At 49.4% G+C, this 115,343-nt stretch carries 108 protein-coding genes and 2 tRNA genes (1 of these 110 cut by a window edge); 57 read left to right on the top strand and 53 right to left on the bottom strand.

From position 1 onward, the window contains the following. Window positions 1-471: 471 nt before the first annotated feature. From rpsT to mutM, 3 genes are all read right to left on the bottom strand, one after another. Window positions 472-738: a 30S ribosomal protein S20 gene (rpsT, locus tag ACI0FR_RS01505; protein WP_374828935.1), complete on the bottom strand. Its 267-nt coding sequence runs from the start codon at window positions 736-738 to the stop codon at window positions 472-474. A 286-nt stretch (window positions 739-1,024) separates the two neighbouring features. Next, entirely contained in the window at window positions 1,025-1,798 is a 774-nt protein-coding gene (locus ACI0FR_RS01500; protein WP_374828934.1) for an enoyl-CoA hydratase, read from the bottom strand. A 39-nt stretch (window positions 1,799-1,837) separates the two neighbouring features. Next, on the bottom strand, window positions 1,838-2,731 hold the full coding sequence (gene mutM, locus ACI0FR_RS01495; RefSeq protein WP_404906719.1) for a bifunctional DNA-formamidopyrimidine glycosylase/DNA-(apurinic or apyrimidinic site) lyase: 894 nt from the start codon (window positions 2,729-2,731) through the stop codon (window positions 1,838-1,840). A gap of 193 nt (window positions 2,732-2,924) precedes the next feature. Here mutM and ACI0FR_RS01490 point away from each other — a divergent pair, with 193 nt between their 5' ends. After that, window positions 2,925-3,101, top strand: coding sequence for a hypothetical protein (locus ACI0FR_RS01490; protein ID WP_374828932.1), 177 nt, complete (start codon window positions 2,925-2,927; stop codon window positions 3,099-3,101). Between the two features lie 9 nt (window positions 3,102-3,110). Here ACI0FR_RS01490 and ACI0FR_RS01485 read toward each other — a convergent pair whose 3' ends face one another. Further along, window positions 3,111-3,461: a MarR family winged helix-turn-helix transcriptional regulator gene (locus ACI0FR_RS01485; RefSeq protein ID WP_374828931.1), complete on the bottom strand. Its 351-nt coding sequence runs from the start codon at window positions 3,459-3,461 to the stop codon at window positions 3,111-3,113. A gap of 105 nt (window positions 3,462-3,566) precedes the next feature. Beyond that, window positions 3,567-4,961 carry a leucyl aminopeptidase family protein gene (locus tag ACI0FR_RS01480; protein ID WP_404906722.1) on the bottom strand — a complete coding sequence of 465 codons (1,395 nt, stop codon included), beginning with the start codon at window positions 4,959-4,961 and terminating at the stop codon, window positions 3,567-3,569. A 351-nt stretch (window positions 4,962-5,312) separates the two neighbouring features. Between ACI0FR_RS01480 and ahcY the strand changes: the two genes are divergently transcribed. From ahcY to trxA, 7 genes are all read left to right on the top strand, one after another. Continuing rightward, window positions 5,313-6,713 (top strand): adenosylhomocysteinase, encoded by a 1,401-nt coding sequence (gene ahcY, locus ACI0FR_RS01475; RefSeq protein WP_374828929.1) that lies wholly within the window; start codon window positions 5,313-5,315, stop codon window positions 6,711-6,713. Between the two features lie 338 nt (window positions 6,714-7,051). Then, complete coding sequence (locus ACI0FR_RS01470; RefSeq protein ID WP_404906723.1) at window positions 7,052-9,655, top strand: sensor histidine kinase; 2,604 nt, start codon at window positions 7,052-7,054, stop codon at window positions 9,653-9,655. A gap of 3 nt (window positions 9,656-9,658) precedes the next feature. Then, on the top strand, window positions 9,659-11,197 hold the full coding sequence (gene tsaE, locus ACI0FR_RS01465; RefSeq protein WP_404906724.1) for a tRNA (adenosine(37)-N6)-threonylcarbamoyltransferase complex ATPase subunit type 1 TsaE: 1,539 nt from the start codon (window positions 9,659-9,661) through the stop codon (window positions 11,195-11,197). Continuing rightward, window positions 11,194-11,916, top strand: a complete 723-nt coding sequence (locus ACI0FR_RS01460) for a nucleotidyltransferase family protein (RefSeq protein ID WP_374828926.1) — start codon at window positions 11,194-11,196, stop codon at window positions 11,914-11,916. Before tsaE ends, ACI0FR_RS01460 begins: the two co-directional genes overlap by 4 nt. Before the next feature lie 18 nt (window positions 11,917-11,934). Continuing rightward, a complete protein-coding gene (addB, locus tag ACI0FR_RS01455; RefSeq protein WP_404906726.1) occupies window positions 11,935-15,087 on the top strand; it encodes a double-strand break repair protein AddB in 3,153 nt (1,050 codons plus the stop codon). After that, complete coding sequence (addA, locus tag ACI0FR_RS01450; RefSeq protein ID WP_404906728.1) at window positions 15,084-18,614, top strand: double-strand break repair helicase AddA; 3,531 nt, start codon at window positions 15,084-15,086, stop codon at window positions 18,612-18,614. The genes addB and addA overlap by 4 nt, the downstream gene beginning before the upstream one ends. A gap of 111 nt (window positions 18,615-18,725) precedes the next feature. Then, complete coding sequence (gene trxA, locus ACI0FR_RS01445; RefSeq protein WP_374828923.1) at window positions 18,726-19,049, top strand: thioredoxin; 324 nt, start codon at window positions 18,726-18,728, stop codon at window positions 19,047-19,049. A 78-nt stretch (window positions 19,050-19,127) separates the two neighbouring features. Here the strand turns inward: trxA and ACI0FR_RS01440 are convergent, their stop codons facing one another. The 9 genes from ACI0FR_RS01440 to ACI0FR_RS01400 form a co-directional block, all read right to left on the bottom strand. Then, complete coding sequence (locus tag ACI0FR_RS01440; RefSeq protein WP_404906916.1) at window positions 19,128-20,420, bottom strand: bifunctional folylpolyglutamate synthase/dihydrofolate synthase; 1,293 nt, start codon at window positions 20,418-20,420, stop codon at window positions 19,128-19,130. A 45-nt stretch (window positions 20,421-20,465) separates the two neighbouring features. Next, entirely contained in the window at window positions 20,466-21,371 is a 906-nt protein-coding gene (gene accD / locus ACI0FR_RS01435) for an acetyl-CoA carboxylase, carboxyltransferase subunit beta (RefSeq protein WP_374828922.1), read from the bottom strand. Window positions 21,372-21,413: 42 nt separating this feature from the next. Then, window positions 21,414-22,253 (bottom strand): tryptophan synthase subunit alpha, encoded by an 840-nt coding sequence (trpA, locus tag ACI0FR_RS01430; RefSeq protein WP_374828921.1) that lies wholly within the window; start codon window positions 22,251-22,253, stop codon window positions 21,414-21,416. A 2-nt stretch (window positions 22,254-22,255) separates the two neighbouring features. Further along, window positions 22,256-23,464 carry a tryptophan synthase subunit beta gene (gene trpB, locus ACI0FR_RS01425; protein WP_374828920.1) on the bottom strand — a complete coding sequence of 403 codons (1,209 nt, stop codon included), beginning with the start codon at window positions 23,462-23,464 and terminating at the stop codon, window positions 22,256-22,258. A 32-nt stretch (window positions 23,465-23,496) separates the two neighbouring features. Then, entirely contained in the window at window positions 23,497-24,168 is a 672-nt protein-coding gene (locus tag ACI0FR_RS01420) for a phosphoribosylanthranilate isomerase (RefSeq protein ID WP_374828919.1), read from the bottom strand. Window positions 24,169-24,250: 82 nt separating this feature from the next. Further along, window positions 24,251-24,877 (bottom strand): YdcF family protein, encoded by a 627-nt coding sequence (locus ACI0FR_RS01415; RefSeq protein ID WP_404906730.1) that lies wholly within the window; start codon window positions 24,875-24,877, stop codon window positions 24,251-24,253. Then, on the bottom strand, window positions 24,874-25,635 hold the full coding sequence (locus ACI0FR_RS01410) for a M48 family metallopeptidase (RefSeq protein ID WP_404906732.1): 762 nt from the start codon (window positions 25,633-25,635) through the stop codon (window positions 24,874-24,876). The genes ACI0FR_RS01415 and ACI0FR_RS01410 overlap by 4 nt, the downstream gene beginning before the upstream one ends. A gap of 169 nt (window positions 25,636-25,804) precedes the next feature. Continuing rightward, window positions 25,805-26,230 carry a DUF2852 domain-containing protein gene (locus ACI0FR_RS01405; protein WP_404906733.1) on the bottom strand — a complete coding sequence of 142 codons (426 nt, stop codon included), beginning with the start codon at window positions 26,228-26,230 and terminating at the stop codon, window positions 25,805-25,807. Window positions 26,231-26,447: 217 nt separating this feature from the next. After that, the gene (locus ACI0FR_RS01400; protein WP_404906734.1) at window positions 26,448-27,392 is read right to left on the bottom strand and encodes a helix-turn-helix domain-containing protein; all 945 of its coding nucleotides are present in this window, start codon (window positions 27,390-27,392) and stop codon (window positions 26,448-26,450) included. Window positions 27,393-28,083: 691 nt separating this feature from the next. Here ACI0FR_RS01400 and ACI0FR_RS01395 point away from each other — a divergent pair. The 6 genes from ACI0FR_RS01395 to ACI0FR_RS01370 all read left to right on the top strand — a co-directional run bounded on the left by ACI0FR_RS01395 (window position 28,084) and on the right by ACI0FR_RS01370 (window position 33,302). Beyond that, window positions 28,084-28,941 (top strand): metal ABC transporter substrate-binding protein, encoded by an 858-nt coding sequence (locus ACI0FR_RS01395; RefSeq protein ID WP_374830396.1) that lies wholly within the window; start codon window positions 28,084-28,086, stop codon window positions 28,939-28,941. Next, window positions 28,938-29,843 (top strand): manganese/iron ABC transporter ATP-binding protein, encoded by a 906-nt coding sequence (locus ACI0FR_RS01390; RefSeq protein ID WP_374828914.1) that lies wholly within the window; start codon window positions 28,938-28,940, stop codon window positions 29,841-29,843. The genes ACI0FR_RS01395 and ACI0FR_RS01390 overlap by 4 nt, the downstream gene beginning before the upstream one ends. Beyond that, the gene (locus tag ACI0FR_RS01385) at window positions 29,843-30,712 is read left to right on the top strand and encodes a metal ABC transporter permease (RefSeq protein WP_374828913.1); all 870 of its coding nucleotides are present in this window, start codon (window positions 29,843-29,845) and stop codon (window positions 30,710-30,712) included. The genes ACI0FR_RS01390 and ACI0FR_RS01385 overlap by 1 nt, the downstream gene beginning before the upstream one ends. Then, window positions 30,709-31,551 carry a metal ABC transporter permease gene (locus ACI0FR_RS01380; RefSeq protein ID WP_374828912.1) on the top strand — a complete coding sequence of 281 codons (843 nt, stop codon included), beginning with the start codon at window positions 30,709-30,711 and terminating at the stop codon, window positions 31,549-31,551. The genes ACI0FR_RS01385 and ACI0FR_RS01380 overlap by 4 nt, the downstream gene beginning before the upstream one ends. Window positions 31,552-31,611: 60 nt before the next feature. Then, the gene (locus ACI0FR_RS01375) at window positions 31,612-32,178 is read left to right on the top strand and encodes a DUF924 family protein (protein ID WP_404906736.1); all 567 of its coding nucleotides are present in this window, start codon (window positions 31,612-31,614) and stop codon (window positions 32,176-32,178) included. Window positions 32,179-32,315: 137 nt separating this feature from the next. Then, complete coding sequence (locus ACI0FR_RS01370) at window positions 32,316-33,302, top strand: diaminopimelate dehydrogenase (RefSeq protein ID WP_404906737.1); 987 nt, start codon at window positions 32,316-32,318, stop codon at window positions 33,300-33,302. 211 nt (window positions 33,303-33,513) lie between these two features. On the opposite strand, the gene ACI0FR_RS01365 is transcribed toward ACI0FR_RS01370, so the two are convergent. Beyond that, a tRNA-Thr gene (locus ACI0FR_RS01365) sits at window positions 33,514-33,588 on the bottom strand. Between the two features lie 146 nt (window positions 33,589-33,734). On the opposite strand from ACI0FR_RS01365, the gene ACI0FR_RS01360 reads away from it, so the two are divergent. The 15 genes from ACI0FR_RS01360 to ACI0FR_RS01290 all read left to right on the top strand — a co-directional run bounded on the left by ACI0FR_RS01360 (window position 33,735) and on the right by ACI0FR_RS01290 (window position 46,672). Then, complete coding sequence (locus ACI0FR_RS01360; protein ID WP_374828909.1) at window positions 33,735-33,935, top strand: hypothetical protein; 201 nt, start codon at window positions 33,735-33,737, stop codon at window positions 33,933-33,935. A 280-nt stretch (window positions 33,936-34,215) separates the two neighbouring features. Continuing rightward, window positions 34,216-35,505 (top strand): UDP-N-acetylglucosamine 1-carboxyvinyltransferase, encoded by a 1,290-nt coding sequence (murA, locus tag ACI0FR_RS01355; RefSeq protein ID WP_404906738.1) that lies wholly within the window; start codon window positions 34,216-34,218, stop codon window positions 35,503-35,505. Window positions 35,506-35,699: 194 nt separating this feature from the next. Then, entirely contained in the window at window positions 35,700-36,158 is a 459-nt protein-coding gene (locus ACI0FR_RS01350; RefSeq protein ID WP_374828907.1) for a DUF2948 family protein, read from the top strand. Between the two features lie 81 nt (window positions 36,159-36,239). Then, window positions 36,240-37,532: a histidinol dehydrogenase gene (gene hisD, locus ACI0FR_RS01345; protein WP_374828906.1), complete on the top strand. Its 1,293-nt coding sequence runs from the start codon at window positions 36,240-36,242 to the stop codon at window positions 37,530-37,532. A 6-nt stretch (window positions 37,533-37,538) separates the two neighbouring features. After that, window positions 37,539-38,018, top strand: a complete 480-nt coding sequence (locus tag ACI0FR_RS01340) for a UPF0262 family protein (RefSeq protein ID WP_374828905.1) — start codon at window positions 37,539-37,541, stop codon at window positions 38,016-38,018. Window positions 38,019-38,024: 6 nt separating this feature from the next. Continuing rightward, entirely contained in the window at window positions 38,025-38,501 is a 477-nt protein-coding gene (locus tag ACI0FR_RS01335; protein WP_374828904.1) for an arsenate-mycothiol transferase ArsC, read from the top strand. A gap of 134 nt (window positions 38,502-38,635) precedes the next feature. Beyond that, a complete protein-coding gene (gene infA / locus ACI0FR_RS01330; RefSeq protein WP_184221405.1) occupies window positions 38,636-38,854 on the top strand; it encodes a translation initiation factor IF-1 in 219 nt (72 codons plus the stop codon). A 109-nt stretch (window positions 38,855-38,963) separates the two neighbouring features. After that, entirely contained in the window at window positions 38,964-39,590 is a 627-nt protein-coding gene (locus ACI0FR_RS01325) for a Maf-like protein (protein WP_404906741.1), read from the top strand. Window positions 39,591-39,598: 8 nt separating this feature from the next. Then, window positions 39,599-39,808 (top strand): DNA gyrase inhibitor YacG, encoded by a 210-nt coding sequence (gene yacG, locus ACI0FR_RS01320; protein ID WP_374828902.1) that lies wholly within the window; start codon window positions 39,599-39,601, stop codon window positions 39,806-39,808. 313 nt (window positions 39,809-40,121) lie between these two features. Then, window positions 40,122-40,197: transfer RNA gene (locus ACI0FR_RS01315), tRNA-Phe, on the top strand. 165 nt (window positions 40,198-40,362) lie between these two features. After that, a complete protein-coding gene (locus tag ACI0FR_RS01310; protein WP_374828901.1) occupies window positions 40,363-40,605 on the top strand; it encodes a PepSY domain-containing protein in 243 nt (80 codons plus the stop codon). A gap of 520 nt (window positions 40,606-41,125) precedes the next feature. Next, entirely contained in the window at window positions 41,126-42,706 is a 1,581-nt protein-coding gene (locus ACI0FR_RS01305) for a peptide ABC transporter substrate-binding protein (RefSeq protein WP_374828900.1), read from the top strand. A 313-nt stretch (window positions 42,707-43,019) separates the two neighbouring features. Beyond that, a complete protein-coding gene (locus ACI0FR_RS01300; protein WP_374828899.1) occupies window positions 43,020-43,943 on the top strand; it encodes an ABC transporter permease subunit in 924 nt (307 codons plus the stop codon). After that, window positions 43,936-45,066 carry an ABC transporter permease gene (locus ACI0FR_RS01295; RefSeq protein WP_374828898.1) on the top strand — a complete coding sequence of 377 codons (1,131 nt, stop codon included), beginning with the start codon at window positions 43,936-43,938 and terminating at the stop codon, window positions 45,064-45,066. The genes ACI0FR_RS01300 and ACI0FR_RS01295 overlap by 8 nt, the downstream gene beginning before the upstream one ends. Before the next feature lies 1 nt (window position 45,067). Continuing rightward, window positions 45,068-46,672, top strand: a complete 1,605-nt coding sequence (locus ACI0FR_RS01290; protein WP_374828897.1) for an ABC transporter ATP-binding protein — start codon at window positions 45,068-45,070, stop codon at window positions 46,670-46,672. A 58-nt stretch (window positions 46,673-46,730) separates the two neighbouring features. On the opposite strand, the gene arsC is transcribed toward ACI0FR_RS01290, so the two are convergent. After that, window positions 46,731-47,081: an arsenate reductase (glutaredoxin) gene (gene arsC / locus ACI0FR_RS01285; RefSeq protein ID WP_374828896.1), complete on the bottom strand. Its 351-nt coding sequence runs from the start codon at window positions 47,079-47,081 to the stop codon at window positions 46,731-46,733. A 133-nt stretch (window positions 47,082-47,214) separates the two neighbouring features. Here arsC and ACI0FR_RS01280 point away from each other — a divergent pair, with 133 nt between their 5' ends. Together ACI0FR_RS01280 and alkB are read left to right on the top strand one after the other, a co-directional pair. Next, window positions 47,215-48,642, top strand: coding sequence for an aldehyde dehydrogenase family protein (locus tag ACI0FR_RS01280; RefSeq protein ID WP_404906744.1), 1,428 nt, complete (start codon window positions 47,215-47,217; stop codon window positions 48,640-48,642). 16 nt (window positions 48,643-48,658) lie between these two features. Next, window positions 48,659-49,312 (top strand): DNA oxidative demethylase AlkB, encoded by a 654-nt coding sequence (alkB, locus tag ACI0FR_RS01275; RefSeq protein WP_374828894.1) that lies wholly within the window; start codon window positions 48,659-48,661, stop codon window positions 49,310-49,312. 99 nt (window positions 49,313-49,411) lie between these two features. Here the strand turns inward: alkB and ACI0FR_RS01270 are convergent, their stop codons facing one another. Both ACI0FR_RS01270 and ACI0FR_RS01265 read right to left on the bottom strand, forming a co-directional pair. Then, window positions 49,412-50,731 carry an MFS transporter gene (locus tag ACI0FR_RS01270; protein WP_374828893.1) on the bottom strand — a complete coding sequence of 440 codons (1,320 nt, stop codon included), beginning with the start codon at window positions 50,729-50,731 and terminating at the stop codon, window positions 49,412-49,414. A 50-nt stretch (window positions 50,732-50,781) separates the two neighbouring features. Beyond that, a complete protein-coding gene (locus ACI0FR_RS01265) occupies window positions 50,782-51,678 on the bottom strand; it encodes a LysR substrate-binding domain-containing protein (RefSeq protein WP_374828892.1) in 897 nt (298 codons plus the stop codon). A 150-nt stretch (window positions 51,679-51,828) separates the two neighbouring features. Here ACI0FR_RS01265 and ACI0FR_RS01260 point away from each other — a divergent pair, with 150 nt between their 5' ends. The 9 genes from ACI0FR_RS01260 to ACI0FR_RS01220 all read left to right on the top strand — a co-directional run bounded on the left by ACI0FR_RS01260 (window position 51,829) and on the right by ACI0FR_RS01220 (window position 62,287). Next, window positions 51,829-52,692 (top strand): D-amino-acid transaminase, encoded by an 864-nt coding sequence (locus tag ACI0FR_RS01260; RefSeq protein ID WP_374828891.1) that lies wholly within the window; start codon window positions 51,829-51,831, stop codon window positions 52,690-52,692. 17 nt (window positions 52,693-52,709) lie between these two features. Next, window positions 52,710-53,732 (top strand): DmpA family aminopeptidase, encoded by a 1,023-nt coding sequence (locus ACI0FR_RS01255; protein WP_404906747.1) that lies wholly within the window; start codon window positions 52,710-52,712, stop codon window positions 53,730-53,732. Window positions 53,733-54,282: 550 nt separating this feature from the next. Next, window positions 54,283-56,685: a DNA translocase FtsK gene (locus ACI0FR_RS01250; RefSeq protein WP_404906918.1), complete on the top strand. Its 2,403-nt coding sequence runs from the start codon at window positions 54,283-54,285 to the stop codon at window positions 56,683-56,685. A gap of 159 nt (window positions 56,686-56,844) precedes the next feature. Then, window positions 56,845-57,615 (top strand): SURF1 family protein, encoded by a 771-nt coding sequence (locus tag ACI0FR_RS01245; protein ID WP_404906749.1) that lies wholly within the window; start codon window positions 56,845-56,847, stop codon window positions 57,613-57,615. Window positions 57,616-57,705: 90 nt separating this feature from the next. Continuing rightward, complete coding sequence (locus tag ACI0FR_RS01240; RefSeq protein ID WP_374828888.1) at window positions 57,706-58,632, top strand: siderophore ABC transporter substrate-binding protein; 927 nt, start codon at window positions 57,706-57,708, stop codon at window positions 58,630-58,632. A gap of 84 nt (window positions 58,633-58,716) precedes the next feature. Beyond that, window positions 58,717-59,679, top strand: coding sequence for an ABC transporter permease (locus ACI0FR_RS01235; protein ID WP_374828887.1), 963 nt, complete (start codon window positions 58,717-58,719; stop codon window positions 59,677-59,679). Between the two features lie 34 nt (window positions 59,680-59,713). Then, the gene (locus ACI0FR_RS01230) at window positions 59,714-60,628 is read left to right on the top strand and encodes an iron chelate uptake ABC transporter family permease subunit (protein WP_374830392.1); all 915 of its coding nucleotides are present in this window, start codon (window positions 59,714-59,716) and stop codon (window positions 60,626-60,628) included. After that, on the top strand, window positions 60,625-61,383 hold the full coding sequence (locus tag ACI0FR_RS01225) for an iron ABC transporter ATP-binding protein (RefSeq protein ID WP_374828886.1): 759 nt from the start codon (window positions 60,625-60,627) through the stop codon (window positions 61,381-61,383). The genes ACI0FR_RS01230 and ACI0FR_RS01225 overlap by 4 nt, the downstream gene beginning before the upstream one ends. 40 nt (window positions 61,384-61,423) lie before the next feature. After that, window positions 61,424-62,287 carry a glucosamine kinase nucleotide-binding domain-containing protein gene (locus ACI0FR_RS01220; RefSeq protein WP_404906752.1) on the top strand — a complete coding sequence of 288 codons (864 nt, stop codon included), beginning with the start codon at window positions 61,424-61,426 and terminating at the stop codon, window positions 62,285-62,287. 40 nt (window positions 62,288-62,327) lie between these two features. Here ACI0FR_RS01220 and cydX read toward each other — a convergent pair whose 3' ends face one another. The 12 genes from cydX to ACI0FR_RS01160 all read right to left on the bottom strand — a co-directional run bounded on the left by cydX (window position 62,328) and on the right by ACI0FR_RS01160 (window position 75,618). Then, window positions 62,328-62,486, bottom strand: a complete 159-nt coding sequence (gene cydX / locus ACI0FR_RS01215; RefSeq protein ID WP_343802304.1) for a cytochrome bd-I oxidase subunit CydX — start codon at window positions 62,484-62,486, stop codon at window positions 62,328-62,330. Window positions 62,487-62,535: 49 nt separating this feature from the next. Beyond that, window positions 62,536-63,690: a cytochrome d ubiquinol oxidase subunit II gene (gene cydB, locus ACI0FR_RS01210; RefSeq protein ID WP_374828884.1), complete on the bottom strand. Its 1,155-nt coding sequence runs from the start codon at window positions 63,688-63,690 to the stop codon at window positions 62,536-62,538. A gap of 17 nt (window positions 63,691-63,707) precedes the next feature. Next, complete coding sequence (locus ACI0FR_RS01205; protein ID WP_374828883.1) at window positions 63,708-65,285, bottom strand: cytochrome ubiquinol oxidase subunit I; 1,578 nt, start codon at window positions 65,283-65,285, stop codon at window positions 63,708-63,710. Window positions 65,286-65,372: 87 nt separating this feature from the next. Then, window positions 65,373-67,061 carry a thiol reductant ABC exporter subunit CydC gene (cydC, locus tag ACI0FR_RS01200; protein ID WP_404906755.1) on the bottom strand — a complete coding sequence of 563 codons (1,689 nt, stop codon included), beginning with the start codon at window positions 67,059-67,061 and terminating at the stop codon, window positions 65,373-65,375. Beyond that, a complete protein-coding gene (gene cydD / locus ACI0FR_RS01195) occupies window positions 67,058-68,830 on the bottom strand; it encodes a thiol reductant ABC exporter subunit CydD (RefSeq protein WP_374828881.1) in 1,773 nt (590 codons plus the stop codon). The genes cydC and cydD overlap by 4 nt, the downstream gene beginning before the upstream one ends. Beyond that, entirely contained in the window at window positions 68,808-69,398 is a 591-nt protein-coding gene (locus tag ACI0FR_RS01190; RefSeq protein ID WP_374828880.1) for a GbsR/MarR family transcriptional regulator, read from the bottom strand. Before ACI0FR_RS01190 ends, cydD begins: the two co-directional genes overlap by 23 nt. A gap of 183 nt (window positions 69,399-69,581) precedes the next feature. After that, complete coding sequence (mnhG, locus tag ACI0FR_RS01185) at window positions 69,582-69,935, bottom strand: monovalent cation/H(+) antiporter subunit G (RefSeq protein WP_374828879.1); 354 nt, start codon at window positions 69,933-69,935, stop codon at window positions 69,582-69,584. Continuing rightward, a complete protein-coding gene (locus ACI0FR_RS01180) occupies window positions 69,932-70,213 on the bottom strand; it encodes a K+/H+ antiporter subunit F (RefSeq protein WP_374828878.1) in 282 nt (93 codons plus the stop codon). The genes mnhG and ACI0FR_RS01180 overlap by 4 nt, the downstream gene beginning before the upstream one ends. After that, window positions 70,210-70,695, bottom strand: a complete 486-nt coding sequence (locus tag ACI0FR_RS01175) for a Na+/H+ antiporter subunit E (RefSeq protein ID WP_404906758.1) — start codon at window positions 70,693-70,695, stop codon at window positions 70,210-70,212. The genes ACI0FR_RS01180 and ACI0FR_RS01175 overlap by 4 nt, the downstream gene beginning before the upstream one ends. Beyond that, window positions 70,692-72,350 carry a monovalent cation/H+ antiporter subunit D gene (locus ACI0FR_RS01170; RefSeq protein WP_404906922.1) on the bottom strand — a complete coding sequence of 553 codons (1,659 nt, stop codon included), beginning with the start codon at window positions 72,348-72,350 and terminating at the stop codon, window positions 70,692-70,694. The genes ACI0FR_RS01175 and ACI0FR_RS01170 overlap by 4 nt, the downstream gene beginning before the upstream one ends. Before the next feature lie 2 nt (window positions 72,351-72,352). Further along, complete coding sequence (locus ACI0FR_RS01165) at window positions 72,353-72,691, bottom strand: Na+/H+ antiporter subunit C (RefSeq protein ID WP_374828876.1); 339 nt, start codon at window positions 72,689-72,691, stop codon at window positions 72,353-72,355. Continuing rightward, on the bottom strand, window positions 72,691-75,618 hold the full coding sequence (locus tag ACI0FR_RS01160; RefSeq protein ID WP_404906759.1) for a monovalent cation/H+ antiporter subunit A: 2,928 nt from the start codon (window positions 75,616-75,618) through the stop codon (window positions 72,691-72,693). Before ACI0FR_RS01160 ends, ACI0FR_RS01165 begins: the two co-directional genes overlap by 1 nt. 296 nt (window positions 75,619-75,914) lie before the next feature. On the opposite strand from ACI0FR_RS01160, the gene ACI0FR_RS01155 reads away from it, so the two are divergent. After that, window positions 75,915-77,243, top strand: a complete 1,329-nt coding sequence (locus tag ACI0FR_RS01155; protein ID WP_404906760.1) for an NAD(P)/FAD-dependent oxidoreductase — start codon at window positions 75,915-75,917, stop codon at window positions 77,241-77,243. Between the two features lie 345 nt (window positions 77,244-77,588). Here the strand turns inward: ACI0FR_RS01155 and ACI0FR_RS01150 are convergent, their stop codons facing one another. After that, window positions 77,589-77,735, bottom strand: coding sequence for a DUF1127 domain-containing protein (locus ACI0FR_RS01150; RefSeq protein WP_184221475.1), 147 nt, complete (start codon window positions 77,733-77,735; stop codon window positions 77,589-77,591). A 705-nt stretch (window positions 77,736-78,440) separates the two neighbouring features. Here ACI0FR_RS01150 and ACI0FR_RS01145 point away from each other — a divergent pair. Together ACI0FR_RS01145 and mntR are read left to right on the top strand one after the other, a co-directional pair. After that, complete coding sequence (locus ACI0FR_RS01145; RefSeq protein WP_404909733.1) at window positions 78,441-79,745, top strand: Nramp family divalent metal transporter; 1,305 nt, start codon at window positions 78,441-78,443, stop codon at window positions 79,743-79,745. A gap of 93 nt (window positions 79,746-79,838) precedes the next feature. Continuing rightward, window positions 79,839-80,291: a manganese-binding transcriptional regulator MntR gene (gene mntR / locus ACI0FR_RS01140; RefSeq protein ID WP_374828872.1), complete on the top strand. Its 453-nt coding sequence runs from the start codon at window positions 79,839-79,841 to the stop codon at window positions 80,289-80,291. A gap of 144 nt (window positions 80,292-80,435) precedes the next feature. On the opposite strand, the gene putA is transcribed toward mntR, so the two are convergent. Beyond that, window positions 80,436-84,098 (bottom strand): trifunctional transcriptional regulator/proline dehydrogenase/L-glutamate gamma-semialdehyde dehydrogenase, encoded by a 3,663-nt coding sequence (putA, locus tag ACI0FR_RS01135; protein WP_404906762.1) that lies wholly within the window; start codon window positions 84,096-84,098, stop codon window positions 80,436-80,438. Between the two features lie 169 nt (window positions 84,099-84,267). Here putA and ACI0FR_RS01130 point away from each other — a divergent pair, with 169 nt between their 5' ends. Continuing rightward, a complete protein-coding gene (locus ACI0FR_RS01130; protein ID WP_404906763.1) occupies window positions 84,268-84,765 on the top strand; it encodes an Lrp/AsnC family transcriptional regulator in 498 nt (165 codons plus the stop codon). 40 nt (window positions 84,766-84,805) lie between these two features. Here ACI0FR_RS01130 and ACI0FR_RS01125 read toward each other — a convergent pair whose 3' ends face one another. From ACI0FR_RS01125 to ACI0FR_RS01105, 5 genes are all read right to left on the bottom strand, one after another. Beyond that, window positions 84,806-85,120, bottom strand: a complete 315-nt coding sequence (locus tag ACI0FR_RS01125; RefSeq protein ID WP_374828869.1) for an HPr family phosphocarrier protein — start codon at window positions 85,118-85,120, stop codon at window positions 84,806-84,808. Between the two features lie 4 nt (window positions 85,121-85,124). Then, a complete protein-coding gene (locus ACI0FR_RS01120) occupies window positions 85,125-85,526 on the bottom strand; it encodes a PTS sugar transporter subunit IIA (RefSeq protein ID WP_374828868.1) in 402 nt (133 codons plus the stop codon). 343 nt (window positions 85,527-85,869) lie between these two features. Then, a complete protein-coding gene (locus ACI0FR_RS01115) occupies window positions 85,870-86,328 on the bottom strand; it encodes an HPr kinase/phosphorylase (protein ID WP_374828867.1) in 459 nt (152 codons plus the stop codon). Then, window positions 86,328-88,115, bottom strand: coding sequence for a stimulus-sensing domain-containing protein (locus tag ACI0FR_RS01110; RefSeq protein ID WP_374828866.1), 1,788 nt, complete (start codon window positions 88,113-88,115; stop codon window positions 86,328-86,330). Before ACI0FR_RS01110 ends, ACI0FR_RS01115 begins: the two co-directional genes overlap by 1 nt. A gap of 133 nt (window positions 88,116-88,248) precedes the next feature. Beyond that, entirely contained in the window at window positions 88,249-88,968 is a 720-nt protein-coding gene (locus ACI0FR_RS01105) for a response regulator transcription factor (RefSeq protein ID WP_374828865.1), read from the bottom strand. A 338-nt stretch (window positions 88,969-89,306) separates the two neighbouring features. On the opposite strand from ACI0FR_RS01105, the gene ACI0FR_RS01100 reads away from it, so the two are divergent. The 4 genes from ACI0FR_RS01100 to ACI0FR_RS01085 all read left to right on the top strand — a co-directional run bounded on the left by ACI0FR_RS01100 (window position 89,307) and on the right by ACI0FR_RS01085 (window position 93,046). Continuing rightward, window positions 89,307-90,917 carry a phosphoenolpyruvate carboxykinase gene (locus tag ACI0FR_RS01100; RefSeq protein WP_404906764.1) on the top strand — a complete coding sequence of 537 codons (1,611 nt, stop codon included), beginning with the start codon at window positions 89,307-89,309 and terminating at the stop codon, window positions 90,915-90,917. Between the two features lie 93 nt (window positions 90,918-91,010). Further along, window positions 91,011-91,448: an alternative ribosome rescue aminoacyl-tRNA hydrolase ArfB gene (gene arfB, locus ACI0FR_RS01095; RefSeq protein ID WP_404906765.1), complete on the top strand. Its 438-nt coding sequence runs from the start codon at window positions 91,011-91,013 to the stop codon at window positions 91,446-91,448. Window positions 91,449-91,592: 144 nt separating this feature from the next. Continuing rightward, window positions 91,593-92,042, top strand: a complete 450-nt coding sequence (gene lysM, locus ACI0FR_RS01090; RefSeq protein ID WP_374828863.1) for a peptidoglycan-binding protein LysM — start codon at window positions 91,593-91,595, stop codon at window positions 92,040-92,042. Window positions 92,043-92,155: 113 nt separating this feature from the next. Continuing rightward, window positions 92,156-93,046, top strand: a complete 891-nt coding sequence (locus tag ACI0FR_RS01085) for a ribokinase (RefSeq protein WP_404906766.1) — start codon at window positions 92,156-92,158, stop codon at window positions 93,044-93,046. A gap of 40 nt (window positions 93,047-93,086) precedes the next feature. Here the strand turns inward: ACI0FR_RS01085 and coaA are convergent, their stop codons facing one another. The 7 genes from coaA to hisB are packed head-to-tail and all read right to left on the bottom strand — an operon-like array spanning window position 93,087 to window position 97,759. Beyond that, window positions 93,087-94,055, bottom strand: coding sequence for a type I pantothenate kinase (gene coaA, locus ACI0FR_RS01080; RefSeq protein WP_374828861.1), 969 nt, complete (start codon window positions 94,053-94,055; stop codon window positions 93,087-93,089). A gap of 12 nt (window positions 94,056-94,067) precedes the next feature. Further along, window positions 94,068-94,391, bottom strand: coding sequence for a phosphoribosyl-ATP diphosphatase (locus tag ACI0FR_RS01075; RefSeq protein ID WP_404906767.1), 324 nt, complete (start codon window positions 94,389-94,391; stop codon window positions 94,068-94,070). Between the two features lie 38 nt (window positions 94,392-94,429). Then, the gene (hisF, locus tag ACI0FR_RS01070) at window positions 94,430-95,212 is read right to left on the bottom strand and encodes an imidazole glycerol phosphate synthase subunit HisF (RefSeq protein ID WP_404906768.1); all 783 of its coding nucleotides are present in this window, start codon (window positions 95,210-95,212) and stop codon (window positions 94,430-94,432) included. Between the two features lie 33 nt (window positions 95,213-95,245). Further along, the gene (gene hisA / locus ACI0FR_RS01065) at window positions 95,246-95,998 is read right to left on the bottom strand and encodes a 1-(5-phosphoribosyl)-5-[(5-phosphoribosylamino)methylideneamino]imidazole-4-carboxamide isomerase (RefSeq protein ID WP_404906769.1); all 753 of its coding nucleotides are present in this window, start codon (window positions 95,996-95,998) and stop codon (window positions 95,246-95,248) included. Beyond that, complete coding sequence (gene hisH / locus ACI0FR_RS01060; RefSeq protein WP_374828857.1) at window positions 95,995-96,645, bottom strand: imidazole glycerol phosphate synthase subunit HisH; 651 nt, start codon at window positions 96,643-96,645, stop codon at window positions 95,995-95,997. Before hisH ends, hisA begins: the two co-directional genes overlap by 4 nt. After that, a complete protein-coding gene (locus ACI0FR_RS01055) occupies window positions 96,645-97,148 on the bottom strand; it encodes a DUF2628 domain-containing protein (protein WP_404906770.1) in 504 nt (167 codons plus the stop codon). Before ACI0FR_RS01055 ends, hisH begins: the two co-directional genes overlap by 1 nt. Before the next feature lie 2 nt (window positions 97,149-97,150). Further along, window positions 97,151-97,759: an imidazoleglycerol-phosphate dehydratase HisB gene (hisB, locus tag ACI0FR_RS01050; RefSeq protein ID WP_404906771.1), complete on the bottom strand. Its 609-nt coding sequence runs from the start codon at window positions 97,757-97,759 to the stop codon at window positions 97,151-97,153. Between the two features lie 301 nt (window positions 97,760-98,060). Here hisB and hslV point away from each other — a divergent pair, with 301 nt between their 5' ends. From hslV to ACI0FR_RS01035, 3 genes are all read left to right on the top strand, one after another. Further along, on the top strand, window positions 98,061-98,615 hold the full coding sequence (gene hslV / locus ACI0FR_RS01045) for an ATP-dependent protease subunit HslV (protein WP_374828854.1): 555 nt from the start codon (window positions 98,061-98,063) through the stop codon (window positions 98,613-98,615). 122 nt (window positions 98,616-98,737) lie between these two features. Next, complete coding sequence (gene hslU, locus ACI0FR_RS01040; RefSeq protein ID WP_374828853.1) at window positions 98,738-100,039, top strand: ATP-dependent protease ATPase subunit HslU; 1,302 nt, start codon at window positions 98,738-98,740, stop codon at window positions 100,037-100,039. A 148-nt stretch (window positions 100,040-100,187) separates the two neighbouring features. Continuing rightward, window positions 100,188-101,168, top strand: coding sequence for a DUF1402 family protein (locus ACI0FR_RS01035; protein WP_374828852.1), 981 nt, complete (start codon window positions 100,188-100,190; stop codon window positions 101,166-101,168). Between the two features lie 10 nt (window positions 101,169-101,178). On the opposite strand, the gene ACI0FR_RS01030 is transcribed toward ACI0FR_RS01035, so the two are convergent. The 3 genes from ACI0FR_RS01030 to ACI0FR_RS01020 all read right to left on the bottom strand — a co-directional run bounded on the left by ACI0FR_RS01030 (window position 101,179) and on the right by ACI0FR_RS01020 (window position 103,040). Continuing rightward, entirely contained in the window at window positions 101,179-101,580 is a 402-nt protein-coding gene (locus ACI0FR_RS01030; RefSeq protein WP_374828851.1) for a helix-turn-helix domain-containing protein, read from the bottom strand. Next, entirely contained in the window at window positions 101,577-102,158 is a 582-nt protein-coding gene (locus ACI0FR_RS01025) for a Smr/MutS family protein (RefSeq protein ID WP_404906772.1), read from the bottom strand. The genes ACI0FR_RS01030 and ACI0FR_RS01025 overlap by 4 nt, the downstream gene beginning before the upstream one ends. Window positions 102,159-102,326: 168 nt before the next feature. Next, window positions 102,327-103,040, bottom strand: a complete 714-nt coding sequence (locus ACI0FR_RS01020; protein ID WP_404906773.1) for a Tim44/TimA family putative adaptor protein — start codon at window positions 103,038-103,040, stop codon at window positions 102,327-102,329. Between the two features lie 453 nt (window positions 103,041-103,493). Between ACI0FR_RS01020 and ACI0FR_RS01015 the strand changes: the two genes are divergently transcribed. Both ACI0FR_RS01015 and secB read left to right on the top strand, forming a co-directional pair. Next, the gene (locus ACI0FR_RS01015) at window positions 103,494-104,006 is read left to right on the top strand and encodes an FxsA family protein (protein WP_404906774.1); all 513 of its coding nucleotides are present in this window, start codon (window positions 103,494-103,496) and stop codon (window positions 104,004-104,006) included. A gap of 119 nt (window positions 104,007-104,125) precedes the next feature. Next, window positions 104,126-104,614: a protein-export chaperone SecB gene (gene secB, locus ACI0FR_RS01010; RefSeq protein ID WP_374828847.1), complete on the top strand. Its 489-nt coding sequence runs from the start codon at window positions 104,126-104,128 to the stop codon at window positions 104,612-104,614. 70 nt (window positions 104,615-104,684) lie between these two features. On the opposite strand, the gene dnaQ is transcribed toward secB, so the two are convergent. The 5 genes from dnaQ to ACI0FR_RS00985 are packed head-to-tail and all read right to left on the bottom strand — an operon-like array spanning window position 104,685 to window position 108,307. Continuing rightward, a complete protein-coding gene (gene dnaQ, locus ACI0FR_RS01005; protein ID WP_404906775.1) occupies window positions 104,685-105,389 on the bottom strand; it encodes a DNA polymerase III subunit epsilon in 705 nt (234 codons plus the stop codon). Between the two features lie 37 nt (window positions 105,390-105,426). Further along, entirely contained in the window at window positions 105,427-106,011 is a 585-nt protein-coding gene (gene coaE, locus ACI0FR_RS01000) for a dephospho-CoA kinase (RefSeq protein ID WP_374828845.1), read from the bottom strand. Between the two features lies 1 nt (window position 106,012). Further along, window positions 106,013-106,864: a shikimate dehydrogenase gene (locus ACI0FR_RS00995; protein ID WP_374828844.1), complete on the bottom strand. Its 852-nt coding sequence runs from the start codon at window positions 106,862-106,864 to the stop codon at window positions 106,013-106,015. Beyond that, window positions 106,857-107,456, bottom strand: coding sequence for a Maf-like protein (locus ACI0FR_RS00990; protein WP_404906776.1), 600 nt, complete (start codon window positions 107,454-107,456; stop codon window positions 106,857-106,859). Before ACI0FR_RS00990 ends, ACI0FR_RS00995 begins: the two co-directional genes overlap by 8 nt. 29 nt (window positions 107,457-107,485) lie before the next feature. Beyond that, window positions 107,486-108,307, bottom strand: a complete 822-nt coding sequence (locus ACI0FR_RS00985) for a pyruvate, water dikinase regulatory protein (protein WP_374830386.1) — start codon at window positions 108,305-108,307, stop codon at window positions 107,486-107,488. Between the two features lie 436 nt (window positions 108,308-108,743). On the opposite strand from ACI0FR_RS00985, the gene hemE reads away from it, so the two are divergent. The 3 genes from hemE to rho all read left to right on the top strand — a co-directional run bounded on the left by hemE (window position 108,744) and on the right by rho (window position 111,824). Beyond that, window positions 108,744-109,766, top strand: coding sequence for a uroporphyrinogen decarboxylase (gene hemE / locus ACI0FR_RS00980; protein WP_374828842.1), 1,023 nt, complete (start codon window positions 108,744-108,746; stop codon window positions 109,764-109,766). Between the two features lie 10 nt (window positions 109,767-109,776). Further along, the gene (gene hemJ / locus ACI0FR_RS00975) at window positions 109,777-110,310 is read left to right on the top strand and encodes a protoporphyrinogen oxidase HemJ (protein WP_374828841.1); all 534 of its coding nucleotides are present in this window, start codon (window positions 109,777-109,779) and stop codon (window positions 110,308-110,310) included. 248 nt (window positions 110,311-110,558) lie between these two features. After that, window positions 110,559-111,824 carry a transcription termination factor Rho gene (rho, locus tag ACI0FR_RS00970; protein WP_374828840.1) on the top strand — a complete coding sequence of 422 codons (1,266 nt, stop codon included), beginning with the start codon at window positions 110,559-110,561 and terminating at the stop codon, window positions 111,822-111,824. A 46-nt stretch (window positions 111,825-111,870) separates the two neighbouring features. Here rho and ACI0FR_RS00965 read toward each other — a convergent pair whose 3' ends face one another. Then, window positions 111,871-113,907: a thioredoxin domain-containing protein gene (locus ACI0FR_RS00965; RefSeq protein WP_404906777.1), complete on the bottom strand. Its 2,037-nt coding sequence runs from the start codon at window positions 113,905-113,907 to the stop codon at window positions 111,871-111,873. A gap of 146 nt (window positions 113,908-114,053) precedes the next feature. Here ACI0FR_RS00965 and mnmE point away from each other — a divergent pair, with 146 nt between their 5' ends. Then, on the top strand, window positions 114,054-115,343 hold the 5' portion of the coding sequence (gene mnmE / locus ACI0FR_RS00960; RefSeq protein ID WP_404906778.1) for a tRNA uridine-5-carboxymethylaminomethyl(34) synthesis GTPase MnmE. 45 nt of this gene lie beyond the right edge of the window; 1,290 of the gene's 1,335 nt are visible here — the first part of the coding sequence; its start codon is at window positions 114,054-114,056; its stop codon lies beyond the right edge, outside the window.

The following is a 115,343-nucleotide window of genomic DNA, read 5'->3' as shown; positions in this document are numbered from 1 at the left end:
AGTCCCTCCGGAGCCTGTGGACAAGCGTGGATTAAACTTGTAACTATATGATACTATTGACGAATATTTGTGCCTTTAACGCAATAATCGTACGCTCATTTTTTAAGCGCCGAGACCGATTCCAATGGAAATTTAAGCTATATCAGCAGGATAGGATGCGTGGTTTCAACCAATTCTTGTTTTATGAAGAATCGTTTGGAAGCCTCATGCAGCTACACTGAAGCGAGTTTTCAAGAGCGAGTACTCAAGGGGAGCGTAAGCTTAATCTTAGCTGCGCCAAAGCCATCTCAAATGATGTGCGCTTTGAACTGATAGCAAGCTAACCATCTGTCCTTTTAACTCTCATTGTCCGAGATGTGGCCAGTCATATTTACGCATGCGAAAAACTTGAACATATTCCATTGGCAGATAACAAAAAACCCGGCTGAAACAGCCGGGTTTTTTTAAACTGATATCAAAACCTGACAACGATTAAGCTGAAAGACCCTGAACGCGCTTGGTCAAACGTGACACTTTACGCGATGCGGTGTTCTTATGCAGAACGCCTTTGGTTGCAGCGCGCATCAGCTCTGGCTGAGCAGCCTGCAAAGCAGCCTGAGCTGCTGTCTGGTCACCAGCGATGATCGCATCTTCAACCTTACGGATGAAAGTACGCACGCGTGAACGACGTGACTTGTTGACTTCAGTGCGGGCAGCAATCTTGCGCACCGCTTTCTTGGCCGAAGGAGTGTTGGCCATAAATGCCTCTCTTTTTACTGTCAGCTATCCAGCGGGTGTATAATATAACCGCCGTGCACAAAACTATAAGGGCGGCATATATGCCACCGAACCGTGGGGCGCTTATAGATCAGCTTTCCATCAACGTCAACGCAGATTCTGACCATAAGCGCATGGAAACACCCGTTTTATAGCCTTTAAAGCCCTTGAGACTCTTGTTTTCATTCAAAATATTTCAATTTCGGCATCTGATAAAAGAAGCAAAACATGTGTCACATCAAGCTCTGCCCGTCTGATTCCGCTATATTTAGCGATTCTTGAAATCCGGTTTGCGCTTATCAATGAAAGCCGCCATGCCTTCCTTCTGATCTTCCAGCGCAAAGAGCGAATGGAAAAGGCGCCGCTCAAAGCGTAAGCCCTCATTGAGAGAGACCTCATAAGCCCGGTTGACCGCCTCCTTGTTCATCAAAACGGAAAGGCGCGAAAAGCCTGCAATCTTGTGCGCTGTCTTCATGGCATCTTCAAGAAGAGTGGCAACAGGCACAATACGCGAAACCAAGCCGCAGCGCTCTGCCTCCTCGGCACCCATCAAACGGCCGGTCAGGCACATTTCCATTGCCTTGGACTTCCCGACATAATGGGTCAAACGCTGCGACCCGCCCATGCCCGGCATAATACCAAGGGTAATTTCCGGCTGACCGAATTTGGCGTTATCGGCGGCAATAATGAAATCGCACATCATTGCCAGTTCACAGCCACCACCCAGCGCATAGCCTGCAACTGCCGCAATCACTGGTTTGCGCACATAATCCATATGCTGATTCCCGGCGAACATATCGCTCATATAGGCATCGACAAAACTGACCGGCTGCATTTCTTTAATATCAGCGCCAGCGGCAAAGGCTTTGTCGGAGCCCGTCAGCACAATGACACCGATTGCATCGTCAGCCTCAAAAGCTGTCAGCGCATCGCGCAACTCTTCCAGCAATTGCTTGTTTAAAGCATTGAGCGCTTCGGGACGGTTCAGCTTCACCAGCCCGACCTTGTCATGCGTCTCGATGATGATGGTCTGATATGTCATCGGGTCAATCTCCTCCTCTTTAACCTTGATCTTCTCTCATCAATGCTGGCAACTCTCGCACCAAAAGGTGGAGCGTCCGCTTTGTGTGATGCGCGAAATCGTACCCTTACAGCCTTCACGGCGGCATGGCTCACCTTCACGACCATAGACCGAGAAGGAATGCTGGAAATAGCCAAGCTCGCCATCCGCTTGCCTGTAATCGCGCAGGCTTGAACCGCCAGCAGCAATCGCATCGGCAATCACTTCTCGAATATTGGTGGCAAGCCTGTCCGCCACAGCAATATCCGCGCCGCCTTGCGTGGTAACAGAACCGGCACTGCGCAATGGCGAAAGCCCTGTGCGCCACATCGCTTCACAAACATAAATATTGCCAAGCCCTGCAATCAGGCTTTGATCCAATAATGCAGCCTTTAAAGGTGCTTTTTTACCTGCAAAGGCTTTATCCAGCCATTCACCGGACAGATAATTGCCTGTCGGCTCAAGTCCGAGTTTTTCCAAAAAAGGATGCTGATCGAGACGACTGGTTTGTGCCAGCACCAAGAAACCGAAACGGCGCGGATCATTATAAATAATATTGGTTTTGCGCCCCTGATCATTCGATAAAGAGAATATCAGATGGTCATGCACGCTTTTCTTGGAGCGCTCATGGGTGAACTGCCCCGGCACTGTTTCAGCCGCATCACTTTCAATACGATAGGAACCGGACATGCCCAGATGCGAAATCAGTGTCTGATCATCCTCCAAATGAATGGTCAGATATTTCGCCCTTCGTCCCAGTGCCTCAATACGCTTTCCGGTGATTTTTTCAGACAGTTTTTCAGGAAAAGGAAAACGTAAATCAGGCCGGTTCTGTTGCACTTTTTCAATTTTTGCCCCTTCCATAAAGGGTTGCAAACCACGGCGAACCGTCTCTACCTCAGGCAATTCAGGCATTTATCACCTTCATCATTAAAAAGCTTTATTTTAAGCCATAACGCAGAAGATGCTTATGGTCACCCTCTATCTCAAGACTTGAAGCTCAACAAAAAACGCATGAGTGAATTTGTTAACCTTGTTTTTTAAGACCATTAAAATCTTGGAGCGATAGATTGGTCACCAGGTTCGCATAAAGGCGGGATTTACAATAATGCCTGGATTATTAAACAGATTTGCAAAAAACCGCTCAAGCGCTTCGGTTCTGGAGTTCTGCTTGATCGGCGTACTCACATTTGTTGCTATTATCAGTGCTGTTTTGGTGGTGTCTGCCAGCAGTGAATCTTTTGCCTTCATTCCTCAGGCTATGGCCACCTTGTTTAATTTTTAAAGTTTAAACTTATAAAGGCAGCTCTTTGGCGGTTCTAATCACCAGATCACCAAGGCTTTCAACATATAATGCACCTGTCACTGTCCGCTTGATCAGCACATTGCGACGGTCTTTTTCATCGCGATGACGCGATACCAGTTCTAAAGCCCCCATTGTATCCAGCGCCCGTGTAATCACCGGCTTGCTGACACCCAAATGCTGCGCAAGTGCGCGCACCGTATGGGGCGGCGGATCGAGATAAATTGTCAGTAAAATCGTCAGCTGTCTTGTCGTCAGATCATGCATGTCATCACGAACCTGCGTCAGTGCCAGGTTTTTCAGCAAGGTCAGCGATTGCAGTGGTTTCAGCTCAACCGGCATTAAGATAGCTCTTGTTACGGATAGTTCCCATAAAAGCGCGTCTTTGCCGGTTGTGCAAGCAGATCAGCGGGCTAAAGTTAATTAGCCCGCCAAGATAGTTTCAAATCAAGCTTTGCCGAAACGATCCAACAGCACCTGATAGATAGTGCGGATAGCTTGTGCAGCACCACCAAATGGTGCTTCCGGCTTTTCAACCGGTGTCCAGCCGTAAATGTCGAAATGCGCCCATTGTGCGCTGTTTTCAACAAAGCGCGACAAGAACAAAGCCGCCGTCACGGAACCGGCAAAACCATCAGTGGTGACATTGTTCATGTCGGCAATGCGTGATGAAAGCTTCTTCTCATATGGCTCCCAAAGCGGCATGCGCCAGACAGGATCCGCCACCTGATAAGCAGATTTTGCAACCGAAGCAGCAAGCTCTTCATCATGCGTGTAGAATGGCGGAAGATCAGGCCCAAGCGCCACACGGGCAGCACCGGTCAAAGTTGCCATATCAATCAGCAATTCCGGCTTTTCTTCATCCGCCAGCGCCAAGGCATCAGCCAGAACCAGACGACCTTCGGCATCGGTATTGCCGATTTCAACAGTCAAACCTTTACGGCTGGTGAGCACATCACCCGGACGGAAAGCATTGCCGGCAATGGCATTTTCAACCGCCGGAATAAGCACACGCAAACGAACCGGTAATTTGGCAGCCATAATCATTGCGGCCAGACCGATTACATTGGCGGCACCACCCATGTCTTTTTTCATCAACAGCATACCGGCAGGGCTTTTGATATCGAGACCACCGGTATCAAAGCAAACGCCCTTACCAACCAAGGTCACTTTCGGGTCGGTTTCATTGCCCCATGTCAGATCAAGAAGACGCGGTGCCTGCGCACCGGCACGACCGACCGCATGGATCATCGGGAAATTATGCTCCAGCAACGCATCGCCGACAATCGCATTGACCTTGGCGCCGTGTGTTGCGCCTAAATTGCGCAAAGCCTGTTCCAGCGCTTCCGGCCCCATATCATTGGTCGGTATATTGATAAGATCACGGGTCAAAGTGACCGCTGATGCAATGCGGTTGATCTCGGCCAGATCGGCACCTCCCGGCAATGCCAAGCGCACGGCACCTTTGGATGAACCCTTGCGATAGTGATTGAACTGATAGCCGCCCATCAAGAAAGAAAGTGCTGCAAGTTTCGCATCACTTTGTAAATTTTCGATATGCCAGTCACCTGCCGGTAAAAGCGCCGACAATTTACCCGCCAGCATACGGGACTGGCCTTCACGATCAGGCTCTCCAACGCCAAACAAAGCACCGGCAATGGCACCTTTGTCGTTCGGAACCACCAGAAATGCGCCAGCCGAACCATCAAAATCATGGCGCTCTGCCCAAGCCGCAGCACTCGCGCTCAATCCCGCCTCTTCCACTTTGTTTTTTGAAACAAACCAGACCGGCAGGCTGGTATCTGATTTTTTAGCCAGAAGTTCGAGGCGTGTAGCCGACATCATCATATTCCTTTTCAATGACCTGCATATATTACCAGCCAGATGACCAGCAATAATTTGCAACATGGATAGAGCGATAATTAGCCAAGTTTAAGAGCAATGAAAATGATCAATCAGATGCGTAAGAAAAAAGAACCATTATTTTTTGTGCGCGGTTAACATAAAGAGATAAAAACACCAACATATACGCATAAAGATTTCTTTATATCCCATTGTTAATTTGGTCATGATCTGTTAGTTGAAGAATATGAAAAGCATTTTGCCATGGCCGCGTTTCGATGAAATCTTATCGGAAACTCCAATGGCGGCAGACAACATCTATTACCCATCAACAGCTATCGGAGCTTTAGGATGACCGCCAAACAAGATTACGTCGTCAAGGATCTCGGCCTTGCCGATTGGGGCCGCAAGGAAATGGATATTGCGGAAACCGAAATGCCGGGCCTGATGGCCGCACGTGAAGAATTCGGCCCGTCACAACCACTTAAAGGCGCGCGCATCTCCGGCTCTTTGCACATGACCATTCAGACAGCCGTGCTGATTGAAACACTGACAGCCCTTGGCGCTGAAGTGCGCTGGGCATCGTGCAATATTTTCTCGACACAGGATCATGCAGCGGCTGCCATTGCTGCAAGCGGTGTTCCGGTCTTCGCCATCAAAGGCGAAACCTTGGAGGAATACTGGTCTTATACCGATCAGATTTTCCAATGGACTGATGGCGAACCATCCAACATGATTTTGGATGATGGCGGTGACGCCACCATGTATATCCTGCTTGGCGCCCGTGCTGAAGCTGGTGAAGATGTGCTGAGCAACCCATCAAGCGAAGAAGAAATCTACTTCTTTGCCCAGATCAAAAAGCGTATGGCAGCAACCCCTGGCTTCTTCACCAAGCAGCGCGCAGCCATCAAGGGCGTGACGGAAGAAACCACCACCGGTGTGAACCGTCTTTATCAGTTGCATAAAAAAGGTCTGCTGCCTTTCCCTGCGATCAACGTCAATGACAGTGTCACCAAGTCGAAATTCGACAATAAATATGGCTGTAAAGAATCGCTCGTCGACGGTATCCGTCGCGGCACCGACGTGATGATGGCCGGTAAAGTGGCTGTTGTTTGCGGTTATGGTGATGTGGGCAAAGGCTCCGCACAGTCGCTGCTGGGTGCTGGCGCCCGCGTTAAAGTCACCGAAGTTGATCCGATCTGCGCATTGCAGGCTGCAATGGACGGCTTTGAAGTGGTGACCCTTGATGATGCAGCGTCCACCGCTGATATCGTCATCACCACCACCGGCAACAAAGATGTGATCACGCTCGATCACATGCGCCAGATGAAAGACATGTGCATTGTCGGCAATATCGGCCACTTCGACAATGAAATTCAGGTTGCTGCATTGAAGAACCTGAAATGGACCAATGTGAAACCACAGGTTGATCTGGTTGAGTTTCCCGATGGCAAGCGCATCATCCTTCTCTCGGAAGGCCGCCTGCTCAATCTCGGTAATGCCACCGGTCACCCAAGTTTTGTGATGTCTGCTTCTTTCACCAATCAGGTGCTGGGTCAGATCGAACTTTACACACGTCCTGAGGCTTACCAAAATCAGGTCTATGTGCTGCCGAAACACCTTGATGAAAAGGTTGCACGTTTGCACCTCGACAAGCTGGGCGCGAAACTGACTGTGCTTTCTGATGAGCAGGCCGAATATATCGGTGTCACTCCACAGGGCCCGTACAAGTCAGAACACTACAGATATTAACAATTCATTAACTATAATACTACATGTTGAGGTCGGGCAATTTATCTTTTGCCCGACCTTTCTTTTTATCATTGAGACGCTTCACGGGGATTCCACATAAGGGTATTGTGGACTGATTCGACTGTAGCTTTATTTTCAAATGCCGCCGGATTCCGTCAGGAATACCGAGCCTTTTGAATTTAACCTTTTGTACCGGTTTCTAAGCTGTATGTTGAATGTTAGACTAGGCATCGTGCTTTTCCCAAAAGGACGCACGACGCTCTGATGTAATTCCAGACAATGAAATCCGGCTTCTCACACCGAGTTTTGTTGTTTTCTCGCGGCGGAGAACAGAAACTATGCAAGGCCTTGGCTCATTTGAGAGCTTACGAAGCGATTCCGGTTCATTACCGGCCAAAACCTGCATCGGCACAGGCCCTACAGCTATAAGCGTTAAAGGTATCGGCGCACACGCATATCAATGGTTGCGCACTTTAAAAAACAAAACATTTTCACTGGCACTCTCCACCACCGCGCTTTTCTCTTTCACCTCACTTGGTCACGCCCAAAGCGGCCAGTTTTCCGGTCATATCGAACTGCCTTTCGGCACTGTCAGCGCCTTGGATGTGGTGCAATTTGCCACCTTTGCCGGTGCAATGGGCGCTGCTCTTCTGACCGCTGGCTGGCTGATCCGCGACCGCAGCAAAATGGTCAATGAAACGGCAGCACTGCGCGCCAAATGCGCCGAGCTTGGCATGATTGCCCAGCGCAATGAAGCGCTTCTCAATCTCAAAGACCAGCGCATCATTATCTGGGATGGCTATAATGCCAATTCCGAAGTTGTCGGTCTGTTGCCGGACGATACCGGCGCACCGCTTGATCGTTCGCAGTTTTTAGCCTTTGGCCGCTGGCTGCGTGCAGATTCCGTGATGGCGCTTGAGCATGCCATTCGTGATTTACGCGAAAAGGCCATTACCTTTGATATGGTGGTGGAAACTGTCAACGGCACATTGCTTGATGTCAATGGCCGCACCTCCGGTGGCTTGGCCATTGCCCGCTTCATCCACTTGCAGGGGGTGCAGGCAGAATGTGCGGTTTTGAAAACCGAGAACCACCATCTTTTTGAGACGCTCAATCTGTTGCGCAGCCTGATGAACCGGCTCGATCAGGCCGTATGGATCAGAGATGATCAAGGCCGGCTTGAATGGGTCAATGATGCCTATGTCAAAGCAGTTGAAGCGGCAGACGGTATTCAGGCTATACAAGAAGGCCGCGAACTTTTCGGCACCCAAGCGCGCGAACGGATGGAACGCGAACGGATGGGGCCATCCGGTTTCCGCAATCAATTGCCGACCGTCATTGCCGGTGACCGCCATATTTTTGATGTGATAGAAGTACCGGGCGAAGCAGGTTCTGCCGGTTTTGCCGCCAATATCAGCGAAATCGAACAAGTGCGCGAAGAGCTGCAGCGCACATTACGCAGTCATGCCGAAACGCTTGATCAGCTTTCCACGGCTGTAGCGATCTTCGATCCGGAAATGAAGCTGCAATTTTTCAATCAAGCATTTAGCAGCCTGTGGTCGCTTGATACCGCCTTTTTGGAATCACGCCCGAGCAATGCATTGCTGTTTGACCGTTTGCGCAGTGACGGCAAATTGCCGGAACAGCCGGAATGGCGACGCTGGAAAGATTCCATGCTCTCCGCCTATCGATCGGTCGAGCCGCAAGAACATATGTGGCATCTGCCCGACACCCGCATCATGCGCGTTGTTGCCAATCCGCATCCCAAAGGCGGCGTGACTTGGTTCTTTGAAAATATGACCGAGAAATTCGAACTGGAAGGCCGTTATAATACGCTGATCCGTGTTCAGGGTGAAACGCTCGACCATCTGGCTGAAGGCGTTGCCGTGTTTGGTGCCGATGGCCGCATCCGCCTTTCCAATCCGGCTTTTGCCAATTTGTGGTCATTGCCGTCCGGCATGGTGGTGGAAGGGGTGCATATCACCGACATCACCCGCATGACCGAAAAGCGTGCCGGCAGCCCAATCTGGCAGGATTTCATTTCCGCTGTCACCGGTTTTACCGATGTACGCGATGGTCAGGCCGGACAGATCGAATTATCAGACGGCAATGTTTTGTCTTATGCATTGGTGCCGCTGCCAAAAGGCCAGACTATGCTGACCTTCATCGATGTGACCGATACGGTTCATGTCGAGCGCGCGTTGAAAGACAAAAACGAAGCGCTGGAATTTGCCGACCAGATCAAGAACGATTTCGTGCAGCATGTTTCTTATGAGCTGCGTTCACCGCTTACCAATATTATCGGTTTTACCGAACTATTGCAGACCCCGTCATTCGGCTCGCTCAACGAGCGCCAGCATGAATATCTCGACCATATCAGCTCGTCTTCCTCGGTGCTTCTCACCATTGTGAACGACATTCTCGATCTGGCAACGGTTGATGCCGGTATCATGGAGCTGGAAATCGACGATGTAGATGTAAGTAGCGCTATCAATGAAGCCGCCGAGCGAGTAGCCGAGCGTCTGCGCGAACATAATATCGGCCTTGCCGTGCATATTGGCGAAGATGCGGAACGTTTCCGGGCCGACGCCAATCGTTTGCGTCAGGTTCTCTTCAACCTGCTCAGCAATGCCGCCAATTATGCACCGGAAGACAGCGATATCCGCCTGATGGTTGAGCGCGAAGAAGACGAGATTATCTTCAGCGTACAGGATGAAGGTCCGGGCATGCCGCGCGAAGTGCTCGACAGTGTTTTCCAGCGCTTCCAATCGCACAATAATGGTGGCCGCAAGCGTGGTGCTGGTCTCGGCCTGTCCATTGTCAAAAGCTTTGTTGAACTTCATGGCGGTGCCGTTCACATTCAAACCGCCAGCAATAGCGGCACCACTGTCACCTGTCGTTTTCCGATTGAGGCGCGCAGTTTCCGCGCCGCAGCCGAATAAATCATGTCCGCATCAGAAATCTTTGAAATCAGCCTTGCCGATGAAGCGGCTACCATTGCTCTGGGCGAAGATCTGGCACTGGCGCTTAATCGCGGCGACTTGGTTACATTATCCGGCGATTTGGGTGCCGGAAAATCATCGCTGGCGCGTGCGCTCATCCGCACGATTGCCAATGATGAATCTTACGAAGTGCCAAGCCCGACCTTCACCCTCGTGCAGGCCTATGATGAGTTGCGCTTGCCTATCGCCCATGCCGATCTTTACCGCTTGTCTGGTGGTGATGAACTGGATGAACTGGGTTTTGACGAGTTTTTGCAAGATGGTGCTGTGCTGGTCGAATGGCCGGAACAAGCCGAAGGCATGTTGGGCACGCATGCCTTTGCCATTGAATTGCGCCATCCTGATAATGGAGAATCAGGCCGCCTTGTTACCATTACCGCACAACTAAATGCTGCCAAACGCCTGACCCGCTCCCGTGCTATCCGCGCATTTTTAGAAGAGCATAAGCGCCTGTTAAACAAGCAGCCAGCCAAGCGCCGCTATTTGCTGGGCGATGCATCTCCCCGCGCTTATGAAACAGTGTTTTCAGATTTCGGCACCGAAATTTTGATGAATGCACACGAGATTACCGGCGAACCTTTATTGCCCAATGGCAAAACTTACCGCAAAACCGCGCATATTGCTGAAAACTGCGTTCCGTTTTCCGCTATTGCCAAGCTAATCAAGCCGCAAGGTTTTTGTGTACCGGAAATCTATGCTGAAGATTTGGCTAATGGCTTTATTCTGATGGAGCATTTAGGCACTGAGGGTGTGCTTGATGCAGACCGTCACCCCATTTCCGAGCGTTACTTGGAGGCTGCACACTTCTTGGCGCATTTTCACCAAGTCGACTGGCCATTGAGCGTTGCGGTCACGGGTTGCGACGACTATCAATTCGCACCATTTGATCGTGATGCAATGATGATCGAGGTGGATTTATTATGCAATTGGTATCTGCCGCGCATCACCGGCAAACAACCGGATGAAGCACAAAAACAATCCTATCATGATGCATGGGATGCAGTTTTTGAGCATCTTGCCACAGCAGAAAAAAGCCTGCTTTTACGCGATTATCATTCGCCCAATCTGTTCTGGTTTGAAGATAAAACCGGCATTGACCGCATCGGCATGATCGACTTCCAAGATGCCATGAACGGCCCTGCCGCTTATGATCTGGCGTCACTTGCATTGGATGCTCGCGTGACAATTTCCGCAGAGCTTGAACAGCAAATCATTGCCGCCTATTGCGAAACCCGTAAGGGTTTAACCAAAGCTTTTGATGAAACTGCTTTTCTGAGCGCCTATGCAATTATGGGTGCGCAGCGCAATTCCAAAATCCTTGGCATTTTTGTGCGTCTTGATGAACGTGACGGCAAGCCACATTATTTGGCGCATCTGCCCCGCATTCAGGATTATTTGCGTCGCGTCCTCACCCACCCATCTTTAAATCCAGTGGCGGAATGGTATGAAAAATACGGTCTGTTAGCGGAGAAAAAACCATGATCCATCCAAAAAAAGCGATGGTTCTGGCGGCAGGTTTGGGTAAAAGAATGCGCCCGATCACCGACACCATCCCGAAGCCAATGGTCAGAGTTGCCGGTAAAACATTGATTGATTACGGTTTGGATTCACTAGCACAAGCAGGTGTCGAGCAAGCAGTGATCAATGTGCATTATCTGGCCGACATCTTGGAAGCGCATTTGCAAAACCGCCATGATTTAGCGATCAGCATTTCGAATGAGCGCGCAGAACTGCTTGATTCCGCAGGCGGCATTATCAATGCTTTGCCGATGTTAGGTGATGCGCCTTTTTACATCCTCAATGCCGATACATTCTGGGTTGATCAACAAGGCGAACCTGCCAATCTTTACCAAATGGCAGAAGCTTTTGATGAAACCCGCATGGATATTTTGCTGATGGTTGCACGTCTTGATCAGGCAACCGGATATGACGGCAAGGGCGACTTTACCCTGACGCCCGACAACCAACTTTTGCGCCGTCAGCATGATGATCCGCAGTCGGTTATTTATGCAGGGGCAGCAATCATTCATCCACGCATCTTTAAAGATGCAGAGACTGGTATCTCCTCACTCAACCGCTATTTTGACCATGCCATTGCGACTAAGCGTTTATATGCTATGCCCATGCATGGCCATTGGCTGACCGTCGGAACGCCAGATGCTATCGAAGACGCAGAAAAGGCGCTCGAAGCCCTCAAATAAAAAAGAAGGAAGAAAATTATGAGCAACAGAGACCCGCACATATTTTCTACTCCTCCGGGCACACCCTTTCTGCCAAGCTTTGTCGATGCCCTATTGCAAGGTAAAATCATCAAAGGTTTTCCGGCTGATCGAAGCGATCCGCTGGCATTGGCCAAAGCCACCATCTATGTGCCGACACGCCGTGCCGCACGCAGTCTGCGCTCGCTTTTGGTGGAAAAGAGCCATGCCCGTTCGGCTATTCTGCCCACCATCCGCGCCCTTGGTGATGTGGATGAAGAAGCGGTGTTTTTCGATGCGGATGCGCGTGAATTTCTGCAACTCAATCCGCCTATCAACAAAGCCGAGCGCTTGCTTCTGCTCACCCGCCTGATCAAACCTTGGCGCGAGAGCCTGCCTGAACATGTACGCGCGCTTTTTGGCGTTGAAGATGTTTCAGTACCGACCACCACCGCCGACGCCATCTGGCTGGCGCGTGATCTGGCCAATCTGATGGACCAGGTGGAAACCGAAAGTGCCGATTGGGCAGAGCTGAAACTCATCGCCCCTGACGAACTTGCTGACTGGTGGCGGGTGACATTGAGTTTTCTGGAAATCGTCACCACGATTTGGCCGGAAGTGTTGAAAGAGCGCGGACTTTCCAATCCGGCTGCTTATCGCAATCGCCTGATTGAAATCGAAACAGATCGTTTAACGCGTTTTCCACCGGAAGGCCCTGTGATTGCTGCCGGTACCACCGGTTCCATTCCTGCCACCGCCGAACTGATCGCCACAATCGCCAAGCTGCCACAAGGCGCATTAGTGCTGCCCGGCCTTGACCGCGACCTTGATGATGCGGCTTGGCACATTTTAGGTCGGCCTGAGCAAAACCCGTCTATATTCGGCCATCCGCAATATGGTTTTTATCAATTGCTCACCCGCATGAGCACCAACCGCGATGCGGTTGAATATTTGCCTGATCATTCGCCTGAAAAAAGAACCTTAGAGCGCATTGCCGCCGAAGCACTGCGTCCGGCAGAAAGCACCGAACATTGGCGTGATCTTTTAAGCCAACCGGATATGACGCTTGAGCATCGCTTGGCCGCCACAAAACAAATCGATATGATTGAAGCCGCCAATGAGCGCGAGGAAGCTTTGAGCGTTGCCTGTGCTTTACGTGAAGCCATCAGTGATCCAAACAAAACCGCAGCCCTTGTCACTGCCGACCGTAATCTGGCGCGCCGTGTGGCCGCAGAACTGGCACGCTTTGGCATTGAGGCCGATGATTCAGGCGGGCGTTTTTTGCGCGATGCCGAACCTGTCACCCTCATGCGACTGGTGATTGAAACCATCTTTAATCCCGGCGATCCGGTGGCATTGCTGGCATTGCTGAAACACCCGCTGACAAAGCTTGGCAAACCACGCATCGAGCGCCGCTTAGCGGCAGAAGCACTGGAACTGATCGCCTTTCGTGGCGGCACGGGCCGCGCGTCTATTGCCGAATTGCCGGAGTTTTTCGAGGGTAAACTCACCGAAGGGCTGAATGCTAACCGCAAACCTTTGTGGATTGATCTGACTGTTGAAGAACAGATCACCAATGCGCGAGTTTTATGTGAAGAACTGTCAGAAGCGGTTAAACCACTGGCAGACTTCACCAAAAGTGCCGGTCAGCACACTGATATGGCAGCCATTGTGCGCGCAAGCGTGGAGGTACTGGAAACACTCGCTCGTGATGAGCAGGGAAATGTCGGGGCGCTTTATTCCGGCGAGGCAGGCGAACAATTTGCGTCCCTGTTGCGTAATCTGATTGCCACAGAAGCCGATCTGGAGTTTGAAACCATTGAATGGCCTGCGGTTTTTGAAGCTTTAATTTCCGGTGAAACCGTCAAGCCACGACCGGGCGGCAATCCACGCCTGTTTATTTGGGGTGCCTTGGAAGCCCGTCTGCAAACCATTGATACGGTGATTATCGGCGGCTTGAACGAAGGCAGCTGGCCTTCCAAAACCCGCAATGATCCGTTCATGTCGCGCCCGATGAAAGCGGCCATCGCACTGGAACCGCCAGAGCGGCGCACCGGCCTTGCCGCTCATGATTTCCAGATGGCTTTAGGCATGGATCATGTGGTGTTGTCGCGCGCTGACCGCACCGACAATGCCCCGACAGTGCCGTCTCGCTGGTTGCAACGCCTGCAAACTGTGCTTGGCAATGAAGTGACTGACACCATGCGTCAGCGCGGTGGGCGTTTTCTGCACTGGGCGCGCGAGATTGATCGCTCTGCCGATATTCCCTTCGTCAAACGACCGGAGCCGAAACCACCGGTTTCTGCCCGCCCGACGCATTTTTCGGTCACCGATATCGAAACATTGCGGCGCGACCCATATGCGATTTATGCGCGTAAAATCTTGAAACTGAACCCGCTTGATCCCCTCATCCGTGATCCGGGTCCTGCCGAGCGCGGCACGCTATTTCATGATATTATCGGGCATTTCACGCAATCCGGCTTCGATGTGATGGCTGAAGACTCGCATCAAAACCTGATTGAAATTGGCCGTCAGTTTTTTGCCGATGCCGATCTGCCGATCGAGATTGAAGCCGTTTGGTGGCCGCGTTTTGAAGCTTTGGTGCCAGAATTTTTAAACTGGGAGCGCGAGCGCAACTATAATGTGAAAATCCGTCACGCCGAAATCGCTTCGAAAAAACGTGAAATCGGCTCGCTCGGCATCACGCTTTCAGGCCGCGCTGACCGTGTGGATGTGATGCAGGACGGCACTACCGAGATCATCGATTTTAAAACCGGTTCAACCCCTTCATTAAAGCAAGCCCACATTCTTTTGTCGCCACAGCTGGCACTCGAAGCTGCCCTTCAGGCGCGCGGTGCCTTTGAGGAAGTGGGCGCGATTCCAGCTTCTGATCTGCTTTATTTGCGCCTGAAAGCCAGCGGTGCTGTGGTGCCGGAATCTATTTTGAAGATCAGCCGACCGGAACCAAGTCAGAAATCCGCACCGGAAATCGGCGAAGAAGCATGGCGCAGGCTCGAAGAATTGCTGAGCGACTATAAAACTGAGAATAAAGGCTATCTGTCACGTGCTCTGCCGTTCCGTGAAACGGATTTGACTGGTGATTATGACCATCTCGCCCGCGTACTGGAATGGTCTGCCGGTGGTGCAGATGGTGGAGAAGGGGCAAGCGAATGAAAACACCATTGAACATTCCACCCGAAACAATTCAGGCGCAAAGCAAGGCCGCCAATCCGTTTGACAGTGTCTGGGTTTCGGCAAATGCCGGTTCAGGCAAAACCCATGTTTTGACCGAGCGCGTTATTCGCTTGTTGCTGGAGGGCACCGACCCTTCAAAAATTCTCTGCCTTACCTACACCAAAGCGGCAGCGGCGGTTATGCAAAACCGCGTCTTCTCGCGGCTTTCCGATTGGGCGATGCTGGATGATGCACAACTGGCAAAAGTGCTGGAAAAGCTTGAAGGACAAGTTCCTTCTGAAATGCGTTTGAATATCGCCCGCCGCCTGTTTGCACGGGCATTGGAAACACCGGGCGGTTTGAAAATTCAGACCATTCACGCTTTTTGTGAAGCTATTCTGCATCAGTTTCCACTGGAAGCCAATATTGCCGGCCATTTTGAAATGCTGGACGATTTGATGCAAGCAGCACTTGTTGGCGAAGCGCGCCGCCAATTGCTGGAAACGGCCCATAATGGCGGCAATGAAGCTTTGGCCGAAGCCTTCACCACAGTGCTGGATACAGCCGGTGAGTTTGGCCTGCAAAACCTGTTGGATGAAGCCATTCGCCAGCGCCACGGATTACACGAATTTTTGCGCCAACTTGGCGTAGCATCAGAACGTGAAAGCGCTTTACGCAGTATTTTCCGCTTTGAGCCGCATGAGACCGAAGCGACCATTTTAAACGACCAGTTGCTGGTTATCGAGTTTGAGACAGATGTTCTTGATCTCATTCTTTCCATTCCGAAAGGGGCGGCACGCGCACAGGATTTTGCCCTGCAATTGAAGCAGCTTGGCAAAGTAGAATCATTACGCGACAAACAAGCCGTACTCACCGAAGCCTTTTTGAAAAAAACCGACGGTATGCCGAAAGCTGCGTCTTATGTCGGCTCAGCCGCGGTTCGTAAACTGCTGCCGAATTTTGATGATCTTTTCATCGATGCCTCAACCCGCATTTATGAAGCGGTGGAGCGGATCAAGCTATTGCGTCTGGTGCGGATCAATCTTGCCGCCTATCAGATTATCGACGAGCTTTTGTCGCGCTACCAATTATTAAAACGCCGTCGCGGTTTACTGGATTTTGATGATCTCATCACCCGCACAGTCGCACTGCTTGCCCGTGATGGTGCGGGGCAATGGGTGCAATATAAGCTTGATCGCGGCATAGACCATGTGCTTGTCGATGAAGCGCAAGATACCAGCCCTGACCAATGGCGCGTAATCCGTATGCTGTCGGATGAGTTTTTCTCCGGCCTCGGCCAGCGTGATGTGCGGCGTACCCTTTTTGCGGTGGGCGATGAAAAACAGTCGATCTACTCTTTCCAAGGGGCAGTGCCGGAGGATTTTGCAGCCTCGGGCAATGATGTTAAAAAACAAGCCGAACGTGCCGAGCTTACTTTTGAAAAAGTCAGCCTCAATTTCTCTTTCCGCTCGACGCCAGATGTGTTGAGCGCTGTTGATGAAGTGTTCTCCCGCCCTGAAGCTTTCCGCGGGCTTGGGCTGGTGCCCGGCCCTACTTTGCACGCCGCTATCCGCAGTGATGCACCGGGGGACGTGGAAATCTGGGATATGCTCAGCCCTCAAGTCGTGGAAGAACCCGATGATTGGCGCACACCTGTCGACCATCTGGCAGCGCCTGCCATCCGGCTTGCCGACCAGATTGCTCTAACCATCCGCCACTGGCTTGATAGCGGTGCGATTATTGCCGGTAAGGGGCGAAAAATCGCACCACGTGATATTATGGTGCTGGTGCGTAAACGTGACCAGTTTATGCCGGCCCTTTCCCGTGCACTAAAAAACAATCTGGTGCCGGTGGCCGGTGCCGACCGTTTGCGTCTCACCTCTCATATCGCCATTCAGGATTTGATGGCCATCGGGCGTTTTGTGCTGCAACCAGCTGATAATCTGTCGCTGGCCGCCTTGTTGAAAAGTCCGCTTTTCGGCTGGGATGATGATAAGTTATTCACGCTTGCCTATGGTCGCGCCAAAGGGCAGATCCTGTTTGAAAAACTCTATCAAGCCTCACGCGAAGATGCAGAACTGGCCGCTGTTCACAAAAAACTAAGCCATTGGCGCTCCATGGCTGACACGATGCCGGTCTATGAATTCTACACCCATATTTTAAGTGCTGACGGTGCGCGCCGTTTGCTGCTGGCACGTCTTGGGCCGGAAGCGGGTGATATTATCGACGAGTTTCAAAATTACGCGCTGGCAACGGAGCGTGCCGGACTGCCGGGCTTACAATCCTTTCTGGAGACGCTGGAAGCCGCCACGCCGGAGATCAAGCGTGAACTTGATCAACGTCGCGATGAAGTGCGCATCATGACTGTGCATGCCTCCAAGGGGCTGGAAGCAGCCATTGTTTTCTTGGTCGATCCGGGCAACAGCGCATGGACGAGCAGTCAGGCACCCAAGCTGATGGCCATTCCCATGCATGAGCCGGACGGGTTTCAGGGCAAAGGCTATTTATGGCAACCCAATCAATCGCTTGAAACCGCTGCCACGATTGAGCGGCGCGAAGAACTTAAAACCCGCTCTGAGGAAGAATATCGCCGCCTGCTCTATGTCGGTATGACCCGCGCAGAAGACCGTTTGATCGTCTGCGGCTATCGTGGTGTGCGCGAAGTTGATGAGACATGGCACAAGCTTGTTGATGATGCTTTAAGCCCGTTGTCAGAGCCATTCGGGCATCCTGTTGCAGGTGTCACAGCGCGCCGTTATCAAAAAACACCCCTTGGCAATATCACCATTCAAGAGACCGAAGAAAGCAAGCCGCATAACTATCCGCCATTGCCGGAGCTTTTCCGTAGCCGTATGGCACCTGAAAAGGGCATGCCGCGACCGCTCACACCATCGGGTGCCTCAGCACTCATTGAATTGGAAGATGCGCCGCCACTCGGCAATCATTCGCCCGTTCTTGAAGCGATAAACACCAGCCCCGCTTTTGCGCTTCAACGCGGCACCATCATGCATGCTTTATTGCAGCATTTGCCCAATGTGCCGGTTGATGAACGCGGCGCTGTGGCGCAGCAATATTTACAACATGCAGGCAAAGACTGGAGCGAGGAAAACCGTCAAAAGGCTTGGGAGTCGATTGAGACAATCCTCAATGATCCGGCCTTTGCTGATGTTTTTGACATCAATTCCAAAACGGAAGTTTCCGTGATGGGCATGCTTGATTTAAACGGCAAAGAACAGGCTGTTTCGGGCATTATCGACCGGTTGAGCGTTACTGATACGACCGTGCGTATCATTGATTATAAAACCAACCGTCCGCCTGCTTTAACGCTTGAAGAAGTGCCACCTGCCTATATCACCCAGCTAGCGCTTTACCGCGAGTTGATGAAGCCGCTTTATCCGCAGCATAAAATTGAAGCCGCAGTGCTTTTCACCGAAGCACCGATCTTGATTGAACTGCCGGTTGAGGTGATGGAAAATGCCATCAAAAAACTCGGAAAACACAAGTCCGAGAAAATTGCAGATGAATGAAATTAACCTGTAACATTCATTCACACATGTGAGAATTAATCTATATCTGCTTGACGCAAGACGCATCAAACACCACATAATGTGCCACACAGAATCGAAAAGGAACGCCCCATGGCAACCGTAAAAATTGACAACAGCAACTTCCAGTCCGACGTTTTGCAGGCAGATGTCCCTGTTGTCGTGGATTTCTGGGCTGAATGGTGCGGCCCTTGCAAAATGATTGCACCTGCACTTGACGAAATTGCTGCTGAAATGGCCGGTCAGGTTAAAATCGCCAAGCTCAACATTGACGAAAATCCGGAACTCGCAGCGCAGTTCGGTGTGCGTTCAATCCCAACACTGTTGATGTTCAAAAACGGTGAAGTTGCCGCCAATATGGTTGGTGCAGCACCTAAAAGCCGTCTGGCTGACTGGATTAAAAACTCAGCTGCTTAATCGGCTGATGTTTAAGATTAAAAAAGCGGCTTCTCACGAGGCCGCTTTTTTTATGCAATCATCTTAAACAAGCACAGATCAAACTGGCGGGGTGCCGTTTTCATGCAGCACATCTCCTGCCAGATAAAGCGAGCCTCCGATCAAAATACGCGGTGGCACTTCATCATTGGTGCTCGCATCACGCAGCAGCTTCAAAGCATTGGCAACAGAGTGAACAGGCTCTGCCGGAATGCCTGCGGCTTCCGCCGCCAGTGCCAGATCGGCATTGTTGATACTGGCGTCACTGGAAGCAATCGGCACAGTGAAAACGCGTCGTGCCATGCCTGCAAAGGCTTCAAAAAAGCCTTTCGGATCTTTGGTATTGATCATGCCTGTAATCAAATAAAGCGGACGCGGGACGCGGTCTTCAAGCTCAGCAAAAGCTTCGGCAATAACAAGACCAGCCGCCGGATTATGGCCGCCATCCAACCAGATCTCGGAACCATTGGGCGCAAGATCAACCAATGCGCCATGGGTCAGGCGCTGCATACGTGCAGGCCACTCCACCACCAGCATAGCTTTTTCAATCGCTTTATCGGTCAAATCAAAACCGGCCATACGCACAGCTTCAATGGCTGCTGCCGCATTGGAAAGCTGATGGCGCCCCGGCAAACGTGGCAAAGGCAGATCAACGAGCCCTTCTTCACCCTGAAAGATCATGCGGCCATGTTCTTCAAATGCGATGAAATCCTGCCCGTAAATCGTCACCGGACATCTTAAGCGTTCAGCTTTGTCGACCAGCACATCAAGCGCTGCCACACTTGGCTGGAAACCGATAACCACCGGACAGCCACGCTTCATGATACCGGCTTTTTCAACGGCAATCGCTTCAATTGTATCGCCCAAGAAAGCGGTGTGATCAATGCCTATCGGCATGATGACGGAAACAGCCGGATCAACCACCACATTGGTGGCATCAAAGCGCCCGCCAAGGCCAACTTCCAGCACCACGGCATCGGCCGGATGTTCGGAGAAAAGCACAAAAGCAACAGCGGCCATAATCTCAAAAACGGTGATATATTCACCATTATTGGCCACAGCTACACGTTCAATCGCCTCAGCCAATACATCATCCGAAACATACTGGCCGCCATTTGGTGCGCCCAAGCGATAACGCTCGTGCCAGTTGACCAGATGCGGCGAGGTGTGAACATGCACGCTTAAGCCCGATGCTTCCAGCAATGCACGTGCAAAAGCTGACGTGGAGCCCTTACCATTCGTGCCGGCAATGTGAATAACAGGCGGTAAGTTGAGGTGAGGATTACCCAGCCGCTCTAAAAGCTTGAGGATCCGATCCAGTGAAAGATCGAATCCCTTTGGGTGCAATTCCATCAACCGCTCAATGGCAGCGGAAGCTTTGCTCATGATGATGACTTCTTAAACGGCAGGATCGGTTTTGGTTGCCACTTCTTTTGTCTCTGTTGATTGTGTCGCTGGCTGCTTCATCAGCATTTTCAAAAGACGGGCAATGGTTTCTTTCAGCTCGGTGCGTGGCACAACCATGTCCACCATACCGTGCTCCATCAGATATTCTGCGCTCTGGAAACCTTCAGGCAGTTTTTCGCGGATGGTCTGCTCGATCACGCGCGGGCCTGCAAAGCCGATCAATGCACCCGGTTCTGCGATATGGATATCGCCCAACATCGCATAAGAAGCGGTCACACCACCAGTGGTCGGATTGGTGAGAACAACAATATACGGAAGGCCTGCTTCTTTGAGCATTTCAACCAGCACAGTGGTGCGTGGCAACTGCATCAAAGACAGGATACCTTCCTGCATACGTGCGCCACCGGAAGAGGCAAAGAGCACCAACGGGCGTTTCAATTCAATGGCTTTTTCAAAGCCTTTGATGATGGATTCACCCGCTGCCATACCAAGCGAGCCACCCATAAAGGAAAACTCCTGAACAGTTGCGACAATCGGCAAACCTTCAATGGTACCAACCGCATTGATAATCGCATCTTCAAGACCGGTGCGGTTGCGATAGTCTTTCAGACGATCTGTATAACGCTTTTCATCGCGGAATTTCAGCGGATCAACCGGTACTTTCGGTGTTTCCAGCGTAGTGTATTCGCCATTATCAAAGAAGAAACGCAGGCGATCTTTGCCCGGAATACGCATATGATGGCCGGAAGCAGGGATAACCCACTGGTTGCTTTCCAAATCCTTATGGAACACCATTTCACCGGTTGACGGATCCTTGATCCAGAGGTTTTCCGGCATTTCACGACGGCCAAGCATCGAGTTGATTTTTGGACGAACGTAATTTGTAATCCAGTTCATGGTGACTTTTCCGTAATTTTTCTTGTTCTTATTATGGGTAACTTATTGGGCAGCTTCAAGGCGGACAGAGCGAACACTTGCAGAAAGTTCGCCGACCAGTTTTGAAACATCAGCAACAGGATCACCTGTCACTTTGCCGTTTTCATCAAGATTTGCGGCAACCGCATTGACAATCGCCGAGCCGACGACAACGCCGTCAGCAGTGGCGCTGATCGCGCGGGCCTGTTCAGGTGTTTTGACGCCAAAACCGACGCAAACAGGCAAATCTGTATGCGCTTTGATGTGTTTAACCGAAGCCGCAACTTTTTCTGTATCTGGCACAGCCGAACCGGTAATACCGTTCATCGAGACATAATAAACGAAGCCGGAAGAGTTCTTCAAAACAGCCGGCAGACGTTTTTCATCCGTGGTTGGAGTGGCAAGGCGAATGAAATTCAAACCTGCTTCCAGCGCCGGAATGCATAATTCCGCATCCATTTCAGACGGCAGATCAACAATAATCAAACCATCAATACCGGCCGCCTTTGCATCCCGTACAAACGCATCGACACCATAAATATAGATCGGATTATAATAACCCATCAGCACAATCGGGGTGGTGTCGTCACTTTTGCGGAACTCTTCCGCCATTTTCAATGTTTTTTTCAGGGTCTGGCCAGCTGCAAGCGAACGAAGACCAGCGGCCTGAATGGCAGGGCCGTCAGCCATCGGATCAGAAAACGGCATGCCGAGTTCAACCACATCGGCACCGGCTTTCGGCAGCGCCTTCATCACGCTAAGCGAGGTTTCAAAATCCGGATCACCGCCCATAAAGTAAGTGATGAGAGCCGGACGACCTTCCGCCTTCAAAGCCGCAAATTTATTATCCATACGTGCGGTCATGATCAGATCTCCATGCCCAGAAGAGCGCCAACAGTGTGAACGTCTTTATCGCCACGTCCGGAAATATTAACGATGATAATTTCATCCTTGCCCATTGTTGGTGCCATTTTAATGGCTTGTGCCAGAGCATGAGCCGATTCAAGCGCCGGAATGATGCCTTCCGTACGGGTGGTCACCTGAAATGCATCAAGCGCTTCATCATCCAAAATCGGCACATAATCCACACGGCCTGTATCACGAAGCCATGCGTGTTCCGGGCCAACACCTGGATAATCAAGACCGGCCGAAACCGAATGGCCTTCCAAAATCTGGCCATCTTCATTCTGCAACAAATAGGTGCGGTTTCCGTGCAAAACACCCGGACGACCTTTGTTCATAGAGGCGCAATGTTCATCGCCATCCACACCACGGCCACCAGCTTCAACGCCAACGATTTTAACACTGGCATCATCAAGGAAGGAGTGGAACAGACCAATCGCATTCGAACCACCGCCAACGGCTGCAATAATCAAATCCGGCAAACGGCCTTCTTTTTCCAAAATCTGTTCGCGCGCTTCAATACCGATCACCGATTGGAAATCGCGCACCAATTCCGGATAAGGATGCGGGCCGGCAGCGGTGCCGATCAGATAATAAGTATCTTCCACATTGGTGACCCAGTCACGCAAGGCTTCATTCATTGCGTCTTTCAAAGTGCCGTTGCCAGCCGAAACCGGTTTCACTTCTGCACCCAGCAAATGCATGCGGAACACATTCGGCTTCTGACGTTCAACGTCGGTAGCGCCCATATAAACCGTGCAAGGAAAACCAAAACGCGCAGCCAATGTGGCGGAAGCCACACCGTGCTGACCAGCGCCGGTTTCGGCGATGATGCGGGTTTTGCCCATACGTTTGGCAAGCAAAATCTGCCCCAAGCAATTGTTGATCTTATGGCTGCCAGTATGGTTGAGATCTTCGCGCTTGAAGTAAATTTTAGCGCCGCCCAAATGTTTGGTCAGACCTTCAGCATAATAAAGCTTGGACGGGCGACCGGCATAATTTTCCGACAGGTTTTTCAACTCGGCCTGAAATTCAGGATCATCCTTGGCAGCGGTGTAAGCGTCCTGCAATTCGAGAATGAGCGGCATCAATGTTTCGGCAACAAAACGGCCACCGAAAATGCCAAACATGCCCTCTTCATCAGGACCGGTCTTATAAGAATTAGGTTCCATTGCCTTGCTCAACGCATCCGCTCCACTTGTCTTCAGGCTTTTGATTGTGAGGCAACCATTATTTCAGCCTCACGCACCGCCTTTAAAAATTCTTCAATCAGCCGCACGTCTTTTTCACCGGCGCGTCGCTCAACGCCGGATGAGACATCTACCGCCTGCGCACCTGTTTGTACCAGCGCCTGCGCGATATTGTCTGCATTTAGCCCACCCGAAAGCATGTAATCCACATCGCCGTCAAGCTTTGTCAGCAATTCCCAGTCAAAAGAGACACCATTACCACCGGGTAATTCAGACCCCTTTGGTGGCTTGGCATCAAACAGAAAACGATCTGCGATCCCCTTATAAGGGGTAATTGCCTCAAGATCATCTAAATTACGAATGGCAAAAGCTTTAATCACAGGCAGGCCAAAGCGCGCTTTGAGAGCTTTTACCCGATCAGGTGTTTCCTGTCCGTGCAATTGCAAAATGTCAGGGCGCACATAATTGATGATTTCAGCCAGATAATCATCATCGGCATCAACAGTAACAGCCACCACTTGTGCCCGCCCTTGTGCTGCTACACGCAAGCGGCCAGCCTCTTGCACGCTGATATGACGCGGGCTTTTGGCAAAAAAGATAAAGCCGATATGTGTTGCGCCACCATTGAGCACAGCCGCTACCGCTTCAGGGGTCTTGAGCCCGCAGATTTTAAGATCAAAATTCATGCACGTCACGTTGCATAAATTCACTCAACTGTCGAGCATTTCGTGAATTGTCCCTCAGCAAACAGCAGCTTGCAACGATGTTTCAATGCTTGTCATAACCCTGCGCGATCAAAAACTCATAGGCCTCCAGCACATCCAGCGGCACAGCCTGTGCCACCTGAAAACCTTTGGCCGGATACTCAAGAATACGTGCCAAATCGCCGGTCAGTTCATTAATCAACAATTCCATCGGAACCTGATCGGTTGGCTGTTCTTCAAAAGAGATCAACGGTGCTGTCACCATGACAGAGGCTTCCGACCAACGGCGTGCGGCCGTTGCACGTACGCGACGCTGCGTTTGCGGCTTTGTGACCATAATAGCACTTAAAGCACCGGGTGCCATCAGTTCCTTGGTGAATAAAATATTCTCGCCAATATTGGTGGCTGCTTTTTCAAGAATAATTGCCTCGTCCGGCACACCTGCTGCCGTCAGAACGTCGGCAAAAGCCTCCGCTTCGCTCGCTGGATAAAGCCCTTGCGTCCAATTGCCGGAATGGCCGGTTAAAACGATCAGTGGTGCTAAACCTTGATTATAAAGCTCCGCCACCCTTTCCGCCACGCGCAAATCATAGCTACCAAAACCGACGATCACATCGGCAGTTTTAAGCGGGTCGTAAATACTATGGAAATCCCAAAGCATTTTTGCAGAAGCGAGAATTTGGTCGTTCATGAAAACTCGATGGCTTGCAATGTTGCGCCGTTACGGGTGAGCCAGTTGCGGCAATTCACGGTATCGGGGCATAGTTCGTGACACAATTTCCAGAAAGCCGGACCATGGTTCATCTCGATGAGATGCGCCACTTCATGTGCGACGAGATAATTAATCACCGACGGCGGCGCCATGCCGATCCGCCACGAAAAAGACAAAACCCCCTTGGAGGTGCAAGATCCCCAACGGCTTTTCGTATCTTTAAAACGAACAGCTGTGGCTTTACGCCCCACAGCAGCTGTATGTTTTGCAACGAGCATTTCAATCTCGCATTTGACTTCCTTTTTCAGGAAATCCGCAATGCGGCGCGATAAATGCTCGGCACTTCCAAAAACGATTAATTGCGGCTGACCGTCTTCTGACTGATGAACATGAGTAATCCCGCGCTTGTCAGGGGTATGCACAATCAGATGATCCACGCCTCGAAAGGGCAACAGACCTCCGGCCTGAACCGTTTCCACAGCCGGAATTTGAGTAATCCTGCTTTCCAGCCAGCCCTGATGGCGTGAAATAAAACGGTCAATCTCGCTGTTTGGCACCTTGGGCGGCACCGTCACCCGAAGCCCTTTTCCACCGGCATCAATGCGAAGCGTAAACCTGCGGGCACGCGGATTTTCAACAATTTTCAATGGCAAAACCCGTCCCGCAACTTCATGAGTGCGAGGGCTTGTATCAACGGAATGTTTCGCAGATGCCGCGCGAAAAAAAAAGAAAGCCATAAAATAACCATAAATGATTCGCGGCAAAACTTCAGCAGCTAAAGCTGTTTTTAAATTTCTCACTCACAAATGCTTGATAAATAATAAAAAGAGCGGCACATCAACTGATATGCCGCCTTTCTATTTTGACAAAAATTTCAATATATTAGATGAACTCTACAAGCCATTATCATGCCTGATCGACAGGCAGATCACCCTTATGTGAACGACCTTCCATAAAGCGCTCAAATTCCTGACGATCGCGAGCACGTCGCAGTTCCTTCATGTGCAGTTCGAACTCAGCTTTGGCTTCATCAAGTTTGCGACGCTCCTGTTCCAAACGTGTAAGCTCCTGATCACGCCATTCATCAAAAGCGGCATTGCCACTTGAACGGCAAGCAGAGCCGCTATCAAAATTCTTAAAACCTCTGCGGGCAGCATTCATCACATTATCAGTGGTCTCGTTGACATCTTTTTTGAAGCCATCAAGACGATCGCCCCAAATGATATAAGCCAACATAACTAAACCCAACGGCCAATAGACAATAAAACCAATAACCATCAAAGCAATTGTGGCAGGTGTCCATGCCGGGCGAATTAATGCAGCATTCTTCATGACATACCTCTTAAAATGACATACCTCTTAAAATTGACAGCCTGATTTTCCGCTTTTCACATGCTAAGTTTGATCTATCGCAGCAGCTCTGATGAATATGACCGCAAAGAAAAAAGCCGATCCATGAATGGCCGTTTCATTTCGAAAATGGGAAATGAAATATGGCAATTCAAGAACCGGCCCGCATTATTTCATAAGATACTAATATAATTGAATATTACACTGTCGTTGTACGGTTACGAAACCGCATACGGCGCAATTCGCCCGGCGTGGTGCTACGGTTTTTCTTCAAAGCTGTTGTCATATGACTTTGTGATGAAAAACCAATTTTGTCGGCAATATCAGCCAGACTTTCATCTGTCTCCTGCAAGCGCCGCTCCGCCTCGTTCAAACGCAACATCAACAAATATTGATGTGGTGTTTGGCCAAAACTTTCTCTGAAAGAGGTCAAAAAGTGACCAGGTGAAACACCTAAGAAATTAGCCATCGATGTGACAGAAATTTTCTTACAAAAATTATCGCGTAAGTAATTTTCGATCTGGCGCATGGAATGGTAGCTCAAACCACCCATTTCCTGCCGTTCATAATTGCGACGCAATACCGAATGATTTTGCAACAGCAATGTTACAAATACTGTTTTCAGCGCCTCCAGATAATGCTCAATGACCGGTCCGTTTTTCTGCATTTCCGCCCGCAATAAATGGGCAACTTGCAAACATTTAGCATCAACAAAACGGGCAGGTGCCGGAAAATATTCTTCAGCGGAAAGTGCTTTGTCGCCCTCGCATGCGGCCTGTAATGCCTCGGCATCAAGTTTAACCACCAAATGCTCTTTCTGCACTGACCATGACATTTCCAGCATTGTGTCTGCCGGCACGACCAGAATCGTGCCCGCCGGAGCATTGAACGTTTCATTACGGCCTGTCGCCGTTTTCCAATGCAGATCACGGGTTGCCGACATAATAATAATTGCAGTCAGATCTTCAAAACTGGCAGATCCTGATCCGGCAGGTGTTACAGCATAGGTTAATTTACCATTGGTTGTCGTCAAACAGCGCTCACCGGCAGCGCGCAAAAAATTGCGCTCCGGCTGACGCTCCTGGCTAAACCGCTTATCAAGAGAACCCGCACTATGAGCTTGATGAATAGTATATATACTCATTAAAATCCCCAATGATTATTAACTTTAATAAATATCAAAAATATATTCGCAGCTTCTTGGCTAAGAAGTTAAAATGAACTTCGCTTTATTGTGAGATCATTTTATGCGGCTCAAGCTTGTTAAAACTTGCTCTCCATAAAACGATTCCACTTACACGCTAGCATGATTATTTACTCAAATGCAATTTATGCGTGTAATAATCATATATATTTCTATAGAAATTCACTCTGTTTAAGTTAACGAAATCCTATGTAAAATCAAAAAATTAAATAAAAACAATACTATAATCTTTTCATTCCTTTCTTGAAAAAAATACCACCTGATAGAATCAACCCTTGATTGAATTTATTCAAACTGACTAATGTATAAAATCATCAGCCAAAGAACAAAAACAATTCATCATTTTCAATAAGGTTGAGTTTGGTGTTTTTTGTCTTGAAGAATACATGCATGTCATCTTTTTAAAGACCAAGCGATGCAATTTATTTTTATCCCTTATCCTGCAAGGCATCCTCTTGCACCACCTATATCTTAAAAAAATAAAAAGGCGACAAATTCATCAAGACTCTACTTGCTATTGATTTGCATTTGCCTTAAATGTAATCGCAGTTGCAAATCAATAGCAAGAAAGAATGCCAGCCACATGACTGTTTCAGTGAAAACCAAGATCATCTCTGCGCTTTCTGCTCTTATGGTATCCACACTCGTCAGTGGCTCCGCATGGGCGCAAGAAAAGTTTAAAGCTGTCACAACATTTACTGTGATTGCCGATATTGCCAAAAACGTAGCCGGTGACGCTGCGATTGTTGAATCCATCACCAAGCCAAATGCCGAAATTCATGATTATCAGCCAACCCCTGGCGATATTATCAAAGCACAGGATGCCGATCTGATTTTCTGGAACGGTCTTGGACTGGAATTGTGGTTCGAGAAATTCTTCCAGAACTTGAAAAATGTTCCAAGCGTTGTGGTTTCCGAAGGCGTTGAGCCAATGGGTATTACTGAAGGTCCTTATAACGGCAAGCCAAACCCGCATGCGTGGATGTCGCCAAACGCAGCGCTGATTTATGTCGACAATATCCGCGATGCTTTCATCGAGCATGATCCGGAAAACAAAGACATTTATGCGAAAAACGCTGAAACCTATAAAGATCAGATCAAAGCGACCATTGATCCAATCAGAGCAGAACTTGCTGCCATTCCGGCCGACAAGCGCTGGCTGGTTTCCAGTGAAGGTGCCTTCTCTTATCTGGCACGCGACTTTGACTTGAAAGAACTCTACCTCTGGCCAATCAACGCCGATCAGCAGGGCACACCACAGCAGGTGCGCAAAGTGATCGACGAGGTCAAGAAAAACAACATTACCGTCGTATTCTCCGAAAGCACCATTTCCGACAAGCCTGCCAAGCAGGTCGCGCGTGAAACCGGTGCCAAATATGGCGGCGTACTGTACGTGGATTCACTCAGCGATCCGTCAGGTCCGGTTCCCACCTATATTGACCTCCTGAAAGTGACCTCAGGTACAGTCGCCAAAGGGCTTGCAGAATGAAGCCGCAAACTCTCCCAACTGCAAGCCTGAACACCGCCGCCGGATTATTAAATCCGGTGGCGGCACTTTCAGTCGATAATGCCACCGTTACCTATCGTAACGGTCACACCGCACTTAAAGATGCAACATTCAGCCTGCCTTCCGGCACCATTACCGCCCTTGTAGGTGTCAATGGCTCCGGCAAGTCCACATTGTTCAAAGCCATTATGGGCTTTGTTAATCTGGCGCGCGGCGAGATCTCTGTCTTTGGCGAACCTGTCGCCAAGGCTTTGCGCAAAAACATGGTCGCTTATGTGCCACAGAGCGAAGATGTAGACTGGAACTTCCCTGTTCTGGTTGAGGATGTCGTGATGATGGGACGCTATGGCCATATGGGCATGATGCGCATTCCAAAACGCGTCGACCATGAGGCTGTCAGTGCAGCCCTTGCACGCGTTAACATGACCGAATTCCGCAAACGCCAGATAGGCGAATTGTCGGGCGGCCAGAAAAAACGTGTCTTCTTGGCGCGTGCCCTGGCGCAAGACAGCAAGCTCATTCTGCTCGATGAACCCTTCACCGGTGTTGATATCAAAACCGAAGATCAGATCATCGAATTGCTGCGCTCTCTTCGTGAAGAAGGCCGCATCATGCTGGTTTCAACGCATAATTTGGGCAGTGTGCCGGAGTTCTGTGACCGTACCGTGCTGCTGAAACGCACTGTACTGGCCTATGGTTTCACCGAAGATACCTTCACGCAGAAAAATCTGGAAAAGACCTTTGGCGGCGTCTTGCGCCATCTGGTTCTCAATGAGGCAGATCATGGCGGCGAAAAATCACTCGGCATTATCACCGATGATGAAAGACCGCTGGTCCTGCATGATGACAGACCCGTGCAACAGCCGGTAAAAGGAAAAGCGTAATGAGTGTGCTGCTTGAGCCATTCAGCTACCAATATATGGTCAATGCCATGTGGGTGTCGGCCTTGGTTGGTGGTGTTTGTGCTTTTCTCTCTGCCTATCTGATGCTGAAAGGCTGGTCGCTGATCGGTGACGCGCTTTCGCATTCCATCGTGCCGGGCGTTGCCGGTGCTTATATGCTGGGTCTGCCTTTTTCCATCGGTGCGTTTTTCTCCGGTGGCTTGGCAGCAGCAGCCATGTTGTTTTTGAACCAGCGCACCAAGCTGAAAGAAGATGCGATTATCGGTCTGATTTTTTCGTCATTCTTTGGACTTGGCCTGTTTATGGTTTCACTCAAACCAACTGCTGTGAGCATCAACACGATTGTTTTGGGGAATATTCTGGCCATAACGCCGGAAGATACATTGCAGCTTGCCATTATCGGTTTCATCTCACTGGCTGTCCTGCTGGTGAAATGGAAAGACCTGATGGTGGTTTTCTTCGATGAAAGCCATGCCCGTTCCATCGGCCTCAATCCGTCACTGTTGAAGATTGTCTTCTTCACATTGCTGGCCGCTTGTACTGTGGCTGCAATGCAGACAGTTGGCGCGTTTCTGGTGATCTGCCTTGTGGTGACACCGGGCGCAACAGCCTATCTTCTTACTGACCGTTTTCCACGTTTGCTGACCATTGCCGTACTGATTGGTTCCATTACCAGTTTTGCTGGTGCCTATGTCAGTTATTTTTTGGACGGCGCAACCGGTGGTATTATCGTTGTCATGCAGACGGCAATCTTCCTGATCGCATTTTTCTTTGCACCAAAGCACGGCATGCTGGCCGCCCGCAGACGCGCGTCTCAAGCCCTGCTCTTGTCAGGAGAGATCGACCAATGATTGACACTCTCTTGATGCCATTTCAGTTCGAATTCATGCGCTATGCATTTATCATAACGCTGCTGATTGCGATTCCTGCCAGTATTTTGTCCTGTTTCATGGTGCTGAAAGGCTGGTCGTTGATGGGCGATGCCATCAGTCATGCCATTTTTCCGGGCGTAGTGATTGCCTATATAATCGGCATTCCTTACGCCATAGGAGCCTTTATAGCAGGCATGTTCTGTGCGATTTCAACTGGTTTCCTCAAAGAAAACAGCCGCATCAAACAAGATACCGTGATGGGGGTCGTCTTTTCCGGCATGTTTGGTTTGGGGCTCGTGCTTTATGTCAAAATTGAAAGCACGGTTCACCTCAACCACATCCTCTTTGGCGACATGTTGGGCGTAAATGTTCAAGACATCATCGAAACTGGTCTGATTGCATTGGGTATAACGGCTATCATGGCCGTGAAATGGCGTGATTTCTTGCTGCATGCTTTCGATGCAGCCCATGCCCGTGCTGTTGGCCTGCCGGTGCGTCTGCTGCATTACGGTTTGTTGTGCATGATCTCACTTACTATTGTCGGTGCTTTGACGGCGGTGGGGATCATTCTGTCAATTGCCTTGCTGATTGCGCCGGGTGCGATTGCGTTCCTGATTACCCGTAAATTCAGCTCCATGCTGATCACTGCTATTGCGGTTGGTTTAAGCACCTCGTTTCTTGGTGTTTACCTGTCGTTTTTCATCGACAGTGCTCCGGCACCAACAATCGTTCTGCTGATGGCAATCTGCTTTATTGCAGCCTTTACCACCGCCACCCGCAGAGCTGCGCGCATTGAGGCGCAACACAGCTCATCTTGAAAGCACTGAAGTAAACATGCAAAGTGAAGGCATAGACATCAAAGAGCGACGGAGATGACCATGCCTTCACTAACCTCCTCGGCACAAAACAATGCGGCACAAGACGTGCTGGATTTCTGGTTCTCGGAAAATGTCGAGAAACATTGGTTTGTCCGCAGCGATGATCTCGATGAAGAAATCAAACAACATTTTTCAGCTCTTTACGAGCAAGCCCATAGTGGCACGCTGGATGTATGGGGCGATGAATTACACTCTGCCCTTGCTCTTACCATTATTCTGGATCAGTTCCCGCGCAATATGTTCCGCGGTTCCGGACGCGCGTTTGAAAGCGACGCCAAAGCCCGCCAGATTGCCAAAGCTGCCATAGAAAAGGGCTTTGACCAACAAGTCAGTGAAAAACAACGGGCGTTTTTCTATCTGCCTTTGATGCATAGCGAAGATCTGGGCGACCAGAAAAAGAGCGTCGAACTTTATGAAGCTCTGGGCAATGCCAATTCACTGGATTACGCGCATCAACACTTGGATATCATCGCGCAGTTTGGCCGTTTCCCGCATCGCAATGTGGCGTTGAAACGTGAAAACACACCAGAAGAAACCGAGTTTCTCAAAACCCATTCTGGTTTTTAATCCTCTCTTGCCATTCTAAAAGCACGGCTCCGCCTTCAGATCAGGAACGGAAATTCTTGATCTGAAGGCGTGATGTGCTATCGGTTTTTTGACTGATAAAAAGCCACCAAAAGCTTAACTCAAAAGGATATATCATTATGGCTGAACTCATCCGGATCGCCATTGCCGGCCACGGAAATCTAGGACGCGGCGTTGAAGCAGCCATCAAGAAAAACCCTGACATGCAATTGACGGGTATCTACACCCGCCGCCCGCCGGCACAGGTGTCGCCATTGAGCGAAAATGTGCAGGTTTTCAGCATGGATGACCTGAAAACCCATCAGGACAAAATTGACGTTTTGATTTTATGTGGCGGCTCCAAGCAGGACCTACCGGAACAGGGGCCGGAACTGGCAGCGCTCTTCAACACCGTTGACAGTTTCGACACGCATGCACGTATTCCGGAATATTTTGCAGCTGTTGACGCTGCTGCCCTGCCCAACAAAAGAACCGCGCTGATTTCGGCCGGCTGGGATCCTGGCATGTTCTCGATCAATCGCGTGATGAGCGAAGCCCTGCTGCCGGACGGCGAAACCTACACCTTCTGGGGTGACGGTCTTAGCCAAGGGCACTCAGACGCTATCCGTCGCGTGGAAGGCGTTGCAGGCGGCGTACAATATACCCGCCCTGTGCCGGAAGCCATCGAAAAAGTACGCAGCGCCTCGCGCCCTGTGCTCACCACCCGCGAAAAGCACAAGCGTGAATGTTTTGTTGTGCTGAAAGAGGGTTCGGATGCCGACGCTGTTCGGGAAAAAATCGTCACCATGCCGGATTATTTTGCCGATTATGACACAACCGTCAACTTCATCTCAGCTGAAGAACTGGCACACGACCATCAGGCGATGGTGCATGGCGGCTTCGTCATTCGCAGCGGCAACACCTCCGACCAGAATGCACAAGTGGTGGAATATAGCCTCAAGCTCGACAGCAATCCGGAATTTACCGCCAGCGTTCTCGTGACTTATGCGCGTGCGGTATATCGTATGGCACAATCCGGCCAGCATGGTGCCAAAACCGTGTTTGATGTTGCCCCTGGTTTGCTCTCGGTCAAATCAGCCGCGGAATTACGTGCCGAACTGCTCTGATTCTTTTTGAAATGAGTATAAAGAAGCTCCGGTTCAGCCGAACCGGAGTTTTTTGTTGTTAGAATCTAAAAATACCGCGTCAACAGCACAGCTTTCGCCAGCTCATAATTGCTGAAAGAATATGAAAATCACAACTTTACCCGCGAAAATGCTCAAAAGGATGAGCGTGTGCGATGCACCAGTTAGTTCAAATTGTAAAAAGAGGGAAAACTGGTGCTGCGAGGGAGGTTCGAACTCCCGACCTCTCCATTACCAATGGAGTGCTCTACCACTGAGCTACCGCAGCAAACACTTGATTGCGGCGGACTTCTGCCACATAAGAACCAAAACCGCAAGATAGCAATTGTAATTCTTTTTCAGATTGTGGAAATCCGCATTTGCTGGCACGGCAAATAGCCTTTTCCCACTGATCAGTCCAGAGCAAAAATGAACATGAGTGAAGATAAACCATTAACAGAACAGGAAAAACAGCGTTTGGCACAGGAAAAACGCCGTTCCGAACAATTACGGGCTAACCTCCAGCGCCGCAAAGCGCAGGTTCGTGCCCGCAGAGCAGGCGCAGAAGACAGTCGCCAAGAGGGAATCAAAGCCGCATCCACACCGCAAATTCCGGAAAAAGATGAAAAAGCTTGAAGATAATCAGTTGCTTCGCGAATCATATGCCGTTTTCCGTCATGTGGAATGCGAAAAATAACCTCTTCCTTGATGCGGACAAAAAGCCCGCTTAAGAATCACATCTAAGCGATAAGTCTACTTGGCATCGGCGTTGCGTTTCTGTACCCAGCACATTCAAATTCATCCGTTTCAGAATAATTATCTTAGCCACAAGATGAATGTTTTTCATTAACCGGCGCGTTACCGGTTTGGTGTAGAATAGGTAATTACCCTTCAGCGGCTCATAAGGTTTAACAGCATGGATCGTATTAAAATTATCGGCGGCAATCAGCTTAATGGGGTCATTCCTATTTCCGGCGCCAAAAACGCAGCGCTTCCGTTGATGATTGCGTCACTCATGACCGACGATACGCTGACACTGGAAAATGTGCCGCATCTGGCAGACGTGGAGCAGCTGATCCGCATTCTTGGCAATCATGGCGTTGATTATTCCGTCAATGGTCGCCGTGAGCATCAGGATAACGGCTATTCCCGCACCATCCATTTCACCGCACGCAACATTGTCGACACCACCGCTCCTTATGAGCTGGTATCGAAAATGCGCGCAAGCTTCTGGGTTATTGGCCCGTTGCTGGCACGTATCGGGGAAGCCAATGTGTCGCTGCCTGGCGGTTGCGCCATTGGTACACGTCCGGTTGACTTGCTGCTCGAGTGCCTGATTGCGCTGGGTGCCGAAATCGACATCGACAATGGCTATGCAAAGGCACGCGCACCAAAGGGTCTGATCGGCACCGAATATACCTTTCCGAAAGTGTCAGTCGGTGCCACCCATGTGATGCTGATGGCGGCAGCTTTGGCAAAAGGCGAGACCATTATCCACAATGCGGCGCGCGAGCCGGAGGTGGTCAATCTGGCCGACTGCCTCAATGCCATGGGCGCAAAAATTTCCGGTGCCGGCAACAGCACGATTACAATTCAAGGTGTCACCAACCTGACCGGTGCCCGCGTACGTGTCATTCCTGACCGTATTGAAACCGGCACTTACGCTATGGCTGTTGCCATGACCGGCGGCGATGTTTTGTTAAAAGGCGCACAAGAAGAGCTGTTGAGCGAAGCACTAGATACATTGCGCCAAACAGGTGCAGAAATTACCTCCACGCCGGAAGGTATCCGCGTGGTGCGTAATGGCAACGGCATCAAGCCGGTTGATATTACTACCGAACCTTTCCCGGGCTTTCCGACCGATTTGCAGGCGCAATTCATGGGGCTGATGACCAAAGCGCAAGGCACATCAAAAATCACTGAAACGATTTTTGAAAACCGCTTCATGCATGTGCAAGAACTGGCGCGTCTGGGCGCGAAAATTTCGCTTTCCGGCCAGACCGCAACGGTTGAAGGTGTTGAACGCTTAAAAGGTGCGCCCGTGATGGCAACCGATCTACGCGCATCCGCCTCGCTGGTTATTGCCGGCCTTGCAGCGGAAGGCGAAACCATCATCAACCGCGTTTATCATCTTGATCGCGGCTTTGAACATCTGGAAGAAAAGCTCTCCCGTTGCGGCGCGCAGATTGAACGCATCAGCGGTTAATCAAGCTTTTTAAGCATTCGGTTCTACAAGAACGGGCGGTTTTGAGGCAGATTACACCTCAGACCGTCCTTCTTTTTAGCTTTTTAAGTGCTCACACTACTTTCGCGCTATAAGGATGATTGCAGAACCAAAGAGTTATGTGGCATGACAGAAACAAGCAGGACATAAAGCATCAAGCTCAAGGGTAGAAAATCATGCTGAAATTGATGGCACTCGATCAAGAAGATCTGCAAATCATTTCCGCGCATCTGCAAGATGCCGTGCTTAAAACTGCCGATATTCAATATCTCCACCAAGAAAAGCGGTTTATTCTCACCGTAAACCGTTTCGTTTGGGAAGGCGCACAGTCCGGCTTCAAACTGAAGCTTTTCGGCAAGCGCAGCTTTGAGCGCCGCCGCACAAGTCTGCATTTCAACCGTGTTTTGAGCGTTAAAACCAACGGCATAAATCGCGACAATGAGCAAAGCGTCCTCTCACTGCTCTCGGTCAATTTTATCGAAACAGAAGCACCCCATGGCGTGGTGGAGCTGATTTTCGCTGGCGGCAATGGTGTTAAACCAGCCATTCGCCTTGACGTGGAATGTATTGAGGCGCAAATCACTGATCTGGGTCCTGCATGGGAAACAAATGCCAAGCCAAAACATGGTGTTTAAGACCTGTTGCTGATACTGCTATGCTTGAACTAAAAAGGCTTAAGTATAGTCGCCAATAAGATTTTAAGAAGGAATACCAGCGTGGTTCAAACGCTTCGTCAAAGCAGTCCTGATTTCGAAGAAAAGTTTGCTCAGTTTCTCAACAGCAAGCGTGAAGTTTCCGCCGATGTGGATCGGGTGGTACGCGAAATCGTGGATCATGTGCGTCGTGACGGCGATAAAGCGCTGATTTCCTATTCAAAGACCTTCGACCGTATTGATCTGGAAAAAACCGGCATTGCCGTCACCAGCGAAGAAATCGACGAAGCTTTCAAACTGGCTCCGGCCTCAACCGTTGAAGCATTGAAACTGGCACGCGACCGCATCGAAGCGCATCACGCCCGTCAAATGCCGAAAGATGACCGCTACACCGACGCTTTGGGCGTGGAACTCGGCTCGCGCTGGACAGCAATTGAAGCTGTCGGCCTTTATGTGCCGGGCGGTACTGCCAGCTATCCAAGCTCCGTTTTGATGAATGCCTTGCCGGCACGCGTTGCCGGTGTCGAGCGTATCGTCATGGTTGTGCCTTCACCGGATGGTATTTTAAACCCGCTGGTGCTGGTGGCTGCACGCCTTGCCGGTGTATCTGAAATTTACCGTGTCGGCGGAGCGCAGGCCATTGCCGCTCTTGCCTATGGTACAGAAACCATCAAACCGGTTGCCAAGATTGTCGGCCCCGGCAATGCCTATGTGGCAGCCGCCAAGCGCATTGTTTTCGGCACAGTCGGCATTGATATGATTGCAGGCCCCTCCGAAGTGCTGGTCATTGCCGACAGCGACAATAATCCTGACTGGATTGCAGCTGATCTTTTGGCGCAAGCCGAGCATGATACGGCCGCGCAATCGATTCTAATGACCAATGACGAAGCTTTGGCCAAAGCAGTTGAAGACGCCGTCGAGCACCAGTTAAAAACCCTGTCACGCAGCGAAACGGCGGCAGCAAGCTGGCGCGATTATGGCGCCGTCATTCTGGTTGAGGATTTTGACAAAGCGATACCGCTCGCTAACCGTATCGCCGCCGAGCATCTGGAAATTGCCACTGCAAATGCTGAAGAACTGGTAGATAAAATCCATAATGCCGGTTCGATCTTCATCGGTAAATATACGCCGGAAGTGATCGGTGACTATGTTGGCGGCTGTAACCACGTTCTGCCGACAGCGCGTTCCGCACGTTTTTCATCCGGTCTTTCCGTGCTTGATTATGTCAAACGCAGTTCTATTCTAAAGCTTGGACCTGAACAGCTGCGTGCTTTAGGCCCTGCAGCTATTGATATCGCCCGTGCTGAAGGCCTTGATGCCCACGCACAATCGGTTGCAATCAGATTGAATCTTTGAGGACACATGACCAGCGGCGGTGAAGCCCGATTGATTGATGTTGAGCTGGATGAGTCCATTGGACGCTCCACGCCTGACATCGAGCATGAGCGCGCCGTCGCTATTTTTGATCTGATTGAAGAAAACAACTTCAGACCGGTGGGTGATGATATTGGCGGCCCTTACAAATTGCGGCTCTCATTGCTTGAAAAACGGCTCATTTTTACCATCTCGCGGGAATGCGGCGAACTTGTTGCCACGCATATTTTGTCGCTCACCCCTTTGCGGCGCGTTGTGCGTGATTATTTTATGATCTGCGAAAGCTATTATGAAGCCATCCGCTCTGCCACTCCCAGCAAAATTGAAGCCATTGATATGGGACGCAGAGGTTTGCACAATGAAGGTTCGCAAACATTACAATCCCGCCTTGAAGGCAAGATTGAAGTTGATTTTATCACAGCGCGCCGGCTGTTCACGCTGGTTTGCGTGCTGCATTGGCGCGGGTAAACTTGCATGATCGCCAGTGAAGTTGTATCAAGCCCCGCAGAAGATGTAGAAAAACCCCTTAAACCGGGTCTGCCCTCTTCCATTCTTTTCGTTTGCGGCAAAAACTCTATCCGTTCGCCAATGGCCGAGCTTTTAACACGCCGTATGTTGAGCAAAAGCACCTATATTGCTTCTGCCGGCGTGAAAAAAGGAGAGCGCGATCCGTTTGTGGATGCGGTTCTGGCAGAGATCAGCATTTCGCTCGACAACCGCCAGCCCCGCGACTTGGATGAACTGGAAGACGGCTATTTTGATCTGATCATAACACTGACACCTCTGGCGCATCACACCGTTTTGGAAAAAATGCGCGGATTTTCAGTTGATGTTGAATATTGGCCAACGCCTGATCCGACATTGCTGACCGGCTCCAGAGAGCAAATACTGGTCGCTTATCGTGATGTCCGTGATCGTTTAAAGAAACAAATCGAACAACGGTTCAATTAAAAAGTAAGCTCATTTCAGTTGTTCACAAATGCGTCCTAATCATATAGGTTCCGCGCAAATCCCGATGAACCGCCTTTGACGGCTCATTTTAACGACTATAAAACATAATTTTTAAGAAAAGAAACAGGTATCGCATGGCGAAAGAAGAAGTCCTCGAGTTTCCGGGCGTAGTTACTGAACTGCTGCCAAACGCAATGTTCCGCGTTAAACTCGAAAACGATCACGAAATCATCGCTCACACCGCTGGCCGTATGCGCAAAAACCGCATCCGCGTTCTGGCAGGTGATAAAGTGCTGGTTGAAATGACCCCTTATGACCTGACCAAGGGTCGTATTACCTACCGCTTTAAGTAAGCCAACTTACAAAGCTTAAAAGCTGGTATCAGTTTAACCGGTATGAGGCTGACAGCTATATGTCTGGCCATTATCTCACAAGCCGATCCTCACAAGAAAGTTTCTCCTTATGAGCGCTCAGCACAAGTTGATACTCGCATCAGGTTCCCCGCGCCGGATTGAGCTTTTGGCGCAGGCTGGCATTACGCCGGATCATATCCATCCGGCCGATATTGATGAAGCACCTTTGCGTGCAGAGCATCCGCGCTCGCTCGCACGGCGTTTGTCGCGCCAAAAGGCTGAAAAAACAGCCGAACAATTGCGCGGTGACGAGAGCTATAGTGCAAGCTTTATTCTGGCCGCGGATACAGTAGTAGCCGTTGGTCGGCGTATTCTGCCTAAAGCCGAGCTGGAAGATGAGGCGCGCGAATGCCTGCGGCTTCTCTCCGGCCGTTCGCACAAGGTTTTCACCGGCGTCTGCCTGATCCAGCCAAACGGCAAATTGCGTCAGACGATTGTTGAAAGCCGTGTCCGCCTTGAGCGACTCACCCGCACGCATCTGGATGCCTATCTCGCATCCGGAGAATGGCGCGGCAAGGCTGGCGGCTACGCCATTCAGGGGCTTGCCGGTAGTTTTATAGTGAAATTGGTGGGCTCTTATAGCAATGTGGTGGGCCTGCCGTTGCACGAAACTGTCAGTCTGCTGGCAAGTGGCGATTATCCGGTCTATGCCCATTGGAAGACAGGCAAGGTTTAACAGCCGATATGAGTGAAAAAAGCAAAAACGGCAGCGAATCGAATGTCACGCCTTTGCGCCCGACACGTCCCTGCCCTGAATGTAAAAAACCGTCCTCGCGCGAACATTATCCGTTTTGTTCTCCCCGTTGCCGCGATGTAGATCTCAATCGCTGGCTTTCGGGCACCTATGTGATTCCCGGGCCACGCTTGGAAGAAGATGACGAAGAGGCGGAATAATCCGCCTTTTTCTTTTTCAAACGCTTTTAGCCGTGAATCAGTCATGCGTTTCAATGATTCACGTGAAATATTTTGCAAAGAATAAAGTTTCAAACAGCATTTTTGACCGTAAAAACAATCAAATACACATTGAACATCTTGTTTTTCATGCGATTTTCAACGCTTAAGCTGTTAATTCGTGAAATCGACAGCAGAAAAGCCGAAAAATTATAAAGTCCGCACTGGACAGACGAAAATTTGCTGCTATAAACCACCCCATTCCAGCGAATAAATCATTCGCTTCTCCGGCAAGATAAGCTTGCAGGTACGGGATGCCCGGATAGCTCAGTTGGTAGAGCAACGGATTGAAAATCCGTGTGTCGGCGGTTCAAGTCCGTCTCCGGGCACCATTTTTTACTTCCCTGAAATTGATCGTTAAAATCTAAAATCAGCGTACGCTTATTTTTGTGTGTTTGATTACCCTATCCGCTAACGCTTGTTAGTGGATGAAATATATTTTGATGCCAATTTATAGTGCTGCAATGGTACAGTTCAAATCAATGATGGAGATAATGATGCGCACTCTTTTGATTTCATTGTTTTTACTGATGCCGGTTAGCACTTTGTCAGCCGCGGAACCGGATGGAAAAAAATTATCGGAAATCATCGCCGAGATCGAACAAAATAGCGATTTTTCATATATCGACGAGATCGATTGGGATCGAAAAGGTTATTATGAAATCGAGTATTATCTCAAAACCGGTGCTAAAGTCGAAGTCCGTATCGACCCAAAAACAGGTGCAATTGTGCCAAGATAAAATCTTGCAAAATAGCTAAGGTTTTTAATCCAAAAAAATCCACAGCTTGCACTAATATAATTTTAAAAACGCCGCATTCTTCATAATAATCAGTTAAAGTGAAAAATATTTTTTTGGTTTCATCAGCCGTAAAGGTATCTTTCCGGTTAAAACCAACTGAAAATGTGGCTTTTTCAAAAGTTTAACTCTCGCAATCAGATATACAACTAAAGTTTTAAAGCAGAAATTCATCATTTCATTGCTTACAAAATTTGCGTTCTCAGTTGAATATGAATTGGCTTTAAAAACCAAAGTGTTATTTTGAATTTTTAAATAATTTTAAATTCATCCATATTTCCCAGAACTCCTTCTCAATTCAATATTTTTCAATATTTTTTCGGCACTATTATTTTTCCCCTTCCGTAAAGCAACCGATGGTTGTAATTAAATTATAAGACAAGCTGTCAAAATCCCCCCTCTTGTCAGCGCCCGAGAACATAATATCATAAGCGCCTAAAGATTTTTTCCGAGGGGAGGTTTAATGTTTAAGAAAATTTTACTGGCGAGCGTTTGCGCTTTTGCGTTTACCGGCATTGCCAATGCCGAAGTGGTTCTCAACCGCGGTAACGATACTGACCCGGCAACGCTTGATCATCATCGTACATCTACTGTCTCTGAAGGTCGCATCATGAAAGACCTCTATGACGGTCTTGTCATTCAGGATGCAAAAGGCATTCCGGTTGCGGGCACTGCAAAGTCCTGGGACATTTCCGAAGATGGTCTCGTTTACACATTCCATCTGCGTGATGATGCCAAATGGTCAAATGGCGATCCGGTCACTGCCGGTGATTTCCTATTCACCTATCGTCGTATTATGAATCCAGCTACCGCTGCGGGCTATGCCAGCATGCTGTTCCCGATCAAAAATGCTGAAGATGTCGCAGGCGGCAAGAAGCCTCTCGAAGACTTAGGCGTTGAAGCTGTTGATGATCTCACGCTGAAAATTACACTCAATGCACCAACCCCTTATTTTTTGGAACTGCTGACTCACCAAACCGGTCTGCCGATGCACCAGAAGAGTGTTGAAGCAAACGGCGATAAATTCACCACCGCCGGCAAAATGGTCACCAATGGTGCCTTTATGCTGGAAAGCTTCCAGCCGAACGACAAAATCGTCATGAAAAAGAATCCGAATTATTATGGTGCGGATGAGGTGAAGATTGATGTCGTTAACTGGATTCCTTTTGAAGACCGCGCATCTTGCATGCGTCGTTTCGAGGCCAAAGAAGTGCAGATCTGCTCGGACGTTCCGGCAGAACAGATTGACTATGTAAAGAAAAATCTGGCTAACGAATTCCGTATCGCACCTTATCTCGGCTCCTATTACCTGCCGATCAAGGGCAAAACCGCTGATAGCAAGCTGAAAGATCCGCGTGTGCGTGAGGCCATTTCCATGGCAATCGACCGTGAGTTCTTGTCTGAACAAGTCTGGCAAAACACCATGCTGCCGGGTTACTCGGTCGTACCTCCTGGCATCAACAACTATGTTGAAGGCGGTGTGCAGCTTGAATTTGCCAAGGAAGACATGCTTGAGCGAGAAGACAAGGCAAAAGAACTGCTGAAAGAAGCAGGCATTGAGCCGGGCTCACTTTCCATCGAGCTTCTCTACAACACCTCAGAAAATAACAAAAACACCATGGCTGCCATTGCCGACATGCTCAGCAATATCGGCATCAAAGCTTCGCTCAACGAAACTGAAGGTGCTACCTATTTTAACTTCCTGCGTGAAGATGGTCCATTTGACATCGCCCGTGCAGGCTGGATTGGTGACTATAACGACCCGCAGAACTTCCTGTTCCTGTCCGGTACCGGCATCAGCTTCAACTATTCGAAATGGTCGAACAAAGACTATGATGCGCTGATTGCCAAGGCAGCAGCCACCACGGATATGAAAGCACGTGCAGAAGTGCTGGCAGATGCCGAGCGTCTGATGCTCAAAGAAACCGCGGTTATTCCGATCCTTTATTACTCATCCCGCGCGCTCGTTGCAGACCGCGTTGAAGGCTATGAGGATAATCTGATGGATGCGCACAACTCACGTTGGCTGTCCCTGAAGAATTAATCACGCTTCACGGCTGCGAAGAGACCATCTTCGCAGCCGTGAGTTCTTATTTTCAAACAGAAATTATTAGCCAGCGCCTGAATATTTTAAAACAAGCGCAGCATAATGGCCGTTGATCACAGGCTTCAAGGCAATAACCGCCTTTATTATCATCGCCTGACCAGCTCTACGCATCCCATCTCCGGTGTTTGTAATGCTGATAAAAGAGGCGTTGATGGCTGGCATGATAATTTCAACGAGCACAAGACGAATAATCGTTGCCGTTCGGTGACGAACAAAAAATGAAGGGTGCGTTCATGCAAGGAATAAATCGATGTTAAGCTACACACTCCGACGACTTGCTGGCGCAATACCCACCGTCTTAATTATTGTCACCATCACATTTTTCATGATCCGGCTGGCGCCGGGCGGGCCATTTGATCTTGAGCGGCCAATTGATCCGCTGATCATGGCCAATTTGCGCAAAGCCTATAATATGGATGCGCCTTTATGGCAGCAATATCTGATTTATCTCGGCAATCTCTTGCAAGGCGATCTGGGGCCAAGCTTCGCCCGTCGTGACTTTAGCGTCAACGACTTGTTTGCGGCCGGCCTGCCTGTTTCTATCATGCTTGGTGCGCTCGGCCTGTCATTGGCCGCCGTTCTCGGCACCATTCTCGGCTGTATTGCAGCGTTGAAACAAAATTCAAAATTCGATTATGCCATAGTTGCAATCGCAACCTTTGGCATCACCACGCCAAACTTTGTTGTCGCCCCTATTCTCAGTTTGTTTTTCGGTGTGATTTTAGGCTGGGTTCCGGCAGGTGGTTGGTCATCGGCAGATGTTTCCTATTGGATCTTGCCGGTTCTGACCCTCGCTCTGCCGCAAATCGGTGTCATTGCGCGTCTGGTGCGCGGTGCAACCATTGAAGCACTGCGCGCCAACCATGTGCGCACAGCCCGAGCCTATGGCCTGCCAACCCGCATTGTGGTGGGTGTGCATGCCTTGCGTGCCGCCATGCTGCCGGCGGTCTCCTATCTGGGGCCAACCGCTGCTTCGCTCCTCACCGGCTCTGTAGTGATTGAAACCATCTACGGTATTCCAGGCATCGGCCGCTATTTCGTGCAAGGTGCATTGGGACGCGATTACACATTGGTGATGGGTACCGTTGTGGTGATTGCGGTTTTCGTGGTGCTTTTCAACCTCATTGTCGACCTCATTTATGCATGGCTTGACCCACGGGTGCGTTATGACTGATTTATCTGTAAACTCCGCTCAAGCACCAGTAATTGCCGGACGCTCCCTCTGGCAGGATGCCTGGATTCGCCTGCGTAAAAACAAAGCAGCTGTCACCAGTGCGATTGTGCTCGCCGTACTTACTTTGGCGAGCATCTTCGGGCCCATGCTGAGCCCGCACCCTTATGATAAAATCTATCCTCAATTCGTGAGGGTGGCACCAAGCCTTGAAGCCTATCCGCGTGCCGACACCGTTTTGCCGGGTCTTGAAAAAGAACTGGCGCGTGCACGTCTAAAAGCATCCTCTGAACCGGAATTATCCGGCAGCAATATTACCGTGCCTTTCACAGCACAGCGTGAAACTGATGAACGTGTACTTCGTTATTTTGAGCGCTCCGATCTCTTCAGCAAGCCGAAGATCGAACTGGCGCCTGATGGTTTAAGCGGGACGCTCACTCTCAATGTAGCGCGTAATTACTTTCTGCTCGGCACCGACAATCTGGGACGTGACATGCTATCACGCACGATGATCGGTGTGCGTATTTCGCTGGCAATCGGCCTTCTTGCCTCCATCATGTCTTTGGTGCTGGGCGTTGGCTACGGTGCGATTTCCGGATATTTAGGCGGGCGCATCGACAATGTGATGATGCGTGTTGTCGATATTCTTTATTCGCTTCCCTTCATCTTCTTCGTCATTTTGATGCTGGTGTTTTTCGGAAGGTCGATTTTCATCATCTTCATTGCCATTGGTGCCACCGAATGGCTTGATATGGCACGTATTGTACGCGGCCAGACCTTGAGCCTCAAACGACAGGAATTTGTGCAAGCCGCAGAAGCGCTTGGTGCTACACGTCGCGGTATCATCACCCGTCATATCATTCCTAATGCTTTGGGGCCGGTGATTGTGTTTGTGACCCTCTTGGTACCAAAAGCCATTTTGCTTGAAAGCCTGCTTTCCTTCCTCGGGCTTGGTGTTCAAGACCCGATGACCTCGCTTGGGCTACTAATTTCAGAAGGCGCGCAAAACATGCGCGGTGCTTCATGGCAGCTGATCTGGCCAGCATTGACACTCACAACCATTCTCTTCGCCCTGAACTTCCTTGGCGACGGATTGCGCGACAGCCTGGACCCGAAGGATCGTTGATATGACACAAGAAAGCATTCTGACTGTCCGCGACCTTCGCGTTACATTTTCCACCAATGACGGGCCGGTGCAAGCGGTGCGCGGCATTGATCTGGATGTGAAGGCCGGAGAAACTATTGCCATTGTCGGTGAGTCCGGCTCCGGTAAAAGCCAGACCACCATGGCCATCATGGGACTGCTCTCCCAAAATGGCGAAGCCAGCGGCCAAGCCCTTTATCGTGGCAAAGATATGATCGGTATGAGCGATCAGGAGCTGAACAAAATCCGTGGTGCGAAAATCACCATGATTTTTCAAGAACCAATGACCTCGCTTGATCCGCTCTACCGCATTGGCGAACAGTTGGCCGAGCCTTTGCGTTTCCATGGCGGTTACACCAAAAGAACCGCCCGCCCGCGCATTATCGAATTGTTGAAACTGGTCGGCATTCCCGAACCCGAACGCCGCATCGACAGTTACCCTTATGAGCTTTCCGGCGGACAGCGCCAGCGCGTCATGATCGCAATGGCACTTGCCAATAATCCGGATATCCTCATTGCCGATGAACCAACAACGGCGCTGGATGTGACCATTCAGGCGCAGATCATGGAGCTGCTGGCAGATTTACAAAAACGCCTCGGTATGGCGATTGTGTTCATCACCCATGATTTAGGCATCGTCAAACGCTTTGCCGACAAGGTCTATGTGATGCGCTACGGCGAAGTGGTTGAAGCTGCCGAAACGCAGAAAATCTTCCACCATCCTGAGCACGACTATACCAAAATGCTGCTCAATGCTGAACCGGAAGGCACCAAAAACCCGCCACCGGCAGATGCACCGGTTTTGATGCAAGCCGATAATGTCACGGTGAGCTTTGACCTCAAAAAAGGCTGGTTCTCGGAAAACACCGTCCTGAAAGCCGTCAATGATATTTCGCTGACTTTGAGAGAAGGTCAGACGATTGGTATTGTTGGTGAATCAGGTTCCGGTAAATCCACCCTTGGCCGTGCCGTTTTACGTCTTCTCAAAGCGGACGGTAAAATTGCATATTTGGGCAAAGAACTGCCGCTTGATCCGCAAGAGATGCGTGCCTATCGCCGCGAATTGCAATTGGTGTTCCAAGATCCGTTCGGCTCGCTTTCACCACGCATGACCATCGGGCGCATCATCACTGAAGGGTTGCTGATCCATGAACCAACACTGAGTGCCAAACAACGCGACCAGCGCGCCAGTGAGGCACTGCTGGAAGTGGGGCTCGACCCGTCGATGCGCAACCGTTACCCGCATGAATTTTCCGGCGGTCAGCGTCAGCGTATTGCGATTGCCCGTACGATGATCTTGAAACCACGTGTTATTGTGCTGGACGAGCCAACCAGTGCGCTTGACCGTTCGGTGCAAAAACAAGTGGTAACATTGCTGCGCGATTTGCAGGCACAACATGGCTTGTCTTATCTGTTCATCAGTCATGATATGGCTGTGGTACGAGCTGTTTCTGATTACGTGATCGTGATGCAGAACGGCAAAATCGTCGAACAGGGCGACACAGTGCAAGTGTTTGACCATCCGCGTGAGGCATATACCAAAACACTGATGCAGGCAGCACTGAGTGAAAAGCGCTTCGGCACTTAAAATTTACGACACTATTACCATCAAAAAGGGCGATTTCACCTGAAACTGCCCTTTTTGATTATGGCAGAATGTCAAAGACTTTTTCCAGCGGACGACAGAGCACCGCGCCTTTATCACTGACCACTATGGGGCGATTAATCAACAGCGGATGCGCCATCATCGCATCCAGCAATGCATCATCGGAAAGGCTTGCATCACCAAGGCCAAGTGCCTCGTAGGGTGTGCCGCGCTCACGCAGAAAATGGCGCACAGGCTCGCCCGATTTGGCAATCACGGCTTTCAATTCATCGCGGCTTGGCGGTATTTTCAAATATTCAATAATCTGTGGCTCAATGCCTTTTTCGCGGATAGCAGCCAAGGCATTACGTGATGTACTGCAAGCCGGATTATGATAAATGGTAACAGACATTTTATTCTCCGTTTCACAAAGGCGCTTTATGATTGCGGTTGACGTGAACCGCGATAGTCCCCATGTCTATAAAGACTATATTTGACCTTTGATTATCACAAACAAATCCAGAACGGTACAGGAGCCAAAGTCCATGCAAAATTCCAAGAAATTCTACATTGATGGTGCATGGGTTGATCCGGTCGTCCCTGCCACGATTGATGTGGTTGATCCTTCAACAGAGCAGGTTTTTGCAACTATTTCTGCCGGTACCAAAGCTGATGCAGACAAAGCTGTTGCAGCCGCAAAAGCTGCTTTTAAAAGCTTTTCCCAGACGACCAAACAAGAACGGCTTGATATCCTGAAGCGCATCCTCACCGCCTATAATGCCCGCATTGAAGAATTTGGCAAAATCATCTCAAAAGAAATGGGTGCACCGCTGGATATGTCAATCAGCGATCAAGCAGGCACCGGTACCGGCCATTTGGCACAAATGATCAAAACACTCGAAGAGTTTGATTTCGATTATATGCAAGGGCAAACCAAGATCACCCATGAGCCGGTTGGCGTTGTGGCGATGATTACCCCTTGGAACTGGCCGATCAACCAGATCGCTTCTAAAGTGGCACCTGCCATTGCAGCCGGTTGCACCATGGTGCTGAAACCGTCTGAAATTGCACCGCTTAACGCCATTCTGTTTGCCGAAATCATGCATGAAGCAGGCGTGCCGAAAGGCGTATTTAATCTCGTCAATGGTGATGGCCCAAGCGTTGGTCAGGTGCTGGCAGAGCACAAAGATGTCGATATGGTTTCTTTCACCGGTTCTACCCGTGCTGGTGTAATTGTGGCGCAAAGTGCGGCACCAACCGTCAAGCGCGTACATCAGGAACTGGGCGGAAAATCGCCAAATATCGTGCTGCGCAGTGCTGATCTTAAGGCTGCTATTCCGGCGGGTGTTTTCCATTGCTTCAACAATAGCGGCCAGTCCTGCAATGCGCCGACCCGCATGTATGTGCCTGCCGAGAAAATGGATGAAGTGATCGCACTTGCCAAAGTGGCAGCGGAAAAAGTGCGCGTTGGTGCACCTTCCGATGCAAACACCACCATGGGACCTGTGGTCAGCGAAGTTCAGTACAACAAAATTCAAGAGCTGATCCAATCCGGCATTGATGAAGGTGCGGAACTGGTAACAGGCGGCACCGGCAGACCGGCAGAGCTAAACAGCGGCTATTATGTGCGCCCGACCGTCTTTGCCCGCGTGCAACAAGACATGCGCATTGCACGTGAAGAAATCTTCGGCCCTGTACTTTCTATTCTCGAATATGACACGGTTGAAAATGCCATCGAACTGGCCAATGACACCGATTATGGCCTTGCGTCTTATATTCAGGGTGATCTGGAAGAAGCCCGTGCTATTGCACCAAAGCTTCGCACCGGCACCGTGCGCATCAACCGCCCGGATTGGGATAGTGCGGCACCATTTGGTGGCTATAAGCAATCCGGCAATGGCCGCGAATATGGCTTGTTCGGCCTGATGGAGTTTTTGGAAATCAAAGGCATTCTCGGCTACGAGGAAGCTTGAATAACAACCAGCGCTCATGACATTTGATTTATTTGCAGATCAGACACCACCCCTTCCGCCTGTGGAACACATGGCGGAAGGAGCCGTTTTGTTGCGCCAATTTGCAAACCCTCATCAAGAGGCACTGCTACTTGCTTTGCGGCAAGTGGTGGATATATCGCCTTTTCGGCATTTGGTGACACCGGGCGGCTATCAAATGTCAGTTGCGATGACCAATTGCGGCAAAGCAGGCTGGGTGTCGGATAAACAGGGCTATCGCTATGATGCGATTGATCCGATGACGCAAAAACCATGGCCTGCCATGCCACAAGCCTTTTTAGCGCTGGCACAACAAGCAGCAGCACAAGCTGGTTACGCTGATTTTACGCCCGATGTCTGCCTGATGAACCGTTATCTGCCCACCACCAAACTATCACTGCATCAGGATAAAGACGAAAAAGATTTGCATCACCCGATTGTGTCGGTCTCGCTGGGACTGCCTGCTATTTTTCAGTTTGGTGGATTAAGCCGTCAGGATAAAATTACCAAATATCCGCTTCACCACGGCGATGTGGTGGTATGGGGTGGCGCATCACGGCTTTATTATCACGGTATTTTACCGCTTAAAGAAGGTGAGCACCCGATTTTCAGGCGCTCGCGCATCAATTTGACATTTCGTAAAGCGCTCTGACTTTAGAGCGTGTCACACTTAATCATATCCACTGCGCTCGCTCTAATGTTTTTTTACACATGTCTCCCCAAACCGGTGACCACTTTGGGGAGACATGCTCTAAGTCAGCGCTTGCTGCTTTGTTTCCACATCAATGAAGAAGGCGATAATGGCTGCCAGCAACAAAAGCGCTGCAAACATCCCAACCGCCATGATGAAACTCTGGCTGATCACCCATGCCAGCACCGAGGGCGCCAGCAAACCGCCAAGACGCGCCATCGCACCTGCTGCTCCCATACCACTTCCACGCAATGCAGTCGGATATAGTTCCGGCGTGAAGGCGTAAAGCGCGCCCCATGTGCCAAGAAGCGCAAAGCTCATCACCAGAATGGACATGCCTACAAGGAACGAACTGCCGGCAATAGTGAAGAGGAAACAAGCTGCCGCACTGATAAACAAGAAAGTAATCAGCGTATTGCGGCGCCCCCATGTTTCAACGCCGTATGCGGCTAAAGCATAGCCCGGTAATTGTGCCAATGCTACAATAACCAAGAAACCATAACCGCGCACGAAACCGAAACCATCACTGGCAAGCTTGGCCGGTATCCATGTGAAAATGCCATAATAAGAAACCGACACCAAAAACCAGATTGCCAGAGTGGTAAGCGTACGTTGACGTAAAGCCGGTGAAAACAGGCTCTCATTGCTCACCAATTGCGGTGCAATCAGCTGGGTGTTTGCATCAAGCTCCGGTTTGCCATTGGTGCGCAGAACGCGATTCATCACGCTCTTGGCTTGTTCATGTTCGCCATTTTTCATCAGGTGCATTGGTGATTCCGGCACCCAGATGCGCAGCCAGATACCAATAACGGCAGGTGCGGCAGTCACGATGAAAATATAACGCCATGCGTCTTCAACACCGGCAAGACTTGCGCCCCATGCAGCCAGTGCAATTACCACCGTACCAACAGCCCAAAAACCTTCCAGCATCACCAGCCAGCGACCACGGGTTTTGCTTGGCAGAAACTCGGCCATCATTGCATAATCAACCGGCAATGTGCCGCCAACCGCCATACCCGTGAGAAAACGAAGCCCTAAAAGAATGCCGAAACTTGGCGAAAAGGCCGACAACAAACCAAACACCGCATCACAAGCAACCGTGATGAGCAGCACACGGCGGCGACCATATTTATCCGCCAGACGGCCAAAGACGGCCGCACCAATCAGCATACCCAAGAAGAACAAAGTGCCTGTTTGTAATGCCTGCGGCAATGTTAGACCGAAGGTCAGTGCGATGGAAGCGCTGGTAAAACCAACCGCCAGCACCTGCATAGCATCTGCCGCCCAGACAAGACCGAATACGCCGAGCAAATGGCGCTGAAAACGCCCCGTGCCCGCCTGATCCAATGTTTGTTCGATTGTTTGTTTAACTTGGGTCACGATTGATGGCTCCTCGCCTGCCTTGTGCACCGATAATCATTTTCGATAATTCACTTGATAAGATTTTGCCAGAGGGTTTCTGCCCGTGCCGACAATGTTTTCAAATGGCGATAGATGCGGATTTCCGAAATGATCTGCCATTGTTCATCATTGCTTGCCAGCACCAGTTGCCCACTCGCCTGTTCCGCTGTGATCAGGCTTTCCGGCAGCCATGCCACCCCCCAGCCAGCCAATGCCATTGCTTTCAAACCGACCGAAATCGTATTTTCATGCACAACGCGGCGCTTGAAATCCGGCACTTGCGTAAACTGCTTTTCCAAAGCTGTGCCAAAAAACGATGTGTCGCCATAACTTAAAAACGGCAGTTCCGTACCTTCTGCCAAAGCTTTATCAAGCAAACATCCATCCGGATGGGGTGCCGAAACCGGTAGCAAACGTTCCTCACCCAGAACATGATAAGCATAATGATTAGTATCAAGATGAAACGGCACATTTTCATGCGCGTAGGTAAGAAGAAAATCGGCTTCACCATCGGATAGTGTTTCGACATTTTCTTCAATACCGCCGCGATCAGGACAAAGACGCGACTGGATCGGCCCCATCTGCTCTTGCAGCTTTTTCAGCCATAGCGGAAAAAAAGTAACGGTTAAGGTTTGCAGACCGGAAAAGCTGACAATTTTCAGCTCATCACCATTGGGTTGCAAAGCAGCACGGGTGCGATAAAAATTGCGCAATGTTTCCTGCGCCACCGGCAAAAAGGCTTTGCCCTCTTTTGTCAGCTCGGCCGGAAAGGTTGCGCGGTTGACCAATGTCACACCAAGCCAGATTTCCAATTGTTTAATGCGCCGGCTAAATGCCGATTGCGTTACATGGCGCAACTCTGAAGCGCGCGTAAAACTGGAAGTCGAAGCAAGAACGGTGAAGTCCTCCAGCCATTTCAATTCCATATTAAAAGCCCGCCCCTCAATTTATAAAATTTGATCCCGATATTCTTATGCATTTCTTGCATAAGAATTGCAAAACAAAGCAATAGCCGCCACTGCAATAATTGCTTAAGTTGCCTCATTGCTATTTTATACCCCACCGGAGTGTTCCTTGTGACAAGAACTATTTATATCAACGACCAGTTCGTGAGCGAACAGGACGCCAAAATTTCTATCTTTGACCGCGGCTTTCTTTTTGCCGATGCGATTTATGAAGTCAGCGCCGTTGTAGAAGGCCGCTTGGTTGATAATGATCTGCATTTGACCCGTCTGGAACGCTCTCTTGGCGAAATCGGTATTCCGATGCCGATGCCTAAAGAAGACATCATCAATTTACAGGCTGAATTGATCCGCCGCAATAACCTGCATGAAGGTGTCGTTTATATTCAAATCACCCGCGGTACCGCTGAACGCGATTTTGGTTATGCCGCCGATTTGAAGCCTAACTTCATCATGCTGACACAGGTGAAAAACATCACCAATAGCGCTGGTGCAAAAAACGGTGTCGCTATTGATCTGGCACCGGACAACCGCTGGACACGCCGCGATATCAAAACAACCATGCTGTTGGCACAGGTTTTGGCCAAAAAGGCAGCGCATGATGCCGGTTATCAGGATGTCTGGCTGGTTGAAGACAACTACATCACCGAAGGTGGCTCCTCCAGCGCGTTCATCATCACCAAAGATAATGTGCTGATCACCCGTCCAAACTCCAACAAGATCCTGCCGGGCTGCACCCGCAAGGCTGTGTTGAAGATTGCGGAAGAGCAAAACCTGACTGTTGAAGAGCGTCTTTTCAGCACTGAAGAAGCCTTCAATGCCAAGGAAGCTTTCCTCACCAGCGCATCAAGCTTTGTTACACCTGTCATCCGTATTCAGGAACATGTGATTGCTGACGGCAAGCCGGGGCCTTTGACCCTGCGCTTACAGGAAATCTACATGGAACTGGCCCGCACCGGTTCAGAACCGATCATCTGATAAAAGGATTAAAGACGATGAATGCACGCATCCGTGATTTTAATATTCACTGTGGCGCCATGCCGACAGGGACAATAAATGCAATCACGGATGTGCCGGGCGTTCTCGTTGGACATCACACGATACAAGACGGTGACATCAATACCGGTGTCACCGCCATTTTGCCCCATAGCGGCAATCTTTATCGCCGCAAGGTGTTGGCTGCCAGCGAAGTCATCAATGGCTTTGGCAAAAGCACCGGCCTTGTTCAGATCAATGAACTGGGATCGTTGGAAACCCCCATTCTGCTCACCAATACATTCGGGGTTGGCACCTGCGCCAATGCGCTGATCCGCGATGCCATTGCCAAAAACCCTGATATCGGCCGCACCACGGCGACGGTTAATCCGGTTGTCTGTGAATGCAATGACGGCCCGCTCAATGATATTCAAGCCCTTGCTGTGACTGAAAACCATGCGCGCCTTGCACTCGATAATGCAGGCACTCATGTTGCAGAGGGCAATGTGGGCGCTGGCACCGGCATGAGCTGTTTTGGCTTTAAAGGCGGTATTGGCACCGCTTCACGCCAGATTAAACTGGATGGCAAAACCTATCATCTTGGCGTACTGGCATTGACCAATTTTGGACGCGCCGGTGATCTGACCCTGCCAGATGGCCGTCGTCCTGATCCGCGCGTTAAAGCCGAAGCTGAAAAAGGCTCGGTCATTCTTGTTCTGGCCACCGACATTCCGCTTGAACATCGCCAGCTAAAGCGTGTCACCAAGCGATGCGGAGCCGGTCTTGCCCGTCTTGGTGCTTTCTGGGGGCATGGCAGCGGCGACATTGCCGTTGGCTTCAGCACAGCCGTGACCTTTGATCATGATGAAAAAAACGACCTGATTTCCATTCAGACTTTGAACGAGAATCGCATCGATCAGCTTTTCCGCGCCGCCACCGAAGCGACTCAAGAATCAGTGTTAAATTCGATGTGCGCCGCCAATGCAATGGTTGGGCGCGCCGGAAACAGCCGTCTTTCTTTGCGCAACTGGCTGGAAGCTTAACACTTCATTTATCTTCGGCGCTCAGCAGAATCGTAAAGGCTGCATTTATTTTTCGTCTTATATGAGAGAGATGCGCCGTTAAAATAATTTTTTACCACGTCAAAGCCCGCATTTGCGGGCTTTATGCTTGATTGAAGGTTAAATACTTATCAGCTTGGAAGGAGGTTGTTAACCTTCATTTTCTATTACTAAGCCACGTTCTAAGGCTTAAGTACGAGTTGGTTCAGGTGTCATGCGTAATCTCAGAAGTAATTTTTCCCCAATGACCACAGACAGCGCGGACAGCGCATCTGCGTCACATCAGTCGCGCGATAACACGCAGCAGGATATCCGCGGCACCAGCGGTCCGGCGACGGCAAATGCCCATATTGATCCGGCGTGGAAAGCTCATTTTTCACTCGGCCAGAATGTGCGCTTTACCCGCACACCCGAAGCAGAACTTGCGCGCCGCCGTGGCGAAACATTGCCGGATATCAATTCCCGTTATTCAACATCGGCTGTACAGGCTGTTGACACCAGTGTCAGCTCTGAAAAAACAGTCGACCAGCCGATGGTTGTCGCAAGCTTGCAGGAAAGTGTTTCACAAGGATTGGCCGCGACACCGGCTGCACCTGTAACAACACCAACCATTGCAACGACCCAGCCAGCACCATCCACCCATGTGCAGACACCACATCTGGATGCCGCTGTAAAAAGCCACGAAACTGCTCATGATGAACAGATTATGGCTGCCGAGCCGGTGCAGGTAACGGCACCTGTTGCAGAAGAGCCTGTCATTGCGCCTGTCACCGCCACTGTGATTGCGGCTCCGGCCGCTATCACCAGTGAGCCTGAAGAAGCACCGGTTCGCAAAGATGTAACGCAGCTTCTATCCGATTTTGCTTTTTTTGAAGGTTTCGACTTCTCAAGCCTCATTGATGCGCCATCAGCACCTGCTGCGGTCGAAGCTGCACCGGTTGCAATTGTTGCCGAGCCAATTGCAGAGGTGAAAACTGAAGAAGTTGCAGAAGAACCAGTTGTTGATATTCTGGCACAGTTCCGTGTGGTTGAATGGAACAAGCCACGTAACACACCGGCAGCAGAAGAAACTGCCGCGGAAACTGTTGCCGAGGCAGTCGCAGAAGCATCGGTTGCAGAAGCGCCTGTGATGGAAGCGGTACCGGTTATTGACGAAGTTGCCCCTGCGATTGAAGAAGCGAAAGAAACCGAACAGCGGCAGATGGCTGCGGTCGAAGCAATTGCTGACAGTGAAGCAGTTGACGCCATTGACGATCTGGAAATGGTTGAAGATGCAGAGATGGAAGAGGTTGATGCCCCCTCCCCTGCAGCGCATTCTCAAACCGCACCGGCATTCGCACGGATTGCAACACCAGCCGCTCCTTATCAGCCAGCTCCGCTGCCGCAAACTGCGGTTGAATATGTCGCTGGTGAATATGAATTCCCGCCGCGCTCGCTCTTGCAGGAACCACCTGCAATGGACGGCACGGTCATTACGCAGGAAATGCTGGAACGCAGCGCCGGTTTGCTTGAAAGCGTGCTGGAAGATTTCGGTGTACGCGGTGAAATCATCCATGTTCGTCCAGGCCCTGTGGTTACACTTTATGAATTTGAACCGGCACCGGGTGTTAAGTCCTCCCGCGTGATCGGTCTGGCGGATGATATTGCCCGTTCAATGTCTGCGCTTTCTGCCCGCGTTGCCGTGGTACCAGGCCGCAATGTCATCGGCATTGAATTGCCGAATACCAATCGTGAAACGGTTTATTTCCGTGAAATGATTGAATCCAAGGCATTTCAGGATTCCGAATATCACCTGCCATTGGGCTTGGGCAAAGCAATAGGCGGCGAGCCGATCATCGCTGAACTGGCAAAAATGCCTCACCTTCTCGTTGCCGGTACCACCGGTTCGGGTAAATCGGTTGCCATCAACACAATGATCCTGTCGCTGCTCTACCGCTTCAAACCGGAAGAATGCCGCCTGATCATGGTGGATCCGAAAATGCTGGAACTGTCGATCTATGACGGCATTCCGCATCTGCTCACCCCTGTAGTGACCGACCCTAAAAAGGCTGTTGTGGCGCTGAAATGGGCTGTGCGCGAAATGGAAGAGCGCTATCGCAAGATGGCACGTCTGGGTGTGCGCAACATTGAAGGCTTCAATGCCCGTGCAGCAAGTGCCAAAGGCAAGGGTGAGACCGTCATGTGCACAGTTCAGTCCGGCTTTGACAAAGAAACCGGTGAACCTGTTTATGTACAGGAAGAGCTGGATCTGACCCCGATGCCTTATATCGTCGTTATCATCGACGAAATGGCCGACCTGATGATGGTAGCGGGTAAGGAAATTGAAGGTGCGGTGCAGCGTCTGGCACAAATGGCGCGTGCGGCCGGTATCCATCTGATCATGGCCACCCAGCGCCCGAGCGTTGATGTGATCACAGGTACAATCAAGGCCAACTTCCCGACCCGTATTTCGTTCCAGGTCACTTCAAAAATCGACAGCCGTACGATTTTGGGTGAAATGGGCGCAGAACAACTGCTTGGTCAGGGCGATATGCTGCATATGGCCGGTGGCGGACGCATCGTGCGTGTTCATGGCCCATTTGTCTCCGATGAAGAAGTCGAAAAAGTCGTCACCCATCTGAAAGAACAGGGCCGTCCGGATTATCTGGCGACCGTCACCGCAGAAGATGATGATGAAGAAACGGTAGAAGAAGACAGCGCAGTTTTTGACCAGTCAAATGCTGGCGCAGAAGATGGCGACGAATACTACCAGCAGGCAGTCAAAGTTGTGATGCGTGATAAAAAATGCTCCACCTCTTACATCCAGCGTCGTCTCGGCATCGGCTATAACCGTGCGGCCTCCCTTGTGGAGCGTATGGAAAAAGAAGGGCTCGTGGGTGCTGCCAATCATGTCGGCAAACGCGAAATCCTTGTAGGCAATCGCGACAACGTTTAAAACCGAAGCTGAAAACAGCTATATTTATAAACGACATCAAGCGGCTCTGATCATCAGAGCCGCTTTTTGTATTTTAAACCCACCTAAAATACTCTATCACTCCAGCTTGATTGTTCATTTCATCGGTCAATGTCTGATTTATAGGCAAAGGATATTGCGATGCCCGCACATATACCCAAAACACAACAAGCACCCATTAAGAAACGTAAGCTTGCGCTGGTTTTCATCAGCCTCATTGGATGTTGTCTGTTCTTGTTGTTTTTGAGCCTCGGCATTTGGCAGGTGGAACGTCTAAGCTGGAAAAAAGACCTTATTGCCCGGGTGGACGCACGCATTAGTGCAGAAGCTGTGCCGGTACCTGCCCCACAGGAATGGCCGATAATCACCGCTGAAAAAGACGAATACCGCCATGTTTCGGTTGAGGGTAGCTTTTTACAAGGCAAAGAAATAGCGGTCAAAGCACTTACCGTTTTAGGCTCCGGCTATTGGCAAATGGTACCACTCAACACAAAAGACGGAGAAGTGATTTATATCAATCGCGGCTTTGTCAGCGATGAGGATTATAAAGCGGGCATGTTGAACAAAAATATTCCTGCCGGTGATATCACTGTTTCAGGGTTATTGCGAATGAGTGAGCCGAACGGCTTTTTCCTGCGCCCGAATGAGCCGGAAAAAAACCTCTGGAACTCACGTGATGTTGAAGCTTTCGCACGAAAACAAAGCCTCAACCAGGTCGCACCTTATTTTATCGACGCTGATAAAAGCGATAATTCTGCTGCATTATCCAGCAAACAACCCATTGGCGGTCTGACGGTGGTGAATTTTCCCAACAACCATTTATCCTATGCAGTCACTTGGTTTGCACTCGCATTAATGGTGTTAGGAGGCACACTATTTACATGGTTGTACAAAGATAAACCCAAAACATGACTTTTTAGCTTTGCTCATCTGCCAAACATGACTATACAATACAACATTCCTGAATTTGAAGATTGACCCTGATTGACAGTGAGAAAGCATATGACCATCGGTACCCGCCTCTCCACCCTCTTTGGTGCAGCAATTGTTGCCATGTCGCTTGGTGCAGCAGCTCAGGCTGAAGAGATCACCATCAAGCATGTGCAAGGTGAAACCTCAGTTCCGGTAAAGCCTGCCAAGACCATCACTTTTGATCTTGCCACTCTGGACAATCTTGATCGTTTGGGCGTTGACATTGTCGGTCTGCCGACCGCCAATCTGCCAAAATATCTCTCCAAATATTCCGCTGATAGTTACGCAAAAGTCGGAACTTTGTTTGAGCCGGATTATGAGGCGGTCAATGCCGCTGCACCAGATTTGATCATTGTTTCTGGTCGCTCTGCACCGAAACAGCCGGAACTGGCAAAAATCGCACCGACCATTGATCTTACCGTTAATGCGACCAATTTCATTGCCGACGTCAAAAACAATGTTGAAACATTGGGTCGCATCTACGGCAAAGAAGATGCAGCAAAAGACGAAATCGCCAAGCTTGATGCTTCTATCGCAGTTTTAAAAGAAAAAGTTGCCGGTAAAGGTAAAGGCCTGCTGGTTATGACCTCCGGCGGTAAGATGAGCGCTTATGGCCCAGGTTCACGCTTCGGCATGCTGCATAGCGAATTTGGTGTAGAACCGGCAGATCCTGAATTGAGTGTCGGCAGCCACGGCCAGCCGATTTCCGCAGAATATATTCTGGAAAAAAACCCTGACTGGCTGCTCGTCATCGACCGTGATGCGGCTGTTGGCGCCAAAGAAGGCAATGCCGCCAGCAAAGTTCTGGACAATGATCTTGTCAACCAGACCACCGCTTGGAAAAACGATCAGGTGATCTATCTTGATCCGATGAACTGGTATCTGGTCGGTGGCGGTCTTTCCGGCCTGCATGAAACCATCGACCAGCTTTCAGCAGCTTTTGACAAAGCAAAGTAAGCGTCAGCAATCGATAAAACCCAACAAGTCGGGCCTTCCGTTCATCACGGCAGGCCCTCACTTTTAAAACACAAAGGTTGCCGCGTGAAAGGTCTTTTTGCAGCAGTTTTCGTCGTCTTTATTCTGGCTGTCATCAGCCTGTTTATTGGCGTGAGCGATGTTTCGTTGCAAACCTTGTTCGGCGACAGCCAGACTGATCGTGCCACACAAGTCTTGCTGGTCAGCCGCATTCCCCGCACGATCGCCATCATTCTTTCGGGTATGTCAATGGCGGTTGCGGGTCTCATCATGCAAATGATGGCGCGCAACCGTTTTGTTGAACCTTCCACCGCGGGAACGGTCGAATCTGCCAGTCTCGGCATTTTGATGGTTACGCTTTTAGCACCTGATACGCCTGTTTTCGGTAAAATGATGGTGGCCGCTGTTTTTGCCATGGCCGGAACAACGCTGTTTCTACGGATCCTGCGCGCCATTCCGCTGCGCTCTGTGCTGGTGGTGCCTCTTGTCGGCATTATGCTCGGCGGTGTGATCAGTGCGGTCACCACCTTCATTGCCTATCGCTTCGAGCTTTTACAATCGCTTTCTGCCTGGACAACCGGTGATTTCTCCAGCGTTCTGCGTGGCCGTTATGAGCTTTTATGGATTTCATTTTTCCTGACAGTAATTGCCTTTATTGCCGCTGACCGGTTTACTGTTGCCGGTATGGGTGAAGATTTTACCACCAATCTTGGCCTTAAATACCGCCGCGTCATGACCCTTGGTCTTTCGATTGTGTCGATGATTTCCGCCGTTGTTGTAGTAACCGTCGGTATGATCCCTTTCTTAGGTCTGATCGTACCTAATGTGGTCAGCATGACAATCGGCGATAATATGCGCCGCTCCGTGCCTTGGGTGGCAGTACTTGGTGCCGGACTGGTCTTGGCTTGCGATATCGTCGGTCGCCTGATCCGTTATCCTTATGAAATTCCGATCGGCACCATGATGGGCGTGGTGGGAAGTGTCGCCTTCCTCTATCTTCTGTTGCGCAGAGGATCTCGCTTTGCTTAAGAAAAACCCGAAATTCGTTCTTATCAGCTTAAGCATGCTCGCACTTGTGGCGATGATTGCCTTCATGACGCTCGGCATCAAAGGCAGTTGGTCTTTTGCGCTGCCGTTTCGCGGGGTCAAACTCGCAGCCATCGTGCTGGTCGGCTATGCGATTGCTGTTTCCACCGTATTGTTTCAAACAGTTACCAATAACCGTATCCTCACCCCTTCGATTATGGGTTTTGATGCGCTTTATATTCTGATCCAGACCTTCGTTGTTTTTTTCTTCGGCACCACCCATCTAAGCTGGCTTGGACCAAACGTGATGTTTGGCGTTGAAGTTTTGGTGATGGTGATTTTTGCCGGTGTGCTTTATCACTGGCTTTTTTCCGGCGGCATGCGCAGTCTGCATCTGGTAATGCTGGTCGGTATCGTTTTCGGTGTTTTATTCCGCAGTTTTTCCAATTTGATGCAGCGCATGATCGACCCGAACGAATTTGCCGTTCTGCAAGATCGTTTCTTTGCCAGCTTCAACACTATCAATAGTGACGTTCTGGCGATCTCAGCTATCGCCGTAGCACTTGTGTCACTTTACGGTTTGCGGATGCTGCATGTTTTTGATGTGCTTTCACTGGGGCGTGATCCTGCCATCAATCTGGGCGTGGATTATCGTAAGGTGGTCAATAAAATCTTGTTAATGATCACCATTCTCGTCTCCGTTTCCACCGCACTGGTGGGGCCGGTGACATTTTTCGGCCTACTGGTTGCCAATCTGGCCTATCAGATTGCCGGCTCTGCACGTCATATCATTGTCTTGCCGGTCGCAATTTTGATCGCAATCTTATGTCTTGTCGGTGGACAGGTGATACTTGAGCGCGTATTTGCGTTTAATACAGCTTTGAGTGTCATCATCGAGTTTCTGGGCGGTCTCGTGTTCATCGTCCTTTTGATCAGAGGAAATAAACGATGATCGAAATCAGTAATGTCAGCAAAAAATACAATGATGCCATTGTTGTTGACGATGTGACACTTAAATTGCCCTCTTGCGGTATCACCTCCATCATCGGGCCTAATGGTGCCGGTAAATCCACCCTGCTTTCCATGGTCAGCCGTTTGCTGCCGATGGATAAAGGCAAAGTGACGATTGATAGTCTGGATGTGAATAAAACTGCTGGTGATGTGCTGGCAAAACGCTTGTCCATTTTGCGCCAGGACAACAGTCTTTCATCGCGTCTGACGGTGCGTGATCTGGTTACCTTTGGCCGTTATCCACACACCAAAGGCCGCCCCAATAGTGACGACCGCCGCCATGTCGAGCAATCGATTGAATATTTGGGGTTGGAAAAATTAAGCGAGCGTTTTCTCGATGAACTCTCAGGCGGTCAGCGTCAACGCGCCTTCGTAGCAATGGTGCTGTGTCAGGATACTGATTATGTGCTGCTTGATGAACCATTGAACAATCTCGATATGAAACATTCAGCTGCAATGATGAAATTGCTGCGAAAAGCTGCTGACGAGCTTGGCAAAACCATCGTGCTTGTTCTGCATGATATCAATTTTGCTTCTTGGTATTCCGATCATATCGTAGCTATGCGCGACGGCAAAGTTGTGCATCAAGGGACACCTGACGACCTGATCCAATCCGATGTTTTACGCGACATTTATGATATGGATATTGATGTAGCGATGATTGGCGGCAAGCGGATTGGCGTCTATTATCTTTAATTCAAGATAATCAAACCGTTACTCAAAGGGTTTTGGCGCCATGTCACAATTTTTCATCGGCATTGACGGCGGCGGTACCGGATCACGTGCCGTGGTCGCAGATAAAAGCGGTACAATTTTAGGCCGCGGTACCAGCGGTGCGGCCAATATTGTTACCGACCCTGAACAATCCACAAAACATATTCTGGAAGCCGTCCACAAAGCGTTTGATATGGCTGCACTCGACACCAGCCTCTATGCACAAAGCGTGGCCATTCTTGGCCTTGCAGGCGCCAATATTGCCAATGCGCGTGATGCTATTCTCAGCCAAATGCCTTTTGCCCATTCAGAGATCGTTTCAGACGGTCTGATTGCGCTTCAGGGCGCGCTTGGTGACGAAGACGGCACTGTGATCATCCTTGGAACAGGAAGCGCCTATGTCACGCGCATAGGTGAGAATATCAGCTGGCGCGGTGGCTGGGGCTTTCAGCTTTCTGATCTGGGCAGTGGCGCAAGACTAGGCCGCAGCCTGTTGCAAGAGGTTCTCCTCAGCTATGACTGCATTATTCCTGCCAGCCCGCTGACAGAGCATGTTATGGCGCAATTTGGCCATGAACCGGCACAATTGGTGGAGTTTGCTAAAACTGCACGACCAAGCGCCTATGCCGCTTTTGCACCGGATATTTTTATCCATGCCGATCAGGGTGATCAGGTAGCGCTGAAAGTGATTGAACAAGCAGCCGCTGATATTGCACAAACTTTGCGGGTGTTGATCGCGGAAGGCACCACTCAAATCAGCATGCTGGGTGGACTTGCACCCCTTTATAAAAAATATCTGCCTGTCGAACAGCAGGCTTTGATTGTAACACCTCAAGCCGAAGCTCTTGATGGTGCCTTGCAATTAGCGCTTAAAAAATCCCGTTAAAGAAAAAAGGTAGCAGAACAATCTGCCACCTCATTCCAGTTTAATGCTGCGGCTTGTTGCCTTGGCGCGCCAGCTCAAGGGTCGGATCTTCCTTGATGCGTTTGCGCTCTTTATCATCCATCAATTCATACCACATTGCATTGAGCACAGCGAAAGCTGCGGCAAGAGGTAATCCTAAAAACCATGAAAAATACCACATTTTCATTTCTCCTGATCGGCAGAACAGCCATGCCGTTCTGCCTGCAATCTTAATATGCGTGGCTGTTATCGTCTTCGATCATCTTCTTGTCGACCTTGCCCCACAGCACCTTGTAAACCCAAGATGTGTAGAAAAGGATCAAAGGTAAGAAAATTGCCGTCACAACCAGCATGTTAAACAAGGTCATCTGGCTGGAAGATGAATCCCAAACCGTAAGGCTGGCATTCGGATCAAGAGAAGACGGCAGAATGAACGGGAACATCGCCACACCCACGGATGAGATAATGCCGAAGATCGACAATTTACCCATCAAAAGCGGCATCAGTTCACGACCAGCACGCAAAGCTACCAGTACCGACAACGCACCCAAAATACCCAAAGCCGGTGCAATCAGCAAAATCGGATAATTGCTGAAATTGGTAAACCATGCACCATGTTCCACCACTGCCGTTTTAAACAGCGGATTGGACGGGCCATCTGTGACAATATCACTGGTGATGCGATAACCGGCAATGCCGTACCACATCCAGATACCGGCCAGCACATAGAAGACAATTGTCAACAAGGCTGCAATACTGCCAAAGCTTTTGGCGCGTTTTGCAATATCACCGGTGGTTTTCAGCACCAGCCATGCAGCACCATGCATGGTGAGCATCGCAACCGACAATAATCCGCACAGAAGTGCAAACGGATTGAGCAGACCAAACAGATTACCTTCGTAGAAAATCTGCAAATGATCGCTAAAGCGGAACGGCACGCCCTGAAGCACATTGCCAACCGCCACACCGAAAATCAGTGCCGGTACAAAACCACCAATGAACAATGCCCAGTCCCAGCCATTGCGCCATTGAGGGCTTTGTTTTTTGCTGCGAAATTTAAAACCGACAGGACGTAAAATAAGCGCAAACAAGATGATGAACATCGCCAGATAAAAGCCGGAGAAGGACACAGCATAAAGCGGCGGCCAGGCAGCAAAAATAGCACCACCACCAAGGATGAGCCAAACCTGGTTGCCTTCCCAAACAGGGCCTATCGTGTTGATAACAACGCGGCGTTCAACATCGCTTTTGGCGACAAACGGCAGCAAAGTGCCAACGCCGAGATCAAAGCCGTCCATAGCGGCAAAGCCGATCAGCAAGACACCCAGCAGAACCCACCAGATCAGCCGTAAGGTTTCATAATCAATCATTTGACTTAAGATCATATCGATACACAGCCTCCTTATTCGGCTGGCACAATACTGGCGGGCGCCAGCAAGGCTTCAGGATTACTGTCGGGAGCAGGGCCATCTTTGATCGCACGCAGCATCAGACCCATTTCGATAATGAACAGAACTGTATAGATCGCCACAAAGCCCGCGATTGTAATCAACAGACTGGCAGCGCCCAGATGCGAAACTGCCAGCGCTGTCGGCAATACACCTTCAATGATCCATGGCTGGCGACCGAATTCTGCAACAATCCAGCCCATTTCCGCAGCAATCCACGGTAATGGAATGGAGAAAACTGCCACTTTCAACAACCAGCGATGTTGATCAAGTGCACGTCTGCTGGAAAGATAGAAGAATGTACCGGTCAGCAGAATAAAGAAGAAGCCCAAGCCAACCATGATGCGGAATGACCAGAACAGTGGCAATACGCGCGGCACAGTATCATTAGCGGCTTTGAGGATCTGCTCATCGGTTGCCTGACGCGGATCATCCAGATACCGCTTCAAAAGCAATGCATAACCAAGCCATTGGCCGTTATCTTCAAACTGCGCCTGCATTTCTTCCGACACCTGCCCCTTTGGGCCGGCTTCTCGTATTTGCTCGAGCGCATCATAGGCTTTAATGCCATTGCGGATATAAGTGGCATTGTTTTCCACAAGCTCACTGATACCCGGAATTGGCGTATCCAGCGAACGGGTACCAATCAGCCCCATCACCCATGGAATATGCACGGCATAATGGGTTTCACGGGCTTCCTGATCGGGAAAACCAAAAGCGGTAAAGGATGCCGGAGGCGGTTCTGTGTCCCATGCAGCTTCAATCGCTGCAAGCTTCATTTTTTGATGTTCGGAAGAAAGATAACCACTCTCGTCACCCAATACCACAACCGAAAGCGAAGCTGCCAAACCAAAAGAGGCAGCAATGGTCATAGAACGCTTGGCAAGCTCGGTGGAGCGGCCTTTTAAGAGATACCACGCCGAAACACCCAGCACGAAGATGGAAGCCGTCACATAGCCTGCCGAAACAGTGTGGACAAATTTCGCCTGCGCCACCGGATTAAACAGCACTGCGAAGAAGTCGGTAACCTCCATACGCATGGTCTGAGGATTGAAGGCAGAACCAACCGGATTTTGCATCCAGCCGTTGGCGATCAATATCCACAATGCCGACATGTTGGAACCGGCGGCCACCAAATAAGTGACCATCAAATGGCCGACTTTGGAAAGCTTGTCCCAACCAAAAAAGAACAGGCCGACAAATGTCGCTTCCAGAAAGAAAGCCATCAGACCTTCAATGGCGAGCGGTGCCCCAAAAATATCGCCGACATAATGACTGTAATAGCTCCAGTTCATCCCGAACTGAAACTCCATCACAATCCCTGTTGCCACACCCATGACAAAGTTGATGCCGAATAATGTACCCCAGAACTTTGTCATCTGACGCCAGACAAGGCGACCGGTCATCACATAAACGGTCTCCATAATTGCCAGAATGACAGAAAGCCCCAAAGTGAGGGGTACAAATAAGAAATGATATAAAGCCGTGATTGCAAACTGCAATCTTGACAGGGAGACGATATCAAATTCCATCTATTTACACCGGAAAACCGGCCCTCTTTAAAGCGGGGTGAAACACACCCCCTGGAACAGTTTTTACCCTTTTAGAACCCAATATTTTTACGCACGAAGTCCATCCATCAGCGTTTCAAAACGCTGATCCTGACGTGTCACATTTTCAACGATGCGCCCATGCTTCATAACAAGCAGTCTGTCAGCGAGCATGGCCTCCCGCTTCACATGTGTCACAATAATAAAACTACGTGCTGCCCCCATGGCTGCCAGACTTTGCAGAACATCCTGACCGGTTTGTTCATCCAGCCCTTCTGTCGGCTCATCCAACAACCAAACAGGTGTATCATGCAGGAAAAGACGTGCCAAAGCCAGCCGTCTCTGCTGCCCACCTGAAAGCCCCATGCCCCCCTCGCCTAAAGGTGAGGAAAGCCCCTCTTCCATTTCTGCCAAAACTTCGCCCAAACCTGCATCTTGCAAAGCTTTGATTAAGGTTTCATCACTGGCTTCGCGGTTTGCCAAAAGCAGATTATCGCGCAAGCTATCCTGAAAAAGCTCTGTTTTCTGTGTAAGCAATGTTGCAGGCAGCGCTGAAACCTGCCCGCTTCGCGGCTGCAATTCGCCCGCAATCAAGGCGAGCAAACTAGATTTACCCGCACCACTTGCACCAATAACGGCCACTTTTTCTTGTCGAGCCAATGAAAAATTCACATCATACAGCGCATCTGTTGTTGCGCCGTCATAACGCGCGCACACATGCTCAAAAATAACTGCCTGACCATGTTGAGGCGGCTGCGGCTTTTGAAAATCCGGCATATTATTGACCAGATTAGGATTTACCCGCTGTGCGGCCAAAATCGTACGTGTCAATTCCATCGCGCCACGGCGCAATGCGGCAAAAGGTTCAAAAGCAGACAATACCACCAACAGCACAAAAACAGCCAAAGGCGCACTGATATTTCCGTTTTGCGCAATCGCGGAAACAGCCACCAAAGACCCTGCCAGCATCGCAGCCGAAGCAATGCCAAAACCTGCACCCGCCATCACATCAAGACGGTTGATCTTGTCATCCGCTTTGGCCAGATGCTCATCGGCATATTGCACAGCTTTGGCTTGCGCCTCCATGCGGCCTGCCATGATCAATTCCACTTGACCTGCCACCATATCAATGGTGCGCGCCCGCAAAGCCTCCGTGGCTTTGGCACGTTTACGCATTGACTTGCGTGCCTGCAAAGCAATGATCAGCGGTAAACCAAGCCCGATGATGAGCAATGCACTGCCAACCACCAAACCGAGCCAAAGATTGACAAGCCCGAGAGCGACAATGCACACAAGAGCCGTGGCAATGGCGGCACCGACGGGCACCAGCACACGCAGGTATAGTGAATCCAGCGCATCAATATCGGCCGTCAATCGAAACAAAAGCTTGGCGGGACGGCGCAATAAATCATGCGCGGCCTGCGGCTTTGCCCATGAACGAAATAGTTTTTCGCGCAAAGATGCCAGCACGGCCAGCATTGCATCATGCGTCACCAACCGTTCAAGATAACGCGAGCCGGTGCGCAAAATCGCTAAAAAACGAATACCGGCGGCTGGCGCAAAAACATCAAACACAACAGCAGTGGCAACTGATAAACCGGCGATGGCCGTCGCCGTAATAAACCAGCCGGAAAGCCCCAGCAGTAAAATACCTGCCAGCACTGTAACGCCGGCCAGAACCATACCAGCAAAGAGCAGCCATTTTTTCTCACGGAAATAAAGCGTCAAAACCGGACGCAACGCGCGAAGGCCGTTCATTCTGCCGCCCTCCTGACTTCTGTATATAGTGATTGATCATCATCAAGCCGGATAACGTAATCCATATGACAAGCCAAAGCTTCATCATGGGTAGCCACCAAGAGCGTTTTACCCTTGGCTAAGGCAAGCAAGCTTTGAGTGATCTGTATTGCCGTTTCACGGTCGAGATGCGCGGTCGGCTCATCGGCCAGAATGATCGCCGCATCCGGATCAACTGCAGCACGCGCCAAAGCCAGACGCAAAGCCTCACCACCCGACAAACCGATGCCGCCTTCACCAAGCATGTGATTGTTCATCACATTGGCAACGTCCGACAAAGCCATTGTTTGCAAGGCACCATCCATATGGGTTTGATCAATATGATCGCGATGCAGACTGATATTAGAACGGACAGAACCTGCAAAAATATGTGGCTTTTGCCCGACCCATACCATTTGCCGACGTAGTGCGGCAGCATTTTCATCAGTTAAAACCTGCCCGCCGATTTCTACACAGCCTGCTTGCGGGCGAATTAAACCGGCAATCAGTGCCAGGATCGTGGATTTCCCCATTCCGCTTGGTGCAAGAATAGCCACTTTTTCACCAGCCTGTACGGCAAGATTAAAATCTTCCAGAACTTTGCGCTCTGCCTGATAGCTATAGGTAATGGCATTGAGCGTAATGGATGTGCCTTGCGGTTTGAATTGATGGTTACACTTCTGCCCTGCCCCGACGATGGGAGCCTGATGAACACTTAAATTTTCCAATGCGTCAATGGCAGCTTCACCACTGGCCCGATCATGCCAGGCGTTTGATAATTCACGCAGCGGCTCAAAAAAAGCTGGCGCCAGCAGCAGCACAAACAAAGCTTCGCTTAAAACAAGCTTACCACCCCATGCGCCGAAATTAAGCGGCCCCAGCAGGTGAAAGCCGATATAAACTGCGACCATTGCTACGCCAAGCGCAGAAAATAGTTCCAAAACAGCTGAGGATAAAAAAGCGATGCGCAAAACCACCATGGTTTTTTTACGCAGTGTTTCGGCATTGTCACGCAAACGCAAAGCCGTTTGATCTACCGCGCCAAAACTGCGGATCGTTGCCAGACCGCGCAAACGATCCAGCAGAAAACCGTTCATGCTGCCCATTTCCACCAATTGTTCTTCGCTTGCCTTTTGTGCACGCATACCAATCAAGGCCATAAAAAGCGGAATAAGCGGGGCAGCAATCAACAAGATCAATGCCGATGTCCATGAATACCACAGCACAACGCCAAGGATCACAAAAGGCACAATCATCACTTTTTGACGGATCGGCACAAAGCGCGAGAGATATGGTACCATCATTTCGGCCTGTTCTGCCAAAATGCTTGCAGACTCACCCGAAGCAGGACGACTGGCATCAAGCGGAGAACGGGCGCTTAAAGACTGCAAGGCGTGACCACGCATTTGCGTTAAAGCTTCACGAGCCGCCCGATACGCCATGCGTCCACCCGCAGCATCCAGTAAAGCGCGCAATGTACCAAGCAGTAAAATACCAGCTGCCAGCCAATAAATGCGGTTGTCAAACTGGTTATTGGCAATCAGCCCCACCGCATAGGCAAGCAGTGCAGCCTGAGGTATCCAGAACAAAGATGCGAAAACCTGAAGCCAACCACCCTTTTTGAGCAAAGGTGGCTGAGCGCGACGCGGACGGCGCGCTTTGCGCGGCTTTTTTGCCGCTTCCAACACGACTAAATCCGCCTCACTGTCAGGCCTGTTGTCTTTGTCCTTATGGATCACTCTTATTAACATCTTTCTTTGCTGCCGAGCGGCCGCGTCCAAGCGAAACAATTTTGTCTTTTGTTTCCAGGAAACGGGTCACTTTTGCACCAAGAGCCAACAGGGTCATCAAACGTTCTGTTTCGAGCTTTTTGACATCATCATACCAATTGGTCAGTTGCTCGATCAGACCGTACATATCTTGCATACGGCTTTGGGCAAAACGGTCGTTTTCTTCAGACGGCTGCTCCATCAAAATTTCACGCAACACGCTCAGTGTCGGATCAATTTCACGTTTTTTACGCTCCTCGGCGAGGGTGCGTAAAATTTGCCAAACATCATCAGGGGTGGTGAAAAAGTCTCTTCTGTCACCCGGGATATGGCGCAAGAGCACCAAATTCCAGCCCTGCAATTCGCGAATTCCCATAGAAACATTCGAGCGTGAAACACCCAATGCTTCCACAATTTCATCTGCACACAAAGGCTTGGCAGATACATAGAGCAATGCATAAATCTGCCCGACGGTGCGGTTGATACCCCACCGGCTACCCATCTCGCCAAAATGCAGCACGAAGGATTGTATAATAGGCGTTAATTCCAAAATATTTCTCCCGTAAATTCTGAATTTTCAGAAATTACTGAAATCCAGATAACGCAATCTGAACGGTTCAACAACCGTTACAGACAACAACATTGAACAACCGGACAATAGGTCGCAGCAACTTCGGCCCCCTCAGGCGTCAGTTTTTCCCCCTTTTCTTCCGATTATTCTATTTCAAGTGGCTTATTCTTTATCGGAAGGATCAGGTAATTGCCGGCTATCGTCGGTTCTGTCACGATGAATGACCGCCCGCGATAATAATAACAATGTCACAGGTGTGGTCACAATTACAAATGCTGTTATCAAAATTTCATGAATGATCAGCCGGCTTTCCAGAATGGAAAAAAAGAGCACAGAAGCGATTAAAATCCCCCCTGCTCCACAGGTTGTGCCCAATGTAGGCGCATGAATGCGCTCATAAAAACTCTTAAAACGCACCATGCCTATAGTACCGATCAGTGTCAGAGCGGAACCAAGCAATAAAAGCAATGAAACTAAAATGGCTGCCCATAGCGGCAGATCGGCTGCGTTTGTCATTCGATGACCTCACCGCGCATCAGGAACTTCGCCATAGCCACTGTGGAAACAAATCCGAGCAAGGCAATGGTCAAGGCGGCTTCAAAATAAATATTGGTGCCGGTACGAATACCGAAGGTCACAAGGAGGAGCATGGCACAGACATAAAGCGCATCCATCGCCAATACACGGTCTTGCGCTCTGGGGCCTGTCACCAAGCGATAAAGCGCGCAAAGCATTGCTGCCACCAGCATGAACTGCGAGGCCATCAATGACCAGAACAAGAGGGCTGCACTCATGCAAAAATCTCCAGTAACAGTTCTTCATAGCGCTGCTTGATGGAATCTCTCCATTCCTGCGCATCTTTAAGATCCAGCACATGGATCAGTAATTCGCCGTTGGCTGCGTGATAATCCACCCATGCAGTTCCCGGTGTCGCGGTAATGATACAAGCCAGAATAGCTAAGCCCATCCGGTCGGTTAATTGCAAGGGAATTGCCACAAACCCCGCACGACGACCACGATCATGGCGCGACAGGATGATTTTTGTCACAGCAATATTGGATTGCAAAATATCCAGCGACACACGCCAGACAAGCACCAGAATGAGCCGGTATGAACGAATTTTAGGCTTTTGCGGTACCAGCGCCGTCATGGCATGACACGCAACAAATGCAACGATTGAGCCAAAGATCAGTGCGCCAAGTGTGAAGTCATTCAACAACAACCAAAAGAGCAAAAGCGCTGTAAACAAAATCGGATAAGGGAAAATCCACCTCATTGTGCACCACCCTCTTGTTTCAGAGGCAGAACTGATAATGCTCCCTCTTTAACCACCCGCGGTGTCTGTAAAACGCTGTTGATATATTGCGAAGGGTCATGCAATCCGGCAGCCGTTTTATTCATGTAATTCATGGCAGGACCTGCCAGAATCGTCAGCGCCAGACAAATAAACAACAGACCGGCAATCGGCACAACTTCAATCACAAGCACCCGCGGTACACGTCCCTCCATTGATGCCCAGAAGGTACGGATACCACTACGGGTCATGGCAATAAGTGCAGAAAGACCCGATAATACAATCAGCGCCATCAACACCCAGCTATGCCATGGCAAACCATCCGTAATCGACGGATCGGAGGTTTCAGGGTTAAGTACAGCAGTCAGCAACACAAATTTGGCGATAAAGCCTGAAAATGGCGGTAAGCCGATCAGCAAAATAGCGATCACAGCAAAACAGCCGCCTAAAATCGCCAAAGTACCCGGCAGAACGATGCCAACCTCATCTTCCTCTTCTTCTTCCTCTTCGTCACCATAGGCTTCAATAGTGACCGCCAACACATTGGCCGCCGCATCCTGTCCGCGCTCGATCAGTTCAATCAGCAGGAAGAAAGCCGCAATCGTTAAAGTGGAAGAAACCATATAAAACAGTGCGCCGCCGGTCATGGCAGTATTGCCGCTGCCGATTGCCGCCAAAAGCGTGCCAGAGGACACCAGAATACTATAACCAGCCAAGCGTCCAAAAGCCTGCGAGGCAACCACACCGATAAGCCCGAAAGCAATAGTCAGCATACCGCCATAATAAATGCCGTCATCTCCAAAGCCCGACGACATGCCGGCACTCACTCCAAAGAACAATGGTGACAGACGCAACAACACATAAATGCCGACCTTACTTAAAATCGCAAAGATCGCCCCGACAGGCGCCGCAGCGGCAGTATATGTGGCAGGCAGCCAGAAATTGAGCGGCCACATACCGGCTTTGATCAGGAAAGCAATGCCGAGCACCGCGCCACCTGCCTCTAAAAGCATGCGATCTTCTGCCGGAACATCGGGAATCAGCACCGCCAGATCAGCCATATTAAGCGATCCGGTCACACTATAAATCAGACTGACACCAATCAAAAACAGGGATGATGCCACCAGATTGACTGCAATATAATGAAGACCGGCCTTAACGCGCATAACGCCAGTACCATGCAGCACCAAACCATAGGAAGCTGCCAGCATCACCTCAAAAAAAACAAAGAGATTAAAGAGGTCACCGGTCAGAAATGCGCCATTGATACCCATCAATAACAGCTGGAACAAAGTGTGGAAATGCGGGCCCGCTTTATGCCAGCGCGCCACTGAATAAATAAGTGCTGCAATACCAAGTACTGCTCCAAGCACCATCATCAGTGCTGATAGCCTATCCAGTACCAGCACAATGCCAAAGGGTGCAGCCCAGTTGCCAAGTAAATAAACTTCAGCCACAGGTGCGATATTTTCAGCCCTGACCATCAAAGTGATTGTCAGCACTAATAATAAGACCGTTGCAGCCAGACTGATAGCAGATTTCAACTTCCGGCGACGCTCATCAAACATCAGCAACAAGGCCGCTGTCGTCAAAGGCAGCAAAATAGGAAGAATGATCAGGTGATGGGTCCAATCCATCATCAATTCTCCCGTCCGTCTACATGGTCAGTGCCGGTCAGACCACGTGAGGCCAGAAGAACGACAAGAAAGAGCGCCGTCATCGCAAAGCCGATCACAATAGCGGTCAGAACCAATGCTTGCGGTACCGGATCGGCGTAAAGACCGGAGACAACATTATGACCATCCTCCAGCACCGGTGCTGCATTGCTGCGCAACCGCCCCATACTGAAGATAAACAAATTAACCGCATAAGAAATCAGCGACAGCCCGATAATCACCTGAAATGTACGCGGACGTAAAATCAGCCAGATACCGGATGCTGTCAGAATGCCAATGGCTAACGAGAGTACAATCTCCATCAGTTTGCCTCCTTAGCCGCCGGGTTCGCACCCGTATTTTTTTCAACGCGATGACGACGGATCGATTGGTGCGCCAATGCAATCAGCACCAATACCGTTGCACCAACAACCAATGAGAACACCCCAAGGTCAAAGCCAAGCGCACTGGCAAGCGGCATTTTGCCGATATATGGCAGATCCACATATTGGAAATAAGAGGTGAGGAACGGATAACCGAAAACCCAGGCCCCTGCCCCTGTCGCAACCGCTATCAACAAGCCAAGACCGATCCATTTAAGCGGCAGAATACGCAAGTGGTCTTCCACCCAGCGCGTGCCAGCTGCCAGATATTGCAAAATAAACGCAATCGCCAGTGCAATACCGGCCGCAAATCCACCGCCCGGTGCATCATGTCCGCGCATGAACAAATGAACCGCAAAAACGATAATGACCGGAAATAACCACTGCATGATAACCGACGGCACCGCCAGATAATCCTGCAAAGTATCACCGCTGTTACGATCCGGTGCCGCCTCGTCATAAGCATCCTGAATTTTCTGCTGTGGCGTGGAACCTGCACTGTCAGCTGCCGGACGGAAACGGCGCAACAGCGCAAAGACCGTCAAACCGACAATGCCCAGCACCGCAATCTCACCCAGCGTATCAAAGCCGCGGAAATCAACCAAAATAACGTTGACGACGTTTTTACCGCCGCCACCTGTATAGGCGTTTTCCAGGAAATAATCGCCGATGCCTCTTTGTGCCGGACGTGTCATTACCGCATAAGCGATGATGGTCATGCCAACACCACCGATGGCAGCAATAATCACGTCACGATAGCGGCGCATACGTGCACCGAACGGCACGGGAAACGGATCCGGATCTTCCCAGCGTTTCGGCAGCCAACGCAGCCCCAACAGAATAAGCACTGTGGTGACAATTTCCACCACCAGCTGCGTCACCGCCAGATCAGGCGCCGAGAACCACACAAAAGTGATACAGGTGACAAGCCCTGCCCCGCCGAGCAAAATAAGCGCGGCTAAGCGATGGAATTTTGCCAGATAAGCCGAACCGATGGCACAAATGCCGCCAATGACCCATAAAAGCGCAAAGATCAAATCAACCGGCTGCGTGCCCATTTGGCCAACACCAATGCCGACCTTGTAAATCGGCCACGCTGCCGCCAGCATGGCAATCAGCACCACAATGCGCAATTGTGTTTGCAAGTGACGCGAGATGAAACGACTTTCAATGCTACGCGCCCATTTCCATGAAACAGTGACCAGCACCCGCTCGAAAATACGTTGCGCTTTGACATTGCGCAGCAATGGCGGCCCGCCTTCACTGGTCTCGAAATAGTTTTTCAACAATGCATAAAGCAGGAAGCCACCAATCATAGCGATGAAGCTCATCAAGAGCGGTACGTTGAAACCATGCCATACCGAGAGGCTATAATAAGGTGTATCACTGCCGAGCACCGACAGCACAGCCGAATGCAGGAACGGGCCGATAGAAAGACTTGGAATAATGCCGATTAACAGGCAGAGCACCACCAAAAATTCGATCGGGAAACGCATCCAATGTGGCGGCTCATGTGGTTCGTGCGGCAAATCGTGCGGCGGAGGGCCAAAGAAGACAGAATGGATAAAACGCACCGAATAGGCTACCGTGAAGATACCGGCAAGGGTCGCCAGATATGGCGTTGAACGGTCAAACCATGAGTCCATATGGGTTTCAACCGCTTCGGCAAAGAACATCTCCTTGGAGATGAAACCATTGAGCAACGGCACACCTGCCATCGCGGCACTCGCCACCATAGCAAGTGTCGCCGTATAAGGCATTGCTCTGAACAAACCGCTGAGCTTACGCATATCGCGCGTACCGGTTTCATGGTCGATAATACCCGCCGCCATAAACAGCGACGCTTTGAAAATCGCATGATTGACCATGTGGAAAATCGCAGCCACTGCTGCAAGCGGGCTGCCAAGACTTAAAAGTGCCGTGATAAGTCCGAGATTGCTGATGGTCGAATAAGCCAGCAAACCTTTGAGATCCTGCTGAAACATCGCAAAGAAACTGCCGATCACCAAAGTCGTCATACCGGCAAGGCCGACAATCCAGAACCATTCTTCAGTGCCTGCCAGCACCGGCCAAAAACGTGCAAGTAAGAATACGCCCGCCTTTACCATGGTGGCCGAATGCAGATATGCGGAAACCGGCGTTGGCGCAGCCATTGCATTCGGAAGCCAGAAGTGAAACGGAAATTGCGCGCTTTTGGTGAAAGCGCCGAGCAGGATCAACACCAGAGCCGGCACATAAAGCGGATGGGTGCGCACCACATTGCCGGCCGCCAGCACAACATCCAGATCATAACTGCCAACCATATGACCAAGCAGCAGCACACCAACAAGCAGCGCAAATCCGCCAATACCGGTCACCGTCAAAGCCATACGCGCGCCATCACGAGCGCTGACATTATGGTACCAATAGCCAATCAGCAGGAACGAGAAGATACTGGTGAGTTCCCAGAACACAGCAAGCAAAATGAGGTTTCCGGATAGAACCACGCCCAGCATCGCGCCCATGAAGGCCAAAAAGAACGAGAAAAAACGCGGAACCGGGTCTTCTTGCGCCATATAATAGCGCGCATAAACCACGACAAGGAAGCCGATTCCGGTGATGAGAACCGCAAAGAGCCAAGCAAAACCATCCATGCGAAAAGAAAGGTTCAGCCCGTAATCAGGCAACCATTCAACGCTGGCACGTAAAACTTGTCCATTAAATACAAAAGGATAAAGAGCCAGCGTTAATAAAAATGCGCCAAGCGCAACGCCACCCGTAATCCATGTTGCCGACGTGCGATCAACCGAGCGGAAAAGTCCAATGATTAAACTGCCGGTAAATGGAAGCAGGACAAGCAGGAATAACAGGCTGCCGTCCATCATCATGCGCTCTACGCCTCCATATTATCCGATCAGTTTATGCGTTAGGCAAAATCGGGGGGAATCAAAAAAACCGGTGTGTATATTATGAAGTGCGTAAGTGCTTTATGGCAAGCGCTTTCAATAGTTTAACGAAAATTCTTTATCCGAAATGCATATAGCGGGATCAATATTGGCCTAAAAATTTTGATTTTGGTATGCATGGCGATTGCATGAGATTAAAATTTCAGCCACGCTTGGCAGCAATTGTTATAATAACATCAAAGCACTGCGCTTAATCCCAGCTCGGTCAAGGAATAATTATGGGCCCCGTTATTGATAAAATCGTCACCTCACAGACTTTACCACAAAAAACCGATGTAGCCATTATCGGCGGCGGTATTATCGGGGTCAGTACGGCACTTTTTCTGGCAGAACGCGGTATTCATGTCACACTTTTCGAAAAAGGTACGCTCGCATGTGAGCAATCAAGCCGTAACTGGGGCTGGTGCCGGCAAAACGGACGCGACAGCCGCGAGATACCGCTCATTCGTGAAAGCATGAAAATCTGGAACGACCTGAATGAAAAAACCGGACACGAAACCGGCTTCCGCGCATCCGGAATTGTTTATACAACACAAAGCCAAGCGCAGATTGAAACCTATGAAAAATGGGTCGAAATTGCCTGTGAGCATGGGCTTGATTCAAAAATCCTGTCGGCGCGTGAAGCAATGGATGCAGCACCCGGCCTGACACAAAACCTTGTTGGTGGCATGAAAACCATAGGAGATGGCCGTGCCGAGCCGCAAAAGGCTGTGCCCGCCATGGCCGTCAAGGCCATGCAAGATAGTGCAACCATATTGGAAAATTGCGCGGTCAGAGGGATTGAAACCACTAATGGCAAAGTCAGTGCTGTGGTGACAGAGCGCGGGGTCGTCGCCTGTCAGGCGGTGGTGATTGCCGATGGTGCATGGTCACGGTTGATTTGTAAAGGTTTAGGTCTGCGCCTGCCGCAGCTCAAATTGCGCGGCTCGGTCTTTCGCACCCAACCACTTGATGCGGGCATTGATCATGCCATTTATTACAATGATTTCGGCATTCGTAAACGACTTGATGGTGGCTACACAATTGCAGCCGAGGGCGGTGGGGTTGCCGATATTATTCCCGATAGTTTTGCGTTTTTCCGTGAATATCTGCCAACCCTGATGATGGAATGGCGCACATTGCACTTGCGTTTTGGCGAGCGCTTTTTTGAAGAGCTCATCCAGTGGCGCAACAAACCCTTTGATCAGGTTTCTGTGTTTGAGAAAATCCGCACTCTTGATCCCAGCCCTCACCGCCGAGCCAATCTTCAAGCACTTGAGAAAGTCAAACAAGCTTTCCCACAGTTCAAAGATGCACGCATCGAACAGGAATGGGCAGGGCTCATCGACACCATGCCGGATGTTATTCCAGTGATCTCGGAAGCGGCAAATGTGGAAGGCGTGACGATTGCAACCGGTTTTTCCGGTCATGGTTTCGGCATCGGGCCCGGAGCAGGGCATCTGATTGCCGATATGGTGACGGGCGCAACACCGATTGTTGATCCGACGCCATTCCGCTTTTCCAGATTTACCGACGGCAGCAAGCTCACCATTGAAAAATGGGGCTAAGTCCAGACAGCTGCAATGCCCCGTATGTGCTTTTCATGCGGGGCTTTTTTGTGCCTTTAAGACAGCAACACTATATCGGGTAAAAATGCGCAAAAAATAACACCCGTCGCAGGGGAGGACTGCAACGGGTGTCTGATAGAAAGACCGGCTAATTGGGAGGAGGGAGACCGGTCTTAAACCACAGAAGACTTTAAGGGGAGGAGGAGGGGTCTTCTGTGATATGAGTTTGAGCTGGTTCGTATATTACGCCGTATTGCTTTACTATACTACTTCACTGCCCGAATTTTAGTCCACATGAACAGAACAACATGAAGATACTTGTGATCTTCAGCAGTAATTCTGTTGTTAGCGGGTTGCAGCCTTACGTGCTACATAAGGAATGTCTGAAGGCAGGATGCCAAGATCATTCAATTCGCGGGATGAAAGGCGGCTCAGTTCGTTTACAGTGTTACGGTAACGGCGCCAGTTGTTGTATGAGCGGATAAGGTTCATTTCTTTTCACCTAAGTAATAAGTTGTTGTTCTCTCTTGCCCTCTACATATAGGCGAAAGCGTCTTAGATGTGCAGAGACAAATTTGCATAGCTACCCTGCGCCAAAGAGCATGAAAAGCATCACAAAGGCGCAGTTCTGCCTTCATAAGTTCACAATCATATGTAGAATGGATCAGATGTTCGCGAGAGATTTTCAAAGATTAACGAGAGCTTAATCTTCCGGATCATCTAAAAGTAATAAAAGTGAATTATACTTATAAATCGCGCAACAAAATCATCCAAAAAAAGATTTTTATTTATAAAAGTTATTGAATCGCTATTTTCTGGATTCTAACAGGCTTTCATAGGCCAAACAGCATCTTCGTATCAACGAAGCCACATTTACCCAAACAATAAATCGATGTATTTTCAGCGTGGCCGCACCGCTAGAGCATGTCTCCCAAAAGTGGGCACCGGTTTTGGGAGACATGCGTAAAAACAAAACGCTAGAGCGAGCACAGTTGATACGATTAAGTGCGACACGCTCTAGATAAGTTTTGCCTGTTGCCGAGCCAAGCTTCACCGTAGACGTCATGGCTTCATTCGCTGAAATGCTCCGCCACAGTTTTCCATAGATTCCAAATTCAATGCATAGCCTGCAATTTATTGCATATTGTAGGTAATATAGCCTTTGCTATATTAATGGCATTAAGTTGGAGAAACTTGATGTCCGACACTGTGCGAATGACAAAGCTTTCAGAACGAACAAATGTACAAATCAGCGAAGTGCTTGCCGGACAACGATCCGGCTTACGCTCTATGTTGCTGTTTGCCGGTCCTGCTATCATTGCTTCAATTGCTTATATGGATCCCGGCAACTTCGCCACAAACATTCAAGCAGGGGCAGGCTACGGTTATTCTCTGCTTTGGGTCGTGTTCATGGCCAATCTGATTGCGATGCTGTTCCAAGCACTCTCGGCCAAACTCGGTATCGTAACAAACCGCAATCTTGCCGAACTATGTCAGGCTGAATTCTCGTCACCCGTGCGCATCATAATGTGGATCATCAGTGAAATCGCAGCAATGGCGACAGATCTGGCCGAGTTTTTGGGTGGTGCTATCGGCCTGTCCTTACTTTTTCATATGCCGCTGCTGGGCGGCATGGCCGTAACGGCGGTCGTAACTTACGGCTTGCTCCTCTTCGATGGACGTGGATTTCGCCCGATGGAGCTGATCATAGGTGCTCTCGTAATTATCATCGGCCTTTGCTACATCATCGAGATGTTCATTGCGCCCGTTAATTGGGCACAGGCGGGCATGGGCATGATCAATCCGACGATGCCCGACACAACAGCATTGACAATCTCCGTCGGCATTATTGGTGCAACCGTGATGCCGCACGCGATCTATCTTCATTCAGGTCTGACCCAACATCGTGCACAGCGACGCAGCGATGCCGACAGACGGAAGATTTTGCGGTTTTCCAACTGGGAATGTGTGATAGCACTGTCCATTGCCGGGGCGGTTAATATGGCAATGGTCATTATGGCCTCGGCCGCTTTTCACGTAGGTAATCCGGAAGTTGCAGAAATCGAAACTGCCTATCATACTTTGACGCCTTTACTGGGTGGTGCCGCAGCTGCTGTCTTTCTTATATCCTTGATGGCGTCCGGCATTTCTTCTTCGGTTGTCGCCACAATGGCTGGTCAAATGATCATGCAAGGCTTTGTCGGCTTTCATATTCCGATCTGGATACGCCGTCTGGTTACAATGCTTCCAGCCTTTGTGGTTGTGCTTATGAGAGCAAATACCACCGATGCACTGGTTTATAGCCAGATCGTTTTGTCTTTTGCGCTGCCTATACCGATGATCGCGCTCGTCATGTTTACACGTAACCCTGTGATTATGGGTCGTTTTGTCAATAGCCGTCTTACGGATTTTGCCGCAATTGCCGGAACAATTATCATCCTTTTTCTCAATATCGTTCTGCTTATGCAAACCTTCGGCCTAAAAGTACCGGGACTTGGATAAAGCGGTTTTTATAAATGCGATATATGTTATGAATGGAGTGAACCAATTATAGCGATAACCAATCTGAGACAGACATCAGCGAAGGTGATTGCGTTGACCAAAAAACTTGCCTCGGATGAAACCCGACTATCCGCAACGGAGGCCAAAACGCATGCTGAGGCGTTTCAAAAAAGCCGTGATGCGCGACGTACGGAATTGATGGAAGATTATGTGGAGCTTATTGCCGACCTGAGCGAACAATCGGGTGAGGTGCGTCAAACCAATATTGCAAAACGTCTTGGAGTCAAACAACCTACCGTTGCCAAAATGCTGAAACGTCTTGCGGAAGATGGCCTGATTATCCAGCGACCTTACCGCGGCATTTTTCTTACGGAAGAAGGTCATCGCCTGGCTGTTGCAAGTAAACACCGCCATGAAGTCGTCGAAGCCTTCCTGTGTCGTCTTGGCGTTGATCCCGTCACGGCGCGTTGCGATGCCGAGGGAATGGAACATCACGTCAGCGAGAAAACTTTAAAAGCCTTTGAACGGTTTTTAAACGATACTTAAAACAGATGTTCGAGGGGGAGCGATAAGTTGTGTAAGAACGTTTTTCACAACCGAGCTATCAACACCGATCTCCTCAGAGGTTTCAGGCTTTATCCCCGCAAAACACCAAATCATGCCTTGCAGGGATAAACGGTTAAAATCTCATTAGCCGATCGCCATTAAGCTCGCATTCCCGCCTGCCGCAGTGGTGTTGATGGATGTGGATACTTCCTCCATCAGCCAATTGAGGCAATAGCTATCGGCATGCACGGCCAGTTCTTCACTGCTTGCAGCTTGTGTCAACACCAGCGGGCCGCAGAGGGTGGCAATAGCCTGATTGGCGGCTCTTACTTGTTCAGCATCACCTTCCACCAGCGCACCTGCATAAGACCCGCTTTGTTTCCAGTCGGACACCCAGCGAATGCGTGCATTCAATGAGGCTGGCAGATCTTTTAAAGTGCCACGCAATGGTGAAGCACCATCAAACACCGCATCATTGCCTGTTGCAAGCACTGCCGTCAGCTGACGATAAAGACCAGTTTCTGTTTGCGGCAACAATAAAATAGTGCCACGCGGATGAAGTGCATAAAGATTGCGCTCACCCACGGGGCCCGGCAGTTCAATTTGAAGCCCCAATGCTGCGGCACCTACGGTTTCGCGGGCAGCAACCGCAAGGCTGTTCATACCCTTGGAGCCAAGCCAACGCGCGAACTCGGTTGCACCTGCATCACGATAAACTGACGCATATTGCGGCGGAACCGGTGCTTTTTGCAGCAAACGACCGAGATAAAGTGGCCCGCCTGCTTTTGGCCCTGTGCCGGACAATCCGCGCCCGCCAAAAGGCTGCACGCCCACAACCGCACCAATCACGTTGCGGTTGATATAGATATTGCCGACCCGAATACGCCCAGTCACATGTGCGATGGTTTCATCCAGACGCGTATGCAAACCAAATGTCAGGCCATAACCGGTGGCATTTATATCATCGATCAACCGGTCGAGATCATCGCGCTTATAGCGGATGACATGCAGCACAGGCCCGAAGACTTCGCGCTTCAGCTCACTCAACTCACGCAATTCAATTATGGTTGGTGCAACATATGTGCCTTTGGCAGTTTCTTCCGGCAGCGGCAGTTGTTCGACAAAACGACCTTGGCCGCGCATCGCTTCAATATGGGCGTTGATGATCGTCTTGGCCTCATCGGTAATAACGGGGCCGATGTCAGTTGCAAGACGATCTGTGCGACCGATCTGCAATTCCTGCAATGCGCCTTTCAGCATAATGAGGATGCGATCTGCCACATCTTCCTGCAAGCAAAGAACGCGCAGAGCCGAGCAACGCTGACCGGCGCTATCAAAAGCCGAAGCAATCACATCGGCCACCACCTGTTCAGCGAGTGCAGAAGAATCCACGATCATCGCGTTCTGGCCGCCGGTTTCTGCAATCAGCGGAATAGGGCGGCCGTTTGGCAGCAAGCGTGTTGCCAGTTGCGCCTGAATGAGGCGGGCAACTTCCGTTGAACCGGTAAACATCACGCCAGACACATCTTCAGCCCCCACAAGGCTTGCACCAATGCGGCCATCACCCGGCACAAAGTGCAAGACATCCGCCGGTACACCTGCCTCATGCAGCAGGCGAATAGCTTCGGCTGCGATCAGTGGCGTTTCTTCGGCAGGCTTTGCCAGTACGGCATTACCTGCAACAAGGGCTGCAACAACCTGTCCGGTGAAAATCGCCAGCGGGAAGTTCCACGGGCTGATGCAAACAACGGCACCCAAAGATTGATGCGCTGCACCAATGGTGCGGCGTGCCTGATCGGCATAGTAACGCAAGAAATCAATTGCTTCGCGCACTTCCGCAATCGCATTCGGCAATGATTTACCAGCTTCACGCACAATCAGTCCCAAAAGCACAGGCATTTCTTCCTGCATTTTATCGGCTGCACGCTCCAGACAAGCAGCACGTTCCGCGGCAGGTGTTGCAGACCAGTCTTTTACAGATTTTGCCGCCAGTTGCACAGCCTTGGCTGCGTCCTCTGCACTGACCTCAAAAACAGTACCGATTTTATCGCTGTGATCACCCGGATTAAGTACATCACGCGGTGTGCCCTGAACGCTCAATGAGCCTAAGACCGGCTTGGCCTGCCAATCTTTGGCTGCCGACTTCAACAGGTCTGCATGCAGTGCAACAAGTGTGTTCTCATTGGAAAGATCAAGACCGGCAGAGTTTTTACGTGGCGCCAAAATATCTTTCGGCAATGCAATCTGATCGTGCAGAGCACCAATTTCGCGCATCGAGCGCACAATCGTTGCCGGATCTTCGGTCAGTTCATCAATCGAAACAGCTTTATCGGCAATGCGGTTGACGAATGAGGAGTTGGCGCCATTTTCCAGCAAACGACGCACCAAGTAGGCAAGCAATGTTTCATGCGTACCGACAGGCGCATAAATGCGGGCAGGGCGGTTCAAATTCTGTGCGCCAACCACTTCATCATAAAGCGGCTCGCCCATGCCATGCAGGCATTGGAACTCATAATCGCCGATTTTAAAATCCTGCCCCGCTAAATGATAGATAGTGGCCAAAGTCTGCGCATTATGAGTGGCAAATTGCGGGAAGATCACATCGCGTGCATTGAGCAGTTTTTGTGCACAGGCAATATAAGAGACGTCGGTGTGGATTTTACGGGTGAAGACTGGAAAATCTTCCAAGCCGTCCACTTGTGCACGTTTGATTTCGGCATCCCAATAAGCGCCTTTCACCAGACGCACCATGATACGGTGATTGGAGCGGCGAGCCAGATCAATGATGAAATCCAACACATAAGGGCAGCGCTTGCCATAGGCCTGCACGACAAAGCCGATCCCTTCCCAGCCTTTCAGCTCTTCATCAAGGCAAAGGCTTTCGAGCAAATCAAGCGAGATTTCCAAACGATCTGCTTCTTCGGCATCAATATTGAGGCCGATATTGTAGGATTTTGCAATTGCCGCCAGCGCTTTCACCTTCGGCAGCAATTCGTCCATCACGCGTGTTGTTTGCGCGCGCGAATAGCGCGGATGCAAAGCCGACAGCTTGATGGAAATGCCGGGGCCTGCATAAATGCCGCGTCCGGCAGAGGCTTTACCAATCGCATGAATGGCATTTTCATAGTCTTTATAATAGCGCTCGGCATCTTGGGCGGTGGTCGCAGCCTCGCCCAGCATATCATAAGAATAGCCAAAGCCTTTTTGCTCCAGCACGCGGGCGCGTTTGACCGCTTCATCAATGGTTTGACCGGTGACGAATTGTTCGCCCATCATCCGCATGGCCATATCAACGCCGCGGCGCACGACAGGTTCGCCGCAACGCGCAATCACACGGGTGAGTGCGGCCGACAAACCACGGTCATTGACGGTGCCGGTGAGTTTACCGGTGACTACCAAACCCCAAGTCGCAGCATTCACAAACAAAGAGCGTCCGCCACCGATATGGGATTTCCAATCACCGGTGGCGATCTTGTCACGAATAAGCGCATCGCGCGTTGCCGTATCGGGAATACGTAGCAATGCTTCTGCCAGACACATCAGCGCCACACCTTCCTGACTGGAAAGCGAATATTCATGAACCAGACCTTCAACACCAGTGCCTTTATGCTTGGCACGCAAAGCGGTGATAAGCTTGGTGGCGGTCGCGCGAATGGCTGTGCGCTCAGCTTCCGGCAAAGTGGCTTTTTCAAGCAAAATGCTCACGCATTCAGCCTCAGGGCGTCGCGTTGCATCAGTAATAGCTTGGCGCAGCGGTGATTGCGTTTTCAGCGCCGGATCAAAGCGAGAGAAAATATCGTTAGACATAAGAGAAGAACCCTTGAGACTGTTATGATATCAGACGCTGTCCGTTTTTAAAACGTGAACCCGCTTGTCTGTTTGTCTTAAGAATATCATTCCCATAAGTTCCTTTCTCACCTATTATCAGCTATAATTAGGCAAATTGAACTTATTATCGAACGGAATCCGAGCCAGAATGACTGAAAAAATCACTAAAACAGGCAATTTGGATTTGTTCGATATGCGGATTTTGGAAATTTTAAGCCAAGATGGACGCATTGCCGTCACCGAACTTGCCAAACAAATCGGCCTTTCCAAAACACCGTGCCAGACACGACTGAAACGCTTGGTGGATGAGGGCTATATTCAAGGCTTCCGCGCCGCCATTGATCCGGAAAAGCTCGGCCTTGACCATATTGCCTTTACGACCGTGAAATTATCCGATACCCGCGAAAAAGCGTTGCAGGAATTTAACATAGCCGTGCGCAAAATCCGCGAAGTGGAAGAATGCCACATGATCGCCAGTTCATTTGATTATCTTTTGAAAATTCGAACACCGGATATCCGCCGTTATCGCATTGTGCTGGGTGAAAAAATCTCCAGCCTGCCCAATGTCGCCAGCACATCCACTTTTGTGGTGATGGAATCAGTCAAGGATAATCGTCCGGTCAGGGTTTATCCAGACAGCCTGTAATAACTGGACAAAAATCAGGCTATATATAATGGGCGTGAAATCAGGCGTCTTCGCCGAATTTATTACCTATTAGCGCAGTCAATGCATCCAGTACTTGTTGTGCTTCTTCGCCGCAAGCGCTGACCTGAATAGAACAACCTGGTGAGGCTGCCAACATCATCAAGCCCATGATTGATGTGCCGCCCACCGACATGCCGTCTTTTTCAACACGCACATGAGCATTGAAACTATCCACAGTCTGGACGAATTTGGCAGAGGCGCGCGCATGAAGCCCGCGCATATTGATAATCTCAAGAGAGCGCGTCAGAGCCTCATCGGGATTATAGTCGCCAGTTACCGGCACGCTCACATGCATAAAGTTATTTTCCTGTCAGAACCTGACTGGCTACATTGATATATTTACGTCCGGCATCCTGTGCCTCGTTCAATGCCAGTTTCATATCACCTGATATACGCATGCTGCTCAATTTGATCAACATAGGTAAATTCACACCGGCTATCACTTCCACCTTGCCAGCTTCCATCACAGAAATTGCCAGATTGGAAGGGGTACCGCCGAACATATCAGTCAAGATAATAACACCATGACCTGTATCAGCGCGTTTTACCGCATCAACAATATCCTGCCGACGCTGTTCCATATCATCATCAGGGCCGATGCAAACAGTTTCAAAATTATCCTGCTGGCCGACAACATGCACAACGGCATATAAAAACTCTTCGGCCAATCTGCCGTGCGTAACAAGCACGAGTCCGATCATTGTTTAACTGCTCCCGTTCTGGCCTGCCATTTACTGCCTAAACAGTAAAATTGCCCGCTAATAAGGCTTTAGCAATCCTGATGCACATCGTTTAGCAAATAGGACACATATCTTGGCAGGGCAATTATTGATATCAAGTGAAAATTATTCGCAAAAAGCCAATAAAAACAAAATGCCGCAGTCTTCAGCTTGAAAACCATTTATAAAAATAACGAAAATTACAAAATATCTTTTTAAACTGTTGTTTTTAAATAATTTTATAAACTATACTTTTATAGTCAATATTTTCCACATCACGCATATATAATATAGACTTATGCACGATATATTCAAGCCAAGCGTTTTACGGCCATGGCTCGTAAAACAAAGTTGCTTCAACTGCACGGGCAATCGTCAGCGAATCAGCGCCTGTACTCAGTGCACGCAAGTGCAAACAAGGAATGTCCACTCCTTCGAAATGCCATTGATGCCCTTCAGGAAAACGATCCGCCATTTCAGCTTGAACAAGTCTGACAACCAGTGCAAGTTTCGTATCATTTTTAAAGGGGTGCCTAAATAGACCCGCACCACGGATCTCAATGCCGCCGGCCAATTGCTCGGGAACACCAGCGATGATGGCGTCACCTTCACGTCTGATTAGCGTTCGGTCATCAGCCACCAGCAAGGCGTTCTCACCACGTGCAGCAGCACGCTCTATCAATGTCAGCACCAGCTCAGTTTTACCGGCACCCGAAGCGCCTAAAAACATGACGCCGCGGCCATTCACTTCAACTGTCGAGGCGTGGATACCACTTTTATCCATCAGCTTGCCAAGGGTAGATCAACGATAAAACGGGCACCAATGATTTCCGGCTCAGCCTGCATTGTCGCTTTGGCTGCTTTACCGCTTTTCTTCGGTTCTTTTTCATCGCTATAGATATTTTCAGCAATCAAAGTACCGCCATGCGCTTCAATGATCTGACGGCTGATCGAAAGACCCAAACCGGAATTTTGGCCAAAGGCTTCATTGGATGGGCGGTCCGTATAGAAACGCTCGAAAATACGTTCGATATTTTCAATCGGGATACCTGGCCCGTTATCCTCAACGATTATCTGTACTCGCTGACCAAGGCTTGTCAGATGCACGATGATTTTACCGGTCTCTTCCGGCACAAAAGAACGCGCATTTTCAATCAGGTTGGAAATCACCTGCCCAAGTCGCAGATCATGGCCGGCAACGCCAAAGCCTTTTTTACCGGCTGGTTTCTTGCCGACATGAAATTCAATTGCCGTGCCACGTTTATTACGGCGCACGCCTTGCGCAGCCTGCACAATATTCTCCAGCAGCACTTTCACATCGACAATATCGGTATGTTCACGCGCCAGTTCTGCATCCAGACGCGATGCATCGGAAATATCGGTAATCAGACGGTCAAGACGGCGCACATCATGCTCGATCACATCCAGCAGACGTTTGCGCGATTCATCTGTTTTGGCGAGCGGCAGTGTTTCCACAGCACTACGCAGAGAGGTCAGTGGGTTTTTCAACTCGTGACTGACATCAGCTGCAAAACTTTCGATCGCTTCAATACGGGTATAAAGCGCATCCATCATATCGCGGATGGATGTGGACAAGTGGCCGATCTCATCCTGACGTTCGGAATAATCGGGAATTTCCACACGGGTTTTCACCCCATGACGTACACGGTCGGCGGCCGCCGCAAGTTTACGCAAAGGATTGGCAATCGCATATGCCAGAAACAGCGACAAGATAACCATCACCGCAGAAACGACACCGAAAACGCGGAAAATCGCGTTACGCTCGCCTTGCACGATCTTGTCGATATCCCCACCCTCTGTGGATAATAACAAAACGCCCAACACCGCGCGGAAACGCTGGATCGGAATTGCTACCGACACCACCAGTTCACCTTTCTCATTACGGCGCTGTGCGGATTGCGGAACCCCTTCCATGGCGGCTTTAATTTCAGGATAGATCGAGCCATTACCACCGGGTTGCTCATGATCCAACGGTAAACCACCACCATAAAACAAACGCCAAATCCAGCCGCGTGCACGCTCAGTCCATGTTTTTTCTTCTTCATCAAGCGGGGGCAGATCATAACGGAAAACCTGACCACGGAAATAAAGATGGCGTGAATCAAGCAATAGGTTCGAACCGCGATCATAAATACGCGCACGCGTATTAACCGGTGAGATCAGACGGCGCAGCAAAGGTGCCACACGCTCCGGATTGATCGGAAATTCCCAGTTTTCAATGGAATCAGACGCCGGATTGGTACTTTGTCCGGCCTGCAATTCCAGCAGCACTTCCGGATCAATCATGATGGAATTGGTTTCAACCGTAGCGGAAGCTGCAATCGCACCGGCGATAATCTCGCCCTGCGTTTTCAAACTTTCCACTTTGGCATCAACCAAACCGTCACGAAACTGGTTCATATAAAGAATGCCTGAAACCAGTACGGCCAAGGCAGCCAGATTGAGGAACAGGATACGACGTGTCAAACTGGAAAAGAGATAATTGCCAAGCAATTTACGCACAGGCGCAAGCAGACGACGCAGAAACAACGAGCGTTGGCGCCGTGCCATACGCTCTCTGCGCGTGTCTGGTTTTTTGTCCACTTCATTAGACGCATCTGGGGACGCGTTTGGCGCCTGAACGACCATAAGCTGCTTTATCGCCTTTCGGATTTTGGCTCACAAATGAAAATTCTGCGATAATTTAAGCTTCGCGGAAGCGATAGCCAACCCCATAAAGCGTTTCAATCATCTCGAAACTGTCGTCAACCTGCTTAAATTTCTTACGCAGACGCTTGATATGGCTGTCGATGGTACGATCATCCACATAGACCTGTTCGTCATAAGCGGCATCCATCAAGGCATCACGGCTTTTAACCACGCCCGGACGCTGCGCCAAAGAATGCAGAATGAGGAATTCGGTCACAGTCAATATAACCGGTTCCCCTTTCCATGTGCATGTATGGCGCTCCTGATCCATCACCAACTGGCCGCGCTCAAGGGAACGAGCCTGCTGGCCGCTTGACTTGGCCGTACCGTCACGCGCTGCCACACGGCGCAGCACCGCTTTTACGCGTTCCACCAGCAAACGTTGCGAAAACGGCTTGGTAATAAAATCATCCGCACCCATTTTAAGGCCGAACAGCTCATCAATCTCATCATCTTTGGAAGTGAGAAAGATAACCGGCAGATCGGATTTCTGACGCAAACGGCGCAGTAATTCCATTCCATCCATACGCGGCATTTTAATATCGAAGATAGCAAGATTTGGCGGCCGCGCCGTCAGACCATCAAGTGCCGAGGCACCATCCGTATAAGTCTCAACACGATAGCCCTCTGACTCCAAAGCAATTGAAACGGAGGTCAGAATATTACGATCATCATCGACCAGAGCAATCGTTTGTGTTGCGGATACTTCCTTCATACGGTCGCCTTTCCTTGATTTAAGCAAATCAGCAGATGTCAAAACTACTATAATTCTTTGCGCTTGTGCAGTACAAATTAGGTACAAAATGTGGCAAAGGCATTTTCTGTCCGTAAATAAGTCTTCCACAGCTGAAAACAATCTTTGGTTGTGATTTTTTCCAAAAAACAACCCTGATAGTCCGTTCTAACCGATTTAAAAATTTTTAAATTTTTTTAAATCGATTAAACATTTGAATTATTTTATTTAAAATGTTTTGGACTCGCATCGCGCCGATGAAAGCAAGATGACAAACACCGGCAGTGTTCAATAATTTTTAAACAGATCGCGGAGATACTATGAGCGAGATCGGCATCCACAATACCGCCGCTTCCATTGCCACTTCAGGACTGAAGGAGCTCTCTGCAGTCTATTATAATTTTGGACCGGCGAAGCTTTATGAAGAATCAATCCGTCGTGGTGAAGCAGAATTGACTGCGCAGGGCGCAATCGTTGCCCGCACCGGCCAGCACACCGGCCGCTCACCTAAAGACAAATTTGTTGTCCGTGATGCCAATACCGAAGATCAGGTTTGGTGGGACAACAACAAGCCGATGACACCGGAAGCCTTTGACCTGCTTCATGCCGATTTCATCGAACACGCCAAAGGCAAAGAACTGTTTGTACAGGATCTGATCGGCGGCGCAGACAAAGACAATTCCATCAATGCACGTGTGATTACAGAATTTGCATGGCATTCTTTGTTCATCCGCAATCTGCTCATCCGTCCTGAGGAAAGTGATCTTAGCACTTACGTTCCGCAGATGACCATCATTGATCTGCCATCCTTCAAGGCTGACCCTGCGCGCTATGGCTGCCGCACGGAAACCGTGATTGCAGTGGATCTGACCCGCAAAATCGTTCTCATCGGCGGCACATCTTATGCCGGCGAAATGAAGAAATCTGTTTTCACCGCTCTTAACTATCTTTTGCCTGCCAAGGGCGTTATGCCAATGCATTGCTCGGCCAATGAAGGCAAAGACGGCGACACTGCCATTTTCTTTGGTCTTTCCGGCACCGGTAAAACGACTTTGTCGGCTGATCCTAGCCGCACATTGATTGGTGATGACGAACATGGCTGGGGCAAAGACGGCATCTTCAACTTTGAAGGCGGCTGCTATGCCAAAACCATCCGTCTGTCGGCAGAAGCAGAACCGGAAATTTACGCGACCACCCAGCGTTTCGGCACAGTGCTTGAAAATGTTGTGCTGGATGATAACCGTCAGCCTGATTTCGACGATGGAACACTGACCGAAAACACCCGTTGCGCCTATCCGCTGAACTTCATCCCAAATGCAAGCAAGACAGGCAAGGGCGGTCAGCCTAAGAACATCATCATGCTTACTGCTGATGCTTTTGGTGTTATGCCTCCAATTGCCAAGCTGACACCGGCACAGGCGATGTATCACTTCCTGTCCGGCTACACCGCTAAAGTTGCAGGCACCGAAAAAGGCGTGACCGAACCGGAAGCAACGTTTTCAACCTGCTTTGGTGCGCCTTTCATGCCGCGCCATCCATCGGAATACGGCAATCTGCTGCGCGCATTGATTGCTGAACACAATGTGGATTGCTGGCTGGTTAATACCGGTTGGACAGGCGGTGCTTACGGCACCGGAAACCGTATGCCGATTAAAGCTACCCGTGCATTGCTGAGCTCGGCACTTGATGGTTCGCTAAACTCGGTTGAATTCCGCACCGACGAAAACTTCGGCTTTGAAGTTCCTGTTGCTGTGCCAGGTGTGGATAGTGCAATTCTCAACCCGCGTTCCACATGGGCAGATAAAGCCTCCTATGACAAACAGGCAGCCAAACTCGTTGATATGTTCATCAAGGCTTTTGAAAAGTTTGAAGCCCATGTGGACAGCGATGTGCGCTCTGCTGCACCTGCAACCCGGACGGCCGCTGAATAAGCGCTTTAAATATCTGAATTTGAAAAACCCGGCTTGAAAAAGTCGGGTTTTTTCATGCTGATTTTAACCTGTTTTTCGTGTAATATCGTGCCCATGGAAGAGAATAAAAACCGCATCCGCATCAATCACCGCATCCATATTCATGAAAATGATCTGGAAGAAAGCTTTATCCGGTCGTCAGGACCGGGCGGACAGAACGTCAATAAAGTTTCCACCGCTGTGCAGTTGCGGTTTTTGGCCGCACAAGCGGGACTGGAGCAAGATGTGCTGGAGCGCCTCATCAAGCTTGCCGGACAGCGCGCCACCAAAGACGGGGATATTCTGATTGAAGCAAGCCGCTTTCGTTTACAGGAACGCAACCGTCTTGATGCGCGTGAAAAAATGATCGCGCTGATTGCCGAGGCCGCCGTACCACCGCCACCGCCAAGGCGAAAAACCAAGCCCACCAAAGGCTCGGTTGAGCGCCGCCTGAAACAAAAAGCGGGGCGTTCTGATGTCAAGAAAAAGCGCGGCAAAGTTAATTTTGACTAATCGAATATTTCTGACAAAAACCTGTGTCACAATTCGCCATCATCGTCTTTTAGAATAAGTTTCCTGCCAATTTGACTTATTTTCTTGGACAGCTGCAATTTCCGCACTACACTTCCGGCACAACTGTAACGAGGAGCTACTTTGATGGGTATTTTCGATTTTGTTAAGTCTGTAGGCACCAAGCTTGGCTTTGGCGAAGATGAGCCAAAAGCAGATGATCTGAAAAAGGAATTGGACTCTCACAAGCTCGGCACCGAAGATGTGCAGGTTGTGGTTGATGGTGATAAAGCCGTGCTGAAGGGTACTGTCAAAGACCAATCCGCTTTTGAAAAAGCTATTATCGCTGTGGGTAACTCGCTCGGTGTTTCGAAAGTGGAAGCCTCGGAGCTCACCGTCGATGGTGCAGCCGGCGATAAAGAGCCTGTTTTCTATACCGTGAAAAAAGGAGACAATCTTTGGAAAATCGCCGAAGCACAATATGGTAAAGGCAAAGGCGCTAAAAACAATATTATCTTTGAAGCTAACAAACCGATGCTGACCTCGCCCGACAAAATCTATCCGGGTCAGGTGCTTCGTATTCCTGAGCTCGACTAGAATTTATTATATATTTTAAATGAAAGGCTCCACCGAAAGACTTATAGTCTGAAATTTCGGTGGGGCTTTTTTTATGCCACCTTAGGTTAAGAATATAAAACCGGAGACATATTATGATCATTACCTTTGGTTCGATCAATGTGGACTTCATGTTTCAGCTAACCGAAATGCCGCGTGCGGGCCAAACATTACTGGCCAATGATTTCCACACAGAGGCAGGTGGCAAGGGCGGCAACCAAGCTTTGGCTGCGGCGCGTGATGGCGCTGAGGTTTTAATGTATGGGGCAGTGGGCACAGATGCGCTCGCGCAGATAGGCCTCAGTAATCTGGAAAAATTCGCCAATATCAGCCGTGTTGAGCGTCTTGCAGCGCCAACCGGTTGTGCTTCCGTTTATACCGACAGCCACGGCAATAATATGATTGCGGTGGCATCAGGTGCAAATTTACACGCTTCCTCGGCTGTGATTGAAGACGCATATCTGAAAAACGCCAATATCGTTTTGATGCAGATGGAAAACAAACTGGAAGAGGTCGAGAAGCTCATCCGTCGCACCAATGCAACTAAAGCGCTGGCGATACTCAATCTGGCACCAGCCTATCGCTTGCCAGATGATGTGTTGTCGCTATGCGGTCTAATTGTCGTCAATGAAGATGAAGCGGAAGCACTTGGCCAATGGCTTGATTGTCCGCCTGACGCTAAAAGCCTTTCAACCCATCTCAACACCGGCATTTTACGCACACTGGGCGGCGAGGGAGCCGAAGCGTTTATGGACGGTCAACTCATTCAAATGAAAACCGTGGCCGTGGATGTCAAAGACACCACCGGAGCTGGTGATTGTTTTGTTGGTGTGCTGGCCTCAGCCCTCGACAAAGGTTTGAAACTTGGCGCAGCCATGGAACGTGCATCTGTTGCTGCGGCCATTGCCTGTACGCGCAGAGGCAGCCAGCAAACGATCCCGCGCGCCCAAGAGACAGACCAGTTTATCGCCAATCACATGGCTTAAAACTAAAAAATCCGGCTCAACAGGTCGGACTTTTTTATTTTCAAATCTTTCTTAAAGCGACTTCTTCAATCAGGTGATCATTGCCTTTACGCAAGATCAGATCTGCACGAGGCCGTGTCGGCAGAATATTTTCCCGCAAATTGATCAGGTTGATATTTTCCCACAGCCCTTCACCGATAGAACGCGCTGTGGTTTCCGACAGCTGTGAATAACGGTGAAAGAAAGACTTCGGATTTTGGAAAGCTGTCTCACGCAAGCTCATAAACCGATCAATATACCACTTATGAATCTGGTCGGTTTCCGCATCAATATAAATGGAAAAATCAAAGAAGTCGGATACGAACGGCACCATCTTGCCGTCTTCCGGCAGGTCACGAACCTGCAACACATTGATGCCTTCGAAAATCAGAATATCCGGTTTATCAATGGTGATATATTCATCCGCCAATACATCATAAGTCAGGTGCGAATAAAGTGGTGCGCGTACCTGCCCGATGCCTGCTTTGATAGCCGACAAAAAGCGTAAAACTGCGCCCACATCATAACTTTCCGGAAAGCCTTTGCGATCCATCATATTATGCTCACGCAGCACTTCATTGGGATATAGAAAGCCGTCAGTGGTGACGAGATCAACTTTCGGGCTCGAAGGCCAGCGTGCCAACAATTCCTTCAGGATACGCGCTGTGGTAGATTTACCCACCGCCACCGAACCGGCAATACCGATGATGAACGGTGTTTTAAACGTATCATCCATATTGAGGAATTGCTTGCGCTGTTGAAACAGCAGCTGGCTTGCTTCCACATGCGCCGACAACAAACGCGACAGCGACAGATAAATATGGCGCACTTCATCCAGATCAATCGGATCGCCTAAAGAGCGCAGCCGTTTAACCTCATCAGCCGTCAGGGTGAGGGGCGTATCCGCACGAAATTCCGACCACTCATTGGCGGAAAACAGGCGATAAGGCGAATATTGTCCGGGTGCAAGCTGATCCACTTTTTCCCACATGAGAGCGCGTCCTTATGCGTTGCCGCGTGCAGCTTTTTCCTCAAGACCCGTTTGCGATGTGCGGCGCTGAAGCTCGGCCAAAACATCATCCAAAGAAACACCGGCAATTTTCCACACCACCAAAAGGTGATAGAGAAGATCCGCACTTTCAGACACGACTTCCGACTTATCACCAGCAAGCGCTGCAATGATCGTTTCCACCGCTTCTTCGCCAAGCTTTTGGGCAGCTTTCGGTTGGCCTTTACGCATTAAAGAAGCTGTATAGGACGAACCATCCGTGCTGGCGGCGCGCTCGGCAATAATGGTTTCCAGCGCTTCAAGGGTAAATCTGCTCATCGTTTTCTCCGGAGCTGTTCCCGCTCATCAGTTTTTTATTATGGCAAAGGATCAAGGCGCACAGGAATTCCGGCATCTGCCAGGGTGCGTTTTGCTTCTTCAATCGTATAAGTGCCAAAATGGAAAATGGAGGCCGCCAGCACCGCCGCAGCATGACCGTCACGAATACCTTCCACCATATGATCAAGCGTACCAACGCCACCCGATGCAATCACCGGCACCCTTACGCTGTCAGCCACCGCACGGGTCAGCGCAATGTCATAACCAGCTTTGGTACCGTCACGATCCATCGAGGTGAGAAGAATTTCACCTGCACCCAAATCAGCCATTTTCTGCGCAAATTCGATCGCATCAATGCCGGTACGTTCACGCCCGCCATGCGTGAAAATTTCCCATCGATCTGTTTCATTGGCGCTCGACACTTTTTTCGCATCAATCGCCACGACAATACATTGGTTGCCGAATTTGTCGGCAGCTTCTGCGACAAAGTCCGGATTTTTTACCGCCGCTGTATTGATGGAAACTTTGTCGGCACCCGCCAGCAATAATTTGCGAATATCGCCAACAGCCCGCACGCCACCACCAACAGTGAGCGGCATGAAGCATTGTTCAGCGGTGCGCGAAACCACATCAAAAATCGTATCACGATTGTCGGAGGTTGCCGTAATATCGAGAAAGCACAATTCGTCGGCTCCGGCCGCATCATAAGCTTTAGCCGCTTCCACCGGATCACCGGCATCAATCAGATCAACAAAATTGACGCCTTTGACAACGCGTCCGTCTTTCACGTCCAGACAAGGAATAACACGTGCTTTCAGCATTCTAAGCCCCCATTCGGCGAGATTATTTTATTTTTAGCCACGACTTGCCACTTCAAGGCGGGCTGCTTTCAACAAAGCAAGTGCCTGTGCCGGATCAATGCGGCCATCATAAAGCGCACGTCCTGAAATAGCACCTTCAAGCTTGCGCGCATCGGGCATAGTCATGCGTTCAATATCCTGCATCGAAGCCAAGCCTCCGGATGCAATTACCGGAATGGAAACCTCATCTGCAAGGCTGAGAGTTGACTCCCAATTAATACCAGCCAGAATACCGTCACGGTCAATATCAGTGTAAATGATTGCCGCCACACCGGCGCCTTCAAACTTCTGCGCCAGTTCAATCACGCCAAGTTCGGAGGCTTCCGCCCAACCTTCAACCGCGACTTTGCCGCCTTTGGCGTCAATGCCGACAGCCACTTTGCCCGGAAACTCTTTACAGGCTTCGATGACAAGAGCCGGATCACGCACCGCAACCGTGCCTAAAATGACGCGTGATAGCCCGCGCGAAAGCCAATTTTCGATATGCTGCAATGAGCGGATACCACCACCCAGCTGCACCGGATTTTTGGTGGCTTTCAAAATCGCATCAACCGCCGCACCATTAACACTTTCACCGGCGAAGGCACCGTTGAGATCAACCACATGCAGCCATTCAAAACCCTGATCTTCAAATGCTTTGGCCTGTGCGGCAGGGTCCTGATTATAGACCGTCGCCTGATCCATATCGCCCAGTTTCAAACGGACGCATTCGCCTTCTTTAAGATCAATCGCAGGAAATAAAATCATGGCTTCCACTTCAAGAAATTAGCAATCAAAGCCAGCCCGAGAGCCTGACTTTTTTCCGGATGGAACTGCGTTCCAGCCATATTATCGCGCGCAACAGCCGCAGTGATTGTTTCGCCATACTCACTTGTGGCCAAAACATCCTCAGGATTTTTAGCATCCAGCATGTAAGAATGGACGTAATAGGCGTGCAATCCATCATCGCCGGTTGCGATATTCGCAAAGAGGGGATGGGAATGTTTCACGTGAATCTTATTCCAGCCGATCTGGGGAATTTTTAAACTCGGGTCTGAAACTTTGATTTCACGCACATCACCGGCAATCCAGCCAAGGCCTTCAGTCACTTGCTTTTCAAGGCCACGCTCTGCCATCAATTGCATGCCGACACAAATGCCGAGGAAGGGGCGTGCCTGCTCAACTACCGTTTTCTGCAATGTTTCGATCATATCCGGCACGAGTGAAAGCCCATGTTTACAATCGGCATAAGCGCCAACACCCGGCAACACAATATAATCGGCATGCGCCACACGATGCGCGTCTGATGTCACGTCAATTTCAATAGAAGGATGCACATCATTGCCGGCACGTTCAAATGCTTTGGCAACGGAGCGCAGATTGCCTGATCCGTAATCAATAATGGCAACACGCATTAAGAATTATCTCCGCGGTGACTCACAAGACCAATCTGTGAACCGATATGTGGGAATTGGGGAGGGGACTTCAACTGTCTTTGCTGATTGGTTGTTTCTGTCACTGAACCGCCACTCTGCGGCTGTTGACACAAATTTGCATGATCGACGAAATAGCGGATTTCCGCCTCGCCTAAATCATTGGCATCAATCACAGCCTTTTCAACAAAGCCGCGACGGCGCAATTTGGCGATCCGCCAATTATTGCCTTCGAGTGCCACCAGCACAGAAACAAGAAAAATCAGAAATGGAACAGCGGGCGCAAATTGTGTTGTCGCCGCACTGCCAATGGCAAGTGTTGCCGCCAACACGACAAATGCTTCCAGCCAAAGCCGTTTGGACAAGAGCCAGAAAAAAGGCACAATCAGCGCGAAGAGCGCAATGCCGTCACGTACTATGACAGTAGCGTCCACCTGTACCTTTTCGTTTAAGCCTTCTGGTTCCAGAACGACAAAGCTTGCCATGACTAACCTTTTAAAGTGCCCTTGGTTGAAGGTATCGCATTTTTTTGGCGCGGATCAGTTTCAATAGCAACCCGTAAAGCGCGCGCCACTGCTTTAAAAACAGTTTCGGCAATATGATGGTTATTGCTGCCGTAATGGTTTTTAACATGCAGCGTGATGCCTGCATTCATAGCGAAAGCCTGAAAAAACTCCTGCACCAGCTCGGTGTCGAAAGTGCCGATCTTCGGCGCATTGAACGGCACATCCCAAACGAGGAAAGGGCGTCCCGACACATCCAAAGCGGCGCGGGTCAAAGTTTCATCCATTGCCAGATCAAGCGAGGCATATCGCACAATACCGCGGCGCTCGCCCAAAGCTTCAGCCACGGCTTTGCCCAATGCAATGCCGGTATCTTCAACTGTATGGTGGTCATCAATATGCGTATCGCCTTTGGTGCGGATATGCATATCAATCAGAGAATGTCGTGACAGCTGATCAAGCATGTGGTCGAAGAAACCAACGCCGGTTTGAATATCAAATTGGCCGGTTCCGTCCAAATTCACCGAAACAGCAATTCCGGTTTCGTTGGTGGAACGTTCAATACTTGCTTTGCGTGCGCTGTCAGAAACCATATCTTTTCCCATATGTATATATTGGCCCCATAGGCATTTATTGCCAGCGTTCTAGAACAGGTTGCGCCTTTTTCCAAATGCTTTGATGGGGTGCGGCCATCAATTGGCTTAATTTATTGCGCCACACCGCCTTATTATTTGCATTTCTTTGTCAATTTCATACATAAAACCAAAATGAAGTGCGGGTGATTTCTTGTAAATCGTATCACCGCGTCACATATTCAGGATCAGCTAAGATCGGTCGGGGTCGCCATGATTGCCTGAGTAAACAGGAATCTGAGCGGTCGCCTAAGGAGTATCCATGATCAATCATAATCCCACAACCATTTATGGCACCACAATCGTAACCGTGCGCAAAGGCGACAAAGTCGTCATCGCCGGTGACGGGCAGGTCTCGCTTGGCAATACCGTTATGAAAGGCAATGCGCGTAAAGTGCGCCGCTTGAGCAAAGGCAATGTGATTGCCGGTTTTGCCGGTGCAACGGCTGATGCTTTTACCCTGCTGGAGCGACTGGAAGCCAAGCTTGAGCAATATCCTGACCAATTGATGCGTGCATGTGTGGAACTTGCAAAGGACTGGCGTACCGACCGCTATTTGCGGAAATTAGAAGCCATGATGCTGGTGGCCGATGCCAATGTGACTTTGGCACTCACCGGCACCGGTGACGTGCTGGAGCCGGAACATGGCGTAATGGCCATTGGCTCGGGTGGCAATTATGCGCTGGCTGCTGCCAGAGCACTTATTGATACCGATCTTGACGCAGAAGAAATTGCCCTCAAAGCTATGAATATTGCTGCAGATATCTGCATCTATACCAATCATAGCATTCTGGTGGAATCGCTCGACGCGAAATAAGCGCTCACATTTTAAGAGCAACCGAGAGGCGAAGATCGCCTCTCATCATCCAATCAGCTCACAGGAAAGCCGTTTTTGCCCTTTCAATTTATTCAGGTAACGGCCGATGGATTATAAAAATAATGTCAAATTTTTCACCGCGTGAAATTGTTTCTGAACTTGATCGCTACATTATTGGCCAGAACGACGCCAAGCGCGCCGTCGCCATTGCTTTACGCAATCGCTGGAGACGTCAGCAGCTTGACGGCCAGATGCGCGAAGAAGTGATGCCAAAAAACATCCTGATGATCGGACCAACCGGCGTTGGTAAAACCGAAATCTCCCGTCGTCTTGCCAAATTGGCCGGTGCGCCTTTCATCAAGGTCGAAGCCACCAAATTTACCGAAGTCGGCTATGTCGGGCGTGACGTCGAACAGATCATTCGTGATCTGGTTGAAGCCGCTATCGGTCTTGTGCGCGAGAAAAAGCGCGAAGAGGTCAAAGCCAAAGCCCACATCAATGCCGAAGAACGCGTACTCGATGCATTGGTTGGTAAAACTGCAAGCCCTGCCACCCGTGACAGCTTCCGCAAGAAATTGCGTGATGGCGAATTGGACGACAAAGAAATCGAAATTGAGGTGGCCGACAACGGCTCATCCAACAATTTTGAAATTCCGGGCATGCCGGGCGCCAATATCGGCGTGCTGAATTTGAGCGACATGCTTGGCAAAGCCATGGGCGGCCGTACCAAACAACGCAAAACCAGTGTTAAAAACTCTTATGCATTGTTGATAACCGATGAATCCGACAAGCTGCTGGATCAGGATCAGGTTATTCAGGAGGCACTCAAAGCAACCGAAAATGACGGTATTGTCTTCCTCGACGAGATCGACAAGATCGCCCGCGAAGGCGGCTCGGGTGCCGGTGTTTCGCGTGAAGGTGTGCAGCGGGATCTGTTGCCACTGGTGGAAGGAACAACCGTTTCAACCAAATATGGGCCGGTGAAAACCGATCATATTCTTTTCATCGCATCGGGTGCTTTCCACGTTTCCAAGCCATCCGACCTGTTGCCTGAATTGCAGGGTCGTCTGCCGATCCGCGTTGAACTCAGCGCACTGACCCGTGAGGATCTGCGTCGCATTTTGACCGAAACCGAAGTGAGCCTCATCAAACAATATATTGCTTTGATGGCAACTGAAGAAGTCAAACTCGACATCACCGATGATGCAATTGATGCTTTAGCTGATATTGCCGTTGATCTTAATGCAACAGTTGAAAATATCGGTGCGCGGCGTTTGCAGACAGTGATGGAACGTGTGCTGGATGAAATTTCGTTTGCCGCACCGGATAAATCCGGATCATCTTTCACGGTGGATGCTGATTATGTGCGTAAAATGGTTGGCGATCTGGCCAAGAACACCGATCTTTCACGCTTTATCCTATGATTAATGTGAATATAAGTGACCGGAAAGACACGTTCGCAATAGTTAATTAAGAATTTGAAAAATCCCCTCGACTTGTGCGGGGGGATTTTTTATTTTCCGCACAACTTATATTCGTATTCTTTCACTTACCGAGGCACGTTACAGCAATATGATTAGCCGACTGAACCTCATCGCCGGCATTTGCCTGTCCGTAGTGCTTGCAAGCCCAGTTCTCAGCCAACCAGCTTATAGCGCCACCGTTGTGCCAACCGGCAACCGCAATGCGCAGCAGCCGGCCATTCCGGGTGCTTCTGCTAAACGCACCAAAGAACTGAGCACCACTTACGAAAAGAAATACCAGAAAATCTATACATTGCTCAAAAATGATGCATCGTTGCGCTCAAAAATCCGCGCTAACGCATCAGCATACGGCATTGATCCGATCCATATTGTTGGCGCGATTGTCGGCGAACATACCTATAATGTGGATGTTTATGACCGTTTGCAGACCTATTATGTGAAGGCAATGTCCTATGTAAATCAGGGTGTGGATTTCGCCTATAATGGCGAAAGCATTGCCAATTTTATCAAACGCCCTGAATTTGCCGGCTGTGAGCGCTTTAAAGACAGCTACACGCTTTGGGGGTGCCGCGAAGATGTTTGGAATGCAAAATTCCGCGGCAAAAAACTTGATGGTAAATCTTACCCGAACAATCGTTTCAGCGCTGTCTTCTTCCAGCCATTTTATGCAGGCCAAACCTTTGGCCTTGGCCAGATCAACCCGCTGACTGCGCTGCAAATGTCCGACATGGTCAACCGTGTATCAGGCTTGCCGAAACTGCGCGCCGAAGATGGCACCACCATCTATAAAACCATTATGGATCCGGATTTGACCCTGCCATATATTGCAGCGACCATTAAACAATCGATCACCTCTTATCGTCAGATTGCCGGTTTTGATATTTCAAAAAATCCGGGTCTGACTGCTACCTTATATAATACCGGTGGCGCTGATGACCGCGCACGCGCCTTGGCACAAACCAATAAAAATCGCAAAGCAGCAGGACAACCAGCTTTGATGCCACAGGAAAATTATTATGGCTGGCTCGTTAATACCAAACTGGATGAGCTGAAAGCTTTTTTTAAATAACAGTCAAACTTTAAATGACAGTCAAACCGTGACGGATTGATTTATTGCGGCGGCGCTTGCGCGCCGCATCAATCTGTTCAGTCATGATTTTGATCGTCTCACGATCCAGAATACGAATATTTTTAGATAATAAATTGGCAAGTTCAGTGGCTTGCGGGCTCAAACCAGCCGTATCAATCACCACACGCGGATGCGAAATTTTCGCTAATTGCTGCAGTTCTTCCGCTTCATCCCAAATGATATTGAAATAGGTGATGATACGTTGCAACATGTCCCATGTGGGCGCACCGCGCCGCCCATGCTCAAGTGCCGACAAATAGGCCGCAGAAACGCGCAAAGCTTCCGCCATTTCCTTTTGGCTTACGCCACGCTTTTCGCGCAACTCCCTCAACCGTTGGCCAAAAGGGGTCATAGGGATAACCCCGTTGAAACGGCGCGACGCAATCGCACATAAAGCGCACCATGCCCGCCATGATGATGTGCCGCATCTTCATAAGCACTGACCAGCAACCGAAAAATCGGCGTCGAAAACCAATGCGGTACCACTTGTTTCAGCACGCCTTCACTGCCGTAAGATCGCCCCTTGCCGGTGATAATCAACACATGACGCAAACCTCTGGCATGAGCATCCGCCAAAAAACCGTATAATAAATTATACGCCTCGCGCTGCGTTAGCCCGTGCAGGTCTATCCTTGCATCAATATTAAGCCGTCCTTTTGCAATCTTGCGATGCGTTGGTTTATCGAGCGGATAAATCTCTGGCTGTTTTGGTTTTACCACAACAGGCTTTGCATCTTCCTTAGATACAGCAAGCTTTTTAAACTGAGGTGCAGCCGATGGCTTTGATTTGGGGGCCACTTCCTGTTCCCACAAATCAAAATCATCCATTGCCGATTTCAGGTGATGTTTGCCGGAAATAGGCAAAGCGGTTTTGGCAACCGTTTCCCATAAAATCCGGTCTTCTGCGCGTAAATAATTTTTAGGAGCCATCTTCAATGCTCCTTACAACGCAAAAAAACGGCGAAAGCCGTTATAAATTCTTTGAGAAATAAACACCCGGGCAGCACTGACTGCCCGGAAAATCCAAATTTTATTTTATACAACACTTGTCCGAATCCGGATCACAAAAGATTAAGGTTGCTAAAAGCAGAAAGACCCTTAGTCCTCTGCCTCGGTTGCCACCAAACGCCAGTTTGGATCGCGCGATTTCAAATCACGCGCAAATGTCCAAAGATCCTTCACTTCAATAACAGCTTCCGGATCACCATCGATAACATTATCTTGTTTATCCAAAGTGGAAGTAATCATCTGACTTAACAGCGAAACTGTAATATGGGCTTCCGAACCTTTGATTTCCACTGCTGTGATGTCAGCTTTTTCCACACCGATATAAGTGGAGCGCTGTTTTTCACCGCGCTTTTCACGCTCATCAATCGCTGAAACAAAGCCGTCATACACTTCTTTGGAAAGAAGGTTTTTCAGCAATTTACGATCGCCGTCAGCATATCCCATCACAATCATTTCATGCGCAAGCTTTAAGCCTTTAATGAAAGTTTTTGGATCAAATGAAGCATCCATGGCGCGGATGGCACGCAACTTATCATTGATGGGTGAACCAACCGGCGCCACAGCATCAATGGAACGAAAATCTTTAACCGGCTGTTCAGCACCGGCTTTGCGCGGCAATGAAATCACATTATCTGCATCATCGCCATTTTGCGGCTGTGCTGCATCTGCCGGTTTTTGCGTTGTATAAGGATCAAGGGGCGGTTTTTCATTGCCTGTGCGGGTGCCAAGAACATTTCTCAGCTGGAAGAAAATCACAACAGCTGCGATCAAGAAGAAAATTGTGCCAAAATCAAAAAATTCCATACCCTGCGCCATGTTAGGATCCGTGCTTCACTCTAGCATAACCGGATCTGAATTTCACCTGAAGCATTCATAATTAATAAAATGCTCTGTTCAGTTCATTTGATGCATCTGATCCAAAAACCGCTACGCACTTTTTGGGATGCGGCTCATTCTCACCGCGCATCTTATTCCAAAAACCGCTACGCGGTTTTTGGGATGCGCTTGTATTCAAAAAACATATAGATTGCGCAAGCTAAACATTCAAATTCAGACCCCGCATACCTATCTGTAACCGCATGAAGCTCATTTATGCCATGTATCTTATATGTATTTCGTTGCAAATGCATATATTTCAAGCGCAAAAGCTGCAAATATAGCATTTTAACCGCAATACTGCCGCATCAATGTGGATAATAAAATTCATGTAAGCGCAAACAACGCAAAAACCTCAGGCAAGTGAAAGGCCTTTTCTCAATGCCATCTTCCTATGCACCGCTTCTCTTACTGGCGTTACCTTTTGTCGAGATTGCAGGTTTTATCATTGTCGGAAGCCATGTGGGTGTATTGGCAACCATCGGGCTGCTGATTTTGAGCGCTATACTGGGCTTTTTTCTGCTGCGTATCCAAGGTTTCAGCCTGTTACAGCGCATCCGCTCAGAAACAGCTGCCGGTCGTGTTCCTGATCGTGAAGTTGTGCATGGCGCCATGCTGGTAATGGCGGTCATTCTTTTGATCGTACCGGGATTTGTCACCAGTGCTTTTGGCTTGCTGCTTTTCATGCCGCCTGTGCGCGATTTTGTCTGGAACCGTTTTTTACGCGGTAAAATGGTTGTTGCCGGAACTTATACAAATGCCGGCAGCTACACCAATCATACAAATTACAGCGACAGATCTAATGATGACAATATCATTGATCTCGATCCTGAAGATTTTTCCAGTAAATCTGATCCGAATTCACCATGGCGACCAAATAATCAGGATAAATGAAGCTTGAAGCTTCAAGATTTAAAGCAGTTTCTTGCCTCATAGAGAAACACATGCTAGCCAACTGAACTGAATTCGGGACATTCAGGATCCCGCTCAAACAAAAAAAGGTTTTTTTGAAAATGGCAAATGAAGCGACGAATGGAAACGGTTCGGCTAATCCAGCTGTTGAGCCATCACTGAATATTCTGGCTCAATATATCAAGGATCTTTCATTCGAAAGCCCGGGCGCGCCGATGTCACTGCGTCCGCGTGAAAAAGCCCCTGCAATCAGCATCAATGTCAACGTCAATGCCAACCCGATTGCGCAGGACGATTTTGATGTTGTGCTGACCCTGACCGCCAAAGCAACCGACGATAAAGACGTTCTGTTCAATGCAGAACTGGTTTATGGTGGTGTATTCCGTATTCAGGGCATCCCGCAGGAACATGTTCTGCCGCTGTTGTTCATTGAATGCCCGCGCCTGCTGTTCCCGTTTGCCCGTCAGATCATTGCTGATGCAACCCGTAATGGCGGCTTCCCGCCACTGATGATCGACCCTATCGATTTTGCTCAGATGTTCCAGCAGCGCATGGCTGAAGAACAGGCTAAAAACGCCGTTAAAAGCTAATCAGTTTTAAAACTGAAACATAAAAAGGCCCGGATAAACATCCGGGCTTTTTATTGAACTTTATTCGGCTTTAACCGGACATATATTTTTTCCAGATCGCTTTATCACCCATTTTGGCCACCAAAGCATCATGGGCTGATTTTTCAGTCTCGCTTATCCTTGGAGCCAAAGGTGAGGGGCGTTTAGCCAATTGAACTTTTTGGCCAGAACCCGATTGGTTGCTATTTTCCTGACCTCTGTCACTGTTTAAACCAAGCGCCGTCTGTTTACCGCCGATCAGCTCGATATAAACTTCGGCCAAAATTTCAGAGTCAAGCAAGGCGCCGTGCAATGTGCGGTGGCTGTTATCGATGCCATAACGACGGCAGAGCGCATCAAGCGTATTGGGCCCCATCGGATTGCGCCGGCGGGCCAGTGCTAATGTATCTACTATCCGGTCGGTACCGATCGGCTCGCGCCCCAAACGATCCAATTCCGCATTGATAAAACCAAGGTCAAACATCGCATTATGCGCGACCAGTTTGGCACCCTCAAAAAACGCAAGAAAATCATCGACAATATCGGCAAAAACCGGCTTGTCTAAAAGCTGTTCATTGCTGATACCATGCACAGCCAATGCATCCGGATGCACTTCTTTGCCTTGCGGGTTAATATAGACATGAAATGTGCGACCGGTGAGGAAACGATTGACCATTTCCACGCCGCCGATTTCAATAACCCGATCGTCCACACGGGAAAGACCCGTGGTTTCAGTATCGAAAACGATTTCACGCATTTTCATTTATGCCTTTTTGCCAAACTTTATTTGTGCCTCAACCATTGCTCAATTGTGCGATGATTGCATTAATCTGCTGCTGCATAGCCTCAAAACTAACATTGCTATCAATGATAAAATCAGCTTTTGCACGCTTTTCGTCATCACTCAGCTGCCGGCTCAAAATAGATTCAAATTTTTCAACCGTCATACCTTCTCTGGCCAGCACACGTTTAAGCTGAACATCGGCCGGAGCACTCACGACCACAATGCAATCCACCCGATCTTTACCTCCCGCCTCGAAAAGTAGCGGAATATCAAGCACCACCATCGGCTCGCGATCAAATTTTGCCTGTTCCAGAAACATGCTTTCTTCTTCATGCACCAATGGATGCACAATTGATTCAAGCTTTTTCATAGCCTGGCTATCATTGAGCACTGCCTGCGACAGTTTTTTACGGTCAACCATACCGTCAATCACTGTGCCCGGAAAAGCCTGCTCAATCAGCGGGCTGGCTCGACCGGCATAGAGCCGGTGCACCGTTTCATCAGCATCATAAACCGGCACACCAGCCTTCTCAAACATTTTGGCAGCGGTGGATTTACCCATTCCGATAGAACCGGTCAGACCGACAATGATCATTTTATTTTGCCATATCCTCTAAAATATGTGCACGCAAAGCCTCTGTTACCCGTGGGCGCACACCAAACCAACGCTCAAAACCCGGCACTGCCTGATGCAGCAGCATACCCAATCCATCCGCAGTTTTTAATCCGGCTGCCTCTGCCTTTTTCAAAAACCCTGTTTCCAGTGGAACATAAACAATATCCGTTGCCAAGGCATGTGGCTTGGCTTGTGTCAGATCAAGCGGAAAGTCATCTTCGTGGCCATGTCCGCTCATACCAAGCGACGTTGTATTAACGATCAGACCAGCCGATTGCACGAGGGTGTCTGCATCTGCCCATTCATGAGCAGAAATTGCAACATCATCGCTTTTGAAATGTCTGGCCAATTCTTCCGCACGCGCCAAAGTTCTGTTTACAATATAAATGGTTTTGAAACCACGCTCTTTCAATGCATGGATAATGGCACGTGAAGCACCGCCTGCGCCTAAAATAAGAGCTATGTCTGCTTTGTCCCAATCAGGCGCCTGTGCATCCAGATTGGCAGCAAAACCATAAGCATCGGTATTGCTGCCGCAAAGCACACCATCTTCCAGCCAAAGCGTATTGACCGCACCAATGGCTTTGGCTGCATCATCCAGTTTGGCACACAGTTTAAAAGCCTCTTCCTTATGGGGCAGGGTGACATTGCCGCCAACCAGACCTTGTGCATTCAGTGTTGTTGCAAAAGCAGCAAAGTCTTCGGGTGCAACTTCCCTGGCCTGATACGAGCCTTGCAAATCATATTCCCGCAGCCAAAATCCATGAATGAGCGGCGAGCGTGAATGTTTAATCGGATAGCCGGTTACAAAGGCTTGTTTTTTTTCAACCATCAATCAAACTTTCTTCGCGTAATTTTTGCAACAGCGGCAACAAAGGCAGGCCAATGATGGTGAAATAATCGCCTTCAATTTTTTCAAACAATTGAATGCCTTCGCCTTCCACCTGATAAGCGCCGACACTTGATAATGCGATATCACCTACACGCCCCAGATAGCGCCCGATGAATTCAGGTTTCAAATGACGCATGGTCATATAAGCAATTGAAACATGGCGCCAAATTGTTTCGCCATTTTTGACCAGCACGATACCGCTGTTCAACTGATGGGTTTTGCCGGAAAGTTTTAAAAGGTTATTACCTGCTTCTTCCAGATTAGTGGATTTATGAAAAATTTCGTCGCTCAGAGATAAGGTCTGGTCACAACCGATAATGATCGCATCGGGATATTTTGCACTTACAGCTAAAGCTTTTGCTTCTGCCAGCACGACAGCCACATCTTCAGGGGTCGCACCCGAACGATAAAGCGGCGCTTCGACTGCGCGCTCGTCAATATCGGCATTTTCCGTACCAAATATCAGACCGGCATTATTGAGAAGCTGCGCCCTGAACGGACTTTTCGACGCTAAGATAAGGGAAGTGGTCACTGTTGATCTCATTTCTTGAACAGTCTTTATCAGCGATTGCGTGGCCGCAGTGCCATAATAGCAGCTGCGGTTTCTTCGATCGAACGGCGTGATACATCAATCACCGGCCAACCATGACGGGCACACAAATTGCGCGCATAGGTCAGCTCTTCTGCAATCGCTGCTCTGTCGGTATAAAATTCATTATGAAAATCAGCAACCGTGCCGAGCAAACGATGCTGGCGCACCTGTGAAATACGTTCAGCCGTGGCAATCAAACCGACAATCAGCGGTTTCTTTGCATTGATCACTTCATCCGGAATGGGCACACCGTTTACTATCGGCACATTGGCGGTTTTGATGCCGCGATTAGCCAGATAAATGCTGGTTGGTGTTTTGGATGTGCGCGAAATGCCGACTAAAACAACATCTGCTTCTTCAATATCAGGTGGCAACAAACCGTCATCATGCTCCATGGTAAAATTGAGCGCATCGATACGGCGGAAATAATCCGTATTCAGAACATGTTGCGCACTGGCGCGTCTGTGTGCAGCCAGCCCTAAGTAAGACTGAAATGTTGCCAGCACCGGCTCCAAAACAGAAACACAGGGAACCCCCATGGACGCGCATGATTGATCAATCATCGCAGCCAGTTTTTGATCAACAACTGTATAGAGAACAATACCCGGTTCAGCATCAATTCCTTCCAGAACTTTGCTCAATTGTTTCTCGGTTCTGATCAGCGGATACATGTGCTCAATGGCACGCGCATTGGTGTATTGCGCGGCTGCTGCACGCCCTGCGGCAATGAGAGTCTCTCCGGTCGCATCAGAGATCAAATGCAAATGAAAGTAAGAAAGCGATTTTGTCACAGTTTTCTGATCACCCTGTTGACGGTTGTGCGTAAGTTTCAGTGCCTTATGACTATCCCCGACAGGCTGGTGGAAACTTGCCAAGTCATCCACAATTCGCATGCCTGTATAAAAACTTTTGACAGGGATGTGCATAAATTTTGATTGATGAAGTTCTATCACACTTATCCAATAGTTTTCCACAATTTGCAGTGGATAGTTATTTTACGCAAGTCCTTAGGATTCAAAGTAAATTTAGCCACCCATTGCTTTTTCCCGAATGATCGGTGATTTATGCACACATCAAAGGATCAGAGTGAGTGTGCTGTGGGTAAATTAAAGGCAAACATTAATCCCCAATACTAACAGACTCTAAGAATCATAAGATTCCAAAATCCTTCCTTTCTTTACTAATAGCGCCTGAGGATAACTCCGCTGGAACGCAGAAGGAAAAACGATGAAACGGAAAGTTTTAAGAGTTATTGACGGTGAAACAGTGTTTCCACCACCAGTTTGGATGATGCGTCAAGCTGGTCGTTATCTGCCTGAATACAAAGCAAGCAGAAAAGAAGCAGGAAGCTTTCTTGACCTGTGCTACTCACCTGATTTTGCTGTTGAGGTAACACTTCAACCAATTCGCCGTTTTGGCTTTGACGCAGCCATTCTCTTTTCTGACATTCTGGTTGTCCCTCACGTTCTTGGACGTGACCTTCGCTTTGAAGAAGGACGTGGTCCTTTAATGACCCCGATCACACCAGATGAAATTGCTGCTTTAAATATTGAAGGAGCTGAAGAAAAGCTCGCACCTGTTTATGAAACGGTCAATCGTCTACGTCATGAATTGCCGGATGAAACCACTTTGCTCGGATTTTGTGGTGCGCCCTGGACTGTCGCGACTTATATGATTGCCGGTCACGGCACACCGGATCAAGCACCAGCTCGTCTTTTTGCCTATCAGCATCCAGAATTGTTTGAAAAGCTTTTGAATGATCTGGCGGATATTTCGGCCGCTTATCTGATCAAACAACTTGATTCAGGTGCTGATGCTTTGCAGATATTCGATTCATGGTCGGGTGTTCTGGATGAAGATTGCTTTGATCGTTTCTGCGTCAAGCCGGTTGCGCGTATTGTTGCGAAAGTCAGAGCGATTTATCCCGATGCCCGCATTATCGGTTTTCCGAAAGGTGCAGGTCTGCTTTATAAAGATTACCGTGAAAAAACCGGTGTGAACATCTTGGGGCTGGATTGGACAGTTCCATTTTCTTTTGCCAAGCAATTACAGGCACAGGGCGCCGTACAGGGCAATCTCGATCCATTGCGGGTAGTTGCCGGCGGAAAAGCGCTTGATGAAGGCGTAGATGCCATTTTGAGGCATTTAGGGCAGGGTCCGCTTGTCTTCAACCTGGGGCATGGCATAACACCACAGGCACCGATTGAACATGTACAGCAAATGTTGGATCGGATAAGAAATCAGTCATAAGGAGATACTTATGACTGCTGAGACTAAAAGTTCCGGTTCCAAAGTTGTCATTCGGGCAATGAGTTCGCTTGCCATTGTCCTGATCGGTTTTGGTATATTGTTTCACGTGAATCCTGAAGGGGCTTATAATTGGATTAAAGCCCTTCATGTGATTGCGGTGATTTCCTGGATGGCAGCCATGCTTTATCTGCCGCGTTTGTTTGTTTATCATTCAACAATCGCGGTGGGTTCCGAAACATCTGAGCTTTTTAAAGTGATGGAACGCAGACTGCTGCGTGTTATCATGAATCCGGCCATGATCATTGCATGGATCACAGGTCTCTGGATGGCTTGGGACATGTTTGCCTTTAAAGGTGGTTGGTTGCATACAAAACTACTTTTGGTTGTTTTGATGTCGGCTGCACACGGTGTTTTGTCAAAATCCATGCGCCGCTTTGCTGCAGATGAAAATACCAAGTCAGCGAAATATTGGCGGATTTTCAATGAAATACCGACAGTTTTGATGATTTTAATTGTTATTATGGTGATTGTGAAACCATTCTGATGATGGTTTTATAAACCGATTTAGAAAGCGTCGTTTGTAAAAACGACGCTTTTTTATTATCTAACGGAAACAAGCTTTGAGAGAAAATAATCAGTGCTATTCATTTGCCACTTGCTCTTGATGGCAAAAATCATTATGTATGGAGCACTTCCCACCTGATAAGCAGACTTTCGATGTCGATCATGGTTTAATGATCACTTTTCCGAAAATTGCATTTTTTCCCTTACATTTTAATGAGTTCCTCACCCATGCAGGAAATGAAACTACAAGAACTAAAAAATAAAACGCCGGTTGATCTGCTGGCTTTTGCTGAAACACTCGAAGTCGAAAACGCCAGTGCCATGCGTAAGCAGGAACTGATGTTTGCTATTTTGAAAAAACTGGCCGCTCAGGAAGTCGAAATTATCGGCGAAGGCGTAGTGGAAGTTTTGCAGGATGGTTTTGGTTTCTTGCGCTCAGCAAACGCAAACTATCTGCCAGGTCCTGATGATATTTATATTTCACCGTCGCAGCTGCGTCGCTTCTCTTTGAAAACCGGGGATACGGTTGAAGGGCCGATTCGTGGCCCTAAAGAAGGCGAACGTTATTTCGCATTGTTGAAGGTCAACACTATCAACTTTGAAGATCCGGAAAAAATCCGGCACAAAGTTCACTTTGACAATCTGACACCGCTTTATCCGAATGAGCGCTTTAAAATGGAACTTGAAGTTCCGACCAATAAAGATCTTTCAGCCCGTGTGATTGATCTGGTAGCGCCATTGGGTAAAGGTCAGCGTGCTTTGATCGTGGCGCCACCACGTACCGGTAAAACGGTGCTGTTGCAAAATATTGCGCATTCGATTACGGCCAATCATCCTGAATGCTACCTGATTGTTCTTCTCATTGATGAACGTCCGGAAGAAGTGACCGACATGCAGCGCTCTGTTAAAGGTGAAGTGATTTCTTCGACCTTTGATGAACCGGCAGCGCGTCACGTTCAGGTCGCAGAAATGGTGATCGAAAAAGCCAAGCGTTTGGTTGAGCATGGACGTGACGTTGTCATCCTGCTCGATTCCATCACCCGTCTTGGACGCGCTTACAACACTGTTGTGCCCTCATCAGGTAAGGTTTTGACCGGTGGTGTGGATGCCAATGCTCTGCAGCGTCCTAAGCGCTTCTTTGGTGCAGCACGTAACATTGAAGAGGGCGGTTCACTCACCATTATTGCAACCGCTCTGATCGATACGGGCAGCCGTATGGATGAAGTGATCTTTGAAGAATTCAAGGGTACTGGTAACTCTGAAATTGTTCTGGATCGTAAGGTTGCTGATAAGCGTATCTTCCCGGCAATGGATATTCTGAAATCCGGTACCCGTAAGGAAGATTTGCTGGTTCCGCGTCAGGATCTTCAGAAAATCTTCGTTCTGCGTCGTATCTTGGCACCAATGGGCACCACTGATGCGATTGAGTTCCTCAATGACAAGCTCAAGCAGACAAAGAGCAATGGTGAATTCTTCGATTCCATGAATACATAATTTGGAAACATCTAAGAACTAGCCTGTGATTTAAAAATGCCTCGCTTCAAATCCGAAGCGGGGCATTTTCTTTTAGAAGCTTTTCAAGATCATCATTTGAATGAACCGGCGGCAGACACTGGTTACCGATGCATAGATAAGCCGATGGGTGATTGATATTTTGCAACCCGATATGTGGTATGTTTGTTTCACGCATTTCATCATTATCAATGATCTTGATAATGTCTGTGCGTCTCATATCAATCATCTGATTGGTGATTTTAATCATCGGGTGATCCACACTATCTGTAAAGATATGTAAGATCATCGCTGATTGAGAAATGAGTGCTGCATTTAAAATGCCGGCCTGACCATAGGCAAGGGATTGAATACGGGTGAGGGCGCGCTGAGAGAGTGCTTCTACGTGTTGCTGTAACTCATAATCCTGATCCACTAATGCCAATCGTGCCAAGGCTTCGATCAGCTGCGCTGTTGCGCTTGGTGTGGCATCATCCTGATCAGCATGGATATGAATGATCACATCATTTTGTGTCAGCGCGGTGAGACGATAATCACCATTTTCATCACAATGGTTTTCATTTAATTCAACGATTAAGCGCCGCGCATCTAACATATAATGTTCGTCACCATAATAGCCATAAAGCGCCACAGCAGCATTGATCATAGCTGCATAATCCGATGACAAAGCAGGCACAGTGGCAACGTAATCAGCAAGGCTATGCGCCAGCGGTTGATTGTTTAAACTGCCCATAATTGCTGCATATGTATTCCTGCTTAGCTCGATCCAATCGGGCCGATCAAAAACACGTCCTGCATTGACAAGTGCTACAATCAACTGACCGTTCCAATCAACCAGCAACTTATCATCGCGGGCAGGCGGGATGCGTTGCTGGCGGGCTTCGAACAATCGTTCTTTGCACCGCAGCAAAAATTCTTCATCTGGCGTTTCAACGGATGAATGCAGACGGTTGAGAATATTGCAGCCTTCCCAATTACCATGTGATGTCACATTATAGGCGGCACAAAAAGCAGTACTATCGTAATCTAGGAGTTCGTCGATCTCTTCATTTTGCCAGACGTAATATTTGCCTTCTACACCTTCGCTGTCAGCATCAAGACTGGAAGCAAAACCACCTTGTGGTAATTCCAATTCTCTTTGCAGCCATTCAATTGTTTCTTCGATTCGTATACGTAACAATTTCTTTTGGCTATAAGCATAGGCAAAGCTGCTATGTTTGATCAGCTGGCTATTGTCATAAAGCATTTTTTCAAAATGCGGTACCAACCAATGATCATCAACACTATAGCGACAAAGCCCGCCGCCAAGATGATCATAAATACCGCCTTGCAACATATTCCGAAGGCTTAAGTGAAAAGCGTCATAGGTTGATTGATCTTTATGATTTAAATGTTGCAGCCAAAGGATTTCCATCAATGGTGCACTTGGAAATTTTGGAGCACCTTTGATCCCACCATAATGTAGATCAAGCATGCTGCTCAGACGCTGCGTATACGTTTGATGCAATTCGAGCGCATTATGCTCATGAGATTGAATATTGATATTCTGAGCCAAGCGCTGTCGAATATGCTCAGTAATGACACGGGAATTATGGTTAACCTTTTCTTTATCCTGATGATAAAGTTGATTGATCCCGCGCAGCACATCGTCAAAACCAGGGCGATTATAACGTGAGTGCGGTGGAAAATATGTGCCACCCCAAAATGGTTCAGCATCGGGTGTTAAAAACATAGTGAGCGGCCAGCCGCCTTGTTCACCCATCGCTGTTAAAGCTGCCATATAAATCTGATCAAGATCGGGACGCTCTTCGCGATCAATTTTAATATTGATAAAATGCTCATTCATATAGTGAGCAATCATTTCATCATCAAAGCTTTCATGCGCCATGACATGACACCAATGGCAGGCCGCATAGCCGATCGACAATAAAATTGGTCGGTTTAATTGTTTTGCCAGTTTTAATGATTCTTTAGACCAGATTTGCCAATGAACCGGTTGGTCTGCATGCTGGCGTAAATAAGCACTGGAAGACAGTTTTAACTGATTGGAAAGCTGAACTGTCATGACTTCATCCTTGAAATTGATAAGGCAGGATGCATCTGATTGAAGTCCGTCACATTTATGCTGCGACCATCAACCAAATACGCTAGATAAATCCTGTTATGAATTATCATACAGAACACTGATCTTTTTAAATACGGTAAAATGCTATGAATGAGAGTAGTTTCCACGATACGATTTTCGCTTTATCCAGCGGGCGTCTTCCTGCTGGTGTGGCAGTTATTCGCGTATCTGGCCCCCAAACTCGATTCACTATCGAAACGATTTTCGGAAAACTACCCGAAATCCGTCGTGCAGTATTTGGCAAATTTCATAGCGTGGCTGGAGAATTATTAGATCAGGGACTTTTAATTTATTTCAAAGGTCCAGCCAGTTTTACTGGTGAAGATTGTGCTGAGTTTCATCTTCATGGTGGTGTTGCTGTTGTTGAACGTTTTTTAAATGAACTATCACATATGCAAGGATTGCGGTTTGCTGAAGCAGGGGAGTTCACCCGTCGCGCTTTTACCCACGGTAAAATGGATCTGACGATTGCTGAGGGGTTAGCTGACTTGATCAGCGCCGAGACTGAAGGCCAGAGACGCTTAGCACAAAATGTTGCTTCTGGTGCGCAGCGTGATCTTTATAATGATTGGCGCACTAAACTCATTCAAGCACGCGCATTGATTGAAGCAGAACTCGATTTCGCTGATGAAAGTGATGTGCCTGGTTCTGTTTCAGATCAGGTTTGGGACGCTATGGCATTATTAAATCGCTCCATTCAGGATCATATTGCTGGTGGAAAACGCGCTGATATACTTCGCGATGGTTTTCAAATTGTTATTGCTGGCGAGCCTAACGCGGGAAAATCCAGCTTATTGAATCTTTTGGCAGGCCGCGATGTCGCAATTATTTCCGATGAAGCTGGCACGACACGTGATCTCTTAGAAGTTAAACTCGATCTTGCAGGCATACCTGTTTACGTAACTGATACTGCAGGTATCAGAGAAACAGAAAATAAGGTTGAGAAAATTGGCATCGAGCGTGCTTTAGAAAAAGCACGCAAGGCTGATTTAGTTTTACTATTGGAAGATCTGACTACACATCAGCGCACAGATTTATCTGATGATTTTGCTGATGTTGAAACTTGGCGTATCGGAACAAAAATTGATTTAACACATGATTATAAAAGCGAGGATTTTAAGACCTGCATTTCTGTAACAAGCGGAGAGAATATTGAGCAGCTTATTGTTGATTTAACAGTAGTTGTATCAGCTCAAGCCGGTAATTTATCTGAGGTAGTTCCAACACGCCTTCGCCACATTAATTTATTGAAACGGACAGCACTCGAACTCGAAAATGCAATTCGTAGCATTCATTATCCATTGGAGTTGCGCGCAGAAAATCTTCGCTTAGCTTCTCAATCATTAGGACGTATTACTGGTGACGTCGACGTTGAG

The sequence above is a fragment of the Paenochrobactrum sp. BZR 201-1 genome, assembly GCF_044987585.2.
Classification (GTDB): Bacteria; Pseudomonadota; Alphaproteobacteria; order Rhizobiales; family Rhizobiaceae; genus Paenochrobactrum; species Paenochrobactrum pullorum.
The sequence above is the reverse complement of the archived record's forward strand: the minus strand, read 5'-3'. Positions and strand labels throughout refer to the sequence as shown.

Coding starts and splice junctions, on each gene's coding strand:
- ACI0FR_RS01335 (WP_374828904.1), top strand. CDS start 38,025: ATGATCGCCAGTGAAGTTGTATCAAGCCCCGCAGAAGATGTAGAAAAA.
- hemE (WP_374828842.1), top strand. CDS start 108,744: ATGAAACGGAAAGTTTTAAGAGTTATTGACGGTGAAACAGTGTTTCCA.
- ACI0FR_RS01420 (WP_374828919.1), bottom strand. CDS start 24,168: ATGAATTTTGATCTTAAAATCTGCGGGCTCAAGACCCCTGAAGCGGTA.
- ACI0FR_RS01490 (WP_374828932.1), top strand. CDS start 2,925: ATGCCTGGATTATTAAACAGATTTGCAAAAAACCGCTCAAGCGCTTCG.
- trpA (WP_374828921.1), bottom strand. CDS start 22,253: ATGACCGCACGTATGGATAATAAATTTGCGGCTTTGAAGGCGGAAGGT.
- ahcY (WP_374828929.1), top strand. CDS start 5,313: ATGACCGCCAAACAAGATTACGTCGTCAAGGATCTCGGCCTTGCCGAT.
- ACI0FR_RS01230 (WP_374830392.1), top strand. CDS start 59,714: ATGCTCGCACTTGTGGCGATGATTGCCTTCATGACGCTCGGCATCAAA.
- trxA (WP_374828923.1), top strand. CDS start 18,726: ATGGCAACCGTAAAAATTGACAACAGCAACTTCCAGTCCGACGTTTTG.
- ACI0FR_RS01115 (WP_374828867.1), bottom strand. CDS start 86,328: ATGGATAAAAGTGGTATCCACGCCTCGACAGTTGAAGTGAATGGCCGC.
- ACI0FR_RS01160 (WP_404906759.1), bottom strand. CDS start 75,618: ATGATGATGGACGGCAGCCTGTTATTCCTGCTTGTCCTGCTTCCATTT.
- mutM (WP_404906719.1), bottom strand. CDS start 2,731: ATGCCTGAATTGCCTGAGGTAGAGACGGTTCGCCGTGGTTTGCAACCC.
- ACI0FR_RS01025 (WP_404906772.1), bottom strand. CDS start 102,158: ATGGCTCCTAAAAATTATTTACGCGCAGAAGACCGGATTTTATGGGAA.
- hemJ (WP_374828841.1), top strand. CDS start 109,777: ATGACTGCTGAGACTAAAAGTTCCGGTTCCAAAGTTGTCATTCGGGCA.
- ACI0FR_RS01085 (WP_404906766.1), top strand. CDS start 92,156: ATGATCATTACCTTTGGTTCGATCAATGTGGACTTCATGTTTCAGCTA.
- ACI0FR_RS01155 (WP_404906760.1), top strand. CDS start 75,915: ATGGGCCCCGTTATTGATAAAATCGTCACCTCACAGACTTTACCACAA.
- hisA (WP_404906769.1), bottom strand. CDS start 95,998: ATGATTTTATTTCCTGCGATTGATCTTAAAGAAGGCGAATGCGTCCGT.
- ACI0FR_RS00965 (WP_404906777.1), bottom strand. CDS start 113,907: ATGACAGTTCAGCTTTCCAATCAGTTAAAACTGTCTTCCAGTGCTTAT.
- ACI0FR_RS01180 (WP_374828878.1), bottom strand. CDS start 70,213: ATGAGTGCAGCCCTCTTGTTCTGGTCATTGATGGCCTCGCAGTTCATG.
- ACI0FR_RS01020 (WP_404906773.1), bottom strand. CDS start 103,040: ATGGAATTTTTTGATTTTGGCACAATTTTCTTCTTGATCGCAGCTGTT.
- ACI0FR_RS01385 (WP_374828913.1), top strand. CDS start 29,843: ATGAGTGTGCTGCTTGAGCCATTCAGCTACCAATATATGGTCAATGCC.
- ACI0FR_RS01440 (WP_404906916.1), bottom strand. CDS start 20,420: ATGGAATTGCACCCAAAGGGATTCGATCTTTCACTGGATCGGATCCTC.
- ACI0FR_RS01405 (WP_404906733.1), bottom strand. CDS start 26,230: ATGAAGAATGCTGCATTAATTCGCCCGGCATGGACACCTGCCACAATT.
- hslU (WP_374828853.1), top strand. CDS start 98,738: ATGTCAAATTTTTCACCGCGTGAAATTGTTTCTGAACTTGATCGCTAC.
- addA (WP_404906728.1), top strand. CDS start 15,084: ATGAAAACACCATTGAACATTCCACCCGAAACAATTCAGGCGCAAAGC.
- ACI0FR_RS01340 (WP_374828905.1), top strand. CDS start 37,539: ATGACCAGCGGCGGTGAAGCCCGATTGATTGATGTTGAGCTGGATGAG.
- ACI0FR_RS01460 (WP_374828926.1), top strand. CDS start 11,194: ATGATCCATCCAAAAAAAGCGATGGTTCTGGCGGCAGGTTTGGGTAAA.
- ACI0FR_RS01485 (WP_374828931.1), bottom strand. CDS start 3,461: ATGCCGGTTGAGCTGAAACCACTGCAATCGCTGACCTTGCTGAAAAAC.
- ACI0FR_RS01255 (WP_404906747.1), top strand. CDS start 52,710: ATGAATGCACGCATCCGTGATTTTAATATTCACTGTGGCGCCATGCCG.
- ACI0FR_RS01125 (WP_374828869.1), bottom strand. CDS start 85,120: ATGCATGTGAGCGTGCCGGTAACTGGCGACTATAATCCCGATGAGGCT.
- ACI0FR_RS01395 (WP_374830396.1), top strand. CDS start 28,084: ATGGTATCCACACTCGTCAGTGGCTCCGCATGGGCGCAAGAAAAGTTT.
- putA (WP_404906762.1), bottom strand. CDS start 84,098: ATGTCTAACGATATTTTCTCTCGCTTTGATCCGGCGCTGAAAACGCAA.
- ACI0FR_RS01370 (WP_404906737.1), top strand. CDS start 32,316: ATGGCTGAACTCATCCGGATCGCCATTGCCGGCCACGGAAATCTAGGA.
- ACI0FR_RS01035 (WP_374828852.1), top strand. CDS start 100,188: ATGATTAGCCGACTGAACCTCATCGCCGGCATTTGCCTGTCCGTAGTG.
- alkB (WP_374828894.1), top strand. CDS start 48,659: ATGACATTTGATTTATTTGCAGATCAGACACCACCCCTTCCGCCTGTG.
- arsC (WP_374828896.1), bottom strand. CDS start 47,081: ATGTCTGTTACCATTTATCATAATCCGGCTTGCAGTACATCACGTAAT.
- ACI0FR_RS01380 (WP_374828912.1), top strand. CDS start 30,709: ATGATTGACACTCTCTTGATGCCATTTCAGTTCGAATTCATGCGCTAT.
- ACI0FR_RS01205 (WP_374828883.1), bottom strand. CDS start 65,285: ATGGAATTTGATATCGTCTCCCTGTCAAGATTGCAGTTTGCAATCACG.
- ACI0FR_RS01280 (WP_404906744.1), top strand. CDS start 47,215: ATGCAAAATTCCAAGAAATTCTACATTGATGGTGCATGGGTTGATCCG.
- cydB (WP_374828884.1), bottom strand. CDS start 63,690: ATGATCTTAAGTCAAATGATTGATTATGAAACCTTACGGCTGATCTGG.
- ACI0FR_RS01290 (WP_374828897.1), top strand. CDS start 45,068: ATGACACAAGAAAGCATTCTGACTGTCCGCGACCTTCGCGTTACATTT.
- lysM (WP_374828863.1), top strand. CDS start 91,593: ATGGGTATTTTCGATTTTGTTAAGTCTGTAGGCACCAAGCTTGGCTTT.
- ACI0FR_RS01500 (WP_374828934.1), bottom strand. CDS start 1,798: ATGACATATCAGACCATCATCATCGAGACGCATGACAAGGTCGGGCTG.
- ACI0FR_RS01360 (WP_374828909.1), top strand. CDS start 33,735: ATGAGTGAAGATAAACCATTAACAGAACAGGAAAAACAGCGTTTGGCA.
- ACI0FR_RS01015 (WP_404906774.1), top strand. CDS start 103,494: ATGCCATCTTCCTATGCACCGCTTCTCTTACTGGCGTTACCTTTTGTC.
- ACI0FR_RS01150 (WP_184221475.1), bottom strand. CDS start 77,735: ATGAACCTTATCCGCTCATACAACAACTGGCGCCGTTACCGTAACACT.
- ACI0FR_RS01055 (WP_404906770.1), bottom strand. CDS start 97,148: ATGGCAAGCTTTGTCGTTCTGGAACCAGAAGGCTTAAACGAAAAGGTA.
- murA (WP_404906738.1), top strand. CDS start 34,216: ATGGATCGTATTAAAATTATCGGCGGCAATCAGCTTAATGGGGTCATT.
- ACI0FR_RS01110 (WP_374828866.1), bottom strand. CDS start 88,115: ATGGCACGGCGCCAACGCTCGTTGTTTCTGCGTCGTCTGCTTGCGCCT.
- ACI0FR_RS01130 (WP_404906763.1), top strand. CDS start 84,268: ATGACTGAAAAAATCACTAAAACAGGCAATTTGGATTTGTTCGATATG.
- ACI0FR_RS01120 (WP_374828868.1), bottom strand. CDS start 85,526: ATGATCGGACTCGTGCTTGTTACGCACGGCAGATTGGCCGAAGAGTTT.
- tsaE (WP_404906724.1), top strand. CDS start 9,659: ATGTCCGCATCAGAAATCTTTGAAATCAGCCTTGCCGATGAAGCGGCT.
- ACI0FR_RS01030 (WP_374828851.1), bottom strand. CDS start 101,580: ATGACCCCTTTTGGCCAACGGTTGAGGGAGTTGCGCGAAAAGCGTGGC.
- coaE (WP_374828845.1), bottom strand. CDS start 106,011: ATGATCATTGTCGGTCTGACCGGTTCTATCGGAATGGGTAAATCCACC.
- dnaQ (WP_404906775.1), bottom strand. CDS start 105,389: ATGCGTGAAATCGTTTTCGATACTGAAACCACGGGTCTTTCCCGTGTG.
- addB (WP_404906726.1), top strand. CDS start 11,935: ATGAGCAACAGAGACCCGCACATATTTTCTACTCCTCCGGGCACACCC.
- ACI0FR_RS00995 (WP_374828844.1), bottom strand. CDS start 106,864: ATGGTTGAAAAAAAACAAGCCTTTGTAACCGGCTATCCGATTAAACAT.
- cydC (WP_404906755.1), bottom strand. CDS start 67,061: ATGAACGGCCTTCGCGCGTTGCGTCCGGTTTTGACGCTTTATTTCCGT.
- ACI0FR_RS01175 (WP_404906758.1), bottom strand. CDS start 70,695: ATGAGGTGGATTTTCCCTTATCCGATTTTGTTTACAGCGCTTTTGCTC.
- ACI0FR_RS01075 (WP_404906767.1), bottom strand. CDS start 94,391: ATGAGCAGATTTACCCTTGAAGCGCTGGAAACCATTATTGCCGAGCGC.
- infA (WP_184221405.1), top strand. CDS start 38,636: ATGGCGAAAGAAGAAGTCCTCGAGTTTCCGGGCGTAGTTACTGAACTG.
- accD (WP_374828922.1), bottom strand. CDS start 21,371: ATGAACTGGATTACAAATTACGTTCGTCCAAAAATCAACTCGATGCTT.
- cydD (WP_374828881.1), bottom strand. CDS start 68,830: ATGTTAATAAGAGTGATCCATAAGGACAAAGACAACAGGCCTGACAGT.
- yacG (WP_374828902.1), top strand. CDS start 39,599: ATGAGTGAAAAAAGCAAAAACGGCAGCGAATCGAATGTCACGCCTTTG.
- ACI0FR_RS01375 (WP_404906736.1), top strand. CDS start 31,612: ATGCCTTCACTAACCTCCTCGGCACAAAACAATGCGGCACAAGACGTG.
- ACI0FR_RS01400 (WP_404906734.1), bottom strand. CDS start 27,392: ATGAGTATATATACTATTCATCAAGCTCATAGTGCGGGTTCTCTTGAT.
- ACI0FR_RS01225 (WP_374828886.1), top strand. CDS start 60,625: ATGATCGAAATCAGTAATGTCAGCAAAAAATACAATGATGCCATTGTT.
- trpB (WP_374828920.1), bottom strand. CDS start 23,464: ATGGAACCTAATTCTTATAAGACCGGTCCTGATGAAGAGGGCATGTTT.
- ACI0FR_RS01165 (WP_374828876.1), bottom strand. CDS start 72,691: ATGGAGATTGTACTCTCGTTAGCCATTGGCATTCTGACAGCATCCGGT.
- ACI0FR_RS01480 (WP_404906722.1), bottom strand. CDS start 4,961: ATGTCGGCTACACGCCTCGAACTTCTGGCTAAAAAATCAGATACCAGC.
- mnhG (WP_374828879.1), bottom strand. CDS start 69,935: ATGACAAACGCAGCCGATCTGCCGCTATGGGCAGCCATTTTAGTTTCA.
- ACI0FR_RS01410 (WP_404906732.1), bottom strand. CDS start 25,635: ATGGCTTTCTTTTTTTTTCGCGCGGCATCTGCGAAACATTCCGTTGAT.
- ACI0FR_RS01295 (WP_374828898.1), top strand. CDS start 43,936: ATGACTGATTTATCTGTAAACTCCGCTCAAGCACCAGTAATTGCCGGA.
- ACI0FR_RS01250 (WP_404906918.1), top strand. CDS start 54,283: ATGGTTGTCGCAAGCTTGCAGGAAAGTGTTTCACAAGGATTGGCCGCG.
- ACI0FR_RS01415 (WP_404906730.1), bottom strand. CDS start 24,877: ATGAACGACCAAATTCTCGCTTCTGCAAAAATGCTTTGGGATTTCCAT.
- rpsT (WP_374828935.1), bottom strand. CDS start 738: ATGGCCAACACTCCTTCGGCCAAGAAAGCGGTGCGCAAGATTGCTGCC.
- secB (WP_374828847.1), top strand. CDS start 104,126: ATGGCAAATGAAGCGACGAATGGAAACGGTTCGGCTAATCCAGCTGTT.
- ACI0FR_RS01325 (WP_404906741.1), top strand. CDS start 38,964: ATGAGCGCTCAGCACAAGTTGATACTCGCATCAGGTTCCCCGCGCCGG.
- ACI0FR_RS01145 (WP_404909733.1), top strand. CDS start 78,441: ATGTCCGACACTGTGCGAATGACAAAGCTTTCAGAACGAACAAATGTA.
- hisF (WP_404906768.1), bottom strand. CDS start 95,212: ATGCTGAAAGCACGTGTTATTCCTTGTCTGGACGTGAAAGACGGACGC.
- rho (WP_374828840.1), top strand. CDS start 110,559: ATGCAGGAAATGAAACTACAAGAACTAAAAAATAAAACGCCGGTTGAT.
- ACI0FR_RS01240 (WP_374828888.1), top strand. CDS start 57,706: ATGACCATCGGTACCCGCCTCTCCACCCTCTTTGGTGCAGCAATTGTT.
- ACI0FR_RS01350 (WP_374828907.1), top strand. CDS start 35,700: ATGCTGAAATTGATGGCACTCGATCAAGAAGATCTGCAAATCATTTCC.
- ACI0FR_RS01100 (WP_404906764.1), top strand. CDS start 89,307: ATGAGCGAGATCGGCATCCACAATACCGCCGCTTCCATTGCCACTTCA.
- ACI0FR_RS01390 (WP_374828914.1), top strand. CDS start 28,938: ATGAAGCCGCAAACTCTCCCAACTGCAAGCCTGAACACCGCCGCCGGA.
- ACI0FR_RS01245 (WP_404906749.1), top strand. CDS start 56,845: ATGCCCGCACATATACCCAAAACACAACAAGCACCCATTAAGAAACGT.
- ACI0FR_RS01300 (WP_374828899.1), top strand. CDS start 43,020: ATGTTAAGCTACACACTCCGACGACTTGCTGGCGCAATACCCACCGTC.
- hisH (WP_374828857.1), bottom strand. CDS start 96,645: ATGCGTGTTGCCATTATTGATTACGGATCAGGCAATCTGCGCTCCGTT.
- ACI0FR_RS01305 (WP_374828900.1), top strand. CDS start 41,126: ATGTTTAAGAAAATTTTACTGGCGAGCGTTTGCGCTTTTGCGTTTACC.
- coaA (WP_374828861.1), bottom strand. CDS start 94,055: ATGTGGGAAAAAGTGGATCAGCTTGCACCCGGACAATATTCGCCTTAT.
- arfB (WP_404906765.1), top strand. CDS start 91,011: ATGGAAGAGAATAAAAACCGCATCCGCATCAATCACCGCATCCATATT.
- ACI0FR_RS01220 (WP_404906752.1), top strand. CDS start 61,424: ATGTCACAATTTTTCATCGGCATTGACGGCGGCGGTACCGGATCACGT.
- hslV (WP_374828854.1), top strand. CDS start 98,061: ATGATCAATCATAATCCCACAACCATTTATGGCACCACAATCGTAACC.
- hisB (WP_404906771.1), bottom strand. CDS start 97,759: ATGGTTTCTGACAGCGCACGCAAAGCAAGTATTGAACGTTCCACCAAC.
- ACI0FR_RS01105 (WP_374828865.1), bottom strand. CDS start 88,968: ATGAAGGAAGTATCCGCAACACAAACGATTGCTCTGGTCGATGATGAT.
- ACI0FR_RS01470 (WP_404906723.1), top strand. CDS start 7,052: ATGCAAGGCCTTGGCTCATTTGAGAGCTTACGAAGCGATTCCGGTTCA.
- ACI0FR_RS01310 (WP_374828901.1), top strand. CDS start 40,363: ATGCGCACTCTTTTGATTTCATTGTTTTTACTGATGCCGGTTAGCACT.
- cydX (WP_343802304.1), bottom strand. CDS start 62,486: ATGTGGTATTTTTCATGGTTTTTAGGATTACCTCTTGCCGCAGCTTTC.
- ACI0FR_RS01170 (WP_404906922.1), bottom strand. CDS start 72,350: ATGGATTGGACCCATCACCTGATCATTCTTCCTATTTTGCTGCCTTTG.
- ACI0FR_RS01265 (WP_374828892.1), bottom strand. CDS start 51,678: ATGGAATTGAAATGGCTGGAGGACTTCACCGTTCTTGCTTCGACTTCC.